We start from the raw sequence: 112,681 nt of genomic DNA, 5'->3' as shown, positions 1-112,681 counted from the left end.
AGGGCGTTGCCCGCCCGGCCCGACGGCGCCACCGCGCTGATCAGCGTGCCGAGGGCCAGCATCGACAGCAGGCAGAGCGCGGCGGCGAGCGCGAACCAGCCGCCGGCGCGCGGCAGCGCGGTGCCGAGCATGATCCGCCCGCCGCCGACCATCAGCGCCAGCGACACCAGCGACGCCCCGGCCATGACGGCCAGCTCGGCGACCAGCAGCGCGGTGGGCCGGACGGGTGTGGCGTGCAGCCGCCGCAGCACGCCCTTCTCCCGGTAGTCCGACAGGACGCCGGGCAGCATCGTGAGGGCCAGCACCGCGAACGCGACGGCGGTGGCGAGCGCGGCGATGTACTCGCGGGACGTCTGCCCGCCGAGGTCGGCGGACGGGCTGGCCGCGTGCGGCAGCAGCCCGAAGGTGAGCAGCAGGGCGAGCGGCAGGGCGACGGCGAGCGCGGGGGTGAGCCCCTCGCGCAGCCGCAGCCGCGTCTCGCTGACGATGATCGTGCGCAGCATGGTGTGCCTCCGGTGGGTCGAGCGGGTGCGGGGGTCAGGCGTCGTCGTCGAGGGGGCGGCCGGTGAGGGCGAGGTAGGCGTCGTCGAGGGTGCGGCGGTCGATGCGCAGGTCGGCGACGACGACGTCGGCGCGGGCGAGCGCGGCCGTGACGGCGGTGGCGAGGTCGCCGGTGCCGGTCACCGTCACCGCCCGGCCGTCGCGCTCCACGCCGGTGACCTCGGGCACGGCCGCCAGGACCGCCGGCAGGGCCGCCGGGTCGAGGTCGCCGCGCAGCCGGAACCGCACGCTGCTCGCGCCCCCGGCCCGCTCGACCAGCTCGCCGGGCGTCCCGGCCGCCACGATCCGGCCGCCGTCCAGGACGGCGACGCGGTCGCAGAGCTCCTGCACCTCGTCCATGAAGTGGCTGACCAGCACGACGGTGACGCCGCCCGCGCGGACGCGGCGGACGAGGTCCCACGTCGCGCGGCGCGCCTGCGGGTCCAGGCCGGTGGTGAGCTCGTCGAGGAACACCACCTCGGGGCCGCCGACGAGCGCGAGCGCGATGTGCACGCGCTGCTTCTGGCCGCCCGACAGCTTCCCGTAGCGGCGGCCGCGCAGCTCCTCCAGGCCCCAGTCGGCGAGCAGCGCGCGCACGTCGCGCGGCGCCCGGTAGAAGGAGGCGTACAGCGCGAGGGCCTCGCCGAACTTCAGCGACGACGGCAGCCCGGTCTCCTGGAGCTGCACGCCGACGCGCTCGCGCAGCTCGGGGCCGCCCGCCGCCGGGTCCAGGCCGAGGACGCGGACGGTGCCGCCGTCCGGCCGCCGCAGCCCCTCCGCGCACTCCACGGTCGTGGTCTTGCCGGCGCCGTTCGGGCCGAGCAGCCCGAAGATCTCGCCGCGCCCGACGGTGAACGTCACCCCGTCGAGGACGGTCCGCCCGCCGTAGCGCTTGGTCAGCCCGGCCACCTCGATGACCGCCGCCCCGCCCGCTTTCCCGTCCATGCCGTCTCCCGCCGGTCCGTTCCGCTGATGGCTCCAGCCTCGCGGCGCGGCGCCCGGCCGGGTATCCACCGACCGGCCGGGCAACGGCTGAGGCCGGCGTCCACCGTTCGGTGGACGCCGGCCTCAGCCGGGGATGGCTCCGGGGGTCAGGACGGGCGCGGGATGGTCTTGTACTCCAGGTACGGCGACAGGCCCTCGGGGCCCATCTCGCGGCCGAGGCCGCTCGCCTTGTAGCCGCCGAACGGGGTGTTCGGCTCGATGATGTACATGTTGACGCCGCACGAGCCGGTGCGGATGCGGCGCGCCACGTCCACGCCGTGCGCGACGTCGCCGGTCCACACCGAGCCGCCGAGGCCGTAGTCGCTGTCGTTGGCGATGCGGACGGCGTCGTCCTCGCCGTCGTAGGGGATGAGCGCGAGCACCGGCCCGAAGATCTCCTCCTGGGCGATGCGCATGTCGTTGGTGACGTCGCCGAACACCGTCGGCGCCACGTACCAGCCGCGGTCGTGGGGGCGGCTCAGCCCGCCGGTGATGACCTTGGCGCCCTCGTCCTGGCCGATGCGGATGTAGTCCTCGACCCGCTCCTGCTGGCGGCGCGCGACGAGCGGCCCGATCTCGGTGCCGTAGTCGGCGGGGTCGCCGACGGTGAGGCCGCCGACCATCGCGGCGAGCGCGTCGGCGACCTCCTCGTAGCGGCCGCGCGGCGCCAGGATGCGGGTCTGCGCCGCGCACGCCTCGCCGTTGTTCATCAGCGACGCCATCTTGAAGCCCTCGATCGCGGCGCCGAGGTCGGCGTCCTCCAGGATGATCGCGGCGGACTTGCCGCCGAGCTCCAGCGTGACGGGCTTGAGCTGCTGCCCGCAGACCGACGCGATCTGCCGGCCGGCGGCGGTCGAGCCGGTGAAGGCGACCTTGTCGACGTCCTTGTGGGCGACGAGGTACGCGCCGACCTCGCGGCCCGCCGGGACGATGTTGACGACGCCCTCGGGGATGCCGGCCTCGGCGATCCACTCGGCGAGCAGGTAGCCGTCGAGGGGGGTCTCGGGGGAGGGCTTGGCGACGACGGTGCAGCCGGCGATGAGCGCGGGGGCGAGCTTCATCATCAGCGTGAACTGCGGGACGTTCCACGGGTAGATCGCCGCGACGACGCCGACCGGCTCGCGCACGACCGCGACCGGGCCGAGCATGCCGGTGCGCTCCTCCTCCCAGGCGAAGGAGGCGGCGAGGTCGACGTAGTACTGCAGCACCATCTGCGGCAGCGCGGCCTGCCCGAAGATGGAGAACAGGATCGGCGAGCCCATCTCGTCGGTGACCAGGTCGGCCATCGACTGCTGGCGCTCGGCGTAGATCGCCGACAGCCGGCCGAGCGCCGCGGCCCGCTCGGCGGGCGTCATCCGGGGCCAGGGGCCGTGGTCGAACGCCCTGCGGGCGGCGGCGACGGCGGCGTCCATGTCGGCCTCGGTCCCCTCGGGAACCCGGCCGATGACCTCCTCGGTGTGCGGGGAGACGACCTCGATGACGCCGGTGCCCGCCGGTGCCGTCCACTCGCCGCCGATGAAGAACCGGTCGTGCTCGCGCATGCTGGAACGCCTCCCTTGACCGAATGCTTGCTTGGTCACAGCATGGCACGGCGCCCCCCGGGATTGGCAAGAGCCGATGAGACGGCGGTCTCGGGCGAGCGGGCGCGATCGGCGGGTAGGGGAGGGGCATGACCGACACGCACGCTCGCTCCGCGGCGCACGCCGACTTCTGGTTCGACCCGTCCTGCCCGTTCACCTGGGCGACCTCGCGCTGGCTGCTGGAGGCCGCGCGGGCCCGGGGCTTCGCCATCACCTGGCGGGTGCTGTCGCTCGCCGCGCTGAACGAGCACCGCGACACCGACCCCGAGGGCGACACCGGCGGCTACCTGTGGCTGCCGGTGCGGGTCGCGCTCGCCGTCGAGCGCGGGCACGGCCAGGACGACCTCGCCGCCTTCTACACCGCCTACGGCACCCGTGTGCACGAGCGCGGCGCCGACGACGCCGTCAAGGTGTTCGAGGAGGCCCTCGCCGAGGCGGGCCTGCCCGGCGACCTGCTGCGCGCCGCCCTGGACGACGGCCTGGACGACGCCGTCCGCGCCTCCACCGCCGAGGGCCTGGAGCGGGTGGACGGCAACGAGGTGGGCAGCCCCATCATCGGCGTCACGGCGCCGGACGGGGCGCGCGGCGGCGTCTTCGGGCCCGTCCTGTCGCGGGTGCCGCGCGGCGAGGAGGCCGGGCGCCTCTGGGACGGGATCGCGGCGCTCGCCCCGGTGCGGGGCTTCAACGAGCTGAAGGGCGGCCCGCGCGGCGACCTGGACTTCTCCTAACTCCCGGCCGGATCAGGCGAGCAGGTGCGCGTTGGGTTCGCGGGCGCGCGCCGCCAGACCCGGCAGCTCGATGGTCTTCACGCCGTGCGCGGCCAGGTACTCCGCGCCGGTGCCCTCGACGAACAGCGACGGCTCGCGCCAGGCGAACACCACCCGGCGGATCCCGGCGCCGACGATGAGCTGCGAGCAGGTGCGGGGCCGCGACCGGCGGCGCCCGCACGGCTCCAGCGAGGAGTAGACCGTCGCGCCCTCCAGGGCGCCCGCCGCGACCGGTCCGGCGAGCTTGGCGAGCGCGGCCTCCTCGGCGTGGTCGTGCGGGTCGTGCTCGCGCGAGAAGCCGCGCGCCAGCTCGCGGCCGTCGGCGCCGACGACGACGGCGCCGACCGAGAACGCGGTGCGCGACGGGGGGCAGCGCGCGGCGAGGTCGCAGGCGAGCGCGAGCCAGTGCACGTCGCCGGGGTCGCCCATCGGCGCGTCAGCCACGGCTTCCGCCGATCACGTAGCGCAGCAGCGCCAGGTTGCCGATCCGGGTGATCTCCTCCAGCCGCATCGGCCGCGCCGGGTCCTGCGGGAACACCCCCGACCCGACGAACCGCGGCGCGGACGGGTCGCCGATGAAGAACGGCGCGACCACCAATTGCAGCTCGTCGACCAGGCCGGCGGTCAGGAACCGGGTGTGGACGCCGCCGCCGCCCTCCACCATCAGCCGCTTCACCCCGCGCGCCACCAGGTCCTCCAGCACGACCGGCAGCTCCAGCGGCTCCCCGGCGTCGATGACCTCGGCGGCGGTGCCGAGCCGCGCCGCGAGCGGCCCGGCCGTCGCGGTCGGCGCGTACACGAGCTTGGGGGACTCCCCGGTGGTGAAGAACCGCGCCGCCGGGTCCAGGTCGCCCGACCAGGTCAGCGTCACCTTGGTCAGGTCGCCGGGGGCGCCGCGCGCGATCCGCTTGGACCGCCGCGTCTCCGAGCGGATCAGCAGCTTCGGGTCGTCGCGGCGCACGGTGTTCGCGCCGACCAGGATGGCGTCGCAGCCCGCCCGCACGCCGTCCACGCGGTCGAAGTCGGCGGGGCTGGACAGCCGGAGCCGCTCGGGCGACGCGTCGTCGATGTACCCGTCGACCGACATCGCGCAGCTCAGCAGCACGTAGGGACGCTCACTCACGCGGTCACTCTAGGGGAGGCCGCGAGGGTGCGCACAGCGTGACCGTGATCTCACCCGGAGTGGCGATCAGGCCAGGCAGGTGGGGATCCGCCCGTTGTTGTACTCCACCATCTCCAGGATGACCGCCATCGTCTCCAGCGGCGCCCCGGGCGCCTCGCCGAGCTCCTCGGCGTAGGCGCGGTGCAGGTTGGCGACGAGGCGCTCGGCGTCGGTCCACTCCCGGTAGGGGCCGAGGTCGGTCTCGCGGGCCAGCGCGAGCGGCCGCACCCCCGCCGCGACGCCGTCGCGGGCGAGCTCCTGGAGCCAGCGCAGGTAGCCCTCGGTCCAGTCGAACAGCTCGGGCCCGCACACCGGGCCGTGCCCGGGGACGATCGTCTCGGCGCCGAGGGCGCGCAGCTCCTCCAGCGTCGCCAGCCAGCCCGAGACCGACCCCATGAGCGCGAACGGCGTCCCCCCGTTGAAGATCAGGTCGCCGGCGAACAGCACCCGCTGGCCGGGCAGCCACGCGACGACGTCGCCGGTGGTGTGCGCGGGACCGTGGTGGATCAGCTCCACCCGCAGGTCGCCGGCGTGCAGGGTGAGCCGGTCCGCGAACGTCACCGTCGGCGGGACGAGCCGGATGTCGCCCCACTCCACCTCGGTCCACAGCCGGGTGAGCGTGAGGCCCTGCTCGGCCATCTCGGCGGCGCAGTTCTCGTGCGCGACGAACGCCGCCTCGCGCGCGAACACCGCGTTGCCGTAGGTGTGGTCGCCGTGGAAGTGGGTGTTGACGACGGTGCGCGGCGGCAGCGGCGTCACCGCGGCGATCGCGTCGCGCAGCCCGAGCGCGCGGGCCTCGGTCGCCGCGGTGTCGATCACCGTGACCGCCTCGGGGCCGACCAGGAACCCGGCGTTGTTCAGGCACCAGGTGCCATCGGGCTGGATCCAGGCGTACACCCGGTCGGCGATCTCTTCCAGGTGGGGCGGCGGGGCCGTGCGCATGGCGAACTCCTGCGAGGTGGGGGCCGACCACGTTACGGGACGGCCCCGCCGCCGGGGGCCGGGCGCGTCAGTGCAGGGAGCGCAGGATCCGCAGGACGTCCTCGGCGGACACGCCCGCGCCGGCCTGCTCGGGGGCGCCCGCGTGGACCAGGTGCGCGCGGGCGGCGTCGGCGTCGCCGCGCCGGGCCGCGACCTCGGCCGCCGCCCGGTTCAGGTCACGGTGCCGCGGCTGCTCGGCGAGCTTGCGCTCCAGCAGCGGCCCCGCCTCCTCGTCGCGCTCGCAGGCCGCCAGAGCCACGGCCAGCTCGACCTCGGGGTCGAACAGGCTGTGCAGCATGAAGCCCGAGTAGCCGAGGCGGACGCGCGGGTGCACCTCCACGGCGGTGCGCGCCCACTCCAGGGCCTCCTCCGGGCGGTCCTGGCCGCGCAGCGACAGCGCCAGCCAGTACGCGGCCTCGTGCAGCGGCTCCCGGTCGTCGCGGGCGTCCCAGGCGATGCGCAGCAGCGGCTCGGCCTCGGCGTGCGCGCCGCGCCGCACCAGGGAGCGGCCCGCGAGCCACCCGCACCAGGGGACGCCGTTGCGGGCGGCCAGCGCCCACATCCGCTCGGCCTCCTGGGGGTCGCCGGACTCCTCCGAGCGGCCGCCGGCCCACCACGCGGCCCGGCCGTTCCCGAGGCGCGCGGCACGGCGCAGCCACAGCCCGGCGAGCAGCGTGCGGCCCGCCTTCAGGTACCGCTGCCCCAGCCACTCGATCAGCTCGACGTCGGCGGGGTCGGGGACTGCGGCCGCGGCGGCGCGCGCGTGGGCGGCCTCGGCGGCGGGCTCGACGCGCGGCAGGAGGAACCGGTCGAGGACGCCCGTCCGCTCGCGCAGCCGCGCCAGCTCCAGCAGCGCGCCGGGATGCCCGGCCCGCTCGGCGGCCTCGAACCAGCGGACGGCCTCGACCATCTCGTACCGGTCGCGCAGCACCGCGGCCAGCTCGAACGCGGCGGCGGCGTCCCCGGCGCCGGCGGCGGCCCGCAGGTCCGCACCGGGCGGGTCCGGCAGGACCATGGCGCGGTAACCGGGCAGCGCGTCGAGCGCGGCGGCGGGACCGTCCTCGTCGCCGAGGTCGCGGGCCTCGGTCAGCCAGCGCTCGGCCTCGTCCCAGCGGCCGAGCCCGATCTCGTGGCGGCCGAGGCTGAGCGCGGCGGAGGCGCCGCCGCGCGCGGCGGCGGCGCGGAGGCGCGCCCCGGCGCCGGCCAGGTCGCCGCGCTCCTTCAGGATCAGGCCGAGCAGGCGGTCGGCGAGGGGGTCGCCGGGGAAGCGCTCGGACGCGGCGGCCAGCACCCGTTCGGCCTCGGCGTCGCGGCCGAGGCCGTCCAGCAGCAGCGCCTTGGCCAGGTGCAGCCGCACGGCGTCGGCGGCCGCGATGGCGGCGTCGAGCACCTCCAGCGCGACGGGCACCAGGTGGGGGAGCCGCTCGTACTGGTCGGGCTCCAGGGGGACGTCGAGGCCGGCGGCGTACTCGGGGTCGGCGTCGGTCCGCGGGCGGTCGAGCGCGCCGGCCAGCTCCTCGGCCAGCTCCTCCATCTCCTCCAGCCGTCCCGCGGCGACGTGGTCGCCCGCGGCGGCGGCCTCGCGCAGCAGGCGCTCGCCCTCGGCGGTCTCGCCGCGCGCCAGCATCAGAATCGCGCCGTTGGTGGTGCACTCCAGGTGGCCGAGGGCGGTGCCGCGGGCGTACCAGGCGGCGGCGCCGTCGAGGTCGCCGGTGTCCTGGAGGAGGGTGGCGAGCCCGAACGCGCAGCCGCCGTCGTGGTCGGCGGCGGCGCGGTACCAGCGCTCGGCGCCCGCCAGGTCGCCGCGGTCGCGCAGCGCGATGCCGAGCGTCCGGGCGGCGAAGGCGTCCCCGGCCGCGGCCGGTTCCTCCAGCAGGGGCAGCGCGGCGTCGGTGTCCTTGCGGCCGAGCAGCTCCCGGGCCGCCTCCAGGGCGCTTTCGGGCGTTTCGTCGTTCATGCGACAGGTGTAGCAGAGATCATTTGGGGTGTTACGGCGTTTCCGGGCCGGATGTGCCGCCCGTGCTGCCTATGGTGTGTGCGACATGCGAATCCTGCACACCTCCGACTGGCACCTCGGCAGGTCCTTCCACCGCGAGGACCTGCTCGCCGCGCAGCGCGCCTTCGTCGACCACCTGGAGGCGACCGTCCGCGACGAGGGCGTGGACGTCCTGCTGGTCTCCGGCGACCTCTACGACCGCGCGCTGCCCCCGGTGGACGCCGTCCGGCTGTGCAACGAGGCGCTCGGCCGGCTGTCCGCGCACGCCCGCATCGTGCTGATCGCCGGCAACCACGACTCGGCGCACCGCCTCGGGTTCGGCGCCTCGCTGATGGACGCCGGCGGCGTCCACCTGCGCACCGACCCCGCCACCGTCGGCGAGCCCGTCCTCATCGACGGGACGGCGTTCTACCCGATCCCCTACCTGGAGCCCGAGCTCGTCCGCGACCCCTGGGAGCTGGCCGAGCGCAGCCACGCCGCCGCCCTCGGCGCCGCCATGGACCGCGTCCGCGCCGACCTCGCCGCGCGCCCGGCCGGGACGCGCTCGGTCGTCCTCGCCCACGCGTTCGTCACCGGCGGCGCCCCCAGCGACAGCGAGCGCGACATCTCCGTCGGCGGCTCGGCGCACGTGCCCGCCTCGGTGTTCGACGGCGTCGACTACGCCGCCCTCGGCCACCTGCACGGCAAGTGGGCCGTCACGCCCCGCGTCCGCTACTCCGGCTCGCCGATCGCCTACTCCTTCTCCGAGGAGCACCACGTCAAGGGCTACTGGCTGATCGACCTGCGCGACGACGGCACCCTGGACGACCGCTTCGTCGAGGCGCCCGTCCCGCGCCCCCTCGCCCGCCTGCGCGGCCGCCTGGACGACCTGCTCGACGACGAGGCGCACGAGGAGCTGGTCGGCCACTGGCTCCAGATCACCCTCACCGACCCGCAGCGCCCCGCGAACCCGATGGAGCGGCTGCGCGCCCGCTTTCCGCACGCCCTGGTGCTGAACTTCGAGCCCGACCGCGACGGCGCCGCCGACGACCGCACCTGGTCCGACCGCGTCCGGGGCCGGTCGGAGCTGGAGGTGGCCGGCGACTTCGTCACCGAGATGACCCTCGCCCCCGCCACCGCCACCGAGCTGGCCCTGCTCCGCGAGGCGTTCGAGGAGTGCCGCGACAAGGAGGTCTCATGAGGGAGCCGGAAGGGCGCGGCGTCGCCTGGACTGAGGAGCGACGGGAGCGCAGCGACCAGAGCGACGAGGGAAGGCGGCGCCTCAAGGCGCCCTGCAGGCGACCGGGGGCACGGTGAGGCTGCACCGGCTGGAGATCACCGCGTTCGGGCCGTTCGCCGGTTCGGCGGCGATCGACTTCGAGGCGCTGTCGGACGCCGGGCTGTTCCTCGTGCGGGGCCGCACCGGCGCCGGCAAGACCTCCGTCCTGGACGCCGTCTGCTTCGCCTTCTACGGGCGCGTCCCCGGCGCCCGCCGGCACAGCGACAACCTGCGCAGCGACCACGCCGCCGCCGGCGCCGCCCCGCAGGTGGTGCTGGAGACCACCGTCCGGGGGCGCCGCCTGCGGATCACCCGGTCGCCCGCCTGGCAGCGGCCCAAGCTGCGCGGCACCGGCACCACCCTCCAGCAGGCCAAGGTGCTGGTGGAGGAGCACGAGCGCGGGTCCTGGAAGATGCTGGCCACCCGGCTGGACGAGGCCGGCGACTTCCTGACCGGCCTGCTCGGCATGAGCGACGCCCAGTTCTGCCAGGTCGCGATGCTGCCGCAGGGCCAGTTCGCCGACTTCCTGCGCGCCAAGGCCGACGCGCGCCGCGAGGTGCTGTCGCGGCTGTTCGCCACCCAGGTGTTCGCCGACATGGAGAAGTGGCTCGTCGAGCGGCGCCGCGCCACCCGCGCCGACGCCGACCTGCTCGGCGCGGCCGCCGTCGCCACCGGCCGCCTGGTCGGCGAGGTCGCCCGCACCGGCCCGCCCGGCGAGGACGACCCCGCCCTGCTGCCCGCGTTCGCCGCCGAGCTCGCCGCCGCCCACGACGACGTCCGCGCCGTCACCGCGGACCTGCTCGCCGGAACCGCCGCCGCCCTGGACACCGCCCGCACCGCGCTCGCCGACGGCCGCGCCGTCGCCGACCTGCGCCGCCGCCACGCCGACGCCCTCGACGTGCAGCGCAAGCTGAACGAGCGCGCCGAGGAGCGCGCCCTCATCGACGGGCGCCTGGAGGCCGCCGCCCGCGCCGACCGCGTCGTCCCGCTGGTGCGGGCGCTCCGCGACCGCGAGCAGCGCGCCGCGCAGGCCGCCCGCTGGGCCGCCGAGACCCGCGCCGCGACCGCCGGGCTCGTCCCGCCGGACGCCCCCGAGGACGTCCTCGCCAAGGCCGAGCAGACCGGCCGCGCCGAGATCGCCGTCCTGGAGGGCCACCGCGCCACCGTCGCCCGCCTGCGCGATCTCGCCGCCGCCCGCGCGGACGCCCACCGCGAGCTCGACCGGCTCGGCCCCGAGCGCGACCGGCTCGCCGCCGCGCTGGAGGCGCTGCCCGCCGACATCGGCGACCGCCGCGCGTCCCTGGAGACCGCGCGCCTCGCCGCCGCCGGACGCGAGGGCGCCGCCGCCCGCGTCGCCGACGCGCGGCGCCTGCGGGACGCCGCGCTCCGCCGCGACCGGCTGGACGGCCTGCTCGGCGACGCCGAGGACGCCCACCGCGCCGCCGTCGACGCCGCGCAGGCCGCCCGCGACCGCGTCCAGGAACTCCGGCAGGCCCGCCTGGAGGGCATGGCCGCCGTGCTCGCCGCCGACCTGGCGCCCGGCGCACCGTGCCTGGTGTGCGGGTCGGCCGAGCATCCCGCGCCCGCCACCGGCCTCGGCCTCGTCCCCGGCGAGGACGACGAGGCCCGCGCCGAGCAGGCCTACCAGGACGCCCAGGCCGCCCGCGACCGCGCGTCCGCGCGCGCCGCCGAGCTGCGCGCCGAGCACGACGCCGCCCGCACCGAGGCCGGCGAGGAACCCGCCGGGCACTACGCGGACGCGCTCGCCGCGGCCGAGGACGCCGAGCGCGACCTCGCCGGCGCCGCCGCCGACGCCGAACGCCACGCCGCCGCCCTGCACGCCCTGGAGCTGGAGGAGAAGCGGCACCGCGACCGCCACGACCGCGTCCAGCAGGACCTCGTCCGCCTGCGCTCCGACGACGCCGCGCGCGCCGATGAGGAGGAGCGCCTCCGCGCCGACCTCGCCGCCGCCCTCGGCGACGACGCCACGCTGGAGGAGCGCATCGCGCGCGTGACCGGCGAGGCCGACGCCCTCGCCCGCGCCGCCGACGCCCTGCGCGGGGAGGCCGCCGCCGCCGAGGAGCTGGCCGCCGCCCGCGCCGCCGCCGAGGGCGCCGCCGCCGAGCAGGCGTTCCGCACCCCCGAGGAGGCCGTCGAGGCCGCCCTCGACGACGAGGAGCAGGCGCCGCTGCGCGACAAGGTCCGCTGGTTCGACGAGCAGAAGGTCCGCGCCGCCGCCGTCCTCGGCGACCGGGACGTGCGGGCGGCCGCCGCCGGCCCCGCCCCCGACCTGGACGCGCTGCACGCCGCGCACGCCGCGGCCGAGGACGCGCACGCCGCCGCGACCGGCGCCGCCGACCGCGCCCACCGCCGCAGCGCCCGCCTCGGCGAGCTGCGCGCCCGCCTCGCCGGCGAGATCCGGGCCTGGCGGCCCGCCGCCGACCGCCACGCCGTCGCCAAGCGCATGGCCGACCTCGCCACCGGCGGGCCGGGCGTCAACCGGCACGCCATGTCGCTGTCGGCGTACGTGCTCGCCGCCCGCCTGGAGCAGGTCGTGGCCGCCGCCAACGCGCGCCTGGACCGCATGTCGGGCGGCCGCTACGTCCTCGACCACACCATCGACAAGGCCGCCGGCGACCACGGCCGCAAGGCGACCGGCGGCCTCGGCCTGCGCGTCCTGGACTCCTGGACGGGCCGGTTCCGCGACCCGGTCACCCTGTCGGGCGGCGAGTCGTTCATCACCTCCCTCGCCCTCGCCCTCGGCCTCGCCGACGTCGTCACCGCCGAGGCCGGCGGCACCGAGATCGGCACGCTGTTCGTCGACGAGGGCTTCGGCACCCTGGACGAGGACACCCTCGACGAGGTCATGGACGTCCTGGACGGCCTGCGCGACGGCGGCCGCGCCGTCGGCATCGTCAGCCACGTCGCCGAGCTGCGCGCCCGCATCCCCGCCCAGCTCCACGTCACCAAGGGCCGCGCCGGCTCCACCGTCCGCGTCGAGGTCTAGCCGGGGCCGGCGACGCCCCAGTGCGCGAGGACGCGGGCGGGCAGCGCCAGGGGCAGCCAGGACGCGACGGCGCGCGCCAGCGCGGGATCGGGCCGCTCGTCCCGGGCGATCAGCAGGTCCAGGGCGTTGAGGCGGCCGTCCTCGTCATCGGCGGGGACGCGGCGGGCGGTCTCCAGCACCGCGGCGAGCGGGCCGCGCCAGCGCTGGTCGCCCGCCACCATCATCGCGAGGATCGCCGCGTCCAGCAGCGCCGCCTCGGCCGACCCGGGATCCTCCAGCGCCGCGGGCGGGGGAGCGGCGGCGTAGCCGGCGAGCGCCGCCGCGGCCTCGCCCGCCAGCCCGGCGACGCGGGCGCCCTCGCAGGCGGCGAGCCGCACCCGGACGTCGGGATGGCCGAGCCCGTCGCGGAACAGCGGCCCGAACACCCGCCGTACCGCGCGCTCCGCGCGGCTCCGGGCGCAGGCGGCGTGCAGCGCGGCGGCGGCGGTCTCGGGCGCGTCCGCGAGCAGGTGGCGGACGAGCGCGGCCGCGTCGCCGGCGGGGAGGGCACCGACGATCTCGCCGAGCGGATGCCCGGACCAGCGCCACCACCGGCCCCGGAACGGGTCGCCGCCGCGCAGCGCCGCCGCGACGGCGGCCGGGGCGCCGTCCGGCCACGGCAGCCCGTGGACGGCGAGGCACCACGCGGCGGCCAGGCGGGTGCGGGCGCCGTCCCCGGCGAGCGCCGACAGCAGCCACGGCACGGCCCCGCCGGGGTCCAGGCGGGCGGCGGCGGCGAGCAGCGACGCGCGGATCATCGGGACGTCCTCGGCGGCGTAGCGCTCGCGCAGCGCCGCCACCGGGAGGCCGCCGGGCGGGAACAGCCCGGCCAGCTCGACGGCGGTCGCGCGGAACCCCTCGTCGGGGTCGGCGAGCAGCCCGAGCACCAGCGGCGCCCGGGCCGCCAGCGCCGCCCGGACGGCGCCGAGGACGGCCGGATCGCCGTCGCGGGCCGCCGCGATGTCGACGGCGAGCCGCAGCAGATCCGCCCGGCCGGGCGCTCCGGTCCCGGCGGCGTCCAGAGCCTCCGCCAGCACGCCGGGCGCCGCCGCGTCCGCGCGGTCGTCGGGGAGGAGGGCGCGCAGGCAGAGGTCGTCGAGCGCGTCGCCGTCACCCTCGGCGGCCCGCTCGACCGTCACGCGCCCGCCCCGCGCTCGTCGAGGACGCGCAGCAGGACGCGCCGGGCGGTCCCGTCGTCGAAGTACAGGGGGGCGTCGCCCTCGACCGTCTCGCGGATCAGCGGCACCAGGGGTGCGATCGCGTCGCCGAGCTCGGCGACGGCGTCCTCCAGCCGGCGGTCGGCGCGGCGGTCGCGGAGCCGGTCCGCCAGGGCGTGCAGCAGCGGAGCGGCGTCGCCGGTGAGGCGGTGCAGGGTGATGCCGGCGCCGATGTCCGGCATGAACGGGGACGTCGCCGCCGCGCGCAGGGCGTCGGCGAGGGGCAGCGCCGCCGGGCCGAGGCGCGCGGCCAGGTCGAGCGCATCTCTGTAGAGGGCGTGCGCGGCCAGCACTTCGCGGGCGGTGTCCACCGCCACCGACGTGTCGCCGGTCAGGTCGAGCAGCAGCGCGGCGGCGGCCGTCCGCTGTGCGGCGCCGCCGCCTCCGGCGGCCGCGCGCAGCTCGTCCAAGCGGGCGGTGGCGTCCAGGCCGTGCGCGGCGGCGAGGCGGGCGGCGTCGACCGGGGCGGCGGTGGCGACGAACTCGTGCAGGTGGACGGGGTCGCCGGTGATCGCGAAGAGGGCTTCGGCGCGGGGCGCGGACGGCGGCGCGGCCAGCAGATCGGGGACGGCGGCCGCCGCTGCGGGGCCGATGGAGGCGAGCGCCCGCGCCGCCGGGACGTCGCCCGTCCGCGACGCGGCGGCGAGCTCGGGGACGGCGGGCGCGGCGGCCGGGCCCCAATGAGCCAGGAGCCGCGCCGCGCCGCTATCGGGCAGGAGCGCCCGGACCGCCGCCAGCAGCGCCGGGTCGGGGGCCTCATCCCGGACGATCAGCAGCTCCAGCGCGTTCAGCCGGAAGTCCTCGCCCGGCGCGCCGGTGACGCGGCGCCCGGCGGACAGCACCGCGGCGAGCGGGCCGCGCCAGCGCTGGTCGCCCGCCAGCATCATCGTCAGCAGCGCCGAGTCCAGGAGCCGTGCCTCGGCCGAATCCGGCTCGTTCAGCGCGGCCGGGGGCGGGTCGGCGACGAAGCCTGCGAGCGCCCGCACGGCCTCGCCGAGGCGTCCGGCGGCGCGGGCGCCGACGGAACCGGCCAGCCGGACGGCGGCGTCGGGATGCGCGAGGCCCTCCAGGAACAGCGGCGCGAACGCCCGCTGCGCCGAACGCGACACGCGGCAGCGCTCGGCAACGGCCGCCAGCGCCCTGACGGCGCTCCCCGGCCCGTCCGCCAGCATCGCGCGGCCGAGGCCGAGCGCGTCGTCCAGGGGGAGCGAGTCGAAGATGTCGTCGAGCGGCCGGTAAGACCACATCCACCTGCCGCCGCCGAACGGGTCATCGGCGCGCAGGGCCGTTACGACGGCCGCGGTGGCGCCTTCCGGCCACGGCAGCCCGTTGACCGCGACCGCCCAGGCGGCGCCGGCGCGGACGGCGTCGTCGTCCTCGCCGAACGCCGACGCCAGCCAGGGCGCGGCGTCTTCCGGGTGCAGCCGGGCCGCCGCCGCGAGCAGCGAGGCCCGCATGACCGGGGTCGCCTCGGCGGCGTAGCGCGCGCGCAGCGTCTCCAGCGGAACGCCCCCGGACGGCAGATGCCCCGCCAGGTGGACGGCGGCCGCGCGGACCTCGTCATCGCGGTCGGCGAGCAGCGGCAGGACCAGCGGAGTCTTGGCCGCCAGGACGGCCTGCACGTCGGCGAGCACCTGATCGTCGGCGTCGCGGCTCTCCGCGGCCGCCCCCGCCAGATGCAGCAGCCCCACCCGCCCGGCCGTGCCGGGATCGGCGGCCAGGTCCAGCACCAGCGGCAGCGCGACGGGCGTCGCGGTGTAGAGCGTGCCCTGATGCACGATGCTGCCGAACAGCTCCGACAGCGCCTCGCCGTCGCCCGCCGCCGCGTCCCGGATCAGGTCCCCGACATCGGCCGCGGAACCGTAGGCGTGGTCCAGCGCGGACCAGTCGATCGTCACCCCGGCAGCCTAGGCGTCAGGTGGTGCGCAGGGTGGCGAAGAACGTCTCGAAGATCGTGCGGCTGCCCGCCCAGTCCTCGGGGTGGGTGGACATGTTCACCGCGTACCCGCCGCCCGGCAGCGTGAAGGTCCGGTTCAGCTGGTGGAACGCCGAGTTCGCCGCGCCCTTGTCGGTGACGGTGTACTCCAGGTCGCACGCCGACGTCCCGTAGGCGACGCGCCCCAGGTAGAGGCGCTGGTACCCGGTCCAGGACGCCGGGGTGCCGCGGAAGGTGCTCTCCATCGCGTTGGAGGCGGCGACGGGCTCCCGCGTCGAGGCGCTGATGTAGATGGACCGGCCGGTGTTGTCGGTGAACTTGCGCTCGCTGTTCTGGCTGTCCCAGGCGATCTGCCAGTCCTGCGGGACGGCCGCCGAGTAGTGCAGCGTCGCGTCCTGGTAGGTCCGGTAGCCGGCCGGGACGGTGGGGGAGCCGGACGGGACGCCGGTCGGGCCGAGGACCGGGCTCGGCAGCGTCGACGACGGCGCGGGCGAGGCGGACGCGGCCGCGCGGCCGCCGTCCCCGCCCCGCTTCACCAGCAGCAGCACCGCGCCCGCGACGAGGGCGAGGAGCACGACGGCCGCCGCGGCGGCCAGCGGCCAGCGGGCCCGCGACGGGCGGTCCTGGACCGGAGGCCCGCCGCCCCAGGGCGGGGGCGGCGGACCGCCTGCCTGGAAAGGGAACGGCGACGGCGTCGCAGACGGCGGCAGGGTCGGCGGGGGCGCGGCCGTCATCGTCGCGGTCGGGTAGTGCCCGGCGTCGGCGTGCCCGGCGAGCGGGCCCGAGGCGGGCACGGCCGGTTCGGGGGCGGGCTCGCGCAGCGCGTGCTCCAGCAGCTCCTGCGCCCGGTCCAGGGACGGCCGCGCGCCCGGCTCGCGCTGCAGCAGCGCGGCGAGCACCGGCGCGAGCGCGCCCGCGTGCGGCGCCGGGTCCGGCGGCCGGGTGAGCAGCGCCGACACGATCGTCACGAACTCGGTGCCCTGGTAGGGCGGGCGGCCCTCGACGGCCGCGTACAGCGTCGCGCCGAGGCCCCACAGGTCGGTCGGCGGGCCGGTCGGGCGGCCGTCGGCCTGCTCGGGCGCCATGTAGGCGGGCGTGCCGAGCATCGTGCCCGCCTGGGTGAGCCGGACGTCCCCGGCGAGGGTGGACAGCCCGAAGTCGGTGATGACGGTGCGCCGCTCGGTGAGCAGAACGTTGCCCGGCTTGAGGTCGCGGTGCACGACCCCGGCCGCGTGCGCCTCGCGCAGCGCGTCCACCAGGTCGAGCCCGAGGCGCGCGGCGCGGTGCGGCGGCAGCGGCCCCTCGCGCGCGATCGTCTCGGCCAGCGACCGGCCGCGCACCAGCTCCATGACGATGACCGGCGACCCGGCGTCCTCGGTCACGTCGAACACCGTGATGATCCCCGGATGGCTCAGCCGGGCCGCGGTGCGCGCCTCGCGGACGGTGCGGGCCGCGAGCGTGCCGCGCGTCTCGGCGTCGACGCCCGCGGGCACCTCCAGCAGCTTCACCGCCACCTCGCGGTGCAGCATCTCGTCCCGGCCGCGCCAGACCGTGCCCATGCCGCCCCGCCCCACCGGCTCGGCCAGCCGGTACCGGCCGTTGATGAGGTCGCCCTCGCGTCCCGCCACCCCCCGAATGTGGCATGCCACGGCCCGTGGTGCCAAGGGGGGACGGCCGCGCTCCCCGTTGACATGAAAATCCAGTATTCCTACTATTTAAGTAGGTAATACTTTCCACGCCAGGACGCGGGACGCGCCGCGTTCCGGCCGAGGGAGCCTCCCGATGCCCAAGCAGATCCATCTCGCCGCGCACTTCCCCGGCGTCAACAACACCACGGTCTGGTCCGACCCGAACGCGGGCAGCCAGATCGACATCGCCTCGTTCGTCCACCTCGCGCGGACGGCCGAGCGCGGGAGGTTCGACTTCTTCTTCCTCGCCGAGGGCCTCCGGCTGCGCGAGCGCAAGGGCCTGATCCACGACCTGGACGTCGTCGGCCGCCCCGAGTCGCTCACCGTCCTCGCCGCCCTCGCCGGCGCCACCGAGCGCCTCGGGCTCGCCGCCACCGTCAACTCCACCTTCAACGAGCCCTACGAGCTGGCCCGCCGCCTCGCCACCCTGGACCACCTGAGCGACGGCCGCGCCGCCTGGAACGTCGTGACGAGCTGGGACGCCTTCACCGGCGAGAACTTCCGCCGCGGCGGCTACCTGGACGAGGCCGACCGCTACGCCCGCGCCAGGGAGACCCTCCAGACGGCCCGCGAGCTGTGGGACTCCTGGACCGACGACGCGATCGTCGCCGACCGGGAGTCAGGGGAGTTCGTCCGCCCCGGCCAGGGCGAGTTCCGTCACCGCGGCGAGCAGTTCGACATCTCCGGCCTGTTCTCCACCCCGCGCGGTCCGCAGGGCCACCCGGTCATCATCCAGGCGGGCGACTCCGAGGAGGGCCGCGAGTTCGCCGCCTCCGACGCCGACGTCATCTTCTCCCGGCACAGCCGCCTGGAGGAGGCCCGCACCTTCTACAAGGACGTCAAGAGCCGCCTCGCCAAGTACGGCCGCGCCGAGGACGACCTGAAGATCCTGCCCGCCGTCACCTTCGTCCTCGGCGCGACCGAGGAGGAGGCCGCCGAGCGCGCCGCGGCGATCCGCACCGCGCAGGTCTCCCCGCAGACCGCGCTCGCCTTCCTGGAGAGCGTCTGGGGCCGCGACCTGTCCGATCACGACCCCGACGGGCCGCTCCCGGCCGCCGACCCCGACCCGGACGAGAAGCTCGCCAAGGGCTGGGCCCGCTTCAACACCGACCGCGCCGCGCTCGCCCGCCAGTGGCGCAAGGTCGCCGAGGAGAAGAACCTCACCACCCGCGAGCTGGTCATCGAGGTCACCAGCCGGCAGACGTTCGTCGGCACCCCCGCGGCCGTCGCCGCCCAGCTCGACGAGTTCGTGCAGACCGGCGGCTCGGACGGCTTCATCCTCGCCCCCCACCTCACCCCGGGCGGCCTGGACGACTTCGTGGACGAGGTCGTCCCGCTGCTCCAGGAGCGCGGCGTGTTCCGCACCGAGTACACCGGCCCGACGCTGCGCGACCACCTCGGGCTCGCCGCGCCCCGCTTCCCCCGGAAGGACGCCTGATGACCACCGTGCACCGCGACCACGTGCACCTCGCCGTCGCCCTCGACGGTGCCGGCTGGCACCCCGCCGCCTGGCGCGAGGCGTCCGCGCGCCCCGCCGAGCTGTTCTCCGCCCGCTACTGGAGCGACCTCGTCGCCGAGGCCGAGCGCGGCCTGCTCGACCTGGTCACCTTCGAGGACCTCCTCGGCCAGCAGTCGTCGCGCCTGGAGGGCCCCGACGGCCGCACCGACCAGGTCCGCGGCCGCCTCGACGCCGTCCTGCTCGCCGCGCGCCTCGCCACCGTCACGTCCCACATCGGCCTCGTGCCGGCGACCAGCGTCACCCACACCGAGCCGTTCCACGTCGGCGCCGGCATCGCCTCCCTCGACCACGCCACGAACGGCCGCGCCGGCTGGCGCCCGCAGATCACCGCCTGGCCGCACCTGGCGGCGCACTTCGGCCGCCGCACCCTGCCCGACCTGGACGTCCACCACCTCCAGGCGCCCGGCACCCGCGAGACCGTCGCCGAGCTGTTCGCCGAGGCCGCCGACGCCGTCGAGGTCGTCCGCCGCCTCTGGGACAGCTGGGAGGACGGCGCCGAGATCCGCGACGCCGCCACCGGCCGCTTCATCGACCGCGACAAGCTGCACTACATCGACTTCCAGGGCGCGCACTTCAGCGTCCGCGGCCCCTCGATCACCCCGCGGTCCCCGCAGGGCCAGCCGCTCGTCACCGCCCTGGCCCATGACCGCGTCCCCTACGAGTTCGCCGCCCGCTCCGCCGACGTCGTGTACACCACCCCGCACTCGCGCGCGGACGCCGCCGCGATCATCGCCGAGGTCGAGGAGGCCGCCGTCACTGTCGGCCGCACCGGCGAGCCGCTGCGGGTCTTCGCCGACCTGCTGGTGTTCGTCGGCGCCGACGCCGCCGCCCGCAAGGAGCGGCTGGACGAGCTGGACGGCGCCCCGCTCGCCTCCGACGCGCTGATCGTCGCCGGCACCGCCGCCGAGCTCGCCGACCTCATCGAGGACTGGCGGGGCGCCGGCGTCGACGGGTTCCGGCTCCGCCCCGGCGGCCTGCCGCACGACCTCGCCGGCATCACCGGCGACCTCGTCCCCGAGCTCCAGCGGCGCGGGATCTTCCGCACCGCCTACGCCGAGGCGACGCTGCGCGAGCGGTTCGGCCTCGCCCGGCCCGCCAGCCGGTACGCGGCGGCCTCATGAAGTTCCTCGCGATCTCGCTCATCGTGCACGCGCCGGACCCCGTCACCGGCGCCCACACCTCCGTCACCGAACGCCTGCGCGAGGTCGTCGACAACGCCGTGCTCGCCGAGCAGCTCGGTTTCGATGGATTCGGCGTCGGAGAGCGGCATGAACGTCCGTTCCTGTCGTCGGCGCCGCCCGTGGTGCTCAGCCACATCGCGGCGCTCACCTCCACGATCCGGTTGTTCACCGCCGTCACCACGCTCAGCCTGCTCGACCCCGTCCGCGCGTTCGAGGACTACTCCACGCTCGACCACCTGTCCGGCGGCCGCCTCGAACTCATGATCGGCAAGGGGAACGGGGCGGCGCAGGCCAAGCTGTTCAGCGTCACCGCCGACGACCAGTGGGAGCGCAACCGCGAGGGCTACGAGCTGTTCCGCCGCCTCTGGCGCGAGGACCACGTCACCTGGTCGGGCGCCTACCGGCCCGCGCTGGACGGCGCCGAGGCCCTGCCGCGCCCGCTGCAGAAGCCCGTCCGCGTCTGGCACGGCAGCGCCACCAGCAAGGAGTCGGTCGAGCTCGCCGCCCTCTACGGCGACCCGCTGTTCTCGGCCAACGTCACCAATCCCGTCGAGCCCTACGCCGAGCTCGTCGCCCACTACCGCGAACGCTGGGCCCACCACGGCCACGACCCGGCGGACGCCCTGGTCGGCGCGGGCAGCGCCGGCTTCCACGCCGCCCGCCGCTCCCAGGACGCCGTCGAGGCGTACCGGCCGGTGTTCGAGGCGCGGCAGCGGATGTTCGCCGCGCACGGCGTCGCCCCCGTCTTCACCGACCTGGAGGACGCCATCGAGCGCAGCTCGGCGCTCATCGGCAGCCCGCAGCAGATCATCGACAAGGTGCACCGCTACCACCGGCGCCTCGGCCACGAGGTGATGCACGTCCAGGCCGACGCCGACGGCCTGCCGAAGGCCGCGCACCGCGCGTCGCTGGAGCTGCTGCACAGCGACATCGCGCCGGTGCTGCGCAAGGAGATCCCGAGCCGGCCGTTCCCCGAAGCGAGGCAGCCATGACGACCACGGTCCCCCTGTCCATCCTCGACCTCGCCCCCGTCGTCTCCGGCGGCACCCCCGCGCAGGCCCTCCGCGAGACCATCGCGACCGCCCGGCACGCCGAGCGGCTCGGCTATCACCGGTACTGGCTCGCCGAGCACCACTTCGCGCGCGGCGTCGCGTCGGCGGCGCCGCCCGTCCTCATCGCCCTCGTCGCCGCCGCGACCGAGCGCATCCGCGTCGGCTCGGGCGCCGTGCAGACCGGCCACTGGACGCCCGTCGCGATCGTCGAGCAGTTCGGCACCGTCGACGCCCTGCACCCCGGCCGCGTCGACCTCGGCCTCGGCCGCTCCGGGCAGCGCCGCGCCGAGCTCGCCGCGCGCGCGCAGCGGGCCGGCACCGCCCCGCCGCCGCCCGAGGAACGCGTGGTGGACGGCCTGCTCATCCCCAAGCCGTTCGACTTCAGCGTCCTCGCCGGCAGCCCCCTGCTGAGGGCCTACGGAGAACTGCTCCAGCAGCCCGGCGCCGAGACGCCCGACTTCGCCGACATCGTCGACGACATCGCCGGCCTGCTCGCCGGCACCTACCGCACCCCCGACGGCCTGCCCCTGCACGCCGTGCCCGGCGAGGGCGCCGGCGTCGAGCTGTGGATCCTCGGCAGCAGCGGCGGGCAGAGCGCGCAGGTCGCGGGGGAGCGCGGCCTGCCGTTCGCCGCCAACTACCACGTCGCGCCCTCGGCCGTCCTGGACGCCGTCAACGCCTACCGGGAGGCGTTCAAGCCCTCGGCCACCCTGGACGAGCCCTACGTCGTGGTGTCGGCCGACGTCGTCGTCGCCGACGACGACGCGGCCGCCCGCGAGCTCGCCGCCGCCTACCCGCTGTGGGTGCGCAGCATCCGCAGCGGCGAGGGCGCCATCCCGTTCCCCACCGCCGACGAGGTCGCCCGCCACCCCTGGACCGACGCCGACCGCGACCTGGTCGCCGACCGCGTCGCCACCCAGTTCACCGGCGCGCCCGGCACCGTCGCCGAACGCCTCGACACCCTGCGGCGCGTCACCGGCGCCGACGAGCTCCTCGTCACCACCATCACCCACGACCACGCCGCCCGCCTCCGCTCCTTCGAGCTCCTGGCGGCCGAATGGGGCCTCAGCTCGCCGTGATGTAGTGCAGGATCACGTCGTGGACGTGGTGGGTCTTCTCGTCGCCCCGGAACTGCATCTCGTAGGTCTGCGTCCCCACGTGGATCGCGATGGTGCCGCTGGAGAAGAACCCGCCCGTCCACGACCGGTCGCTCACCACGCTCACCGACGTGATCTTGCTGTAGGGGACGCTGGTGAGCGCCACCCGCTTGCCGACGAACGAGGAGTCCTGCACGATCACCCGCCGGTCGGTCAGCCCGATGAACCCGGTCCCGGTCCCGACCGCGTCGTACACCGCGATGATCTGCTCGCCGGGCAGCAGCCCGCTCTCGATCTGCTTGTACTGTCCCGACCGGTCGTGCGGAACGTCCTGAGCCACAGCGCCTCCCACCCTCACCGAAACCGCCCGCCCCGAGTCCACCACCTCATCCCCGGCCGGGGGAAGGGGGTGCGGGCGCCCGGTGGGTCAGCCTCTCAGGGCGGCGAAGCGGAGTTCGAGGCCGTCGAGGAGGGCGGTCAGGCCGGTGGTGAAGGCGGCTTCGTCTATTTCGCGTTGGCGGGGGGCCAGGAGGTGGGCCTCGGTGAGGTGGGGGTAGGCGTCGGTGTAGACGGCGGCGTCGGCGGGGAAGGCGGCGGCGAAGGAGCCGAGGGACGCGCCGGTGATGAAGTAGCGCATGAGGGCGCCGACGTGGGTCGCCTCGCGGCGGGGCCAGCCGGCGTCCACCAGGGCGCCGAAGACGGCGTCGGCGAGGCGGAGGGCGTTCGGGCGGCGGCCCAGGCTGAGGGGGAGGGCCGGGACGATGTTGGGGTGCGTGGTGAGGGCGGCGCGGTAGGAGCGGGCCCAGGCTTCCAGGGCGGGGCGCCAGGCGGGGGCGGCGTCGAGCATGGACAGGTCGACCTCGGCCAGGACGGCGTCGACGACGGCGTCCAGGAGCTCGTCCTTGGTCGCGACGTGGTTGTACAGGGACGGGCCGCTCACCCCGAGGACGGCCGCGAGGCGGCGGGTGGAGAGGGCGGCCAGGCCCTCGGCGTCGACGAGGGCGAGGGCGGCGGCGACGATGCGCGCCCGGCTGAGGAGGGGGCGGGTCGGTCGTGCCATGCGGGCGCCCTCCGGAACGCGGAAAACTTGCGCCGCTAGTTTAGGCGGATTAGCCTCGCGGGCGACGCAGGAACGCCGGGATCGGAGAGGCCATGGACCTGGAGCTGTCGCCCGAGCAGGCCGAGGTGCGGCGGGTCGCCGCCGACTTCGTGAACCGCGAGATCGTGCCGTTCGCGGCGGAGTGGGACCGCGCCGAGTCCGTCGACCGCAAGATCATCGGGAAGCTGGGCGAGCTGGGCTTCCTCGGCCTGACGATCCCCGAGGAGCACGGCGGGTCCGGCGGCGACCACCTGGCGTACTGCCTGGTGCTGGAGGAGCTCGGACGCGGCGACTCGGCGGTGCGCGGCATCGTGTCGGTGTCGCTCGGCCTGGTCGGCAAGTCGATCAACAGCTTCGGGACGCCCGAGCAGAAGGCGGCGTGGCTGCCGCGGATCACCTCCGGCGAGGCGATCGCCTGCTTCGCGCTCACCGAGCCCGGGACCGGGTCGGACGCGGCGAACCTGACGACGCGCGCCGTCCGCGACGGCGACGACTGGCTGCTGACGGGCACCAAGACCTTCATCACCAACGGCACCTGGGCCGACGTCGCGCTGGTGTTCGCGCGCACCGGCGGCGAGGGGCACCGGGGGATCTCGGCGTTCCTGGTGCCGACGGACGCCGCCGGGTTCACCGCCCGCGAGATCCACGGCAAGCTCGGCCTGCGCGGCCAGGCCACCGCCGAGCTGTCGCTGGAGGACGTGCGCGTCCCCGACGCGGCGCGGTTGCACGCGGAGGGCAAGGGCTTCACCGTCGCGATGGCCGCGCTCGCCAAGGGGCGCATGTCGGTCGCCGCCGGCTGCGTCGGCATCGCGCAGGCGTGCCTGGACGCCGCCGTCGGCTACGCCACCGAGCGCGAGCAGTTCGGCAAGCCGATCGCGGGGCACCAGCTCGTGCAGGAGCTCATCGCCGACATCGCCCTGGACGTGGACGCCGCCCGGCTGCTGACCTGGCGCGTCGCCGACCTCATCGAGCGCGGCGAGGAGTTCGCCACCGCGTCCTCCAAGGCCAAGCTGTTCGCGAGCGAGGCCGCCGTGCGCGCCGCCAACAGCGCGCTGCAGGTGTTCGGCGGCTACGGCTACATCGACGAGTACCCCGTCGGCAAGTACCTGCGGGACGCGCGGGTGATGACGCTGTACGAGGGCACCAGCCAGATCCACAAGCTGCTCATCGGTCGCGCCCTCACCGGGGTGAGCGCGTTCTGACCTCCGCGGCCACTGCCGCCGGGGGCCGGAGAGACATAGTATTCCGGTGTGGATATTGGGGATTCTGAGCAGAGTGTGACCGGGGAGCGCGCCAGCGCCCTGCTGCCGAGGCCCGCGGACTCGGTCGTGGCGATCGCGCCGCCCGGCGAGGGCGACGGCCACTGGGCGGGCGCGCCGAGCGCGGTCGAGCACGACGGCGCGGTCTACCTGGCCTACCGGCTCCGCCGCCCGCTGGACGAGGGCCGCGGCTACGCGATCGTCGTCGCGCGCTCGGCGGACGGGGTGTCCTTCGAGCCCCTGCTCACCATCGGCAAGGACGCGATGCGCGCCGAGTCGTTGGAGCGGCCCGCGCTCGTCCGCACCCCCGAGGGCGCCTGGCGCCTCTACCTGAGCTGCGCGACGCCCGGCACCAAGCACTGGCGCGTCGAGGTGCTGGAGGCGGACGACCCCGCCGGGTTCGACCCGGCGCGGACCCGGGTGGTGCTGCCCGGCAACGCCAAGGTCGGCGTCAAGGACCCGGTCGTGGTGCACCACGAGGGCCGCTGGCACCTGTGGGCGTCGGTGCACCCCCTCGCCGACTGGGACGAGGCCGACCAGATGGTCACCGAGTACGCCACCAGCGCCGACGGCCTGGAGTGGACCTGGCACGGCACCGCCCTGGACCGGCGCGCCGGCGCCTGGGACGCGCGCGGCGTCCGCGTCAGCGCGGTCCGCTTCGACGGCGGCGAGGTGCTCGCCGCCTACGACGGCCGCGCGACGGCGGGCGAGAACTACGAGGAGCGCACCGGCCTCGCCGCCGGCGCCGACCCCAGCGACCTCGCCGCCCTCGGCGTCGGGCCGTGGGCGGTCTCGCCGTACCGGAGCGGCGGCCTGCGCTACGTCGACTACGTCCCCTCGCCGGGCGGCGGCCACCGCCTCTACTACGAGATGACGCGCCCCGACGGCGCCCACGAGCTCCGCACCGAGCGCCGCCGGCCCTGACCACCCGGTCGCCGAAAGTTGAGACGCGGCGTGTTGCCCGCTTTCGATCGCCGTAGCGGGCAACACGCCGCATCTCAACCGTGCGCGGGCATGTCCGAGGCGGCGGTCAGGAGACGCGGGGGCGGCCGTTGCGGGCCTGGCGCTGGCCGGCCGGGCGGGCGCCGACGAGGCCGCCCGAGTCGGCGCGCGGCGCGAGCCAGTCGCCGAACGGTTCGCCGGTGATCTCCTCCAGCAGCGCGACGTCCTCGGTGAAGTAGGGGATGAGCGCCTCGCGCTGCTCCCACGTGAGCGGCGAGCGCGGCCGCGCGTCCTCCTGCAGGACGCGCTCCAGCCGTCCCGCGACGCTCTCGCCGAGCCTCCCCGGCAGCGCCGCGCCCGCGCGCAGCGCCCGCGACACCACGCGGTGCCGCCGCGTCGCCTCCGGGTGGGCGGTGACGTTCTCGCGCGGCACCTCGCTGATGACGCCCTGCTGGACGCCGAGGAAGGCGCAGATGGAGTCGAGGGTCTCGGCGGGGCGCTCCAGCAGCGCCCGGTAGCGGAAGAAGTGCACCTGCTCGCGCGGGAACACCGTGAACAGGTCGCGGAGCTGCTCCCCGTACAGGCCGAGGCCGGTGTAGTGCCAGAACGCCGCCCAGCCCGCGGCGACGCGGCGCGGCTCGTCCGCGCACGCCGCCACCACGTCGTCGATCGGCTCCAGCCCGGCCGACCACAGGTGCGTCCAGTTGGAGTGCGCGCGCTCCACCGGGTCGCGCAGCACGACGATCAGCTTCGCGTCCGGGACCAGCGCGGCGATGCGCCGGTGCGCGGCCCGGTCGTGCAGGTAGAAGGGCGTCGACTCGCCGCGCGGCGCGCCCGGCGGGGCCGCGTCGAACAGCGCCTCGTAGTCCTCGCGGCGCCACACGTGCTCGCGGTAGGTGGCCGCGTCGCCGGGACCGCCCTTGGTGGGCGGCGGCCCGTCGCTGAGGAAGAACTTGGGCTCCTTCACCGCCGACAGGAAGAGCCCGGGATGGCGCCCGAGCGCGGCGTGCAGGGCGGTCGTCCCCGCCTTCGGGACCCCCGCGACCAGGAAGTCGGGCAAGGCCATGGTGTGTCTCCTCGTGGCGAAGGCACGGCTGCGGACTCGATAGAGAACTATATCCACCTATTTACTGGGGAACCGCGTCCGTGTCGGGCGTCACAGCGAGCGCGATCCAGAGCTCGGCGCGGGCCGCCGGGTCGTCGGGGTCGCGGCCGAGCAGCGCGGCGGCCCGCTGCATCCGGGCGCGCAGGGTGTGCCGGTGCACCCCGAGCGCGCGCGCCGCCGCCTCGCCCTGCCCGTTCGCCTGGACGTAGGCGCGCAGCGAGGGGACGAGGTCGGGCCCGGCGGCGCGCAGCGGCGCGAGCAGCGCGTCCGCGAACGCCCGCGCGGCGCCCGGGTCCATCAGCGCGAGGACGCCCTGGCCGGGCAGGTCGCGGTGGTGCAGGACGCCGGCGCCGCCGCGCCGCGCGGCCGCGTAGGTCTCCTCGGCCTGGGCGAGCGCCGTGCCGCCGTCCGCGAGGACCTCGCTCACCCCGACCGGCCCGTCGGCCGCCAGCAGCGCCGCGACCCGCCCGGCGGCCGCGTCCGGCGCGACGACGACGGCGTGGTCGCCGCGCGGCAGCACCAGGCAGCGGGCGCCGAGCGACGTGCCGTCCAGCGCCTCGACCGCGCCCGCCGCGCAGGCCAGCACGCGGAGCGGCCCGGACGGCCCGCCGGGCAGCCCGAGCAGCAGCGCCGCGAGCGCCGCGCGCAGCTCGCGCTCGCCGCCCGGGGTCTCCGACGCCAGCGTGAGCAGCGCGACGGCGGCGCCGGCGATGCCGTGCGCGGCCTGGGGGAGCGGCGCGGCGGTGCCGATCGCCAGGTAGCCGCGCGGGCGGCGGCCGAGCCCGATCCGCTGGACGGCGACGTGCCCGCCCGCGTCCCCGACGGCGACGCTCGCCGCCGCGCCGTCGCGCAGCCGGGGCAGCTCGGGCGCGAGCGCCGCCGCCTCGGCCTCGCCGGCGCCGTGGGCGTGGCGGACGGCGCCGTCGGCGTCCAGCAGCAGCACCCACGCGCCGAGCAGCCGCCCGAGCCGCGCGGCGAGCGCGCCCGGCCCGTCGAGCGCGGCCCGGGTGAGGGCGCGCTGCGCCTGGTAGGCGCGGGTGACGTCCTCCAGGCGCTCGTCGGCCAGCAGCTGCGACACCGCCTTGCCGATCGCGACGAACGGCGTCGCGCGCGGCACCTCCAGCAGCGCGAGGCCCTGCGCGCGGGCGGCGTCCAGCAGCCCGGCGGGGACCGCGGCGTGGCCGAGGCCGACGCCGAAGCCGAGCCCGGCGACGCCGCGCGCGACGAGCCGCGCGACGTAGCCTGCCGCGTCGCCGCCGGCCAGGCGCATGCCGGTGGTGAGGACGAGCTCGCCGCCCTCCAGGAACGGCGTCGGATCCTCCAGCTCGCTCACCGCGACCCAGGTGACGGGCGCCGCGGGCGGCGGGCCGGTCAGCGGGCGCAGGGCGAGCTGGGGCAGCGCGGCGACGGCCGCGAGGGTCGGCGGCATGGCGGCTCCCGGACGGGCGTGGGGTGTGCAGGACGGCGAAACGGATCGGCGCGGATCGCCGACGTGTACGGTTCAGCCTAGGCGCCTCCCGGCCTAGGGTCGGCCCATGACCAGCACGGACATCCCCGCGGGCGCCCCGGGCGGCCGCCTGCCGCAGCGGCGCCGCATCGTCACCGAGATCCCCGGCCCGCGCTCGCGCGAGCTGCACGCCCGCCGCACCGCCGCCGTGCCGCCGGGCGTCGGCAGCGTGCTGCCGGTCTACGTCACGGACGCCGACGGGGGCGTCGTGGTGGACGCCGACGGCAACTCGCTGATCGACTTCGGTTCCGGGATCGCGGTGACGAGCGTCGGCAACGCCAACCCGCGCGTCGCCGAGCGCGTCAAGGCGCAGGCGGACCGGTTCACCCACACCTGCTTCATGGTCGCGCCCTACGAGTCCTACGTGGCGGTGTGCGAGGCGCTGAACCGGCTGACGCCCGGCGATCACGAGAAGCGGTCGATCCTGGTCAACAGCGGCGCCGAGGCCGTCGAGAACGCCGTGAAGATCGCCCGGTACGCGACGGGGCGGCCCGCCGTCGTGGTGTTCGACCACGGCTACCACGGCCGGACCCTGCTGACGATGACGCTGACCGCCAAGAACATGCCCTACAAGCAGGGGTTCGGGCCGTACGCGCCCGAGGTCTACCGGATGCCGCTCGCCTACCCGTTCCGCTGGCCGACCGGCCCGGACAACTGCGGGCCGGAGGCGGCCGCGCAGGCGATCGACCAGATCACCAAGCAGATCGGCGCGGCCAACGTCGCGGCCGTCGTGGTCGAGCCGATCGCCGGCGAGGGCGGCTTCATCGAGCCCGCGCCCGGGTTCCTGCCCGCGATCGCCGCGTTCTGCAAGGACAACGGGATCCTGTTCGTCGCCGACGAGGTGCAGACCGGGTTCGCCCGCACCGGCGACCTGTTCGCCTGCGAGCACGAGGGGATCGTGCCCGACCTCGTCACCACCGCCAAGGGCATCGCCGGCGGCCTGCCGCTCGCCGCCGTCACCGGCCGCGCCGAGATCATGGACGCGGTGCACGGCGGCGGCCTCGGCGGCACCTACGGCGGCAACCCGCTCGCCTGCGAGGCCGCGCTCGCCGTCCTGGAAGAGATCGAGGAGCGCGACCTGACCGGCGCCGCCCGCCGCATCGGGGAAGCGATGCTGCCGCGCCTCCGCGAGCTGGCCGCGAAGCACCCCGCGATCGGCGACGTCCGGGGCCGCGGCGCGATGATCGCGATCGAGCTGGTGCAGGCCGACGGCACCACCCCCGACCCCGTCCTCACCGCCGCCGTCGCCCGCCGCTGCCACGAGGCCGGGCTGCTCGTCCTCACCGCCGGCACCTACGGCAACGTGCTGCGCTTCCTGCCGCCGCTGGTCATCCCCGACCACCTGCTCGCCGAGGGCCTGGACATCCTGACGGAGGCGTTCGCGAAGGAGGCCGCGGCCTGACCGCCAGGGGCGGCGGGGCCGGACGTGGCCGGTGAACGCTCTTGTTCACGGCGGGGCGGCGGCATAGCTTCGAGGGCGCCGCGCAAAGTGATCACTTGCGTCCCGGCGCGGCGCCCGCCACCCCCAGGAGTCCCCGATGCGCCGCCGCCCGCTCGCCCTGGTCGCCGCCGCCGCCCTCGCGGCCGGCCTGGCCGCCCCGGCCCCCGCCTCCGCCGAGCCGCGGCCGGCCTTCCCCAACGGCCTGTACGCGGTGCTACCCGGCTTCGACCCGCTGAAGCCGTCGCGCACGCCCGTCCCGCTCGCCGCCCGGCCCCGCGCCCTGCACGTCGCCTACACCTACAAGGGCGCCGCCCACACCCTGGACGACTACCTGGCGCGCGCCGCGCAGAGCCTCGTCGTGCTGGACGGCGGCGACATCGTCAAGGAGTGGTACGCGCCCGGCTACACCCGGGACTCGCTGTTCCAGTCCTGGTCGATGGCCAAGTCCTTCACCTCCGACGCCGTCGGCATCGCCCTCGGCGAGGGCCGCATCCGCTCCCTCCAGGACAAGGCCACCGACTACCTGCCCGAGCTGAAGGGCTCCGGCTACGGCGACGTCACCCTCTACGACCTGCTGCGGATGTCGTCGGGCGTGCAGTGGACCGAGGAGGTCGACGACGTCCCCATGCACGTCTCCTACAGCATGGGCTGGTTCTCCACCCTGCAGTGGGCGGGCACCGCGCGGCGCGGCTGGCAGCCCGGCAGCCGGTTCGAGTACACGAGCCTGAACAGCGCCGTCCTCGCCCTCGTCGTCGCGCGCGCGACGGGCGTCCCCTACGCCACCTACGTCCAGCGGAAGATCTGGGGCCCGGCCGGGATGGCGTCGGCCGCCTACATCGGCAACGACGGGCACGGCGACAGCCTCGGCTACTGCTGCTACTACGCCACCACCCGCGACGCGGCGCGCTTCGGGAAGATGATGCTGGACGGCGGCCGGGCGGGCGGGCGCCGCGTCGTCCCCGCCTCCTGGGTGGAGCGGGTCCAGACGCCCTCGGGCGTGAACCCGTCCTACGGGCTGCACTGGTGGATCGACCCCGGCCAGGGCTACTACGCCTCGGGCCTCGGCGACCAGAAGATCTACGTCTCGACCCGGTACCGCGTCGTGATCGTCAAGAACACCCTGTTCAACACCGAGGAGGGCGAGACGCTCCCGGCGTTCCGCGCCCTGGCCGCCGAGGTCGCCCGGACCCGCTGAGCGCCCCGGCTCAGGACGCCGCCGGCGCGGGCGCGTAGCTCTGCCAGGCGCCCTGGCGCGGCAGGACCGGCACGCTGAACGTCTGCGCCCCCGAGGTGCGGAACTGCAAGCGGACGGACACGTTCTGGCCCGCGTCCAAGGGCTGCTTGAGGCCGCGCAGCACGATCCGCGCCTGCGGCCCGACCTTGACCGACCCGCCGGCGGGCAGCGCGACCGGCGCGTCCGAGATCTCCACGGACGCGGCGGCCGGGGAGGTGGCGCCGGTCAGGGCGTCGCCGCCGGCGGAGGTGTCGACGGCGCCCGACGGCCCGGCCGTCGCGACGTCCGCGGGCTGGTCGATCAGCGTCAGGTAGAGCGGGGCGGCGCCGCCCGCCGCGATCACCGCGCCGTTCTCGCCGCCGAGGACGAACATGTCCCGCACGAGCACGGACCCGACCTGCCCGTCGACGCCCGCGGCGGGCGCCTCGGCGGTCTGGTTCGGGATCTGCGCGCCGCACCCGGCCCCCAGCAGCGCCGCCGCGGCGACGGCGGCGGCCTTCATCGGAACTCTGGTATCGATCACACAGAGCACTGTAATAGTGACCGAAAGTGAATGATCGGCCGGGGTCAGGTGATGGCGTCGCCGAAGTCCGCCGACAGCGGCGCGAGGTCGGGGTCGCCGAACTCGGCGCGCAGCACGTCGAAAGCCTCCACCTTCTCCTCCCCGTAGCGGAGGACCTGCCGGGCGAAGGTCGCGGGGGTCTTGAACACCGGCGGCGTCGACTTGCTGTGGAACTTGTCGGCGTACATGACGAGGCGCTCCTCGTCGGTCTCGGCGAGGTAGTCGGCGATGGGCAGCGGCAGGTGCTGGCGGACGACGTCGTCCCTGGTTAGGCCCGTCCCGGTGTGGTGGGAGCAGAACCGGCAGAACACCTCCGGCAGGCCCTCTTTGCGCAGCAGCTCCTCCCCGAGGACGCCGTGCCGGATGTAGTTCGTCCCGTCCAGGCGGCCGGCGGCGTCGTAGAGCCGGTAGACGCCGATGTCGTGCAGCAGGCACCCGGCGCGCACCAGGGCGCGGTCCACCGGGCGGGGGAGGCGGTCGAGGAGCTGCTCGGCGATCGCGCACACGATCCGGCAGTGCGTGTGGACCCGCTCGAACGCTTCGGGTGTGGGGGCGTGCTTCTCGTGCAGCGCCCGGATCTCGTCGTCGGTCGGAATCTCCAGCACGCCCGGCAGTCTAGGCGCCCGGCGGCAGGGCGAGGTGCTCGCGCAGGGTCGTGCCCTCGTAGGCGGTGCGGTAGAGGCCGCGCTCCTGGAGTTCGGGGACGAGCCGGTCGACGACCTCTTCCAGCGAGGCCGGGAGCAGGTCGGGCAGCAGGTTGAAGCCGTCGACGGCGCGGGTGCGGACGTACTCGCCCCAGCGGTCGGCGACCTCGCCGGGCGTCCCGACGAACGGGTCGTGGCGGGTGGTGACCAGGCGGGCGAGGTCGACCATCGACAGGCCCTCGCGCTCGGAGCGCTCCCGCCACCCGGCGATGCGGGCGAGCTTGCCGGTGCGCAGCTCGGGCATGAGGGTGCCGCGCGAGGGGTCGAGCTCGTCCTCGCTCGGGTCGATGCCGGGCAGCGGCCCGTGCGGGTCGTAGGCCGACAGGTCGGTGCCCCAGTACTGCTCGAAGAACGCGATGGCGCGGGCGGGCGACACCTGCTGGTGGTGGATCCAGCGGGCCTTCTCCTCGGCCTCGGCGCGGGTGTCGCCGAGCACCACCGACGCGCCGGGCAGGATGCGCAGCGAATCGGGGGAGCGGCCGTGCCGGGCCAGGCGGGCGCGCAGGTCGGCGGCGTAGGCGACGGCCTTGTCGAACGCGGTGTTGGCCGAGAACACCACGTCGGCGTGGGCCGCGGCGAGCTCGCGCCCGCCGGCGGAGTCGCCCGCCTGGAACAGGACCGGACGGCCCTGGCGGCTCGCCGGGACGGTCGCGGTGGCGCGCAGCCGGACGAGGTCGGTGTCGCGCTCGATCTCGCGGATCGACCCCGGACGCGCCCAGCTCTTGGCGTCGCCCGACTCGGCGACCGCGTCCGGCTCCCACGACCCCCACAGCGCCTTGGCGGCCTCCACGAACTCCGTCGCCCGCTCGTAGCGGCGCTCGTGCTCCAGCCAGCCGCCGTGCCGGAAGTTCGCGCCCGTCCAGGCGTTGTCGGTGGTGACGATGTTCCACCCGGCGCGGCCGTCCGACAGCAGGTCCAGGGACGCGAGGCGCCGCGCGAGGTCGGCGGGGAAGTTGTAGGTGGTGTTCTGGGTGGCGACGAGCCCGATGCGCTCGGTGACGGCGGCGAGCGCGGCGAGCTGGGTGATCGCGTCGGGGCGGCCGGCGACGTCCAGCTCGTACGCCCGGCCGCGGTTCTCCCGGACGCGGAGGCCCTCGCCGAGGAAGAACGCGTCGAACAGGCCGCGCTCCAGCAGCCGGGCGACGCCGGTGAAGGTGTCGATCGCGGTGTGCGGGGCGGCGTCGGGGTGGTCCCAGATGAGGGATCCGACGCCGACCTGGAACACGCCGAGGTGGACCTCGGCGTGCGGGTCGTAGGGGGCTCCGGTGTCGGGGCTGCTCATGGGCGGGTCACCTCACGTCGCGGTGGTGTGGCGGCTGGCGGGGCGCGGCAGCCCGAGGACGTCGCGCAGGGTGCCGCCCGGTGCGGGCGGCCGGTGCAGGCCGTCGGAGGCCAGCGCGGGCAGCACGTCGCGGGCGAGCGCGGGCAGGTCGGCGGTGAGGACGGCCGGGTGCAGCCGGACCCCGTCGACGCGGCCCGCCAGGGACCGCAGCGCCTCGGCGAGCCCGGCGGGCGTCCCGACGTGGCGGAGCCGCCCGGGGGTGCGCGGCCAGGGCGCGCCCTCGTCGAGCCGCGCCGCCCGGTCGGCGGCCTCGGCCGCCGACGCGGCGAGGACCACCTCGACCTCGGCGAACGTCAGCCCGGCGCGGTCGCCGCCGTCCGGCTCGTCCACCAGGACGACGTCGGCGCGGTCGTCCACGTCCAGGGACGCGGCGGCGAGCACGACGACCTGCCCCTGCGGCGGCCGGGGCGTGATGAGCGGCCCCTTGACGGTGAAGGACGCGCCTTCGAAGTCGACGTGGTGGACGCGGCCGGCGTCCAGGTAGCGGCCGGTCGCCGACTCCTTGATCACCGCGTCGTCCTCCCAGGAGTCCCAGAGGGCGCGGGCGACGTCGATGACGTCGCGGACCTCGCGGCGCAGCGCCGCCGCGTCCGGCGCGGCCGCGCCGATCGTGGCGAGCGACGCGGCGTCCGCGGCGGCCCCGACGACCCACGCGGCCCGGCCCTTGGACGCGTGGTCGAGCGAGGCGAGCTGGGTGGCGAGGTGGAACGGCTCGGTCGTCGTCACGTGCAGCTCGGGCGCGAGGCCGATCCGGTCGGTGATCGTGGACGCGAACGCGGCGCGCGTCCCGGCCTCCAGCCGGCCCGCCGCGTCCGGCGGCGGCAGCGGCGCGTCGGCGAAGGTGGCGAGCGCGAACCCGGCGGCCTCGGCCGCCGCGACCGCGCGGCGCAGCGCGGCCGCGCCGAGGACGGCGCCGGGCGGCCGCCCCGCGTCGCGCCAGGCGGCGGGGTGGGCGCCGTCGCCGTCGAGGTCGACGGCGAGCAGCAGCGGGCGGGCGGCGGTCATGCCGGCACCTCCGTGCGGTCGGGCCGCCAGCCCAGGTGCGGGGCGACGGACGCGCGGACGTCCTGGAGGATCTGCTCGTAGTCGCGGCGGTCGAACTCGTAGGGCAGTTCGAGGCGCAGCTCGGTCGCGGCGGCCACCGCCGCGTCGCCGGCCAGCCGCTCGACGATCTCGGCGGCGGTGCCGACGAGGTCGGGCGCGAACAGGGTGCGGCGGTCGCCGTGCGGGCGGAGCGTCCGGTCGTGCCGGGCCGCCGCGTAGCCGAGGTAGCGGCGGCGGGTCGCGGCGTCCGCGCCGTCCAGCGGGACGACGACGCGGCCGAGCGCGATCCGCCCGGCCGGCCGGAGCCGCCGGTACTCCTCGATGATCGCGACCTGGGCGGTGACGAAGTCGTCGCTGGTCTCGCCGTGCACGATGTTGCCGGTGAGCAGGTTCATGCCGTGCTCGGCGGCCCAGCGCGCCGAGCGCAGGCTCGTCGCCCCGTACCAGACGCGGTCCAGCAGCTCGGGCCGGTGCGGTTGCAGGCGCGGCCGCTGCACGTTGCCGGGGGAGTGGATGACGGTGTCGGGGCCGCCGAGGTAGTCGCCGCGCAGGTGCTCCAGGAGCTCGCCGATGCGGCCGTAGGACAGGTCCCGCCCGCGCCAGTCGCCGTCGTGGACGATGTCGGCGAGCAGCTCGGCGTGCGGCATGCCGGTGCTGAACCCGGCCTCCAGGCGGCCGTGCGCCAGCGCGTCCAGCATCGTGAGGTCCTCGGCGAGCCGGAAGGGGTTCTCGTAGCCGATCGGGATGACGGCGGTGCCGAGCCGGATGCGGCTGGTGCGCTGGCTCGCGGCGGCCAGGAACACCGGCGCCGACGACACGCCGTGCTCCAGGTGGCGCTGCCGGATCCAGGCGCCGTCGAAGCCGGCCGCCTCGCCGAACTCGAACAGGCGCAGGGTGTCCTCCAGGCCCGCCGCCGGGTCGTCGTCGGCGTAGTTGCCCGGTGACAGGAAGGCGAGGGAGTCGATGGTCACCGCTCCTCCGCCGCCGCGCGCTCGTAGGGGATGCGCTGCCCGGCCTCGACCGCGATCGGCAGCCGGTTCTCCGCGGGCGGCAGCGGGCAGGTCGCGAGGTCGGTGTAGGCGCACGGCAGGTTCGAGGCCCGGTTGAAGTCGAGCGTCACCGTGCCGTCGGCGGCGGGCGGCGGCAGGTGCAGGGACCGGTTGGCGGCGTAGGTGGTGACGCCGGAGGTCGCGTCGGTGAACAGGACGAGCAGGTCGCCGGGGCCGTGGCCGTTGAACGCCGTCAGCGACAGCGGCGTCCCGCCGATCTCGAACTCGATGCGGCCGGGCGCGTCGTAGACGTGCTCCAGGCCCTCCACGGCCGCGCCGACCTTCGTCGGCCGGGGCTCGTCGAAGGGGACGAAGCGGCCGGTCACGGCCCACGCCGGCGACGGCGGGTAGTCCGGGGTGCCGCGGAACGCCAGCCGCAGCGGGTTCTCGGGGTGGCGCGGGCGGACGATGTCGTGGCCGCCGCGCTTGGCGACCTCGATCGCGGCGTCGCCCCACAGGGCGGTGACGCCGGTCCGCTCGGCGAGGACGCCGAAGGAGTGGCGGCCGCGCACGGGCGCCCCGTCCACGATCAGCTCCTCGCCCTCGCCGAGGTCGACGGTGACGCCGCCGGGGCCGGTCGACCAGGCGCCGGGGGCGTCGGGGAAGCGCTGCGGCTCCCCGTCGAGCCAGTGCAGGCCGGTGATGGCGAGGAAGCCGTGCGGGTCGGCGAGCGCGGCACGGTGCTGCTCGCGCCAGTCCCGCCAGCCGCGGGTGAACTCGTCGTCGGCTTCGGGCGCGGTGCGGTCGGTCGTCTCGGCGGTCATGCGGGCTCCTCCTGTCGGCGCCCGCCGCCGGGGATGGCGGCGAGCAGTTCGCGGGTGTAGTCGTGGCGGGGGGCCGCGAACAGGTCGCGGGTCGCGCCGGTCTCCACGATGCGGCCGGACCGCATGACCGCGACGCGGTGCGCGACCTGCCGCACGACCGCCAGGTCGTGGGAGATCAGCAGGTAGGCGACGCCGGTGCCGGACTGGAGCTCGGCGAGCAGTTCCAGCACCTGCGCCTGTACCGAGACGTCCAGCGCCGACACCGGCTCGTCGCAGACGACGAGGTCGGGGGAGAGCGCGAGCGCGCGGGCGATCGCGACGCGCTGGCGCTGGCCGCCCGACAGCTCGGCGGGACGGCGCCGCAGCGCGGCGGCGGGCAGCGCGACGCGGTCCAGCAGCTCGGCGGCGCGCGCGGCCCGCGACCGGCGGTCGCCGACGCCGAACGCGCGCAGCGGCTCGGCGATCACCTCGCCGATGGTGAGGCGCGGGTCGAGCGAGGCGTAGGGGTTCTGGTAGACGAGCTGGGCGCGGCGCCGCAGCGCGCGCAGCCGGCCGCCGCGCGCCGCCGTCACGTCCTCGCCGCCGAACACGATGCGGCCCTCGGAGGGGTCGGTGAGGCGCAGCACCAGGCGGGCGGTCGTGGACTTGCCCGACCCGGACTCGCCGACGAGCGCGAGGGTCTCCCCGCGCCGGAGGGTGAAGCCGACGCCGTCGACGGCCCGGACGGTGCGGGCGGCGCCCGCCGCGTTCGGCAGCCGGAACTCCTTGACCAGGCCGGCCGCCTCCAGCAGCGGGGCTTCCCCGGGCGCGTCCTCGGACGCGGCGGGGGCGAGCGGCGCGCGCGGCCGGACGGCGTTCAGGCTGGGCGCGCTCGCGAGGAGGCGCCGCGTGTAGGGCGCCTCGGGCGCGTCCATGATCTGCGCGGTCGGGCCGGACTCCACGACGCGGCCGCCCTCCATGACCAGGACGCGGCCCGCCCGGTCGGCGGCGACGCCGAGGTCGTGGGTGACGAGCAGCACCGCGCTGCCGAGCTCGGCGGTGAGGTGCTCCAGGTGGTCCAGGATGCGGCGCTGCACGGTGACGTCGAGAGCGCTGGTCGGCTCATCGGCGATGATCAGCCGGGGGCGGGCGGCGATCGCGATGGCGATCAGCACCCGCTGCCGCATCCCGCCCGACAGCTCGTGCGGGTACTGGCGGGCGCGCACGCCCGGGTCGGCGAGCCCGGCCCGCTCCAGCACCTCCACGGCCTCGACCGGCGCCGACCGGCGGTCGGCGAGGCCGTGCAGCCGCAGCACCTCGGCGACCTGCTCGCCGACCCGCTTGACCGGGTTCAGCGCGACGCCGGGGTCCTGCGGGACGAACCCGATGCGCTTGCCGCGCACGGAGCGCAGCTCGCGGTCGGACGCGGCGGCCAGGTCGCGGCCGCCGAACCCGACGCGGCCCCCGTCCACCGCGGCGTTCTCGGGCAGCAGCCGCAGCACGGCGTGCGCGAGGGTGCTCTTGCCCGACCCGGACTCGCCGACCAGCGCGACGATCTCGCCGGGCCGCACGTCCAGGTCGACGCCGCGCACGGCGGGCGTCCGGCCGGCCGCGGTCCGGTAGGAGACCCGCAGGTCGCGGACCTCCAGCAGCGCCCCGGCCGCGCCGTCGATGTCCTCGTTCACGTCGCTCATCGGCGCCTCGCCCACTCCCCGTCCAGCGCGCGGGCGATGCGGTTGGTGGACAGCACCGTCGCCGCGATGACCAGTCCCGGCAGCGCGGTGAGCCACCACGCGTTCGCCAGGTAGTTGCGCCCGCCCGCGATGACGGTGCCCCACTCGGGCGCCGGCGGCGGTTCGCCGTAGCCGAGGAAGCTGAGCGCCGACACCCCGAGGATCGCGGTGCCGAAGTCCAGCGTCGCGAGCACCAGCACCGGGCCGATGGCGTTCGGCAGGACGTGCCGCCCTAGCACGTTCCACCAGCGGACTCCGCAGGCGCGGGCCGCCTCGACGTACACCGCCTGCCGCACCCGCAGCACCTCGGCGCGCATGACCCGCGCGAACGAGGCGACGCTCGCGACGCCGATCGCGACGGCGACCTTGACGGTGCCGTAGCCGAGCGCGGTGACCAGCGCGAGCGACAGGAACAGCGCCGGGATCGCCAGCACCACGTCGACGGCGCGCATGAGGACGTCGTCGACCCAGCGCCCGACGAAGCCCGAGACGAGCCCGACCAGGCCGCCGAACACGAACGCGACCGCCACCGCGATCAGCGTCGCCTTCATCGACAGCGCGGCGCCGTGCGCCATGCGCGCGAACACGTCGCGGCCGAGCTCGTCGGTGCCGAACCAGTGCGCGGCGCTCGGCGCCTGGAAGCGGTGCGCGGGCACGCCCGCCAGCGGGTCGGCCGAGGTGAACGTCTCGGGCCGGAACGCCGCGACGACGACCGCCAGCACCGTCAGCGCCGACAGCACCAGGCCGGGGCGCCGCAGCAGGAACCGGGCGAGGCCGGTCTCCTCGCGGCGGCGCCGGCGCGGCGCCGGCAGGGCGGTGCCGGCGGCGGCCTCGGCGGCGAGCCCGCCGTCCAGGGTCTGGCTCATGCGGTCCTCCCGGCCATCACGATGCGCGGGTCGAGCAGCGGGTACAGCAGGTCCACGGCGAGGTTGACGGTGACGACGGCGACCGCCGCGAACATCACCACGCCCTGCACCACCGGGATGTCCTGGACGCCGACCGCGCCCGCGGTGACCCGGCCGAGGCCGTTGCGCGAGAACACCGTCTCGATCACCACCGAGTTCGCCAGGACCATCCCGGTCAGCACGCCGAGGATGGTGAGCGCGGGCAGCGCGGCGTTGCGCAGCGCGTGCCGCAGGTGGACGCGGGTGCGCCCGGCGCCCTTGGCCCGCGCGGTCTGCACGTACGGCTCCTCCAGCGTGCCGAGCAGGCTCTTGGCGAGCACCTGCGCGATCAGCGCGCCCGGCATCACCGCCATGGTGAGGGCCGGCAGCACCAGGCCGCGCGGCCCGTCGTCGCCGAACGCCGGGAACAGGTGGACGCGGAACGACAGCAGCTCCACCAGCATCAGCCCGACCCAGAACGTCGGGACCGACACCCCGAGCGGCGGCAGCGACAGCAGCGCCTGCCGCAGCCACCGCGCGGACGTCCACGTCGCGAGGACCGCCAGGCCGCCGCCCGCCAGGACGGCGAGCAGCAGCGCGGCGGCGGTGAGCTGCAGGGTCGGCGGCAGCGCCTCGGTGAGGACGGTGGTGACCGGCCGCCCGGTCGCCACCGAGTCGCCGAAGTCGCCGCGGACGGCCCGGCCGAGATAGTCGGCGTACTGCACGGGGATCGGCTTGTCGAAGCCGTACTCGTGCTTCAGCCGGGCGAACTGCGCCGGATCGAACGACGCCTGGTCCTGCGCGGCGCCCGCCATCGCGCTGACGGGGTCGCCGGGCAGGAGGTCCAGCACCAGGAACGACACGGTGTAGGCCGCCCACAGCACGGCCGCCGCCTGGAGGATCCGCCTGATCAGATACCGGCGCACCGGGTCAGCCGATCCAGGTGTCGTGCAGCTGGATCCGGCTGGACGCCTCGAAGGCCAGGTCGTGCACCTTCTTGCCGACGCCGAGCTCGGTCTGCAGCTCCACCACCGGCAGCACGTAGGCGTGCTGCACGATCTCCTGCTGCGCCTGGGTGACGAGCTTGGCCCGCTCGGCGGTGTCGACGGTGGCGGCCTGCTTGTCCAGCAGCCCGTCCAGGTCGGTCACCGGGATCCGGTACAGGTTGGCGAGCTTGGTGGAGTAGCTGGTGCGCAGGATGTCGGGGTCGGCGCGGGTGATGTTGCCCCACAGCGCGTCGAACTGGCCGCCCTGCTGGACCTGCGTGAGCTGCGCGATCTGGTACTGCTTCAGCTTGGCCTCGACGCCGACGGCCTTGAGCTGCTGCTGGATCAGCTCCAGCGTGGGCTGGTTGGTGGCGGCGTTGGCGAACCAGCCGAGCTCGAACGACAGCCGGGTGCCGTCCTTCTGCCGGATCCCGTCGGAGCCGGCCTTCCAGCCGGCCGCGTCGAGCGCGGCGGCGGTCTTGGCCTTGTCGTAGGCGAGCGCGGAGCCGAGGTCGGTGTAGTAGGGCGTGGTGTGCGCGAGGACGCTCGTCGCCTGCTTGGTGCCGGTCGGGAAGATGGTGCTCGCGATCTGGGCCCGGTCGATGGAGGTCTGCAGCGCCTGCCGGACCTTCTCGTCCTTGAACACCGGCCGGGAGTTGTTCAGCGAGATCCCGAAGACGACGCCGGGGTTGGCGCGCGACTGCAGGCGCACCCCGGCGCCCTTCAGCGCCGACTCGTCGGCGAGGCCGACGGCGCCGATCGCGTCGACCTGGCCCGACTGCAGGCTGCCGGTGCGGACGCCCGCCTCGGGCACCACCTTGAAGACGGCCTTGGCCAGGTACGCCTCGCCCTTCTTCTTCCAGAGCGAGGAGCCCCAGTTGTAGCCGGACCGGCGCGCCAGCGCGGTCGACTGGCCGGCGGTGTAGGAGGAGATGGTGAACGGGCCGGAGCCGCTGACGCCCTGGCTGCACTTCTGCTCGGGCGTCTTCTTGGTGCTCGCGCTGGACTCGATGGCGAGCGAGAACGTCGAGGTCGCCTGGAGGAACTGGGCGTTCGGCTGCTTGAACCGCACCTTGGCGGTGAGGTCGTCGACGACGGTGGTGCCCGCGTAGCCGGTGAGGTACCCGGCGCCGAGGACGGCGCGCACGCCGAGCTTCGGGATGGCGTCGAAGTTGTCCTTGACGGCCTGGGCGTTCAGCGGGCTGCCGTCGCTGAACGTGACGCCGGGGCGCAGCTTGAAGGTGAACTCGCGGGCGTCGGCGCTGATCGTCCAGCTCTGCGCCAGCCACGGGACGATCTTCCCGCTGGCCGGGTCCTGGTCGGTCAGCGAGTCCACGATCTGCCGCAGGGAGTAGATCGTGTCGTTGCTGCCGGCCTGCTGCGGGTCGATGCAGCCGAGGTCCGAGCCCACCGCGAAGGTGAGCGTGCCGCCCTGCACGGGGGTGCCGGACCCGCTCGCGGAGCTGTCGGAGCCGCAGGCGCTCGCGAGGAGGGCCGCGGCGGCGAGGGCGGTGGCGGCCGCGGGGCGGCCGGGGAGGCGGTGCGGCGTCGGTCTCAAGGAGTGTTTCTCCTGTCAGGCAGGGCGGGAGGGGGGACTGAGGGGGGCCCGGCGGGGGCCGCCGGGGCGGGAGCCGCGGTCACCGTAACCAGCCCGCCGGTTAACAGTCAATACCTACCTGGAAAGTAGGGATTATCGCCTCGGAAGGGGCTGGTGGGACGCGGCAGATGTTGACATGATTGTCGACAATGCTTCGGTGGGTGAGGAGGTCCGGCGATGGCGGAGAGCGGGCGGCGGCAGGGCGGGGCGGGCGCGGGCCCGCCGGTCGTGGCGGTCCTCGGCCTCGGCGAGGCCGGCGGCGCGATCTCGGCCGACCTCGCCGCCGCCGGGGCGCGGGTGCGCGGCTACGACCCGGCGGTGCGGGCGGGCGCCGATCTGACGGCCTGCGACGGCGAGGCGGACGCCGCGGCCGGCGCCGCCGTCGTGCTCAGCGTCAACAGCGCCGAGGCCGCCGAGGACGCCCTGCGCGCCGGGCTGCCGGGCGTCGCGCCGGGCGCGGTGTGGGCCGACCTCAACACCGGCTCGCCGGGCCTGAAGCGGCGCCTCGGCGAGATCGCGGCGGAGGCGGGCGCGGCGTTCGCCGACGTGTCGCTGATGGCGCCCGTCCCGGGCAAGGGGCTGCGCACGCCCATGCTCGCGTCCGGTCCGGCGGCCGGCGCGTACGCGGCGCTGCTCGGCCCGCTCGGCGCCGGCGTGGAGGTGCTGGACGCGCCGCCGGGCGCGGCGGCCACCCGCAAGCTGCTGCGCAGCGTCTTCTTCAAGGGCATGGCCGCGGCCGTCGTCGAGGCGCTGCACGCCGCCCGGGAGGCGGGCCTGGAGGACTGGATGCGCGCCCACATCGCCGAAGAGCTCGCCGCCGCCGACGCGCCCTTCGCCGCGCGGCTGGAGGAGGGCAGCCGCCGCCACGCGGTGCGCCGGGCCGAGGAGATGCGCGCGGTGTCGCAGATGCTCGCCGAGCTCGGCTCGCCGTCCCCGGTCAGCGACGCCGCGCGGGACTGGCTGCTCCGCCTCGCCGCCGAGGGCGCGGGCTGAGCCTTCCGAGAGGCCTCGGTCACACGGCGAAGCGCGTCCCCGCTCACGGCCCGTCACCTACCATCGAGAGGTCGACGGATCGTCGACGATCCCGGCGCCGAGAACGGCGCGTATCTTGCGTGACGCCCCGAACGAGGATGTATGCCAGCGCACGAGCAGACCGCGACCTCCCCCGACGGCGCCCCCGGCGACCCCGGCGCCCCCGCCCCGGACGTCACCGCCGAGATCCGCGCGGCGATCGTGCGGGGCGACTTCGCGCCCAACCAGCGCCTCGTCGAGGCCGACCTGTCCCGCCAGTTCGGGGTGAGCCGCAGCAGCGTGCGGTCGGCGCTGTTCGAGCTGACCAACGAGGGCCTGGTGGAGCGCGTCCAGCACCGCGGCGCCCGGGTGCGCGCGGTCACCGTCGCGGAGGCCGTGGAGATCTCCGAGGTCCGCATGGTGGTGGAGGGGCTCTGCGCAGCCAAGGCCGCCGAGCGCGTCACCGACGCCGAGGCGGCCGAGCTGCGCGCGCTCGGCGAGGCCATGCGCGCCGCCGTCGCCGAGGGGCACGTGCTGCGCTACTCGGAGCTGAACGCCGAGCTGCACCGGCGCATCGTGGAGATCAGCGGGCAGGCGACGGCGGCGGCGGTGCTGGAGCGGCTGCGCGGCCAGAACGTCCGGCACCGCTTCCGGCTCGCCCTGGTGCCCGGCCGCCCGAACGTCTCGCTGGTCGAGCACCTGGCGATCATCGAGGAGATCTGCGCGCACGCGCCGGAGGCGGCCGAGCGAGCCGCCCGCCGCCATCTGTCCAGCGTCATCGAGGCGCTGAAGGCCGTCTGAGCGGCCGATCCCTCCGGTCACCGCGGGTGACCGGTTCCTTCTGCGCGCCAGGATCTTTCACAAGATTGTTGACAATCCGGGGTCACGGTCCGCAGCATGAGCAGGGGCGGCGTCGTCCGGCGCTGTCCGGCGAGGCCGCCGCCCCGGCCCCGGACACGGGCCGGGCACGCTCCTGCGACGGAAGGTTCCGATGGGTGGTTCTGCTGGCACCGGGGTGGGGACCGGCTCGCTGCTCGTGGTGAGCGCGCACGCCGGCGACTTCGTCTGGCGCGCGGGCGGGGCGATCGCCCTCGCCGCCGCGCGCGGGGACCGCGCCACGGTCGTGTGCCTCAGCTACGGCGAGCGGGGGGAGTCGGCCCGCGCCTGGCGCGAGGGCCGGGACCTGGACGAGATCAAGGCGCTGCGCCGCGCCGAGGCCGAGGCCGCCGCCGCCGAGCTCGGCGCCGACGTGCTGTTCCTCGACGCCGGCGACTACCCGCTCGTCGAGACGACCGGGCTGGTGGACCGGCTGGTGCGCGTCTACCGCGAGACCGAACCGACGGTCGTCCTCACCCACACCCTCGCCGACCCCTACAACGGCGACCACCCGGCGGCCGCGCGGATGGCGCTCCAGGCCCGCGTCCTCGCGCAGGCCGTCGGCTACGACGCGCCGGGCGAGCCGCTCGGCGCCCCGCCGGTCTTCTTCTTCGAGCCGCACCAGCCCGAGCAGTGCGACTTCAAGCCCGACGTGCTGCTCGACATCACCCCCGCCTTCGAGGCCAAGCGCAAGGCCATGGAGCGCCTGCCCGCCCAGCGCCACATGTGGGACTACTACACCTCCCTCGCCACCCGCCGCGGCGTCCAGCTCAAGCGCAACGCCGGCCCGAACCTCGGGCTGGAGAGCGGCACCCTCGCCGAGGCGTACATGCGGCTCTACCCGCAGACGACCCGGGAGCTGGCGTGAGGACCGTCGTCGTCACCGGCCCGCCCCGCGCCGACGCCGCGCGGGTGGACGCGCTCGGCGCGCACGGCGTCGCGACCGTGCACGAGGCGGCGGGCCGCACCGGCTACCTCGGCCCGCGCATCCGCCCCGTCCACCTCGGCGCGCGCGTCGCCGGGACGGCCGTCACCGTGCTGTCCTGGCCCGGCGACAACCTGATGATCCACGTCGCGGTCGAGCAGTGCCGGCCCGGGGACGTGCTGGTCGTCGCGACGACCTCGCCGTCCACCGACGGCATGTTCGGCGAGCTGTTCGCGACCGCCCTCCAGCGCCGCGGCGTCCGCGGGCTGGTCATCGACGCCGGGGTGCGCGACGTCGCCGAGCTGCACGCCATGGGCTTCCCCGTCTGGTCGGCCGCCGTCAGCGCGCAGGGCACCGTCAAGGCGACGGCGGGCGCGGTGAACGTGCCGGTGGTGATCGGCGGCCAGGTCATCGAGCCCGGCGACGCGATCGTCGCCGACGACGACGGCGCCCTCCGCGTCCCGCGCCGCGACGTGGCCCGGGTGCTGGCGGCGTCCGACGCCCGCGCCGCCAAGGAGGAGGCCACCCGGGCGGCGTTCCGCGAGGGCGAGCTCGGCCTCGACCGCTACGGCCTGCGCGACCGGCTCGCCGACTTCGGCATCGAGTACGTCCCCTACGAGGACCGGCCCGGGGACGGCGAATCGTGACCGGGCGTGCCGAGGACGGCGTCCGCTGCCTGCTCATGCGCGGCGGCACCTCCAAGGGCGCCTACTTCCTCGCCGGGGACCTGCCCGCGGGCCCGGCCGAGCGCGACGACCTCCTCCTGCGGATCATGGGCAGCCCCGACTCCCGGCAGATCGACGGCCTCGGCGGCGCGCACCCGCTCACCAGCAAGGTCGCCGTCGTCGCCCGCTCCGACCGGCCCGGCATCGACGTCGAGTACCTGTTCCTGCAGCTCGGCGTCGAGGAGGCGACGGTCTCCGACCGGCAGAACTGCGGCAACCTGCTCGCCGGGATCGGCCCGTTCGCCGTCGAGCGCGGCCTCGTCGCCCCCGGCGGGGACGAGACGTCGGTGCGCATCCTCATGGTCAACTCCGGCGGCGTCGCGACGGCGACGTTCGCGACGCCCGGCGGCGCCGTCCGCTACGCCGGCGGCACCGCGATCTCCGGCGTCCCCGGCACCGCCGCGCCGGTCCTGCTGGACTTCGAGGACACCGCCGGGTCGGCCGCCGGCGCGCTGCTGCCGACCGGCAACGTCCGCGACGTCGTCGGCGGCGTCCCGGTGACCTGCGTCGACAACGGCATGCCGGTCGTCGTCGCGGCCGCCGCCGACCTCGGCGCCACCGGCTACGAGACGCCCGCCGAGCTCGCCGCCGACACCGCCCTGCGCGACCGGATCCAGGCGCTCCGCCTGCGCGCCGGCGAGCTGATGGGGCTCGGCGACGTCAGCGGCGCGCCCGTCCCGAAGACCACCCTGCTCGCGCCGCCCCGCGACGGCGGCGCGATCAGCACCCGCACCTTCATCCCGCTGCGCGTGCACGACGCGATCGGCGTCCTCGGCGCCGTCACCGTCGCGACCGCCCTGCTCATGGACGGCGCCGCCGGCCGCGACCTCGCCGACCTGCCCGCCCCCGGCGAGCCCCTGGCGATCGAGCACCCGACCGGCCGCCTGGACGTCCGGGTCGAGCTGGACGGCACCGCCGTCCGCCGCGCCGCGATCGTCCGCACCGCCCGCCGCCTGTTCGACGGCACGGTCTTCCCCCGCCCCCCGTCCGACCCGCCCGGAGGCCCCTGATGGCGCCCACCCACGAGATCGCCCACGTCGGGCACGTCGAGCTGCGCACCCCCGACCCCGAGGCGAGCGCCCGGTTCTTCACCGACGTCCTCGGCCTCACCGAGACCGCCGCCGAGGGCGACTCGGTGTACCTGCGGGCGTGGGACGACTACGAGCGGTACACCGTGAAGCTGACCGCGCACGCCACCTCCGGCGTCGGCCGCGTCGGGCTGCGCGCGGCGAGCCCCGAGGCGCTGGCGCGGCGCGTCGCGGCGATCGACGCCGCCGGCCTCGGCCTCGGCTGGCGCGACGGCGACGCCGGCGTCGGCCCCTGCTACGCCTTCCACGACCCCGACGGGCACGAGCTGGAGATCTACTGGGAGACCGAGCGGTACCGGCCGCCCGCCGGGCTCGTCCCCGCGCTGAAGAACCAGGCGCAGGCGTACCCGGGGCGCGGCGTCGGCGTCCGCCGCTTGGACCACGTCAACTACCTGGCCGAGGACGTGGCGGGCAGCACCGCCTTCGTGCAGGACGTCCTCGGCGGCGCCCCCACCGAGCAGATCATGCTGGACGACGGCACCGTCTCGGGCCGCTGGATGCACTTCACCAACAAGTCCTACGACCTGGTCTACACCCGCGACTGGACGGGCTCGCGCGGCCGCCTGCACCACGTGGCGTTCGCCACCGACACCCGCGAGGACATCCTGCGGGCCGCCGACATCTGCCTGGACAAGGGCGTGTTCATCGAGACCGGCCCGCACAAGCACGCCATCCAGCAGACGTTCTTCCTCTACGTCTACGAGCCCGGCGGCAACCGCGTCGAGCTCTGCAACCCCTGCGCCCGCCTCATCCTGGCCCCCGACTGGAACCTCATCACCTGGACCGAGGCCGAGCGCGCCAAGGGCCAGGCGTGGGGCCTGAAGACCATCGAGTCCTTCCACACCCACGGCACGCCCCCCGTCGAGCTCCCCGCCGACGGCTGACGCGCCCGCTCCTACGCCACCGTCCTCCAGGCTCTGCCGGACCTGCCGCTCCAGCCCATCGCCGCCGGCCGCTGGCACTTCACCGAGCGCCGCGTCGACATCCGCCCGGTCGGCGACGTTTCCCGCCGCCTGCGCCGGGCGGGCTGACGCGGCGACCGCGGGCACGCGCTCGTTGTCGCCCACGGGGAAGTTAGCTTAGCCTTACCTTCCATGTCCCCTCGCACGAGTGCCGAAGCCCCCGCCGCCCGCCTGTTCCGCGCCTTCGTCCTGTCGAGCGCCCGGCTCACGCCGAGCATGCAGCGCGTCACCGTCGGCGGCCCCGAGCTGCGCGACTTCCCCTGGCTCGGCCACGACCACTGGTTCCGCCTGTTCTTCCGCTGCCCCCACCAGGACCGCTTCCACGCCCCCGAGGTGGCGGGCGACACCTGGTGGAAGCCCTACCTCGCCATGCCCGACGCGACGCGCCCCTACTGCGCCAACTACACCGTCGCGGGCTTCCGCCCCGAGGCCGGCGAGCTCGACATCGACGTCGTCGTGCACCGCGGCCCGGACGGCGAGATCGAGGGCGGCGCCGCCGTCTGGGCCTGCGCGGCCGAACCGGGCGAGGAGCTCGCCCTGCTCGACCAGGGCGTCATGTACGAGGCCCCGGACGACGCCGCCGGCGTCCTGCTCGTCGCCGACGAGAGCGGCCTGCCCGCCGTCGCCGGCATCCTGCGCTCCCTGCCCCCGGCCATGCCCGTGCGCGTCCTCCAGGAGGTCCCCACCGCCGCCGACCGCCGCGACCTCGACGCCCCCGCCGGCGCCCGCGTCGACTGGATCCCGCGCGAGGACCCCCGCGCCGTCCCCGGCGCCGCCGCCCTCGCCGCCCTCCGCGCCCTCGACGCGGTCGACCCGGCCGGCTACGCCTTCGTCGTCGGCGAGCAGACCCTCGCCACCGAGGGCCGCCGCCACCTCGTCCGCGCCGGCCTGCCGAAGTCCCGCATCACCTTCTCCGGCTTCTGGAAGTCGGGCCGCCACGAGCCCGGACAGGACCAGCCCGGCATCGCGGCGGGGCCTCCGGAGGGCCGGGGGACCCACTAGTGTTTGTGGGTCGCCGGAGGTTCTAGGGGAGGGGCACCGTGGCTGATTCGTTCACTCACCTGCACGTTCATACCGAGTACTCGATGCTGGACGGTGCCGCGAAGATCGGGAAGCTGGTGGGGCGGGCCGCCGAGCTGGGGATGCCGGGCGTGGCGATGTCCGACCACGGGAACATGTTCGGCGCCTACGAGTTCTGGAAGGCCGCCCAGAAGAACGCGATCAAGCCGATCATCGGCATCGAGGGCTACGTGGCGCCCGAGTCGCGGTTCGTCAAGAAGCCCATCCTGTGGGGCGAGCCGCACCAGAAGAAGACCAACGAGGCCACCGGCGAGGGCGGCGACGTCTCGGCGTCGGGCTCCTACCTGCACAAGACGATGTGGGCCCGCTCCGCGCAGGGGCTGCGGAACCTGTTCAAGATCAGCTCGCTGGCGTCGCTGGAGGGCCACTACCGCAAGTGGCCCCGCATGGACGACGAGCTGTTCGCCCAGTACGGCGAGGGCATCATCGCCACCACCGGCTGCCCGTCGGGGGCGGTGCAGACGCGGCTGCGGCTCGGCCACTACGACGAGGCGCTGAAGGCCGCCGCCAAGTACCAGGAGATCTTCGGCAAGGAGAACTACTTCCTGGAGCTCATGGACCACGGGCTGCCGCTGGAGCGCCGCGTCCGCGAGGACCTGCTGCGCATCGCCAAGGAGCTCGGCATCCCGCCGCTGGTCACCAACGACTCCCACTACGTCACCGAGGACCAGTCCGCCGGCCACGACGCGCTGCTCTGCGTCGGCACGCAGTCGCTGCTGACCGACCCCGACCGGTTCCGGTTCGGCGGGTCGGGCTACTACCTGAAGACCGCCGACGAGATGCGCGCCGTCGACACCAGCGACGCCTGGGCCGAGGGCTGCCGCAACACTCTGCTGGTCGCCGAGATGGTCGACTCCTACGACGAGGTGTTCGCCCGCCGCGACCTGGCCGCCAAGTTCCCCATCCCCGAGGGCGAGACCGAGTCGTCCTGGCTCCGCAAGGAGGCCATGGCCGGGGCCAAGAACCGGTTCGGCGACCCGGTCCCCGCCGAGGTGCTGGAGCGCATCGAGTACGAGCTCGGCGTCATCGACGGCATGGGCTTCCCCGGCTACTTCCTCGTCGTCTCCGACATCTGCCGCTACGCCAAGAACAACGGCATCTGGCTCGGGCCCGGCCGCGGCTCGGCGACCGGCTCGATGGTCGCCTACGTCACCGACATCACCGACCTGGACCCCATCGAGCACGGCCTGATCTTCGAGCGGTTCCTCAACCCCGAGCGCGTCTCCATGCCCGACGTCGACCTGGACTTCGACGACCGGCAGCGAGAGGACATGATCCGCTACGTCACCGAGAAGTACGGCCGGGACAACGTCTCGCTGATCATCACCTACATGTCGATCAAGTCCAAGGCGGCCGTCAAGGACTCCTGCCGCATCCACGGGCTGCCGTTCGCGCTCGGCGACCGCATCACCAAGGCGTTCCCGCCCGCGGTCATGGGCAAGGAGATCCCGCTGACGGGCATCTTCGACGAGAAGCACCCCCGCTACCCCGAGGCGGCCGAGCTGCGGCAGATCTACGGCGACGACGCCGACGTCAAGCGCGTCATCGACACCGCGCTCGGCTTCGAGGGCCTCACCCGCGGCACCGGCGTGCACGCCGCCGGCGTCATCCTGTCGTCCGAGCCGCTGCTGGAGGTCATGCCGATCTTCCAGCGGCCCGACGACGGCGCCCGCATCACCGGCTTCGACGGCCCGAGCTGCGAGGAGCTCGGCGCCCTGAAGATGGACTTCCTCGGCCTCCGCAACCTGACGATCCTCGGCGACGCCGTCGACAACATCAAGACCAACCGGAACATCGACCTGGACGTCTCCACGCTCCCGCTGGACGACGACCGGACCTACGCGCTGCTGCGCGCCGGCTGGACCCTCGGCGTGTTCCAGCTCGACTCCACGATGATGCGCGACCTGACCAAGCTGATGGCCCCGACGGAGTTCGAGGACGTCTCGGCCGTCCTCGCCCTCGGCCGCCCCGGCCCGATGGGCGCCAACGCGCACGTCAACTACGCCCTGCGCAAGGCCGGGCAGCAGGCCATCGACCCCATCCACCCCGAGCTGAAGGACGCCCTGGAGCCGATCCTCGGCAACACCTACCACCTGGTGGTGTACCAGGAGCAGGTCATGGCGATCGCGCAGCAGCTCGCCGGCTACACCCTCGGCGGCGCCGACATCCTGCGCCGCGCGATGGGCAAGAAGAAGAAGGAGGAGATGGACAAGCAGTGGTCCATCTTCTCCGAGGGCATGACGAAGAAGGGCTTCTCCGCCGAGGCGTGCCAGGCCGTCTGGGACGTGCTCGTGCCGTTCTCGGCGTACGGGTTCAACAAGTCCCACACCGCCGGGTACGGGCTCGTGTCCTACCGGACCGCCTACCTCAAGGCCAACTTCCCGGCCGAGTACATGGCGGCGCTGCTCACCTCCGTCGGCGACTCCAAGGACAAGATGGCCGTCTACCTCGGCGAGTGCCGGCGGATGAAGGTCAAGGTCCTGCCGCCCGACGTCAACGAGTCGGTGCTGCGGTTCGCGGCCGTCGGCGAGGACGTCCGCTTCGGCCTCGGCGCCATCCGCAACGTCGGCGAGAACGTCGTCGACGGCATCATCAAGGCCCGCACCGAGCAGGGCGCCTTCACCGACTTCAACGACTTCCTCGCCAAGGTCCCGATCCAGGTCTGCAACAAGCGCGCCATCGAGTCGCTGATCAAGGCGGGCGCGTTCGACTCCTTCGGGCACAAGCGCCGCGTCCTGCTGATGATCCACGAGCAGGCCGTCGACGCCGTCATCTCCGAGAAGAAGAACGCCGCGATCGGGCAGGACTCGCTGTTCGGCGGGCTGGAGGACACCGGCGGCGCCACCGGCGCCGGCATGGCCGTCACCATCCCCGACGAGGACGAGTGGGACAAGACGACGCTGCTGCAGTTCGAGCGCGAGATGCTCGGCCTGTACGTGTCCTCGCACCCGCTGGACGGCGCCGAGCGCATCCTGGAGCGCAACCGCGAGGCCACCACCGCCGAGATCGCGGCGGGCGGCCGCGAGGGCATGGTGCGGCTCGCCGGGATCATCGCCAGCGTCGACCGCAAGGTCACCAAGCAGGGCAACACCTGGGCCATCATCAAGCTGGAGGACCTCGACGGCACCCTGGAGGTGCTGTTCTTCCCCAAGGTCTACCAGCTGTACTCGCCGCAGCTGGCCTCGGACATGGTCATCTCCGTGCTCGGCCGGATCAACGAGCGCGACGGCTCGGTGTCGCTGCACGCCCAGGACATGGAGCTCCTCGACGTGTCGGCCGCCACCGGCAAGGAGCCCCCGGTGGTGATCACCGTGGGGGAGGAGAAGGTCACCCCGCAGACCATCGGCGAGATCAAGCGCATCCTGCAGGCCCACCCCGGCGAGGCGCCCGTCCACCTGCTCTACAAGCGCCACGGCGGCCGCAAGGGCGTGCTGTTCAACTGCGAGTACTTCCAGGTCAAGCCGTCGCCGGCGCTGTTCGGCGACCTGAAGTCCCTGCTCGGGGCGGGCTCCGCCGCCCAGTGACCCCCGGCCCCGCCCCGCCGCCGGATCCGGCGGCGGTGGCCGGGGTCCCGGGCGGGCGTTGACTGCGACGTCACGTCACAGTCCATGCTGTGGGGCGTGCGAGTGAGCGAGCTCGCGGATCTCGTCGGCACCACGGTGCGGACGATCCGCTATTACCACCAGATCGGGCTGCTTCCGGTCCCCGAGACCCGCGACGGGCGCCGCGACTACGACCTGACGCACGTCGCGCGGCTGGTGCGGGTGCGGCTGCTCGCCCAGGCCGGGGTGCCGCTGTCGCGGATCGCGGACATGACGGCCCCCGGCGGGCCCGCCGGCGGCGACCGCGCGTCGGTCCTCGTCGACCTCGAAGCCGCGCTGATCGCGCTGGACGAGCAGCAGGAGCGGCTGCGCGAGCGCAAGGAGCGCGTCCAGCGGCTCATCGGCGCGCTCCGGCAGCACGAGCGCCTGTCGCCGCTGCCGCCGGCGATGGCGCGGTTCTACGACGCGATCGAGGAGCGGGCGGGCGACGACGGGGCGCGCCGGATGATCCGGCACGAGCGCGACGTCATGGAACTGGCGTTCTACCGCGGCGAGCTGCCCCCGCAGGTCGAGGCCCTGTACCACGGCCTCGGCGAGGAGCGCCTCGCCGAGAGCGCCGCGCTGTTCGCGCGGATCGCCGACCGCGTCGAGGCGCCCGCGGCGGCGGGCGAGGAGGAGACGGCGGAGATCGCCGCGGCCGTCGTCGACCGCGTCCGCCGCCACCTCGGCGACGAGCTGCCCCGCCTCGCCCGCTCGCTGGACCTGGACGCCGCCCGCCGGGCCGCCGACCTGTACGTGCGCTTCTCCGCTCCCAAGGACCGGCGCCTGGACCGGACGATCGCCGACGCCCTGCTGGCCGCCATCGAGGAGGAGCGGACGAGATGAACCGGAACGACGGCGCCGAGGGGGAGCCCGCGATCGACGTGCGGGGGCTGGTGAAGACGTTCGGCGCCTTCACCGCCGTGCGGGACCTGGACCTGCGGGTCGAGCCGGGGCGGGTGCACGGCTTCCTCGGCCCGAACGGCGCGGGCAAGTCGACCACGATCAGGGTCCTGCTCGGCCTCTACCGGGCCACGGCGGGACGCGTCCGCGTCCTCGGCGGCGACCCGGCCGCGGACGCGGCGCGCATCAACCGGCACGTGTCCTACGTCCCGGGCGAGGTGCGGCTCTGGCCGCACCTGACCGGCGGGCAGGTGCTGGACGCCCTCGCCGGGCTGCGCGGCGCCCGCGACGCCGCCGCCGAGCGCCGCCTCGCCGGCGACTTCGCGCTGGACGTCCGCAAGCCCGTGCACGCCTACTCCAAGGGCAACCGGCAGAAGGTCGCGCTCGTCGCGGCGTTCGCCGCCCCCACCCGCCTGCTCGTCCTGGACGAGCCGACCTCGGGCCTGGACCCCCTGATGGAGGAGGTGTTCCGGCGGCACGTGCGGGACGCGGCGGCCGCGGGCCGCACCGTCCTGCTGTCCAGCCACCTGCTGGCCGAGGTCGAGGAGCTCTGCGAGGCGGTGTCGATCATCAAGGACGGGCGGCCGGTGGAGGCGGGGCGGCTCGCCGACATGCGGCACCTCGCCGCGTCCCGCGTCACCGCCCGCCTGGACGCGGGCCGCGCCCCCGCCGTCCTCGCCCGGCTGCGGGCGCTTATCCCGGACGCAGGCGGGACAGGCGGGGACGTGAATCTGAGCGTGCCGCGCCGGGACGTCGCGGCCGTGCTCGGCCTGCTCGCCGAGGCCGGCGCCGACGACATCACCTGCACGCCCGCCCGGCTGGAGGACCTCTTCCTGCGCCACTACCGGGTCGCGGCCCGATGACCGCCGGACGGGCGCGGGCCGCGCGGGCCGTCGCGGGGCTGATGGTGCGGCGGCACCGGCTGATGCTGGCGGCCTGGACGTCCCTGGTGATCGTGCTGAGCGGCGTGACCGTGCCGTTCTACCAGTCGACCTACGCGACGGCCGGGCAGCGCCGGGCGGCCGTGGAGGAGGCGCAACACAGCACCGCCACCACCCTGCTGTACGGCGGGCTGCCCGACCCCGGCACGCCCGCGCAGATGTTCGCCTGGGAGATCGGCGCGATCGTCACCCTCCTGGCGGCGTTCCTGGGCGTGCTGCTCGCGGCGGCCCTGACCCGCGCCGCCGAGGAGGACGGGACGCTGGAACTCCTGCTGACCTGCGGCACCGCCGCGCGCGCCGGGCTGGGCGGAGCGGGCGCCGTCCTCGCCGGGACGGCGGCGGTGCTGGCGGGGGGCTGCACGCTGGCGGTGGGCGCGTCCGCCGGGTCGGTCGAGGCGGTCACCTGGCCCGGCGCCGTCGCCTTCGGCGCGGTCGTGGGCCTGACCTTCCTGATATCGGCGGCGCTCACCGCCGTGCTCGCGCAACTCGTCGCCACCGCGCGCGGCGCCCGCCTGCTGGGGACGGCCGCGATCGGCGCCGCCGTCGCCGTCCGCGCGGTCGCCGACACCAAGGATCTGCCCTGGCTGAACGGGCTGAGCCCTCTCGCCCTGCGCACCACCGTCGCGCCCTTCACCCACGACCGCTGGTGGGTGCTCGCCGCCTGCGCCGTCGTCGTCGCGGCGCTGGCCGGGGCGGCCGTCCTGCTGTTCGACCGCCGCGAGTACGGCGCCGGCCTGCTGCCCTCGCGGCGGCCCAGCGGGGGCCGCCTGCGCGTCCGTTCCGGCGTCGGCCTGGATTTCCGGCTCGGCCGTGCGAGCATCGCCGTCTGGGCCGTCGCCGTGGCGGGCATCGGGTCGCTGTTCGCGGCCATGGGCTCGGGCGCCGTCCAACGGGGCCGCGAGGGCGAGGTGAAGGGCTTCCTGGGCGCGCAGATGGGGACCGGCGACCCCGCCGCGGGCTACTTCTCCTTCTACGGGACGGTGGTGGGCCTCGCCGTCGCGGTGTTCGCCGTCCTCACCACCCTGCGGGCGGCGCGCGCCGAGCAGGCCGGCCTCACCGACCAGGTCCTGTGCACCGGGCGGCGCCGCTGGGAGCCGCTGGCCGCCGCCGCTGCCGTCGCGTTCGCCGGCAGCGGCGCCGTCCTCCTGCTCACCGGCGCCGCCGGCGCGCTCATCGCCCCGACCGCCATCACCGGAACGGACGTCGCGCTGCGCGCCTTCACCTACAGCGCCGGCCAGTGGCCGGCGGCCGCCGCGGCGGCCGGATGGACGGTCCTGCTGATCGGGCTGCGCCCCCGGCTCGCCCCGCTGGCCTGGGCGCCCTTCGCCGCCAGCGCGGCGCTCGCCCTGCTCGGCCGCCTGCTGCGCGTCCCGGAGCGGATCCGCGACCTCGGCGTCTTCCAGCACGTCCCCGACCTCGCCGCCCCGGACCCCGACCCGACGGCGCTCGCCGTCCTGCTGGCCGTCGCGGCCCTCACCACGGCGGCCGGGCTCGCCGCCGCCGCGCGCCGCGACGTCGCCGCCTGATCCGGGCCGCCTGAGCTCAGGAGGCGGGCATCCAGGTGCGGGCGGCCGAGAGCAGGGCGTTGACGCCGGTGGTCACGGTCGGCTCGATGACGGGCGCGAAGTGGGGGGAGTGGTTGGACGGCAGGTCGCGGGCGATGCGTTCCAGCTCGGTGAAGTCCGACGCCTGGGCGAAGAGCTGCGGGTCGGCGCCGCCGAGGAGCCAGTAGACGCAGGGGACGCCGGCGGTCTCGGCGAAGAGCCCGACGTCCTCGCTGCCGGTGACGGGCCCGGCGTCCACGACCAGGCCGGGGCCGAGGTCGGCGGTGAAGCCCTCCTGGGTGCGGGCGGACGCGGCGGGATCGTTGCGGACGGGGGGCAGCGACTCGAGCGTGACGATCTCGGGGTCGCGCGGGGCGCCGGACGCCGCCGCCTCGGCCCGCACGATCCGCTCGATCGCGGCGAGGACGGTGGCGCGCACGGCCGGTTCGGCGGTGCGGACGCTGAGCCGCAGCTCGGCCCGGTCGGGGATGATGTTGCCCCGGGTGCCGGCGTGGAGCGCGCCGACCGTCACGACGGCCGTCGAGCCGCCGGCCAGCTCCCGCGCCACCACGCCCTGCAGCCGCAGCACCGTCGCCGCCGCCATGACGACCGGGTCGACGGTCGCCTCGGGCCGCGAGCCGTGGCCGCCGCGGCCGTGCAGGATCACCTGCAGCTCGTCGGTGGCGGCGAACGCCACGCCCGGGTGCAGGCCGAGGAACCCGGCCGGGACGGGCGCGACGTGCTGGCCGAGGACGACGTCGGGCCGCCCGAACCGGTCGTAGAGCCCGTCGTCGATCATCGCCTGGGCGCCCTTGCCGACCTCCTCGGCGGGCTGGAAGACGACCATCGCGGTGCCGCGCCAGGACGACCGGTCGGCGGCCAGCTCGGCGGCCGCGCCCAGCAGGCAGGTCACGTGCACGTCGTGGCCGCAGGCGTGCATGAGCGGCACCGTCTCGCCGGTGCCGTCCACGCCTTCGGCGGTGCTGGCGTAGGGCAGGTCCGTCTGCTCGCGCACCGGCAGGGCGTCCATGTCGGCGCGCAGCAGCGCCGTCGGCCCGTCGCCGTTGCGCAGCAGCCCGACGACGCCGGTCCCGCCGACCCCGGTCGCGGTCTCGTAGCCCGCCGCGCGCAGCCGCTCGGCCACGATCCCGGCGGTGCGCGTCTCCTGGAAGGCGAGTTCGGGATGCGCGTGCAGATCCCGGTAGAGCTCCGACAAGTCCCGCACCGCATCCGCTGTGACCATCTACCGTTTCCCCAAAGACGTGCGACCGCCGTGACGAGCGCTTTCCGATGAACCTACGCAGCCGTCCCACCTGCTCGAACGGCCCTCCGATACGCTTTCCCGAAAGCGCCGCGGTCGGAACTTCGAAACGTCCGCGAGGCGCCCATCAATTGGCGAAGAAATGACCGAACGGTACCGGATCGCTATGCACCACATCTCGGGGCGCTTGCCGTCGCTGGGGCTGCTCGGGAGATCCGCCGGCATCGTGCTGGTCGCGGCGGTTCCCGTGGGGGCGGCCTGGTGGCTGGTCGAGGGCACCGCCGCCCAGGCGGTGTACCTCGGCATGACGTTCATGACGGTCGCGGCGCGCCGCCTGCCGGTGGCCGAGCAGTGCTGGGTCGGGTTCTCGGCGGGCGTCGCCGCCGCCGCCGGCGCCCTGGTCGCGGGGAACACGCCCCTGCTGCTGCTCGTGGTGGCGGCCGCGTGCGCGCTGCAGTGGGCCTTCAACCGGCGCAGCGTGGGGACGGCGGCGCTGCTGCCCTCCAACCTGGTGCTCTACTCGGTGATCGCGCCCGGCAACGTCCTCCAGGTCGCCGCCGCCACCTGGCTCGGCGCGGCCGTCACCATCGTCGCGGCGGCCCTGGTGCGCATGCGCGTCCCGCCCGAGCCCGCCCCCGACCGCGACGCCGCCCTGCACGCCCTCGAACTGGCCGCCGGGTGCATCGCCCTGGTCCTGCTGACCGGCGCGCTGGACCTGCCGCGCGGGAACTGGGCCGTCCTCACCCTCTGCCTGGTCTTCGTGCCCGCCGCGGGCGAGACCACGGCCCGCACTCTCGGGCGCGCCCTCGGCACCGCGGCCGGCGCGGTCGTCGCCGTCGCGGTCGCCGCCGCCGTCCCGCCGGCCGTCTGCCTGGTCCTGGCGGGGCTCTGCGCGATCCTCACCGTCGCCTACGCCCTGCTGCCCGACGACCTGCTCTACGCCGCGTTCCTGACCCCGACCGTCCTGCTGCTGTTCTCCTCCGGCCGGGCCGGCGCGACCCTGCAGATCGCCGTCCAGCGCGTGGAGATGACGATCGTCGGCGCCGCCCTGGCCATCGCCCTCGCCCTCGCGGCCACGGCCTGGCAGGGACGCCGCTGACGCCGGGACCAACGGCCCGTCCCGAGGGACGTTGGTCCGCTGCCGTCCCGCCGCCCGCGCGGCGAGTCTGGAAGGCGAGCGGCGGACCGGCGAGGAGGACGATGACCAGGGTGCTCGTCACGCACGCCTCCCGGCACGGCGGCACCGCCGAAACGGCCGAGCGCATCGCCGGCCGGCTCCGCGCCGCCGGCCTCACCGCCGACGTCCTGCCGGTGCCGTCCGTGCGCGGCCTGGCCGCCTACGACGCCGCCATCATCGGCGGCACCCTGCACGAGGAACGCTGGCCCCGCGCCGCGCACCGCTTCGTCCGCCGCAACCGCCGGGCCCTCGCCGCCATGCCCGTCCTGATGTTCAGCAGCGGCCCCCCGGACGGGCCGCGCCCCCTGCCGCCCCGCTCGATCGCCCGCCTCATGCGCCTGATCGGCGCCGAGGAGTACGCCGCCCTCGACGACCCCGCCGGTACCGACCGGTGGGCCAAGGCGGCCGCGACCCGCCTGCGCCAGATCTGGGCCTGACCCCCGGTCAGGTCGCCGGCACGGCGGCGGCGGAGCAGACGACCAGGGCGATGGCGTAGCCGTCGTAGGGCGCGGACGGCGACAGGGTGGCGACCGCGATGGCGCTGACGGCGGCGGGGCCGGCGCACATGCCGAAGTCGCGGGCGGTGGACAGCGCGGCCGAGGCCATGCCGGTGTAGGACAGCGGGACGGCTTCGAGGGCGGCGGTGGTCATCGCCGACACCACGAACAGGAACCCGAGGCCCTCCAGCAGCAGCGCCGGGACGGGTGTAGGCGGTCGGCCGGTGGTGGAGCTCGACCCACGGCATCGCGGTGAGGTCCTCCATGCCGAGGACGTCGCCGGGGTGCTCGGCGGCGACCGTGCAGACCCAGCGGTCGGTGAACGGGTCGACCGGGGGCATCCCGGTGAGGATGCCGTGCGGGGCGAGCGCGCCCCCGACGGCACCGACCTCGCCGCCGTCCTGCACGAGGCCGTCGTCGCGGCCGGCGCGCGGGTCCGGTTCAACCGGACCGTCACCAGCGTCGATCCGGACACCGGCACGGTCGTGTTCGACGACGGCGCCACCGGCGTCTACGACCTGGTCGTCGGCGTCGACCGCACCGACCTCATCTACGGCGGCCCGTGGAAGGAGATCCGCGACGACCTCGCCAACGGCGCCCGCATCAACAACACCTGGTTCGAGTCGCTGCTGGTCGAGGGCCCCCGTGGCACCGCGGCCGGACGGTCCTCATCGGCGACGCCGCGCACGCCTGCCCGCCCACCATCGCCCAGGGCGCCGCGATGTGCCTGGAGGACGCCGCCGTCCTCGCCGAACTGCTGACCGGCAGGACGCCCGACCCGCTCGCCGCCTTCCACGCCCGCCGCCTCCCGCGCGTGCGGGCCGTCGTGGAGGCGTCGATCCAGCTCTGCCGCTAGCGGCAGGCCCACGACCCCGCCGCCGACGTCCCCGGCCTCATGGCCCGGACCTCGGCCCTGCTCACGGAGCTGCCGTAATGATCATCGACGTCCACGCGCACGTCCTCCTGCCCGAGGTGGAGCGCGCCGTCGCCGGGCAGCCCGGCCTCGACGCCCACCGCGGCCTCGACGCCCGCCGCAACGGCGCCGCGTCCCTCACCGTCAGCGGCCGCATGGTCGGCGAGCGGATCGGCAAGCTCACGCAGGCGCCGGTCCGGCTCGCGGCCCCGCACCCGGCCCGTCCCCTAGGGACGCTCGTCGCCGGGCGGGCGCAGGGCGGCGGTGAGCAGGGAGTCGAGCATCCGCGGCGACGTCATGCGACTCCCTCGCGCCGGGGTTGACCTTCGCACCGACGTGACGCCTTAACGTCGCGATCGTCGGATATCGCCCAGTGAAGGAGCCGCACATGCCGGGAGCAGTCGTCATCGGAGCCGGTCCGGGGATCGGCCGGTCGGTCGCCCGCCGTCGCGCCGGGCACCGCCTTCGACCCCGACGACATCGCCGAGCACTACTGGCGCCTGCACACCCAGCGGCGCCCCGACTGGCAGCAGGAGATCCTCCACAGCGGCCGCTAGGGGGCGGGCGCGGTCACGCCGCAGGAGCGGAGCCGACGAGCGAAGAGCCGTGAAGGGTTCGCCGCCGTCCGGTTGAGAACAGGGCGAACCGTCCCCCAACAGAGGATCTTCCATGGATGTGAGCCACGCGTCCGGCGGCGCGGCGTCCGCTGTCGTGGACGCCGCGGCGATCGCCGAGTCGTGGCATGAGCCGGAACGCTTCACCGAGCTCTTCCACCGCCATTACCAGGGCGTCCACGGCTATGTGGCGCGGCGGGTCGGCCCGGACGCCGCCGACGACATCGCCGCCGAGACGTTCCTGGCCGCGTTCCGGCAGCGAAGGCGTTTCGACCCCGACCGCGGCGCCGTGCGGCCGTGGCTGTACGGGATCGCCACGAACCTGATCGGTCTGCACCGCCGCTCGGAGATCCGCTTCTACCGGGCGCTGGCCCGGACGCCGGCGCAGGACGTCGTGGAGAGCCACGAGGAGCGGGCCGCGGACCGCGTGAGCGCCGCGAGCTCGGGCGGCGAGCTGGCCAGGGCGCTGTCCCGGCTGTCCCCGGGCGACCGGGACGTGCTGCTGCTGATCGCGCTCGCCGACCTGACGTACGAGGAGGTCGCGCAGGCCTTGGACCTGAAGCAGGGCACCGTCGCCTCACGGCTGAACCGGGCCCGGCGCAAACTCCGCGCCGCGCTCGGCGAGACCACCCCCCTTCCGACCACTGAGGAGTCACCCGCGTGAACGAGATGAACCTGATCCGCGATCTGCTCAAGGAGCCCGCGCCGCCGTCGCACGCGGCGACCGCCGAGGCGTTGCACCGGCTGGAGCGGGAGCAGGCCGGCCCGCAGCCGAGGTCGCGGCGCGTGCCGCCGCGCCGGAACCGGCTGATCTGGTCCGGTCTGCTGGGCGCCGCGACGGTCGCCGCGGTGACCGTCGCGGCCGTCGGCCTGCCCGCCGACTCGGCGGGCCCCGGACGCGAGGAGCCGCGCGGGGCGCTGTCCGCCCGCCAAGTGCTCCTCGCCGCCGCCGAGTCGGCGGCGCGCGCGCCGTCCACGGGCACCGGCGCCTACTGGTTCACCCACTTCCGCACCGGCGGAGCGACCGTCGTCACGGGCCGGGCCGGTCGCTCCCTGGTCTACCAGTGCAGCGAGACCAAGGACTGGAACGACGCCCGCAGCCCCACGCGGACGGACGCCGAGACCAAGGCCGGACGCGGCGGGACCACGATGCACTACGCCGGTACGAGGGACCTGGGAACGTGCCCGCTCGGGGCGGTGGACACCGTCGCCGGGAAGCGGGACGGCTCGCCGTCGGCGGGGAGCGCCCCGAACCGGGGCCGCGCACCGGCGCGCACCGGCACGGCGCCCGGACCCTGGGAGATCCACAAGGAGCGGACGGCCTTCAACTCCGCCTTCGGCGACGGCTCGCTGGCGCAACTGCGCGCCCTGCCCACCGACCCGGCCCGGCTGCGGGCCCACTTCCTGAGCACCCCGCAGCGGAGCCAGGGCGGCAGGCAGGACCACCAGTCGCCGGACCAGTGGGTCTTCGACGCCGCCGGGTACCTGCTGACCGACGAGCCCGTCGCCCCGCAGGTCAGGGTCGCCGCGTACCGCATGCTCGCCGCGCTTCCCGGCGTACGCGCGGCCGGGAACGTCCCCGACCCTCTCGGGCGCATGGGCGCGGCCGTGGAGCTGCCCGGCGTGTCCGGGCCCGGGTTGCGCGACCGGATCATCGTGGAGCCGTCGAGCGGCCGGCTGCTCGCCAGGGAGACCTTCACCGTCGCGCCGGTGAACGGCTATCCGGCCGGGACCATGCTGAACTGGCAGGCACTGGTGGACGCCCGTTGGACCAACCGGGCACCGTCCCACGCCACCGAACTGCCGGGCTGACCGGTTCCTCGCCCGGCCGCGGCTGACCCGGACGGCGGCGGGGTTCCCGGGCTCCTAGGCGCCGAGCCAGTGCACCGGGCGGTCCACGACTTCGGCGAGGCGGAGGAGGGCGGCGCCGGTGGCGGCGGGGGCCGGGGGGCCGGTGTGCGCCTGGACGGTCGGGGCGGTCCAGCGGGCCGACAGGACGCGCCGGTCGAGCCGTTGCCGCAGGGGCGGGATCAGCAGGTCGGCGATCTCGGCGAGGTGGCCGCCGAGCAGGACGGTGGGGATGTCCAGGATGTTGATCGCGCCGGCGAGGGCGACGCCGAGCGCGCCGGCCGCCCGGTCGACCGCCCGCCGGGCGGCGGGGTCGCCGGCCCGGACCGCGGCGGCGAGGTCGGCGACGGTGCGGTCCGGGCCGAGGCCGGCCGCCGCGAGCAGGGCGTCGAGGCCGGCGTAGCGCTCCAGGCAGCCGGTGGACCCGCACCGGCACGGCGGGCCGTCCGGATCGACGCACACGTGCCCGATCTCCCCGGCGCGGCCGTGGCGCCCGCCGAGGACGGCGCCGTCCAGCACGGCGGCGCCGCCGAGGCCGCTGTCGCCCGACAGGTAGAGGAAGTCCGGCAGCGGTCCGGGACGTCCCGGCGCGGTCTCGGCGGCCGCGCGCGCCGCGAGGTCGGCCTCGTTGCCGATGCGCAGCGGCGGTCCCTGGCGCGCCGCGAGGGGCAGGTGGTCGGCCGGGCGGAGCTCGGACCAGCCGAGGTTGGGGGCGAGGAGCAGCGTGCCGGAGGCGGCGTCGGTGATGCCGGGCAGGGCGAGGCCGGCGCCGACGACGCGGGTGCCGCCGGGCAGGCGGGCGAGCAGGCCGGCGGCCAGCGCGTCCAGGCGCGCCAGGGTCGCGGCGGGGTCGCTGTCGTGGAAGTCGCCGGGCTCGACGCGCTCGGCCAGCACGTGGCCGCCGAGGCTCACCGCGCGCCCGGCCAGATGGGTCACGTTGACCTCCAGGCCGAGCGCGGCGAGGCGGCGGCCCCCGGAGAGCGGGCGGGCCGGGCGGCCCCGGCCGGACGCCTCGGGCCGGTCCAGCTCGTCCAGGACGCCGCCCGCGATGAGCTCGTCGACGAGCCGCGAGGCGGTCGCGCGCGTCATCCGGGTGGCCGCCGCGACGCCCGCCCGCGTCGGCGGCGCCGGCGCGGCGAGCACGGTGCGGACGACCAGGGCGAGGTTGGCCTCGCGCAGGGACGACTGGCGCGCGCCGGTGGCGTCCGGGACGGCGAGGGGAGCGGAACTCACCTGTTGACCCTAGCGCCCCCGCTCATTATGTTCATTCATGAAACAAAATCAGAGGAGGCCCCGATGGCGCGCCAGCCCACCCCCGACGACCGGTTCGCGTTCGGCCTGTGGACGGTCGGCTGGACCGGCGTCGACCCGTTCGGCGCCGCGACCCGCCCCGCCCTCGACCCCTGGGAGTACGCCGAGCGCCTCGCCGAGATCGGCGCCTGGGGCATCTCCTTCCACGACAACGACGTGTTCCCCTTCGACGCGGCCGAGGCGGAGAAGGACGAGCGCGTCGCCCGGCTGCGCAAGGCCGCCGACCGGGCCGGTCTGGTGATCGAGATGGTCACCACCAACACCTTCACCCACCCGGTGTTCAAGGACGGCGGCCTCACCGCCAACGACCGCTCGGTGCGGCGCTTCGCGCTCCGCAAGGTGCTGCGGGCGGTCGACCTCGCCGCCGCCGCGGGCGCGACCACCTTCGTCATGTGGGGCGGCCGCGAGGGCGGCGAGTACGACGGCTCCAAGGACGTCTACGCGGCGATGGAGCGCTACCGCGAGGGACTGGACACCGTCGCGGGCTACATCAAGTCCGAGGGCCACGACCTGCGGATCGCGCTGGAGCCGAAGCCCAACGAGCCGCGCGGCGACATCTTCCTGCCGACCGTCGGGCACGCTCTGGCCCTCATCGCCGAGCTGGAGCACGGCGACATCGTCGGCGTGAACCCCGAGACCGGGCACGAGCAGATGGCCGGCCTCAACTACACCCACGCCCTCGGGCAGGCGCTGTGGAGCGGCAAGCTGTTCCACATCGACCTCAACGGGCAGCGCGGCCTGAAGTACGACCAGGACCTGGTGTTCGGGCACGGCGACCTCATGTCGGCGTTCTTCACCGTGGACCTGCTGGAGAACGGCTTCCCCGGCCACCCCGACGCGCCCCGCTACACCGGCGCGCGCCACTTCGACTACAAGCCCTCGCGCACCGAGTACATGGACGGCGTCTGGGCGTCGGCGAAGGCGTGCATGGCCACCTACCTGCTGCTCGCCGAGAAGGCGCGCGCGTTCCGCGCCGACCCGCGCGTCCGCGAGGCCCTGGAGTACGCGGGCGTCACCGAGCTGGCGACTCCGACGCTGGGCGCGGGGGAGACCGTCCACGACCTGCTGGCCGGCGACGACGGGTTCGATGCCGGCCGGGCGGCCGAGCGCGACCTCGGGTTCGTGCGGCTGCAGCAGCTCGCCGTCGAGCACCTGATCGGCTGAGCGGAGGCCCGCCGTGACGCTGGTAGCGGGGATCGACTCCTCCACCCAGTCCTGCAAGGTCGTGATCGTCGACGCCGCGACCGGGCGGGTCGTCCGGCAGGGGGCGGCGCCGCACCCGCCGGGCACCGAGATCGACCCCGAGCACTGGTGGACCGCCCTGCGGCGGGCCGCCGAGCGGGCGGGCGGGCTGGCGGACGTGGCCGCCGTCTCGGTGGCGGCCCAGCAGCACGGCATGGTCTGCCTGGACGCCGCCGGGCGGACCGTCCGCCCGGCCCTGCTGTGGAACGACACCCGCTCGGCCGGCGCCGCCGCCGACCTCGTCGCCGACCTGGGCGGCGGCGACCCGGCCGAGGGGGCGCGGCGCTGGGCGGAGGCGGTGGGGACGGTGCCGGTCGCCTCCCTCACCGTCGCCAAGCTGCGCTGGCTCGCCGACCACGAGCCGGACGCCGCCGCGCGCGTGGCGGCCGTCGCCCTGCCGCACGACTGGCTGACCTGGCGGCTGGCGGGCGCGTCCGGCCCGGACGCCCTGGTCACCGACCGCTCCGACGCCTCGGGCACCGGCTACTACCAGGCCGGCACGGGCGCCTACCGGCCCGACCTGCTGGCCCTGGCACTGCGCCGCGAGTCCCTGCCCGCCCTGCCCCGCGTCCTGGCCCCCGACGAGGCCGCGGGCACCGGGACCGCGGAGGCGGGGGCGCCGGGCGCCGTCCTCGGGCCCGGCTGCGGCGACAACGCCGCGACGGCCCTCGGCCTCGGCCTGCGCACCGGCCAGGTCTTCATGTCGCTCGGCACCTCCGGCGTCGTGGCCGCCGTGTCGGAGGAACCCGCCGCCGACCCGACCGGTCAGGTCGCCGGCTTCGCCGACGCCACCGGCGCCCACCTCCCGCTGGCCTGCACCCTGAACGCCGCACGCGTCCTGGACTCGGCGGCGCGCCTGCTCGACGTCGGCCTCGGCGAGCTGAGCGAGCTGGCCCTGCGCGCCGACCCCGGCGCGGGCGGCCTGACCTACGTCCCCTACCTGGAGGGCGAGCGCACCCCCAACCTGCCCGACGCCACCGGGACGCTGCACGGCATGACCCTGACCTCGCTCACCCGCGAGAACCTGGCCCGCGCCGCCGTCGAGGGCCTGCTCTGCCTGATGGCCGACGCCCTGCGCGCCGTCCGCGACCAGGGCGCCGACGTCCGGGAGATCACCCTGACCGGCGGCGCCGCCCGCGCCGCGGCCGTCCGCGAGACGGCCCCGGCGATCCTCGGCGTACCGGTCCGCGTCCCCGAACCCGCCGAGTACGCCGCCCTCGGCGCCGCCCGCCAGGCCGCCTGGACCCTGTCGCGCCACGACGCCCCGCCCGTCTGGAACACCGCCGCGACCCGCACCTACAAAGCCCCGCCCGACCACCGGACCCTGACCCGCTACCGCACCGCGGCCCGCTCCGCCCCGTGACCCGATCCCCGGCCCGTCCCGTCCGGCCTACCCGCCTTGCGCGTCCGGGTCGGCCCAGGTGTGGTTGGGCAGGTGGGGATACCAGCCCGGGCGGGCGGGGTCGCGGTCGTAGGGGTAGTCGCCCAGCTCGCGGTAGCGGGCGGCGTAGTGCTCGACCTTGTCGCGGTCCAGGGTGACGCCGAGGCCGGGGGCGTCGGGGACGGCGATGGTCCCGTCCCGGTAGGTGAAGCGTCCCTCGGCGATCACGTCGTCCTTCAGGTGGTGGTAGTGGCTGTCGGCGGAGTAGGTGAGGTTGGGCAGGACGGCGCCGAAGTGCAGCATGGTCGCGAGCTGGACGCCGAGCTCGCCGGAGGAGTGCACGCCGACCGGCTGCTGGAAGGTCTCGGCGGTCGCGGCGGCCTTCAGGCAGCTGCGGACGCCGCCCCAGAAGGTGGTGTCGAGCAGCACGACGTCGACGGCGGGGTCGCGGAGGTTGGCGGCCATCTGCTCCGGGGTCACCACGACGGTGTTGGTGGCGAGCGGGATGCCGATGTCGCGCCGTAGCTGCCGCATGCCGTTCAAACCCCAGGTGGGGTCCTCCAGGTAGTCGTTGTTGAGGTCGGCGATGCCGGCGGCGAAGCGGCGCGCGTCGGCGAGGCTGAGCACCGAGTTGGGGTCGTAGCGGACGGGCTGCCCTCCGACGTGGCGGGCGAGCTCGCGGAACACCTCCAGCTCGTACTCGGGCGGGTACACGCCGCCCTTCAGCTTGTGGCTGGTGAAGCCGTGCCGGTCGCGCAGCGCGTCGACGTGCTCCAGGAGCTGGTCGACGGTGCGGATCTCACCGCCGCCGTCGGGGTTCGGCAGCCGGAAGAACAGGTAGCTCGCGAACGGGACGCGGTCGCGCAGCTTGCCGCCGAGCAGGGCGTGCACGGGCAGGCCCGCCGCTTTGCCGATGATGTCCAGGCAGGCGAACTCGATCGCGGCGAGCAGCTGGGTGCGGTTGTTGTAGAGCGAGGCGGTCGGGTTGGCGATCATCAGCCGGAGGGCCTCCAGCCGGTGCGGGTCGTGCCCGACGAGGTAGGGCTCCAGGCCCCGGACGGCCGCCTCGGTGCTCTGCCCGCCGCCGCCGAGCTCGCCGACGCCGCTGACGCCCTCGTCGGTGTGCACCTCGACCAGGGTGCGGACGAAGCGTCCCCAGTGCGCGCCGTTGGAGTGCCGGAGCGGTGCCTCCAGGTCGACGCTGACGGTGGTGGCGGACAGGCTGGTGATCTTCACGTGGTCCTTCGCTCTCGGGGGTCAGCAGCGACCGGCCGACAGGCCGCCGTCGATGGTGTGGGCGGAGCCGGTGATGAAACCGGCCCGGTCGCAGGCCAGGAACGCGATGAGCTCGGCGACCTCCTCGGCGCGGCCGACGCGGCCGAGGGGGTGCGCCGCGCCGAACCGGGCGAGGGCGGTCTCGACGTCGGTGCCGGGGGACAGGACGCCGGCCGCCTCGCGCAGCATCGGGGTGTCGATGGAGCCGGGGCACACGCAGTTGACGCGGATGCCGTCGGCGGCGTGGTCGATGGCCATGGCGCGGGTGAGGGAGACCAGGGCGCCCTTGCTCGCGGCGTAGGCGGCGCAGCGGGGCTCGGGCAGCGCCGCCTGGACGGAGGCGACGTGCACGATCGCGCCGCCGCGGCCCCGCATCAGCGGGACGGCCCGCGCCGACAGCGCGAACGCGCTCCGCACGTTCACCGCCATCACCTCGTCGTAGGCGGCTCCGGTGGTGTCGACGGTGCCGTAGCGCTGCACGCCCGCGCTGTTGACCAGGACGTCGACGGCGCCGAAGGCGTCCAGGGCGGCGCCGATCAGGGCGTCCGCGCCGGCGTCGGCGGACAGGTCCGCCTCGATCACCACGGCGCGCCGGCCGTCCAGGGCGCGGCGGGCCGCGGCGACGGTGCCCGCGCCGAGCCCGGCGACGGCGACGGCGGCGCCGCCCGCGGCGAGCCGCACGGCGGTGGCGAGGCCGATGCCGGCGGTGCCGCCGCCGACGACGGCGACGCGGCCGGCGAAGTCGGCCGGGACGTCCCGGGGGAGGGGCGCGTTCATCGGGTCACCCGCTTCAGGGTCAGGACGCCGGTGCGTTCCTCGCCGGCGTCGAGGAGGTGCCGGCCGAGGCGGCCGGGCTCGGGCGTGTAGGGGCCGGACGCCGGTTCGACGGCGACGGTGTCGACGAGCCCCCACCAGGGGAAGCCGGGGGTGGCGCGGCGCTCCCGCCAGATCCACACGTGGTCGAAGACGCCGGGGTCGAAGCCGAGCTCGACGCCGAAGCCGAGCCGCTCGTTGACCAGGCGGGCGGCGCGGACGCCCTCGTTCAGCACGGTGAGGGCGTCGGGGCGGCGGGCGTCGGGGCGCAGCGGGAACCGCCGGGTGCCGCCGTCGCCGTCGAGTTCCAGGACGCAGCCGTCGCCGATCAGGTCGGGGCCGAACGCCGGATGCTCGGTCCAGGCGAACCGGGCCGGGGCGGCGGAGAGGTTGCGCACGGTCTGGGTGACGGTCAGGCCGTCGCCGGTGAGAGCGATCTCGCGCCGCAGGGCGAGCGGCACCGTGCGCAGGACGGTGGTCAGCGCGCACCGGTCGGACGCGGCGGCGTCCAGGTCCCACTCCCGCCAGGCGGCCTCGCCGTGGAAGGGGTGCTCCACGCCGTCCAGGACGCGCGCGTCGCCGGCGTGCGGGATGAGCGGATGCCATCCGCCGGGATAGCGGCGGTGCCATTCGGCGCCGCTGCCGGTGAAGCGCAGCGCGCCGGACGTCTGGTCCGCCCAGGGCGTGCGCAGCAGCAGCTCCGTCCCGGTCGCCCGGTCGCGGACCGAGGTGAGGGCGGCCCCGTCGGCGCTGACGGCGGCTTTGAAGACCGCGCCGTGCAGGGTCGTCCGGTTCATGCGGCGCCGTGCTTCCGCAGCCGGCGGCCCAGGTCGGCGATGCCGTCGGCGCCGAGGCCGGCGAGCGCGCCGCCGATCCCGACGGCGAGCGCGCCCGCGTCCAGCCACGACGCGGCGGTCTGCGGCGTGACGCCGCCGGTCGGCACGACGGAGAGACCGGGCAGGACGTCGCGCAGCGCCCGCAGGTGGGAGGGGCCGACGGATCCGGCCGGGTACAGCTTCACGATGCCGCCCGGCCCGGCCCGGTGCGCCGCCCGCGCGACCTCGGTGGGGCTGAAGGCGCCCTCCAGGAACGGGACGCCGCCCGCGGCGGCCCGCGCTTCGGGCGCCGCGTAGGGGCTGACCAGGAACCGGGCGCCGGCGGCGACGGCCTGTTCGGCCTGTGCGGCGGTGGTGACGGTGCCGACGCCGAGGAGGGTGCCGGCGAAGCGGGCGTCGGCGGCGGCCTCCGCGAGCACGCGGGACCAGTCGGGCGTGGTGGTGGTGAGTTCGAGGACGCGCAGGCCCGCCCGGCGGCAGGCGAGCATGGAGTCGACGAGCCGGGCGGCCGACGCGGTGCGCAGCACCGGCAGCAGCCGGTCCTCGCGCAGCCGCGCGGCGAGCGCGTCCGCGTCTTCGGCGGGGTGGCGGGTCATGGGCTGGCTTCCGGTTCGGTGTGGCGCGGGACGAAGCCGAGCAGGGCGGCGCAGCGGTCCATGGCGAACGGGGTCGTCCGGCCCGGCAGGGCGGCGCGCAGCTCGGTGCCCGGATGGAACTTCGCGAGCAGTTCGGCGGTGGGGCGGTCGGACATGGTCGTCGGCGCCACCGCGTTCAGCACGTGGTGGCCGCGCAGCGGCGCCCGCAGCCCGGCCAGGCAGACGCGGGCGGCGTCGCGGGTGTCCAGCCAGGCCCACAGCTCCCGGCGGGTCTCGGCGGGATCGGCCCGGGTGCGGCGGACGTGCCCGGCGAGCCGGTCGCCGGTCCCCACGAACGGGAACCGCAGCGCGACGACGTCGATGCCCCAGCGGCGGTGCGCCATCGCCGCGGTCGCCTCGGCGGCCTGCTTGGACAGCGCGTAGGGGTCCTCGGCGAGGATCGGGTGGTCCTCGTCGACCGGCGCGTACGCCGGCGACAGGTCGCGGCCCGCCCAGGCCAGGCCGAGCACGCTGAGGCTGGAGGCGACCACGGCGCGGCCGGCGCCGGCGCGCCCGGCCTCGTCGAGCACCAGGTAGGCCGAGTGCGCGTTGGCGGTGAAGATCTCGTCGTCGGGGTACCCGTGCGGGCTGGGGATCGCGGCCAGGTGGACGACCGCGTCGACGCCGTCCATCAGGCCGGCGACGAAGTCCCGGTCGCGCAGGTCGCCGGTCAGGTACCGGTCCGCGGCGCCGGCGGGCGCCGGGATCCGGTCGGTGGCGGTGACGCGGTGGCCGGTCTCCGCCAGGTGCGCGCACACGTGCGAGCCGATGTGACCGGCGGCGCCGGTGACCAGGACGTGCCGGGGGCTCATCCCTTCACCGCCCCGACCAGGCCGTTGACGAAGTAGCGCTGCAGGCAGCAGAACAGGATGATGACCGGGACCACCACGATCAGCGCGCCGGCCATCAGCACGTTGTACTGGGGGACGCCGCTGTTGGTCAGGTTCTGCAGCGCGATCGGCAGGGTGAAGGTGCCGGGCCGGTCCAGCGAGACCCGGCTGAGCAGGTACTCGTTCCAGGTCGGGATGGCGGTGAGCATCGCCACGGTGACCAGGGCGGGCCGGACGGCCGGCAGGTACACCGACCAGAAGACGCGCGCCTCGCCCGCGCCGTCCATCATGGCGGCCTCGCGCAGCTCGCGCGGCACGCCGGCGAACGCGGTGGTCAGCAGCAGGATCGACAGCGGCGCCGTCCCGTTGACCAGCGGCAGCACCAGCCCGAGGTGCGTGCCGAGCAGGTTGTACTCGCTCTCCAGCAGCACGACCGGCAGCAGCATCGTCACCGACGGCACGAACAGCAGCGCCACGAAGAACCGGTACAGCAGGGTCCGGCCCGGGAAGCGCAGGACGCCGAAGGCGTAGGAGGCGAGGGAGTACACGACCAGGACGCCGAGGACGGTGAGCCCGGTGACCTTGAGGCTGTTGAGGAAGTAGCCGAAGAAGTCCAGCTCCCGCCAGGTGTCGGCCAGCACGTGCACGGTGGGGTGGGCGGGCAGGAACGCGCCGGGGTCGAGCATGTCCCGGTCGGTCTTCAGGCTGCCGGAGACCATCCAGGCGAACGGGAACAGGCTGACCACGGCGTACCCGGCCAGCAGGGCGTACACGACGGTGCGGGCGAGCGCGGTCCGGGTGCGGGCGGTGGGGCGCCGGGCGGGGGCGCCGGTGGCGGTCATGCGGTGCTCCGGAGGGCGCGCAGGTTGAGCAGGGCGAGCAGGACGGCGACGGCGAACAGCAGCCAGCCGAGGGCGCTGGCGAGGCCGAGGGTCGGCTGGAGCTGCTCCAGGAAGGCCAGCCGGTAGGACGCGAGCCCGAGGACGTCGGTGTGGCCGCCGGGCGCGCCCTCCCCGCCGGTCATGACGAGGAAGGTCTGGAAGCCCTGGAGCGCCTCGCGCAGGTTCAGCAGGACCGTCGCGGCGGTGATGGGGCGCAGCAGCGGCCAGACGACGGAGCGGTTGGTGCGCCACCAGCCGGCGCCGTCCAGGGCCGCGGCCTCCAGCATGCAGGGGTCCAGGGACTGCAGGCCGGTCAGGTACAGCAGCGTCCCGACGGGCACCGCGGTCCACACCATCACCACGATCACGGTCGGCAGCGCGGTGTCGGGGTTGCCGAGGAAGCCCTGCGGCTGGGCGAGGGTGCCGAGCCCGCAGGCGCGCAGCAGGGCGTTGACCGCGCCGTTGGGCTGCAGGACGTACTGCCAGGCGAGGTAGACCGCGATGCCGGAGGTGACGAACGGCAGGAAGTACACCGTGCGCATGAGGGTGCGGAGCCGCCGGGCGCTGTTCAGCAGCACCGCGAGCGGGAAGCTGATCGCCACGACCAGCAGCGGCACGGCGATCATCACCGCGAGCGTGTGCCAGGCGGCCGAGCGGACGATCGGCGCGTACACCGGGTCGCGGTAGAGCAGGTCCAGGTAGTTGTCGAGGCCGACCCAGGTCCAGTGCGGGCTGAACCCGTTCCAGGTGGCGCCCGACAGCGCCAGGCCGTAGCCGAGGGAGTAGAGGCCGAAGGCGGCGAACAGCAGCACCGCCGGCGCCGTGAAGGCGTAGGCGGTGACCGCTTCGCGGACGCGGCGGCGCCTGCCGGCGCTGCCGCCGCGTCCGGTCGGCGTCGCCTCACCGGCCGCCGCCGGGCCGGCGAGGGCCGCCGGTCCGGTGGTGGAAGGGGAGGCCGTGGTCATTTCTCGGCGTTCCAGTACTCGGTGACGAGCTCGTCGAACCGCTTGGCGGTCTGGTCGACGCTCGCCTGCTTCAGCGGCGACATGTTCGTCAGCAGGGCGCCCAGCTTGTCGATGTTGCTGGTGTACTGGGCGGGCATGAACGAGTGGTCGCTGGAGTCGTAGGCGTCGGCGCCGGTCGACAGGGTCTTGCTCAGCGCGCCGATCGCGGTGCCGGCGGCCGAGGCGTCGGCGCCGAGGTCGGCGGCCGGGATGTCGGTGGCGGCCTTGGCGAACGCGGCGGCGGTGTCCTTCTGGGACAGGAACCTCAGCCACTTCAGCGCGGCGTCGGGGTTCTTGCTCTGGGTGGTGACCGACAGGCTGGTGAGCGAGAACGGCGCGAGGCCCGTCCCGGCGGCCTTGCCGTCCTTGGGCGCGGGGACGGCGAAGGCGGCGACGTCGTCGGCCTTCATGCCGAACTGCTCCAGGCCGGCGAGGGTGAAGGTGCCGCCGATGTCGAAGGCGGCGCGCTTCTGGGCGAACGCGCGGTCGGCGTCGTCGATCTTCAGGGATTGCGAGCCGGGCGTCCAGTACGGGGTGAGCTGGTCGTACAGCGACAGCACGCGCTTGCCGTCGGCCGAGTTCCAGCCGTGCGCGCCCTTGGCGAACAGGCCGTGGTAGCCGTCCTTGCCGAGGGTGCCGTAGGAGAGCTGGTGCAGCATCCAGTTCAGGCCGGTGGAGGGGGCGGCGAGGCCGACGGTGATGCCGCCGGCGTCCTTGCTCTTGGCGGTGGTGGCCTTCAGCGCCGCGATCAGGTCCTCCCAGGTCTTGGGGGTGTCCTTGACGCCGGCGTCGGCGAGCATCGTCTTGTTGGCGTAGACGACGCCGAAGGCGCCGATGGTGAACGGCACGCTGTAGCGGGCGCCGGCCTTGATGCCGGGGTAGGCCGAGCCGGGCTGCTTGGAGGCGGTCTCCAGCTCGGGGGTGACGGTCCCCGCGGTGCGCACGTTCTGCACGTACTGGCCGGACCAGGAGGCGTCGACCTTGCCGGTGAGGTCGCTCAGCATGCCGGCGCCGCCGTAGGTGAGGTCCTCGCCGAGGGTGTGCACCTCCAGGACGTCCGGGAGGCCCTTGGTCTTGGCGGCGCTCTGCAGCTTGGCGGTGTAGGCGTCGTCGGGGGTGATGGCCTGGACCTTCACCGTCACGCCGCTCTGCGCCTTGAACCGCGCGGCGGCCTCCTCCAGCGGCTTGACGTGGGCCGCCTTGAAGGTCCACATCGTGATGGCGTCGGCGGAACCGCCACCGGAGCCGTCACCGCTCCCGCTCCCGCACGCGGCCAGGGGCGCGGCGAGGGCGGTGATCGCGGCGGCGGCGAGGAGCCGTCTGCGGCCGAAGTCGAGTCGCACGGGGAGTCCACCTCACTGTCGTTCATCCTTGTGAATGAAGTTCTGGTGTGCGAACATAAGTGAACCGTGACGGATGCGTCAAGATGTTGGCGAGCGTTACCCCCCATCGTCGGCGGCTCGTGATCCGGAGGCCACGTGAGCGGTCAAGGCAGGCAGAACCCCCAAGGCGGCGCGAGCGAGAGGGGCGCGGGCGCGGTCAAATCGGCCTCCCGGACGCTGGACGTCCTGGAGCTGCTGAGCTCGGCCCCCGATCCGCGCACGCTGGCCGAGATGGCCGTGCTCCTGGAGGTGCCGAAGAGCAGCCTGCACGGCATCCTGCGGACCATGCAGGCGCGCGGCTGGGTGGAGGCCGACGGCACCGGGACGCGCTACCGCCTGGGCGTGCGCGCCCTGCTGACCGGCACCGCCTACGTCGACGGCGACGACATCGTCGCCATCACCGCCGCGATCCTGGACCGGCTGTCGGAGGAGACCGGCGAGACGGTGCACCTCGGCCGCCTGGACGGCCCCGACGTCGTCTACCTGGCCAAGCGCGAGTCCACCCACGCGGTGCGGCTGTACTCGGCGGTCGGGCGCCGCCTGCCCGCGCACGCGACCGCGCTCGGCAAGGCCCTGCTGGCCGCGCACGACCCCGGCGAGGTGGACCGGCGGCTGAACTGGCCGCTGGCCTCCCTCACCCCCACCACGATCACCGATCCGGCCGAGCTGCACGCCGAGCTGGAGCGCGTCCGCGCGCGCGGCTACGCCGCCGACGAGGGCGAGAACACGCCCGACATCCGCTGCGTCGCCGTCGCGCTCGCCCAGCCGGCGGCCGGCGTCAACGCCCTGAGCTGCTCGGTGCCGCGGACCCGCGCCTCCGACGAGCGGATGGCCGAGCTGGCCGGGGCGCTGCGGCGCGCCGCGCGCGACATCGACCCGCTCGCGCAGCGGCTGCGCACGACCTGAGTCCTCGGGCGGGGGCGGGCGGGCCGTTGACAGGACTCTTTCCCGGCTTCTAGGTTCAAATACATGCACAGTATTCATATATATGAACGACGGGGGTGACGGTGGACGTCTTCACCCTCGGCGAGGCCATGGTCTGCTTCGCTCCCGCCGCGGGCCTGCTGGACGCCGCCGACGACTACCGCTGCTCGGTCGGCGGCGCCGAGCTCAACACCGCCGTGGGGCTCGCCCGCCTCGGCCGCAACGTGCGGTGGACCTCGCGGCTGTCGGCCGACCCGCTCGGCGACCGGATCGCCGCCGTGCTGCGCGCCGAGAACGTCGGCGCGGCGCCCCTGCCCCGCGCGGCCGGCCGGCCCACCGGACTCATGCTGAAGGACCGGCCGGGCGGCGAGGCGCGGGTCCTGTACTACCGGCGCGGCTCGGCGGCGGCGCTGCTCGCGCCCGAGGACATCGACGAGGACGCGGTGCGCTCGGCGCGCCTGGTGCACGTCACCGGCATCACCCCGGCGCTCGGCCCCGGGCCGGCCGCCGCGGTCCGGCGCGTCCTCGCCGTCGCCCGCGAGGCGTCGGTCCCGGTCAGCTTCGACCCGAACTTCCGCCCGCAGCTGTGGGACGCCGCCGAGGCGGCGGCCGCCTACCGGGACCTGCTGCCGTCGGTCGACCAGCTCCTGTGCAACGAGGCCGAGGCCCGGCTCATCACCGGCCGCCCGGAGGCGGCCGAGGCGCTGGAGGCGCTGGCGGCGACCGGTCCCGGCACCGTGGTCGTCAAGCGCTCGGGCGACGGGGTCCTCGCCTCCTGCGCGGGGCGCCTCCTGCACGCCCCCGCCTGGACCGTCACCGATCCCGTCGACACGGTGGGCGCCGGCGACGCCTTCAACGCCGGCTGGCTGCACGCCTGGCTGGAGGGGATGGACGCCGGCCTCGGCCTGCGGCTCGCCGCCTTCGTCGCCGCGCAGGTGGTCCGGCATCCCGGCGACTACGAGGGCTTCCCCGACGCGGCGGCCGTCTCCGCCTGGCTCGCCGCCCACGGCGGCCCGTCCACCGACCACCTTCCCGACACCACGGAGGCCACCGCGTGAACGACACGGCTCCCACCGTCCTCGCCCGCGCGCCCTGGGACGGCGCCCGGCCGGACCGGCTGCGCGTCACCGCCGTCCGCACCTTCCTCTGCGCGCCCCAGGGCTGCCCCTACCTGATCGTGCGCGTGGAGACCAGCGAGCCGGGCCTGTACGGGCTCGGCTGCGCCAGCGACCCGCAGCGGACGCTGGCGATCCGGTCGATCGTCGACGACTACCTCGGGCCGCTGCTGGTGGGCCGCGACCCCCGCGACATCGAGGACGTCCACCGCCTGCTGCTGAACAGCGCCTACTGGCGGGGCGGATCGCTCACCGGCAACGCCCTGGCCGGCGTGGACGTCGCGCTCTGGGACATCAAGGCCAAGGCGGCGGGCGTCCCGCTCTACGACCTGCTGGGCGGGCGCGCCCGGCAGGCGGCGACCGCCTACACCCATGTCAGCGGCGGCGACTCCGGCGAGCTCGCCGAGCTGGTCCAGGCCGCCGTCGAGGAGGGCTTCGGCCACGTCCGCGTCCAGGTGAACGTGCCCGGCGCCGACGCCTACGGCACGCACACCGGCGACGAGGCCGAGGCCGCCGCGCTCGCCGCGCGCGACGGCCGCTGGGACGGCGAGGCGTACCTGCGGCTGATCCCGCGCACGCTGGCGGCGGTCCGCGAGAAGGTCGGCGACGGCGTCGAGCTCCTGCACGACGTGCACGAGCGGCTCACCCCCGCCCAGGCCCGCCGGCTCGTCCGCGACCTGGAACCCGCCCGGCTGTTCTTCCTGGAGGACGCCCTCGCCCCCGAGGACGCGGCCTACTTCCCGCAGCTGCGCGCCGCCGGGACGGTGCCGCTGGCCGTGGGCGAGCTGTTCAGCGACCCCGCGCAGTTCGTCCCGCTCATCGCCGACCGCGCCATCGACTACGCCCGCATCCGCGTCCCCACCCTCGGCGGCCTCACCCCCGCCCGCAAGCTGGCCGCCGCCTGCGAGCTGTTCGGCGTCCAGCTCGCCCCGCACGGGCCGGGCGACGTCAGCCCGGTCGGGCGCGCCGCCACCGTCGCGCTGGACGTCAACGCGCCGAGCTTCGGCATCCAGGAGGCCGCCTGGTTCACCGACGCCACCCGGGAGGTCTTCCCGGGCGCGCTCGACGCCCGCGGCGGCGTCCTGGAACCCGCCGAGGTCCCGGGGCTCGGCGTCGACTTCGACGAGGCGGCCGCCCGGCGGTACCCGCCGACCGCGCCCCTGGAACACGACCGCTGGGCGCTGCTGCGCAACCGCGACGGGAGCGCGCAGCGGCCCTGAGGCCGGTTCCCGCGGCGCATGGACGGCACTGCCATTCCTTCACATGCACGTAATTCATATATGTGAATGATTATTGTCGCTTTGGCGCCGATTTGGACGATCGGAAAGGTTGACGGTGATCTAGGCCGCCTCTATGTTCATATATAAGTAATTCGTTCATATATATGAACATAGGAGGACCGATGTTCCCCCGCAGAAGGTCCGCGTCCGGCCGGGAGCCCGGCCGCCGCCGAACCCCGCTCGCGCTCGTGGCGGCGGCCGCCCTCGCGGCCGCCGCCACGACCGTCCCGCCGGCGGCCGCCGACAGCGGAGCCGTGCCCGTCCAGTACGTGGCGAAGCTGTACACCGAGGTCCTCGGCCGGGCGCCGGACCGGGCCGGCTACGCCGGCTACCTCGCGGGCTTCGCCGCGTCGGGCTGCTCGCCGACCTCCCTGCGCGAGGCGGGCGAGTCCTTCTTCACCAGCGGCGAGTTCAGCGCCGCGGGCTACGACCACGCCCAGCAGGCGCTGGTCGCCTACCGCGCGGTGCTCAACCGCGAACCCGACCCGGGCGGCCTCGCCGACGCGATCGCGCAGCTCGACGCGGGCCGCACGATCGTCAACGTCATCGACGGGTTCTACGCCAGCGGTGAATTCACCGACCTCGCCGGCCGCATCTGCGGCGCGAACGACCCCGACTACGGGTGGGGCACCCTCGACGCGGCGGACCTGCCCGTCTCCGGTCCCGGCTACTCCGGCGACCAGGCCGGTCTCCAGGCGGCCCTGGACGCCGCCGGCTCCGGCGGTTCGGTGACCCTCGCCGAGAACGCCGTCGTCCGGCTGACCGGCACCCTGCGCATCCCGAGCGGCGTGCACCTGTACACCACCGGGCAGCCCAAGGCGACGCGCTACGCGGCGATGGGGCGGCTCGTCCGGCAGCCGGGCTGGAGCGGGGAGAGCGTCCGGGTCGAGCCGGGCGCGCGGCTGACCAGCGTGTGGGTCACCGGGGACCGGACGCGGGAGACGTCCTACGACGCCGGCCGCAAGAACATCCGGACCGCCGGCGGCGCCGACACCGTCGTGCGCGACGACCGGGTCGACGAGACCGCGGGCGCGACCAGCCTGGAGACCCTGACCGCCGCCTACGACGGCGTCGCCCAGTGCGCGCGGCTGACCGTCGCCGACAACCTGATCACGGTGTACAGCAGCCGGCACGGCGGCGGCCTGTGGAGCGACGGGATCAGCAACCACTGCGAGGACGCCGACATCTCCGGCAACGGTGTCGTCGACGCCACCGACGTCGGCATCGTGAGCTTCGTGCTCGGCACCGCCGTGGCTCAGCGCTCCCACGTGCACGGCAACCTGGTCGTGCAGGCCGGCCACGAGTCCTACGGCATGCTCGGCGCCGACCCCTACTTCGACGACGGCCCCGGCGACGCGCCCGGGAACGCCAGCCGCAGCTTCGCCGGCTTCCTGCTGGAGGACAACACGCTCTACACCAGCGACCGCGTGATGACCGAGTTCGGCATCGCCGTCGGCACCCGCGAATGGTTCGGCGACCGCACCAAGACCGCGTCCGGCGGGACCTGGTCGGGCAACACCAGCGACGGCGGCACCGTCCGCGCCATGGTCGGCATCGTCGTCAGCGGCATGCTGGACGTGACCGTCACCGGCAACGACCTGAACACCGACGTCCGGTCCGACGGCCGGTCGAGCTGCACGCCCGCCGCCGTCGGTGCCAGCGTGAGCGCGGGGTACGCCTCGGGCACGCTGCCCGCCCACACCGACGCCTTCTACAACGGCTGCCTGGTCTCCGAGCCGTAGCCGCTCCCGCGCCCGGTCCCGCACCTGCGCGGGACCGGGCGCGGAGTCGCTGCACCGCGACGTCGCGGTCAAGGAACTGCTGGTGCCGGCCGGGATCGACCCGGCCGAGCATCGTTTGCGAGCTGCCCGTATGCCGCGCGAGGCGCGCAACGCCGCCGCGTTGGACCATCGCAACATCGTTACGGTGTTCAATGCGGTCGAGTGCGAGAACGCTCCATTCCTGGTGCTGGAACTGGTACGCGGTCCCTCCCCCGCTCAGGTCGTCGCCGAGGACGGTCCGCTGATACCGGCCCGTACCGCCGAGATCGGTCTGATGGTGCTGGATGCGCTATGCGCCGCCCACAGGGCGGGAATCGTGCACCGCTGCGCCGTCGGCTGCCGCTGCCGGCCGTTTCCATCGAGTGGCGGCCGACCTTCGGCCGGCGGGGTCAGAGGTAGAGGCCGGTGCCGTGCTCGGGGCGTTCGGAGGCGATGGCGTGGAGGTCGCGTTCGCGCATGACCAGGTAGTTCTCGCCCTGGATCTCGACCTCGAACCGGTCCTCGGGGTGGAACAGGACGCGGTCGCCGACCTTGACGGTGCGGACCAGGTGCCCGGTGCCGCAGACCTCGCCCCAGTGCAGCCGGTTCGACTGCTCGACGGTCGCCGGGATCACGATGCCGCCGGTGCTGCGACGCTCGCCGCTGTCCTTGTCGCTGCGGATCATGACGCGGTCGTGGAGCATCTGGACTTCGAACTTGGGCACGGACACGGGGGCGAATCTACCAGTCCCCAAGGGTGGCCCAGGCGATGGTCGATGCGGCCCTGCTGATCGTGCTCAGGGTGGCTGACCTGCGTTGATGCGCGGACGCAGGGGAGAGAGGGGAGCGGGTGGGGCGGTGGGGGCGGATGGGGGCGGTGTTCGGTTGTGCGACACGTGGCGCGAGGGGGAGTTCCGTCTAACTTTGGTCTCCCTGTGCGTATCGGGACGGATACTTTAAGTCATCTCTGCTTTCCCGTTAGCTTCTTGGTGAACAGGAAGCGACTCGGGTCGCACGGTAGACGACGACAGGAAGGCCGCCCGCATGTCGACCGCCCCCGTCCCTCCCGGTGCCCGCAGCGGGCGCATCGCGGCGCTGCTCGCCGGGCCGACCGGGATCGGCACCGCGAGCGCCCGTCGGTTCGCCCCGCGCCCGTCCGTGGCGCCGCCAGCCGAGCCCGCGCCGTCACTGGCCGAGCACGTGCCGCCGGACGTTCCCGCGGGGGCGGCGGAGGACGACCGGCACATCGCCGGGCTGTACTGCCCGCCGGCGGTCCGGGACGACCGGGCGCTCGCCGACGCCGTCAACGCGGCGCTGCTGGCGTGGGTGCGCGACGAGCTGCGCATGGACGAGCCGTGGGTCGAGGCCAAGCTGCTCGCGTTCGACCCCGGCCGGTCGGTGATGCTCTGCCATCCCGACGCGCCGTCGCTGGAGCACCTGCTCGTCGCCGGGCGGTTCCTGGTCGCCGAGAACGTCGTCGACGACTACTACTGCGAGGAGGAGGAGCTCGGCGGCGGGCCCGACGGGCTCGGCGCGCGGCTGCTGGTCGCCCAGTCGGCCATCGACCCCTCGCACCTGCCCGCCGCCTACGCGCCGCAGTGGGCGGCCGCGCTGGACGCGCATCCGGCGCCCCGGTCGCTGGTGTCGGCGATGGCGCACTTCGCGGCGCTGGCCTCCGACGCGCAGCTGCACCGCTTCCGGCACGACACCGCCAACCTCTACCTCGGCTACCTCGCCGAGGCCGCCGACCTGCAGACGGGGCGCACGCCAGCGGTGTGGGAGTACCTGACGCAGCGCCAGTTCAACAACTTCCGGCCCTGCCTCACCATCACCGACTCGGTCGGCGGCTACGAGCTGCCCGCCGAGCTGTTCGCACGGCCGGACGTGCAGCGCGCCACCGCGCTCGCCTCCACCGCCTCGACCGTCCTCAACGACCTGTACTCGCTGCGCAAGGAGATGGCGCTGGACCGCCCGCACCACAACCTGCCGACGGTCATCTCCGCCGAGGACGGGTGCGACATCCACGAGGCGTTCCGGCGGTCCGTCGCCGTGCACAACGAGCTGGTCCACACCTTCGAGCACCTGGCGGCGCCGCTCGCGCCGCTGTCGCCGGTGCTCGCCCGCTACCTGGCCGGCCTGTCCAACTGGATGGGCGGCAACCACGAGTGGCACTCCGGGCTCGTCGGCACCCGGTACGCCACCGGGCCCTGACCCTTCCGCACCGGGGCCCCGCCGTGCCAGCACCGTCTCATCAGCACCGTCGCAGAGGAGATCCATGACGACCATCGGCACCGACCCGCAGTCGCCCGCCCTCACCAGCTACCAAGGCGACGTCGCCACCTACTGGAACGCCGAGGCCGACCCGGTCAACATCCGGCTCGGCGACGTGGACGGTACCTACCACCACCACTACGGCATCGGTGAGGCGGACTGGTCGTGCCTGGACGCCGCCGAGCCCGAGACGGCGGTCATCAACGAGCTGCACCGGCTGGAGTCGGCGCAGGCGTCGCTGCTGCTCGACCACCTCGCGTTCGGCGGGCAGCCGCTCCGCGAGGGGCACCGGGTGCTGGACGCCGGGTCGGGCCGGGGCGGCAGCAGCTTCATGGCCAACGAGCGGTACGGCGTGCAGGTCGACGGGGTGTCGATCTCGGCCAAGCAGGTCGGGTTCGCCAACGACCAGGCCCGCCGGCGCGGCGTGGACGGCAAGGTCCGCTTCCACCTCGCCGACATGCTCGACACCGGCCTGCCCGCCGGGGAGTTCAACGCGATCTGGAACAACGAGTCCACCATGTACGTGGACCTGTACGACCTGTTCGGCGCGCACTCCAAGCTGCTGAAGCGCGGCGGCCGCTACGTCACCATCACCGGCTGCTACAACGACGTCTACGGCCAGGTGCCGTCCAAGGCCGTGTCCACCATCAACATGCACTACGAGTGCGGCGTGCACTCGCGCCGCACCTACTTCGCGGCGATGGCGGCGAACCGGCTCGTGCCCGCCGCCGTCGTCGACCTGACGGCCGCGACGATCCCGTACTGGGAGCTGCGGTCCAAGTCGTCGGTCGCCACCGGCATCGAGGAGGCGTTCCTGTCGTCCTACCGCGAGGGCAGCTTCCAGTACCTGCTGATCGCCGCCGACCGCGTCTGACGGTGCGCGGCCGGGCCGCCCCCGCCGCCCGGATCAGCGGGCGGCGAGGGCGGCCCAGGAGTCCGCGATGATCGTTTCGAGGGTGGAGCGGGCCGGGCTCCAGCCGAGCTCGGCGCGGGCGGCGGAGGCGTCGCAGACGAGCGCCGGCGGCTCGGACCGCGGCGGCCGGTGCACGACGGGGACGCGGCGGCCGGTGACGCGCTCGACGGCGGCGACGACCTCGGCGACCGAGGCGACCGCGCCGCCGCCGACGTTGAGCAGCCGCTCGCGGCCCGCGCCGCCCGCCTCCAGGGCGGCGACGCAGGCGGCGGCCAGGTCGTCGACGTGCAGGTACTCGCGGACGGCCGCCCCGTCGCCGTTGATCTCCAGGTGCGGGCGGTCGCCGCGGGCGGCGGCGAGGGCGTTCGGGATCAGGCGGGTGGTGCCGGGGTCGGGACGCCCGTCCACCGACCCGGCCACGTTGAAGGTGCGCAGCACGGTCGCGCCGATGGCGCCGGTGCGGGCGGTGAACAGCAGGAGCTGCTCGGCGGCGAGCTTGGACGCCCCGTAGGGGCTGGTCGGAGCGGCCGGCGCCGACTCGGGGATCGGCTGCCGCTCGGGCGCCCCGTACACCGCCGCCGTCGACCCGTAGACGACGGACGGCGCGGACGGCGCGCCGCCGCCACCGGCGGAGGCGAGGGCGGCGAGCAGGTGCACGGTGCCCTGCACGTTGGTGGCGAAGAACCCGGACGGGTCGGCGAACGACGCACGGACCTCCGTCCGCGCCGCCAGATGGCAGACCCCGTCGTAGCGGCCGTCCACCGCGGCGCCGAGGGCGGCCGGGTCGAGCAGGTCGCCGATCACCGGCCGGACGCCCGGCGGCAGCACCGCGCCCGGGTCGCGGACGAGCCCGTCGACGTCGTGCCCGGCGGCGGCGAGGCGCCGCCCCACCGCGTAGCCGACGTATCCGGCCGCCCCCGTCACCAAGACCCGCATGGGTCCAGCATGGCCGCGGTCAGGGCAGGTCGGCAACGGAGGTGTAGACGCCCGGGTAGCCGGGGCGGCCGCAGCCGAGCCCCCAGGAGACGAGGGCGGCGACGCGGCCGTTCACCAGCAGCGGGCCGCCGCTGTCGAACGTGCAGCTGTCGGTCCTGCCGTCGCCCGCGCACGCCATGTCCGCGGGGTCGTAGGAGTCGCCGTAGACGGCCGTGCAGGCGGCGGTGTCGCGGATCGGGACGGCGGCGTCGCGCAGCTTGGTGTTGAGCAGGTCGTTCTCGGAGGTGGTGCCCCAGCCGGCGATGGTGCCGGCCGCCGCGCCGGCGGGCGAGCCGAGCCGGACGGTGGGGCGCGCCACCTTGCGGTCGAGGGTGAGGATCGCCAGGTCGTGGTGCGGCACGGTCTCGTCCTGGAACGTGGTCTCCCGGTACTGGGGGTGGACCTTGACGCTGCGGACGCCGACCTGCTCGCCGCCGCGCTCGACGAGGTCGGAGCGGCCGAAGGTGACGGTGAGGGCGCCGGGCACGTACTTGGCGATCGAGACGCAGTGCCCGGCGGTGAGGAGCTGGTCGGGGGCGATGAGGACGCCGCCGCAGAACTGCCCGGCGGGTCGCAGGAAGAACACGGGGGAGCCGACGGCGGCGAGCCACGGGTAGCGGGCGGCGTCGGCGGGTGCGCCGCCGGCGACGGCGTGCGCGGGTGCGGGGGAGGCGGCGAGGGCGCAGCCGGCGAGGGCGGCCACGGCCGCGGCCCGGCGGAGGGGGGAGGCCATGTCCGCAATCTAGGCGTTCGTCCCTCTGGGTGCACGGCGTTCGGCCGCCTCCGGATGCCCGTTCGTACGCTCGTAGCGGGGGAACAGGACGACGGCGACGAACGTGAGCGTGAACCCGGCGGTGCGCAGCCAGTGCTCGCGGGCCTCGCGCGGCCAGTGCTCGCCGAACAGCACCATGCTGCTGACCAGCAGGTAGGTGCGGCCGATGACGGTGAGGACGGCGGCGACGACCGCGATGCGGCAGCGCTGCAGTGCCACCTGGAGCTGGCCGAGCGCGATGGCGGCGATGCCGAGCGTCAGGTAGGGGTAGGGGGAGCGGAGCACGTCGGTGATGCCGCCGGTCTGGTCGTAGCGGATCGCGATGCCGCGGACGCCGGCCTCGGCGAGCCCGGCGCAGGCGCCGGCGCCGATGCCGTAGGCGACGCCGGCGAGGCGGCGGGCGTGCCGGCCGCCGGCCCGCCGGTCGCCGACGAGCCAGATGAGGCCGGCGACGACGACGGCGGGCGCGAGCACCGCGAGCATCGGCCACGGCGCGCGCAGCGTGTGCAGCAGCGAGGCGTCGGCGCGCAGCGCCTGGTCGTCGCCGGCGGACAGCCCGATGAGGACGGTGGCGAGGACGAACAGCGCGATGCTCGCCCACTCGCGGGCGCCGAACCGCTCGCCGAGCCCCCACACCGCGTAGGTGACGAGCAGCACGAGGCTGACGGCGAACACCGGCTGGGCGGCGGCGAGCGGCATCGCGGTGAACGCGACGACCTCGCCGGCGAGCCCGGCGAACAGGATCAGCCCGCCGGCGAACCAGACCGGCGAGGTGAGCATGAGCCCGGCGACGTGGAAGGGGCGGCTGCCGCGCAGCGGCGGCATCCGCAGCGCGGACGCGCGGAAGAACAGGAACGCGGCGTAGTAGGCCGAGGTCGCGAGCAGCGCGAGGGCGGCGTAGCCCAGGTCGTGACCCATGTGCGGGGCCTTTCGGGGGCAGGGGCGGGGGTGGTGCCGCCGGCCTGCGCCGAAAACCGACGATCATGTAACCCTGCCCCGCTGCGGGCCGCCGCACAAGGCCCGCTCCGCGACCGGAAGCGGCGGGTCAGTCGTAGCGGCGGCCGGTGCGCGCCGACACCTTCGCGGCGAGGCCCGGCGGCACGAGCCGCGACGCCGCCACGATCGCCTTGTAGCGGACGTCGGGGACGCTGACGACGGCGCCGCGCCGCAGGTCGCGCAGGGCCTGGTCGACGACGTCGTCGTCCTTCAGCCACATGAACGACGGGACGCTCGTCACGTCCATCCCGGCGCGCTCGTGGAACTCGGTGCGGACGAAGCCGGGGCAGAGGGCCATGACGCGCACCCGGCCGCCGCCGCGCGCGGCGACGTCCTGCATGGCGCCCTGGCTGAAGCTGACCACCCACGCCTTGGACGCCCCGTAGGTGCCGCGCGTCGCGAACGCCGCGACCGAGGCGACGTTGACGACGGCGCCGCGGCCGCGTTCCAGCATGCCGGGCAGCGCCGCCGAGGTGATGCGCAGCACCGCCTCGCAGTGCACTTTCAGCATGGTGAGCTCGTCGGCGACGGGGACGTCCAGGAAGACGCCCTTGTTGCCGAATCCGGCGTTGTTGACGACCAGGTCGGCGCCCTCGCGGGCGCGGTCCTCGACGGCCGCGATGCCGGCGTCGGTCGAGAGGTCGGCGGTCAGGGTCTCGGCGGCGACGCCGTACCGGTCGCGCAGGTCGCGGGCGGCGGCGTCGAGGCGGCCGGCGTCGCGGGCGACGAGGACGGCGTCCAGGCCGTCGGAGGCGAGGCGGCGGGCGAAGGCGGCACCGATGCCCGCGGTCGCGCCGGTGATGAGAGCGGTCGGCATGCCCCCGAGACTAGGGCGTGCGGTGGGCGTGGAAGTCGCGGGGGTCGGGGCGGCGGGTGGCGTTGCGGTAGGCGAAGGTGAAGCCCGGCCAGTTGTTGGTGACCTTGCCGTTCTCGGTCTTGTACCAGCTGGTGCAGCCGGCCTCCCAGACGGTGCCGTGCAGCCGGTCCTGCATGTCGCGGTCGAACGCGGCCTGCGCTTCGGCGCGGACCTCGATCCAGTCCAGGCCGGCGCGGCGCATCGCCGCCAGGCAGCCGAGGACGTAGCGGTGCTGCGACTCCAGCATGTAGATGATCGAGTTGTGGCCGAGGTTGGTGTAGGGCCCGTAGAGCAGGAACAGGTTGGGGAAGCCGTGCACGGTGATGCCGAGGTGGGCCGCGGCGCCGCCGCGCCAGGCGTCGTTCAGGTCGCGGCCGCCGCGCCCGGTGATCCGCATGGGGGCGAGGAAGTCGGTGGAGGCGAACCCGGTGGCGTAGACGACGACGTCGGCGGGGTGCTCGGCTCCGTCGGCGGTGACGACGGCGCCCTCGGTGAGGCGCGCGATGGGTTCGGTGACCACCTCGACGTTGGGGCGGGTGAGCGCCGGGTAGTAGTCGTCGGAGATGAGGATGCGCTTGCAGCCCATCGGGTAGTCGGGGACGAGCCGGGCGCGCAGCGCGGGGTCGGGGACCCGCGCGGCGAGCTCCTTGCGGAACTGGCGTTCCACGACGCGCATCAGCTTGGGGTACTTGATGAACCCGAGCGCGCGCGACTCGTACAGGGTGTAGGTCTTGGCGCGGCTGAGGGCGTGCGTGCCGGGGACGGCGGCGAGCAGCGCCTTCTCCCAGTCCCGGTAGGGCCGGTCGGGCTTGGCGATGACGTAGGGCGCCGACCGCTGGAAGACGGTGAGCGCGCCGGCCTCGCGGGCGATCTCGGGGATGATCTGGACGGCGCTCGCGCCCGTCCCGATGACGGCGACGCGCTTGCCGCGCAGGTCCGCGCCGTGGTCCCAGCGGGCGGAGTGGAAGCTCGTCCCGGCGAAGGCGTCCCGGCCGGGGATCGGCGGGAGGGCGGGCCGGTTGAGCTGCCCGCAGGCCGCGACGAGCACGCGCGCCGTCAGCTCGCCGCCGGTCGTGGCGATCCGCCAGAGCCCGGCGGCCTCGTCGAAGGACGCGCCGGTCACCTCGGTGCCGAAGCGGACGCGCTCCAGCACGCCGTACTTGCGGGCGCAGTGCTCCAGGTACTCCAGGATCTCCGGTTGCGGCGGAAAGCGGCGCGTCCAGTCGGTGCGCTTCTCGAAGGAGAAGGAGTACAGGTGCGAGGGGACGTCGCAGGCGGCGCCGGGGTAGGTGTTGTCGCGCCAGGTGCCGCCGATCGAGCCGGCCTTCTCCAGCACCACCACGTCGCGGTACCCGGCCCGTTCCAGCCGGATCGCCATGCCGATGCCGCCGAAGCCCGCCCCGATGATCACTACGTTGTGCGGGGTCGCCATCCGCGCTCACGCCTTTCCGAAGCGTTCGAAGCGTCCGATGGCCCGAGCGTAAGTGACCATTGGGTCAGCTGGCCAGCGCCGGATAGTCGGTGTAGCCCTCCGCGCCGCCGGTGTACATCAGGTACCGGTCGCGGACGGGGTTCAGCGGCGCGCCCGTCCGGAGCCGCTCGACGAGGTCGGGGTTGGCGAGGAAGGCCCGGCCGAGCGCGACGAGGTCGGCCCCGGCCGCGAGCAGCCGCTCGCCCGCCGCGCGCCCGCCGTCGGCGGGCGGCGGTCCCGGCCACGGCAGCCGCGGGTTGCCGATCAGGACGCCCGGCCACGCCGCGCGCAGCTCGCCGAACAGCGCGTCGCCCGGGTCGGCGAACACCACGTGCAGGTAGGCGAGCCCGTCCCCGGCGAGCTCGCCGGCGAGCGTCCGGTACAGGACGGCGGTGTCGTCCTCGGCGATGCCGTTCACCGTGACGCCGGGCGCGATCCGCACGCCGACGCGCTCGGCGCCGACGGCGGCGGCGACCGCCCGCACGACCTGCACGGTGAAGCGGACGCGGCCCGCGACCGTCCCGCCGTAGGCGTCGGTGCGGCGGTTGGTGTTGCCGGCCAGGAACTGGTGCAGCAGGTAGCCGTTGGCGGCGTGCACCTCGACGCCGTCGAAGCCCGCCGCGACGGCGTTGCGCGCGGCGGCGGCGAAGTCGGCGACGGTCGCCTGGACGTCGCGGACGGTCATCTCGCGCGGCACCGGCGCCGGCAGCGGCCCGCCGCCGGTGTGGACGGGCTCGCCGAGCGCGACGGGGGAGGGGGCGAGCGGGACGAGGCCGCTGTTGGCGGGGTGCCCGACGCGGCCGCCGTGCTGGAGCTGCAGGAACATCCGCCCGCCGGCCGCGCGGACGGCGCCGGTGACGCCGCGCCAGCCCGCGACGTGCTCGGGCGCGTAGATGCCGGGGATGTTCGGATAGGTCCGGCCGACGGCGTTCGGGGTGGTCGCCTCGGCGACGATGAGCCCGGCCGTGGCGCGCTGGGCGTAGTAGGCGGCCATGAGCGGGCCGGGGGTGCCGTCGGCGGCGGCCCGGTTGCGCGTCATCGGCGCCATGACCAGGCGGTTCGGCAGGTCCAGCGGCCCGAGGCGGGCGGGCGAAAGCAGGTCCATGACGGTTCCTTCCGAATTCAGGAGGCGGTTGTCAGGAGGCGGCAGGGAAGCCGTGGCGGCGGGCGCCGAGCACCGTCGCGACCACCGGCAGCAGGAGGACGAACGTCGTCCAGGCGAGAGCGCCCGACCCGAGCAGGCCGAGCAGCAGGCCGCCCGCGAGCCCGCCGGCCGCCATGGCGACGTTCCACAGGGTGACCAGCAGCGCCTGCGCGGCGTCGGCGGCGCCCTCGCCCGCCCGGCCGCCCGCCTCGCCGGCGGCGGTCTGCAGCAGCGTCGGCGCGCCGCCCCAGCCGAGGCCCCACAGCACGACCGCCGGGTACACCAGGGCCGGTCCGCCCGCCGACGGCGCCAGCGCGGCGGCGGCGACGGCGACCAGCAGAGCCCCGGCCAGGGTCAGGACCCGCAGCCGCCGGTGGATGTGCGCGCCGACGAACCAGATCGCCGCCAGCGACGCCGCCCCGAACACCAGCAGCACCGGCCCCGCCGCGCCGTCCATCCCGGCCCCGTCCAGGTAGGAGGCGACGTAGGTGTACAGGACGGTGTGCGCGAGGACGAACACGAACGTCACCGCCATCACGGGCGCCACGCCCGGGACGCGCAGCGCGCGCGGCCGCTCGGCCTTCCCGGCGGGCTGCCCCGGCAGGTCGGGGACGGCCGCGACGATCCAGCCGAGCAGCACCAGCGTGAGGCCCGTCATCGCCAGGAACGGCGCCCGCCACCCGGTGTGCTCGCCGAGGAAGGTGCCCGCCGGCACGCCCAGCGACAGCGCCACCGGGATGCCCGCCATCGCGACGGCGATCGCCCGCCCCTGCAGATGCGCGGGCGCGAGCCGCCGCGCGTACCCGGCGAGCAGCGCCCACGCCAGCCCCGCCGCGATGCCCGCCACGAACCGCGACGCCATCGTCAGCAGGTAGTGAGACGACAGCGCCGTCACGGTGTTGGCGACGGCGAACCCCGCCATCGACGCCAGCAGCAGCCCGCGCCGCCGCCAGGCCGCGGTGAGCGCGGTCAGCGGGATGGCGGTGAGCGCCGTCCCGACCGCGTATACGGTCACCGCCTGCCCGGCGGCGGACTCGCCCACGTGCAGGCCGCGGCTCATGCCGGGCAGCAGCCCGGCGGGCAGCGTCTCGGTGAGGCTGGTGACGAACACCGCCGTCGCCAGCGCCAGCAGCGCCGCCCAGGGCAGGCCCGGCGGGGCGTCCGTCCCGGCGTCCGCGGCCCGATCCTGCTTCACGGTCATGTCCACGCTCCCTGTCGGCGCGCCCTTCTCCGGGCGCTCGCCGCGTACTCTGCCGGGGGCCGCTTCGGGTCCGCTGACGGTCCGCTTCGGGTCCGCCCGCGGCCGCGTGTAGCGTGCACGCCATGCGGTTCGGGGTGCTCGGTCCCGTGATGGCCTGGGACGACGGCGGCGCGCCCGTCCGCGTCCCCGAGACCAAGGTGCGGGCGCTGCTGGCGGCGCTGCTCGCGCACGAGGGCCGCGTCGCGTCCGCCGACCGCCTCGTGGACGACCTGTGGGGCGGCGCGCCGCCCGGCAACCCCGCCAACGCCCTGCAGGCCAAGGTGTCGCAGCTGCGCCGCGCGATCGGCCGCGACCGCGTCGTCCACCAGCCGCCCGGCTACCGCCTCGCCCTCGGCCCCGGCGACCTCGACGCCGCCCGCTTCCGCGCCCTGGCCGCCGACGCCCGCGCCGCCACCGGCCCGAAGGCCCGCGCCGCGCTGCTCGCCGAGGCCCTGGACCTGTGGCGCGGCCCCGCCTACGCCGACTTCGCCGACGCCGGCTTCGCCCGCACCGCCGCGCACGCCCTGGACGAGCAGCGCCTCGCCGTCGTCGAGGAGCACGCCGAGGCGCGCCTGGACGCCGGCGACCACGCCCTGCTCGCCGGGGAGCTGGACGACCTGGTGGCGCGCCACCCGCTCCGCGAGCGGCTGCGCGCCGCGCACCTGCGCGCCCTGCACCGGGCGGGCCGCACCGACGACGCCCTCGCCTCCTACGCCGACCTGCGCCGCCGCCTCGCCGCCGAGCTCGGCCTCGACCCCGCGCCCGAGCTGGCCGCGCTGCACGAGGCGATCCTGCGGCAGGCCGAGACGCCCGCCACCAACCTGCCCGCCCCGCTCACCGACCTCGTCGGCCGCGACGCCGACGTCGACCGGACCGTCGCGCTCCTCGCCGGCGCCCGCCTGGTCACCCTCACCGGCCCCGGCGGCGTCGGCAAGACCCGCCTCGCCCTCGCGGCCGCCGCCCGCCTGGCCGCCGACCAGCCCGACGGCGTCCGCCTCGTGGAGTTCGCCGCGCAGCGCGGCGGCGCCGCCGACCTCGCCCAGCAGGTCGCCGACGTCCTCGGCGTGCGCGGCGACGCGCCGGACGCGCCCGCCGCGCGGCTGGCGGCCGCGCTCCGCGACCGCCGCACCCTGCTCGTCTGGGACAACTGCGAGCAGGTCGCCGAGGCCGCCGCCGACCTCGCCGGGACGCTGCTGCGCGCCGCGCCGGGCCTCCGCGTCCTCGCCACCAGCCGCGAGCCGCTCGGCCTGGACGGCGAGACGGTTGCCGCCGTCGAGCCCCTCGGCCCCGCCGACGCCGCGCGCCTGTTCACCGCCCGCGCCGCCGCCGCGTCCCCCGGCCTCACCCCCGACCCCGAGGCGATCGCCCGGATCTGCGCCTGCCTGGACGGCATCCCGCTCGCGCTGGAGCTGGCCGCGACCCGCGTCCGCGCGCTCGGGCAGCGCGAGCTCGCCGCGCGCCTCGCCGACCGGTTCGCCGTCCTCACCGGCGGGCGGCGCGGCGCCCCCGCCCGGCAGCGGACGCTGCGCGCCGTCATCGACTGGAGCTGGGACCTGCTGAGCGTTCCCGAGCGCGCCGTCCTGCGGCGCCTGTCGGTCTTCGCCGGCGGCGCCGACCTGGAGGCGGCCGAGGCGGTGTGCGCGGGCGGCGACGTCGCCCGCGCCGACGTCCTCGACCTGGTCACCCGCCTGGTGGACCGCTCCATGGTCGTCATGGCCGAAGGCACCCGCGGCCCCCGCTACCGGCTGCTGGAGTCGGTCGGAGCCTACGCCGCCGAACGCCTGGCCGAGGCGGGCGACGGCCCCGCCGCCCGCGACCGCCACCTGCGCCACCACCTGGCCCTCGCCGAGCACGCCGCGCCGCGCCTGCACGGCGCCGACCAGGCCGCCTGGCTGGACCGCCTGGACGCCGAGGCCGCCGACCTGCGCGCCGCCTTCGATCACGCCGCCCCGCCCGAGGCGGCCCGCCTCGCGTCCGCGCTCGCCTGGTGGTGGCTGCTGCGCGGCCGCCTGCACGAGGCCCGCGCCTACACCGCCGCCGCGCCCCCGCTCGTGCGGGACGCGTTCGCGCTGCTCACCGGCGACCGTCCCGCCCCGCCGCCGCCGGGCGAGGACGGCCGCGCCCTCTGGCTGCACGCCTACGCCCTGCTGCACGCGGGCGACCTCGCCGCCAGCGCGGAACGCAACGCCCTCGCGCTCGCCCAGTTCACCGCCGCCGGCGACGACTGGGGCACCGCCGCCGCGCTCGGCCTGGCGGCGCTGCTGGCGATGTACCGCGGCGACCTCGCCGCCATCGACCGCGACGGCGAGCGCTCCGCCGCCCTGTTCGCGCGGCTCGGCGACCGCTGGGGCGAGCTGCTGACCGTCCCGCCCCTCGCCGCCCTCGCCGAGATCCGCGGCCGCTACGACGAGGCGCGCCGCCGCCAGCGGGCGGGCCTCGCCATCGCCCGCGGCCTCGGCCTGGAGACCGAGGTCGCCGCCCGCCTGTCCGGCCTCGGCCGCCTCGCGCTCCTCGCCAACGACTGGGACGCCGGCCGCGACCTGCACGAGCGGGCCCTGCACCTGTCGGCGTCCCAGGGCCACCCCTACGGCGAGCTGCACGCCCTCATGGGCCTGGCCCTCGGCGCCCGCCGCTCGGGCGACCTGGACGGCGCCGCCCGCCACCTGGCCCGCATCCGCGACGCGTACGCCTCCTCGCGCGTCGGCGAGCACCTCCTGCACGCCGAGCTGGGCTTCCTCGCCGAGCAGCGCGGCGACGCCGCCGAGGCCGCCGCGCAGCACCGCCGCGGCCTCGCTCTCGCCCGCGCGCTGGCCGAACCCCGCGCCCTGGCCCTGTCCCTCGAGGGGCTGGCCGGCGCCGCGTCCCTGGACCCCGCCCAGGCCGACCGGGCGGCGGCCCTGCTCGGCGAGGCCGACGCCCTGCGCCGCAGCGTCGCCGCCCCGCTCCCCGCCGCCGAACGCTTCGACGTCGACCGCATCACCGCCCGCATCACCGCCCGCATCACCGCCGCCCGCCCCGCCACCCCCCATGACCACCCGCCCACCCCCGGTTGAGATGCGGCGTGTTGGGCACTTTGAAGATCGAAAGTGCCCAACACGCCGCATCTCAACGATGCGGGGGGCGGTGATCTGGGGTTGCGGGCCGTTCCGGTGCAGTGGGGTCGGTTCGGTTCCGTGCCTGGTCATTGCCGGTATGGGGGTGTGGGGGTGCCGGGGCGCTCGGGTGCGTTCTGGGGCGTTGCGGCCCTTCGGGATGACGCCGTGGTGACGCGTCCTGCGGCAGGGTCGGGGCGGGTGCTGCGGCGTCGTCGGTTCGTGTCAACAGGCGGGTGGGCTGGTGCTGGTCGGGTGGGCTGCGGGGCGCGCTGTGGGTGGCGGGATGCGGCCTTGACCGGGGCGGCGGGCCGCTAGCCTTGTGCGGCTCGGGGCGGCACTCGGGCTGCCCGCATTGGCCCCGGTGCGGCCCGCCGGAGGGGTCCCCGGTCAAGGCGGCATCCGGTCACCTGGCGCACGCCCGGCCCCGTGGGGGTGCGGGGCTGGGCGGACCGCTGGTCCTGATCTGCGACGTGGACCTTTTGGGGCGGGGGCCGGGTCGCCTGCGTGGGTGTGGGCGCTGGCCGCCTGCGGCGGCTCGTTGCAAGGGGGCGGGGGTCGGGGTTGGTTGGGAACCAAGGAAGCGGCACTGGTGCGCCTGCTGGGGCGTTGAGCGGACGGCATGGGAACGGTGCGGGTGGTGCCTGCTTGATCCGGGTATCACCTGATCTTGGCGATGTGGCGGCGGGAGGCCGGATGAGCGCGGACGGGGTGACGGCGGGGACGACGGGGACGACGGGCGAGGGTACGCGGTTGCGGGTGGTGTTCACCGAACCGCAGAGGTGGGGGCCGGTGGAGGCCGACCGGCTGAGCATCACGGCAACGCGGGTGGTCTTTGTGGACGCGAACGGGAACACGGCCCTGGATGTGCCCGCCGAGACGATCCAGAGCGTGAACCAGGGGGCGGAGGCGCGAACGGCGCGGCTGCGTGAGCGTGCTCCGCGTCATGGCCGAGCGTGGACGGAGCCGGAACGTGTGGTGCTGCGGGAGCTACTGGCGGCGGGTGCGGACATGGCGGAGATGACCCAGCAGACCGGTCGGAGCGCGAACGCGGTGCGGAGCGAGATCAAGCGTCTGGAGTCGGGCGCGGGCGGGGGGAACGGCGGCTAGCCGACGCGAGCGGGCGGACGGCGCGCGGTGTGTGGTTCGGGACGCGCGGGAGGTTCCCGGAGATGGGGCGGAGCGGTGATCAGGTAGCTGGGAGCCGCAGCACGCCACCGTACGCGCCGGGCCGCGTGGGGTAGGGGCCCCGCGCGGTCCCGTGCGCGGTGCGGTGGCGGTGCTGCGGCGATCCGGCGTGAGCCGGATCGCCGCGACGACTGAGGCGGCGGGGGGCCGGACGCGGCGGAGCGGGCCACGAACGGCGCGGCGGCCGTCGCGCGATGCGGAAGGCGTGGCCGGCGCCACCCCCGGCCCCGGTCGGCGAGAGCTACGCGGGTGGGGCCGGCGACGCCTGGCCGGTGCGCGCGGATGGGCGGGATGCGCGCACCGCTGAGTGCGGGCACGTGCGGGGAGGGCGCGAAGCGCCCGACCCGTGCGGGTCGGGCGCGAAGCGGTGCCTTGACCTAGTAGGGAAAATCCTCACACGCCTTAGACGTCACGGGGCGCGACCGGAGGTCCGTCCGGGCCGTCCGATGTATGCGGCCAAGTAGCGGCACCCTCACGGCGCAGCTTGGATATCTCCTCGATGCGGTCACCGGGGATGATGACCTGCGTGACATCGACGACTTTCTCATCCTTGGCGCTGTAGCTAAGCCTCACGATTTCCCAAACTGGAAGATCCGCAGGGATGAGGAGAAGACGAGTCTCCGCCTGGGTTGGCATACGGACACGCTTGCGCTCCATCCACTCAAGAGGGCCGTGCCCAGCACTCTCGATGGCGTCGATCCAAGCGCCGGGGCCGGTGCCGTGGGGATCCTTGACCTCTGGCACCTCCTGCACGATGCGGGGATGGATCCACGTGGCGGAAATCTGAAAGGCGGGTTCGCCGGGCGGACCCGTGACACGTAGGCGACGAAGGGCTGGGGCTCCGACGGGGACATTGAGCATGTGAGCAAGGCGGGCGTCTTCGACGGGCTGTTCGCTGATGTCGCGCTTGCCATGGTCGATCCAGAGTTCGTTACCCATGGCAGCAGGGAACGAGTAGCCGCCTGCGATCTCCTGGCCATCGCGAACGTGGCGGGTATTTCGTCTCACAAGATCGGTACGGATGATGACCTTGCGGTGCTCGGGGCGAACGACTGTGCCGCGTCGTGGTACTGAGACCAGGCGTCCAGCTTGGGCGAGCTTCTGAACGGCGCGTGCGATGACATTGCGGCTGACCTGGTAGTGCTGCGCCAACTGCTCCATCGGCGGCAGCGTCTCGCCTGCCTTCCACTCCTTGTCCTCGATGCGACGCAACAGGTCATCAGCGATCTCGTTGTACCGCGCTGACCCCACGTGCTCATCCCCTCACAGAGACTTATTTGTTGAAGCTTATTGACGGCAGCGCGAGTCTAGCGGCACGATGGCCACCCGGCATTTGTTGAAACAAATGCCTTCGGGTCGCTGTGCCAACGCGCAAGGGAGACCTACCCGTCATGGCAGACACAACCACAGGCGTCCGGGGTGGGGCCACTGGTGTGGGCCTCAGGATCGCAGGTTCGGCACGCACTCCGGGAGACACGCGAGAGCCGAGCGTAACCATGGTGCGCTTGCACGCATTGTTCAGGCTGGTACGTGAGCTGCGGTTGTTGGGCTGCACTTCGATCCTCTACACCCCGGGGGGAAGCGAAGCAGTCCTAGGCGTTCGCCGTCCCGCTGACGCGCGAGCGCTGGACGTGGGGACCGGGCAGATCGGCGGCGTGGATCACTACCTGTGGATCGGTGGCGAGTGCCCGGTGAGTGACCCGGGACGCGCAGCTCACATGGTCGCGGTGTCGGCTGGGGTGGTGGCGCGGTGAGGGTCTGGACGGGGTCGGATGTGGCGGTGGTAGGTCATTCGGCGGTGGTGGGGGGTGAGCCGTTGGTGCGGCGGGCGCGGCGGTGGCTGCGGGACGTGGTGGAGAGGGCGGCGCCGTGGGTGGAGATCGGTGATGTGGATCTGTTGGCGTCGGAGGTGCTGACGAACGCGGTGCGGCACACCGCGTCGCGGGAGCCGGGCCGGTCGGTGGTGGTGGCGGTCGCATGGGAGGCGGGGGTGGTGCGGGTGAGCGTGACCGATGAGGGGTGGGCGAAGAGCCGCCCACAGGTGCGGACAGCGTCGGAGGTGGCGGAGATGGGTCGTGGGCTGGCGCTGCTGGATGCGCTGGCGGCGGGGTGGGGTCATGAGGTCGGGCCGGGGCTGGGGTGTCCGGTGACGGTGTGGTTCGAGATGAAAGAGGTGCGGGCGTGAGCGTGGATGAGGATGCGGGTCTGGTGGCGCTGGGGGTGTCGGCGCGGACGCGGAGCGCGTTGCGGTCGGGGCTGCGGTCGTATGGGGACGTGACGGTGGGCGATGTGGCTCGGGCGGCGCGCGCGGGCGAGTTGCGGGAGGTGCGGAACATCGGCCCGGAGAGCGAGGAGGAGATCATGCGGGCGTTGCGGGCCTTCGGGCTGTTGCCGCCGCGTGAGGACGAGAGCCCGCAGCGGGCGGCGCTGGTGGTGGCGGTGGACCTGGTGCGGGAGGTGTTCCGGGAGGCGATGGAGCGGGCGCAGGTGCCGGAGTCGCTGCGGTCGGCGGTGGAGGCGCACGCCGGTGAGGCCATGGCCATCCTGGTGCCCAAGGGGGCGGACCGGTGACGGACACGGCGGGGCAGACGGCCGGGCAGACGCCGAGGCGGGAGGTGCTGCCGGACGGGGTGGTGCTGGCGCGGGCGGTGGAACTGGTGAGCGCGGCCTACGGGGATGCGATGCGGGCTGTGGGGCTGCTGCCGGGGAAGGTGACGGCGATTCACGCGCTGGCGGCGAGCACGCTGGGGGATGCCTTGTCCCCGGACGGGGAGAGCGACGGCGAGGGTGCGGGCGACGGCTGCGGGGGCGGCTCCGGGGCTGGCGCTGGGGACGGGTCGGGGACGGGCGCGTGAGGAGGCTGGTCGCGGGGCTGGTGCGTGAGGTGGCGGAGGTGCGGGCCGATGAGTTGGAACACCTGCTGCTACGGCGGGGGATGGCGGTGGAGCGGGTGGCCGGTGATGAGGCGTCAGTGCGGGTGTGGGTGCGGGGGGCGTGGGCCGGGACGGCGGCGGTGGTGTCGGTGCGGTGGGGCTGGATGTGGTGGCGGTTGGAGTCGGACCGGTGGGGGCCGCTGGGGTGGGTGACGTGGCGGCGGTGCCCGGTGCTGGCGGACGTGGTGGCGGCGCGCGTGCGCAAGTTAGGTCCGGGGACGGCGTTATGACCGAGCCGGGCGCGGGTGGGCTGGTGGTGGTACCGGCTCGGGTGATTGTGCTGGTGGCGTGAGTGCGGGAGCACTACGGGCGGGCGGCTCCGGTGGCGGAGATGGTGGCGGCGCTGGGCTGTGGGGCCGATGAGGTGGCGGCGCTGACGGCGCGGTATCTGGGGTGTTCTCCGGCTGAGGTGCTGCGGGCGGTGCGGCTGGGGCGGGCGCGGGCGGCGCTGCTGGCCTTGATGCCGCAACGCGGGACGGTGGCCGAGGTGGCGCGGTCGGCGGGGTACCGGGACGTGCGGCGGTTCCGGCAGGACTACCGGAAGCGGTTCGGTGAGCTGCCGTCGCGGACGCTGCGCGTGGGCATGACCGGCCCGGCCCCGGACGGCGCGGATGGTGCGGACGGGCAGAGGGGCCGCGGACACGGGTCGCGCGGTGGTGAGGGTGGGCCGGCGGAGCCCGCGTAGCGGCCCCGTAGGGGCGACCGGAGGGAGGTCGGCCGGCGCACCCGGCACCGGGCACCTTCCGTGTGAGCGGGTGCGGACGTAGTGCCCGCTGCCCCGGCACGTGCGGGGTGCTGGCGGTGGGTTAGCTGTTGGCGGGGGCGGTGTCGGTGATGCGGGTGGAGTCGGCGGGCCACACGCTGACGGTGTGGTCGATGGGGTCGCCGTGTGTGGTGTAGAGGGTGACGTCGCGGACGAGCACGATGGCGGTGGAGTCCAGGTTGAGGATGCTGGCCTGGTAGGGCGTGGGGTGGTGGGCGGTGACGTCGGTGCGGCTGGTGGCGGGGCGAAGGTTCAGGTGGACGGCTAGCGCATCGGGCCAGGGGCCGGGGATGGGCTGGCTCTGGGCTAGGGGGCTGTCGGGGTAGACACCAGGGGTGTAGCTGGTGCGGATCTCCAGGGCGATGCGGCCGGTGGGGTCGGCGATGACCTGGCGGCGGACAAGGATGTGGGCGGCGCTGGGGCGCAACGCCAAGGCGTAGACGACGGTGGCGGGCGGGGCCTCGTAGCTGACGCTGACCAGGTGGGTTGAGGTCATCGGCTCGGGGATCTGCCCGCGCAGGGTGATGGTGTGGGCGGGGCGGGGCAGGGGGCGCGGCCCGCTGCTGGGCGTGGGCAGGTCGGTGCGCTGGGCGGGGAGCACGGCCGGGACGGCATGAGGGCCTGATCCGGCGCCGGTGCGGGGATCGGGGGCGGTGGCGTCGGCGAAGCCGGGCGGCATGGGTGCTGCGCTGTCGGCGCCCTCGGGACCGGTGGTGGCGAGGTAGCCGCGCGTGCTGTCTTGCACCGCCCATCCGGACTGGAGAAGTTCGGCCTGAACGCGCTTGCTGGTGGAGTCGGAGACCTGCCAGTGCTGTTCGATCTGCGCGCGGGTGGGGAGCCGCGTTCCGGCCGGATAGTGCCCGGAGCGGATCGCGTCAATGATCTGATCACGGATAGTCAGGTACAGCTTCGGCGCGTCACTAAGGGTGGTGCGGCCTGAGCTTGGGGGAAACGGCTTCTTCTGTCCCAATGTGGCCACCCTTATCCGTTGTGATCAGCGCGAATGAGATCACCCCAAAGTCTAGTGCCCCAAAGCTTGGGGCCTCCACGTTTGCGGTGTCCCTAACCGGCCGACACTTTGGGGTGTCATACCCCAAATCTTGGGGCGTTCGGGGTGGGCGATGTGGGAGGCAACGAGGATGCAGTTTCAGATCGTGACGGACGGCGTGACGTGGCTGGTGGCGGAGACGCCCGAAGCGCGGCGCGACTTCGAGTCCGGTGACCCGAAGGTGGACAAGGAGACGGGGGCGCCGCTGTTTCAGGTGCGGCTGCTGGCGATGGGGCCGGACGGGTCGGCGCCGCTGCGGGTGAGCGTGGTGGGCGACCCGGGCCTGACCCAGGCGACGTTCGTACGGCCGGTCGGGCTGGTCCTCAACGCGATGGAGCGGCGCGGGGAGTCGATCACCTGGTGGACGGTGGAGCGGCTGGAGCCGCTGGGCGGTCCGGAGGGACAGCCCGGCCCGGCGGGTGGCTCGACCGTTAAGGGCGCGGCCAAGTGAGCGCGGCGGGCGGCGGGCAGCGGGGCGGGGACCTGCTGCGGGGGCGCGTGGTGATGCCTCCGGACCTGGCGGTGGCGGTGGGGATGGCCGATGCCTGGGATGGCGGCCTGGCGGGGTATGTGATCACGGCCGGGGTCACGGGGCCGGTGCGGGTGATCTACTCCATGACCGAACCGGCGGGACCGACGTGGACCATGCGGGTACAGCCGCGCGAGCGTCGGCGGCGCCGCGCGGTGCTGGCCGGGCTGGCGGTCGGGCTGCTGGAGAACGTCCCCGAGCGGACCGGCGGGGAGACCCCGCACGGGTGGGCGAGCGTGACGGCGTGGGGGCGGACGGCGTGGGCGCCGCTGGACGCTGACGGGCTGGTCGACGGGCGGCCGGTGCCGGTGGCGGACCTGGTGGTGGCGCTGGTGCCCGATCGGGTCTGGGTGGAGCTGCACACGCGGCGGGCGCGGGCGTGGGAGCGGTGGCGGTCACGGTCGGTGCACGGTCTTCCCAACGGCGGCAACGGCGGGTTCGGGTCGCTGGTGGCGGGGTCGGCGCTGTGGGCGGACACCACGGTCCGCGACGGCGCCCCGCACAACCCGGCGGCCAACCCGGCGGACGCCACGATGGTCAACGGGGTGATCCGGGGCGCGGGCGGCGCGTGGGCCGGTGGCCGCGCGGTGGAGGGGATGGGCTGGCCGGGCATCCGGCACGGCGCCCGCTACAACGGCTCGGACGACACGGTGCGCGATGACTCGGGAAGCGGCACGGGCGACGGGTCGGACGGCGGTTCGGGCGGTTCGGGTGGGGGTGCGTGGTGAGTCGTCCGCAGCGCATGAGCGGGGTGCAGGCGCCGGGGAGTGTGGGCCTGCCCCCGGTGCGGCAGCGTCCGGATCTGCCGGTGCGGGCTCGGCTGACGGTGGGTTCGGCGCTGATCCTGTGGGTGATCCGGCCGTCGTGGCTGTGGCGTCGTGAGCTGGCGGCGGTGGGCCTGCTGGTGGTGCTGGCGGGTGCGGGCTGGCTGGTGACCGGCTGGGCCGGGGCGGTGGCGGCGCCCTGGGGGCTGGCGCTGGTGGTGTGCTCGGTGCCGGTCTGCCGGCGCCGGGCGGCCCGCACCCTTCGGCGGGCGCGGCTGCGGCGCCACTGGGACCGGGCGTGCCGGTTCGCCAACCTGACCACGGTCAACGACCGGGTCTTTCGCATCGTGCGGGACGTGGTGGTGCCCGGTGGTGACCGGCTGACGGTGCGGGTGCCGCGCGGCTCGACGGCCGGTGATCTGGAGGACGCGGCCGAAACGGTGGCGGCGCTGCTGTCGGTGCGTGAGGTACGGGTCCGCCGCGACAGCGACCGGGCGGACCGGGCGCACGTGGACATCGTGCGGCGCGACCCGTTCGCCAATCCCGACGATCCTGGGGTGTCGCTGCCGATCCGGTGGCCGTGGGCGGGCGGCGGTCCGCGCAATGTCCGCGACCCGATCCCGGTCGCGGTGGACGACATGGGGCAGACGCTCACGCTCAAGCTGGAGGGCAAGAACATCCTGCTGGGAGGTGAGCCGGAGGCGGGCAAGAGCGCGGCCTTGTCGCTGCTGCTGGGGGCGGCGGCGCTGGACCCCTCGTGCGAAATCTGGGGCGCGGACGCCAAGCGGGTGGAACTGGCGCTGTGGCGGCCGGTCATGAACCGGATCGTCTACGGCGACATGGATCAGGCGATCGGGCAGGCCGAAGACCTGATCAAGATCATGGATCAGCGGTATGAGCTGCTGGAGTCGGCGGGGCGGCGGGTGCTGACGGCCGCCGACGGTCCGCTGAGCCTGTACGTGGTGGACGAGCTGCGGTTCTTCACCGCCTCAACCGATCGCAAGGCGTCCAAGCATTACAACGCGCTGGCGGTGGACCTGGTGGCGCGGGGCCGGGCGGCGCGGATCGTGGCGTGCCTGGCCACGCAGAAACCCTCGGCGGACGTGGTGCCTTCGACGCTGCGGGACCTGGTGGGCTACCGGTGGGCGATGCGGTGTACGACCCGCGATGTCTCCGACACCATTCTCGGCGCGGGGATGGCCTCGGCCGGGTACAGCGCGGCGGACATCGACGTGCGCACGCGCGGTGTGGGCCTGCTGCACGCCGAAGGGGGCCACCCCCGGCTGTGCAAGTCCTTCTACCTCAGCGACAACGAGATCACCGACGTGGTGGCGCGCGGGGTGGCGCTGCGGCGGCTGGTCGGCGGTGAGGACTGGGTCTAGGACCCCGTCCCTCCGGCTGCCCCTCCTTCTCTCCCCCTCTTCCCTCCTCTTCCCTCCTCTTCTTCTGAACGCTCCGCGCGGGCGGGGTGGGCGGCAGCGTGCCCGCCCGCCCGTGCCGGGGCTCCCCTTCGACGGACGGCGGTGACGGCATGGCCAAGGCGGTAGGGCACGGCAGCAGATCGGCGGGCGGGGTGTGCCCGTGCGCGGACAAGGCGGCGGGCCGGGTCTACCCGGTGGAGCGGCCGCAGAGCGGACGTGACGAACGGTTCTCGGCGGACCTGGTGCGGGACCTGGCGGAGGTGCTGGCCGCGCACGAGTTCCCGGCAGTGGAGGACGACTCCCCCGACTTCTACGCGTTGATGTGGTGCGCGTGGCGCTACGTCTACGGGCACGCCGCGCACGGTCGGCACGCCCGGCCGGTCAGCGGACCCGTGGCGGGCGGCGGGGAGCCGGGATGGTGAGCGGGGGCCGGCGGCACTCCGCCCGCACGCTCCGCACCCTGCGGACGGGGCTGGTGCGGCCGGCGCCCGCGCCCCCGGCGACCGGCGGGGTCACGGGCGGGGTGCTGGCGGGGATGCTGGCGCGGGTCGGTGACGGCGCGGGCTGGGCGGCGTGGCGGCGGCAGGTGGAGCACACCGGGCACTGTGTCCGGCCGGTCCGCATCCACGGGGGCGCGGACGCGGTGGACACCAGTACGGGCGCGGTGCTGGGGTCGTTCTCCTCGGCCGGTGAGCCGGACGGGGTGTTGCTGATCGCGTGTGGGGACCGGCGGGAGGCGGTGTGCCCGCCGTGCGCGGCTCGGTACCGGGCGGACCTGCGGCACCTGATCCGGGCGGGTCTGGCCGGGCGCGTGGGGGTGCTGGCGGACGGCGCGGACGCGGTACCGGCGAGCGTGAGCGCTCACCCGGTGGTGTTCGCCACCCTCACCGCGCCGTCCTTCGGGGCGGTGCACCGGTCGGCGGGTGAGCCGGGCGGGCCGTGCCGTCCTCGGTCGGGGCGCCCGCACTGCGCGCACGGCTATCGGCGGTGGTGCGACGCCTGGCACGCCTCCGATGATCCCCGTACGGGGACGCCGCTGTGTTACGAGTGCTATGACTACGCCGGTCACGTGATGTGGCACGGGGTGGTCCCCGAACTGTGGCGGCGGTTCGTGATCTACACCTATCGGGCGCTGGCGCGGGCGGGGTCGGCGGCGACCGGCGAGCGGGTCACGGTGCGGGCGGTGCGGGGGCTGCTGCGGGTCTCCTACGTCAAGGTGGCCGAATACCAGCGGCGGGGCGCGGTGCATCTGCACGCGGTGATGCGCCTGGACGGGGTGAACACCGACGGCGCGGACAGTGGGGACGGTGTGGTGGCGCCGCCGGGGTGGGCGGACGCGGGGACGTTGGCGGCGGCGGTGAAGGACGCGGCGGGCCGGGTGGCGGTCCGGCTGCCGGTGGCGGGTGGTTCGGGCGGCGGGGTGGCGCGGACGGCGCGGTGGGGCGGCCAGGTGGACGCGGTGCCGGTGACCGATCCGGGCCGGGTGGTGGGCTACCTGGCCAAATACGCCACCAAGAGCGCCGGTGACGTGCTGGCCGGTCTCCCGCCCCGCCGGTTCGGGCGCACGGAGGGGCGCGCGGTCCTGCGGCGGGTGTCGGCTCACGTGTCGCTGCTGGTGCAGGAGTGTTTCCGGCTCGGGGCGCGGCCGGAGCTGGCGAGGCTGCGGCTGAACGACTACCCCCACACGCTCGGATTCCGGGGCCATTTCGCGTCCAAGTCGCGCCGGTACGCGATGACGCTGGGGGCGCTGCGGGCGGTCCGGCGGGCCTGGCGGTCCGACCGGTCGGCCGACCGGTCCAGCTCGGGTGCGGGTGATCCGTGGGCGGCGGCGCGGGCGGCGGAGCGCTCGGGCGGGGACTCCACGGTGATCCTGCGGTCGTGGACGTTCGGTGGTCAGGGCTGGGCGCGGCTGGGAGACGCGGACTTGGCGGCCTCGCTCGCCAGGGATCACGCCGCGTGGCGAGAGGCGCGGGACCTGGCCGTGGCGAGCCGGGCCGGTGACGGCAATGGGTGACGCGCTGGGGGTCCTGGTCGGCCTGGTGCTGCTGGTGCTGCTGGTCCGCCGGGTCGCCGGGGGCAGCGGTGGCGGGCGGATGACGATCCGGTTCCGGGTGCCGCTGCGGCACCGCTTCCCCCGCCTGTGGTGGTCGGCGGTGGCGTTCGGGCTGCTGGTGGTGCTGCCGGTGGGGCTGCTGGCGGACGCCTGCGGGTGGTGGGGCTGATGGGCGGAAGCGGGCCGTACCGGGCGCGGGGCCTGCTGTCGGGCCTGGCGGACGTGGGATTCCGGCAGATGGTGACCTTCCGGTTGATCTCGGTCCTGTACGTGGCGGGGGTCGCGCTGGTGGGCGCGGCGACGCTGGCCGCCCTGGCGGTGGTGGCCGGGATGGCGGCCTGGCTGGGGGCGGGCTGGTGGCTGTTCGCGCCGCCGGTGCTGGCGGGCGGCGTGGTCGGAGTGCTGGGCGTTCGGGTGACGTGCGAATGGGTGCTGATGGCGTTCAGCCGGGGCCGCGCACCCCAAGCCATGCCCGACCGGCGCGAGACACCGGACAGGGCGACGAACACGACGGGCAACGCAGCGAAGGGACAGGGACATGCGGGTGCGTGACAGAGCGAGCCAGAAGGCCGGTTCCGCCGGCCGTAGGGCGTGGGCGGCGGTGGTAGCGAGGGGCGGCGCGGCCGGGCGGGTGCTGCTGCGCGGGCTGGCGGCGGTGGACACGGGCGCGGGCCGGATGCTGGGTGCGGTGGCGCGGCAGTGGCGGCGGGTCGTGGTCCTGGTGGGCGTGCTGCTGGGGCTGGCGTGCATGGCGCTGGCGCTGGTGCCCGGCGGGGTGCAGGTCGCCCGGACCGGGCAGGTGGCGCCGCAGACGGGCGGCACGGGCGGCGGCACGGGGGGCGGCTCGGGTGGAGCGGACGGCGGCGGTCCGGGACCGGAAACGATCTTCTATCCGACGCTGACCACGGGCGAGATCCGCAAGGCGCTCACCCCCGGGAAAGCGGTCGGGTTCACCGGAGGGTCCAGTCTGCGGCGGTGGCGGCTGGGGTTCATCGTCACGGCCGGGGTGGTCGGGTGCGGGTGGAACGGCTGGCGGGTGCCCGGGACGCTGGTGGAGACGGGCAACGTGTCCAAGCGCATCCCGAAGGGGGCGGACGCGCACGACGGCTACACCGTTCAGGCGGTCGCCTACTCCAGCGGTGAGCAGGCGGGCGCGACGTGGCGGGCCCTGGCCGGGCGGGCGGCCAAGTGCCCGGCGAAGCACAGTACCCCGCGAGCCCACATCTCCGGGACGTATTACGCGCTGGAGAACACGCAGCATTGGAAGATCCTGGGCCGCGACTCCGGTCCGGGCTGGCAGTCGATGCGCGTCCGCGAGCGCGTCACCTACCCCGACAGCAGATGGCGCGAGCGGGCCATCTTGACCCGCGTCGTGGACTACCTCCAGGTCGGAAACGTGCTGCTCGTGCAGCTCCTGCACATCTGGCAGGAGCCCGGCGACATGGAAGAGGCGGTAATGCGACGCGCCGCGCTCATCCTGGATCGGACCCTCAAGCGGGCCGGTGAGCCGCCGTGCCAGTGGGAGGCGGCGGCGGACATGGCGTGCCGGATCGTGGCGCGGTGACGCGGCAGTGAGCGGGGCGCCGTGCGGGTCCAAGGGGGGCGGCTCGCACGGCGGCCCGGGGGCAGGGGTGGAACGCATGACGGCAGAACTGTGGACGATAGACGATCTGGCGCGTTTCCTGCGGAAAAAGAAGTCCTGGGTGTACGAGAACTACCGGGAACAGTTCCCGTACTACAAGGTCGGGCAGCAAATCAGGTTCGATCCGGCGGAGATCCGCGCGGCACTGCGCGAGCATCGCGACAACGGCGCCGGTGGCATTTAGCATGATGGTGAAAGCCGCGCGACAAGGGGTCCGGGCTGGCGGATAGGCGCCCTGGAAAAGGCGGGCCGCGAAGCGGCCAGGCAAGAAACCGGGGGCGCACCCCGGCCCGGACCGCGACGGCCACACCACTCGTGACCACCTACGGCGCCGATATAGGCACGGCGCTTGCGTCCTTTGATGGGGCGGGCGGTCGGGGGACGGAAGGTGGGAGCGCCGGAAGCCGGCCGTCCACCCTTTCCCGGTGAATACATTAGCCGCTATAGGCCGTGGATATGCGGCCCTACCTGCATGAATGCGACATAGATTGGTGTCAACAGGCGTCAACAGGAAAGGGTCGGTGGTCGCGATGGCGGCACAGAAATGGGCGGACGGCGAAATGCGGGACGGGGTGCGCAAGGTCTTGAACCGGCGGGCCTCCAAGCGGGCGGGAAAGGACGTGCATTCCTTCAAGGTCCCCTACCGCGACGCGACCGGCAAGCAGACCAGCGAGACGTTCGCCTCCCTGGCGCACGCCAAGGCGTTCCGGGACAAGGTGCGCACCGGGCGCGCGGTAGGTCTGGTGGTGGACGTGGCGGGCGGCAAGGAGAGCCTGCGGGCCTACGCCGAATCGTGGCTGGCGGCGGCCAAGGTGTCCAAGCGCGAACGCACCTACGCCATGCACCGCTCCCACCTGCACCGGCACATCTTCCCCGCCCTGGGCGGTACGGCGCTGCGCGCGATCTCCCGTCAGGACGTGCAGGACTGGGTGAACCGCCTGGCGGCCCGCTACGCCCCGCGCACCGTGATCGGCATCTACAAGACGCTCGTGGGCGTGCTGCGGCGCGCGCACCTGGTGGACAAGGTCATCCCGCACACCCCGTGTGTGGGTATCCAGCTCCCCGTCGTGCCCAAGCGCAAGGTGCGCGTGCTGACCGTGCAAGAGCTGGGCGCGCTGCTGCGCGCTGCTGGGCGCGGCGCCCGGCCGCTGGAAGCACGTCATGGCGCTGACGGTCTCCACGGGCCTACGGCGCTGCGAGGTCCTGGGGCTCACCTGGGACCGGGTGGACCTGGTGGCGGGCACGCTGACGGTGGATCGTCAGCTCGACGCCGACGGGCGGCGGCTGGCGCCGGTGAAGACCCGCAACTCCGAGCGGGTCATCCCGCTGGGCGCCGCTGCCGTGCGGGCGCTGGAAGCGCTGCGCGACGACTACCCGACCGTGCCCGTGGATCTGGACCACAGCGACGGCTACACCGTGCACGGCGCGCACCTGGTGGTCCAGGCGCGCACCAAGACCCCGGTCCACCCCTCCTACCTCGGGCACGTCTTCAAGGACGCGCGCGAAGCGGCGGGCCTGCCCGCAGGGGTCACCCTGCACACCCTCCGGCACACCTTCGCCTCCATGCTCATCGCGCAGGGAACCCAACCCCGCGTCATCCAAGAGCGCATGGGCCACGGCTCCATCGTCATCACGATGGACACCTACGGCCACCTGTTCCCGGTGGAGGACAACAAGACCCGCGACGCCATCGACACGGCTCTTTCCGGTCTGACCTGGTAAAACCCGCTGAGGTGACAACGTGATGACACGAAACCGCCCCCACACCACAGACACCCCCGGTGACCTGCGGCCAAGCAGCGATTTCGTGTCCACACGCAGCATCTCAACGTTTGGCGACCGGGTGGTCACGGGTGGGGGGACGGGCGGGCGGGCCGCCGTCCGTGGGCGGCTCGGCGCGCACCGCCCGCCACGCGCACGCCGCCCCCGCCGCCAGCAGCACGGTGAGGAGCACCGCGACCCGCACCAGGCCGCCCGCCGGATCGGGCGCCGCCAGGTACACGCCGCCGAGCACCGCGATCGCCGACACGTTGGCCAGCAGCGTCCCGGTGTTGACCAGCGCCGACAGCGCCGACGCCCGCCCGGGCCCGGCCGCGCCGCTCATCCGCTCCACCAGCGGCGCGAACCCGCACGCGTGCCCGGCCCCCGCGGCCACCAGCAGCGGCGCCACCGGCCCGTACGCCCCGCCGCCCGCCGCCAGCGCGACCGGCACCACCGCCGCCGCGAACACGACCGGACCCGCGACCGGCAGCAGCCCCCGCCCCGGCAGCCGCGACCACGCCAGGCTCGCCGCCCCGAAACCGAGCGGGTAGGGCAGGAACGCCAGGCCCGCCATCGGCGGCGAATAGCCGAGACCGGTCTGCAGGTGCAGCGCCAGGCAGAACAGCAGGGCGGTGTAAGCGCCCATCACGCAGCAGCACGCGGCGAGGCCCGCCCGCACCCCCGGCACGCGCAGCACGCCGAGGTCGAGCAGCGGATGCGCGGCGCGCCGCTCGTGGACGACGAACAGCGCGACCCCCGCGCAGCCCGCCGCCAGCGACACCCCCGTCCAGGCGGGCCAGCCCTGCTCGCGGCCGAACACCAGCGGCAGCACCAGCGCCGCCATCCCCGCCGACAGCAGCGCCACCCCGGCGAGGTCCAGGCGCCGCCGCCCGCCCGGGACGGCGCCCGGCAGCACGCGCGGCCCGGCCAGGACGACCGCGGCGGCGACGGGCACGTTCACCAGGAACACCGGCCGCCACCCCGCCCAGCCCACGATCACCCCGCCGGCGATCTGCCCGATCGCGACGCCGAGCGCCAGCACCGTCGAGTAGAGCCCGAGCGCCCGGACCCGCGCCGCCCCCGCGAAATGCAGCTGGATCAGCGCGAGGACCTGCGGCAGCACCAGCGCGCCCGCCGCGCCCTGCGCGGCGCGGGCGGCGACGAGCGCGGCGCCGCCGGGCGCGAGCCCGCACGCCAGCGACGCCGTCCCGAACGCCGCGACGCCGGCGAGGAACACGCGCCGGTGCCCGAACAGGTCGCCGAGCCGCGCGCCGGTCACCACCAGCACCGCCAGCGCCAGGATGTAGGCGCCGGTCACCAGCTGCAGCACCGCGTCCGAGGCGTGCAGCCCGGCGCGCACGTGCGGCAGCGCCACCGTCACGATGGACCCGTCCATCGACACCATGACCTGCGCGGCGAGCAGGGCGGTGAGCAGTCCTCGGCGCATGCGGCCTCCCGTTCCGTCGGCAGGAGTCTGCGCCGCCCGGCCACCGCCCGGCTTGAACATGTTTGCTCGCTCTAGGCTGGAGGCGTGCTGTCGACCACGGTCCTCGCCGCGTCCCCGGACTTCACGGTGACGGCGGTCCGCTGCGCGGGCGGGCACGCGGGCTGGTCGGAGCCCGAACCGGCCCGCGGGTACGCGCTGGTCCTCGTCCGCTCGGGCTGGTTCCGGCTGCGCTCGCGCGGCGGCGGCGCGATCGCCGAACCCGCCTCCGGCTACCTCCAGCGCCCCGGCGACGAGCTGCGCTTCGCGCACCCGGCGGGCGGCGACACCTGCACCGCCGTGAACCTGTCCGAAGCCCTCTGGCACGACACGACGGACGGCGGAGATCACGCCGCCGGCCTGCCGCTCCGGGTGGACGGCCGCACCGAACTGGCGCACCGCGCGCTGCTGCGCGCGGCGCCCGACGCCGCCTTCGCCATGGCCGAGCACCTGGTCGGGCTCCTCGCCGGCGCCGCCTGCCACGGCCCGGCCGGGACGGGCACGCCCGCGCACCGCGCCCTCGCCGGAGCCGCCCGCGAGGCGCTCCTGACCGGCGCCCCGGCCGCGGCCGGCCTCGTCCCGCTGGCCCGCGCCCTCGGCGTCTCGCCCGCCCACCTCAGCCGCGTCTTCCGCCGCGAGACCGGCACCACCCTCACCCGCTACCGCAACCGGCTGCGCGTCTCGCGCGCCCTGGACCGCATCGGGAGCGGCGAGACCGACCTCGCCGCCCTCGCCGCCGACCTCGGCTTCGCCGACCAGGCGCACCTCACCCGCACCGTCCGCCGCGAGACCGGCGGCCCGCCCGGCCGCCTTCGCGCCCTGCTCGCCCCCGCCGACCCGCGACGATGAGGACGTGGAGCGGGTCGCTCAGGCCGCAGGCGCGTCCTGCCGCCGCCCGAGGCTTCGCGCCAGGATGGGGATCATCACCGCCGCGGGGACGAGGTGCAGCGCGAGGAGGGCGATGATGGTGGCGGTGCTCGCCCCGGACAGGACGGCCGGGACGAACGAGATCACGGTCAGCGACACCGCCGTTCGCACGAATCGCGCGGCGGGCCGGGCGCCCCAGTGAAGAAGCGCGGCGGCGAGCGTGGTGACCGCCATCGCCGCGAGCGCACCGGCCAAGCCGGTGCCGACGAGCCCGCGGAACCGGTGGGGGCGGCCGGTCCGGTCCGACGCCGGGCCCGCGACGACCCCGGTGTCCTTCGTGCTGTTCATATCGTCCTCCATCGTTCGGTGGTCGACGTGGTGGTGAGATGGGCACCGCGGCGCGACGCGAGCGCGCATCGGGGCTACTTCGTGCCGTCCGCCGGCAGGCGCTCCGGCAGCCCGAGCCGCGCGAACCGGTCGGCGTGGAAGATGACGATCTCGGCGATCGCCCCGCCGGTGACGCGCAGGACGTCGATCGTCAGCGGCAGGTACGCGCCCGCCCGCTCGCGCCAGAGGTAGAAGGCGACGGCGGGCTGCCGGTTCACGCGGGTCGGGACGGCGCGCAGGCCCGTCATGCGCGCGAAGCCGTCCTCGACCCAGTCGTCCACCACCGCACCGCGGCCGACGCGCACGCCCGGCGTGGGCGGCATCGAGCAGCGGACGTCGTCCCGCAGCAGCGCGGCGAGCCCGCCGATGTCCGCGGCCACGCTGGCGTCGGTGAAGCGGCGCACCAGCTCGCGCGTCCCGGCGTCGTCCTCTCCGCCGGTCCAGTCCTGCCGCTCGGCGGGCAGGCGCTCGCGCATGCCGGCGCGGGCCCGCTGCAGCGCGCTGTTCACCGAGTTGACGGAGTCCCCGAGGAGTTCGGCGACGTCCCTCGCCGGCCAGCCGAGCACGTCCCGCAGGATCAGCACGGCCCGCGGCCGCGGCGCGAGGTGCTGGACCGCGACCAGGTACGCCAGCTCGATCGTCTCCCGCGCGACGGCGGCGGTCTCCGGCTCGTCCGCACCGCCCGCGGGCGGCTCGTCGAGCAGCCGGTCCGGGTAGGGCTGCAGCCACGGCACCTCACCACCGGCCGCGGGCTCCGGGCGACGCTTGGCGAGCAGGTCCAGGCAGGCGTTGGTGGCGATCCGGTACAGCCACGCCCGGAACGTCGACCGCCCCTCGAACGTCTCCCGCCGCCGCCAGGCGCGCAGGAACGTCTCCTGCACGGTGTCCTCGGCGTCCTCGAACGACCCGAGCATCCGGTAGCAGTGCACGTGCAGCTCCCGCCGGTGCCGCTCCGCCAGGCCCGAGAACGCCGGCTCGCCGACCTCGCCCAGACCGATCATGCCCGGCTCCTGCAGCCGCGCGTCCGCACCCATCGCGTCGTCCTTCCGCCCGTCGTGTCCTGTCCCAGGTGTGACGGCCGCGCGGGCGATAACTCATCACCCGGCCCTCGCATTACGACCGCGCCGCGACGGTGAAGTCACCCGTGGTGCCCTTTCCGTCACCGAAAAGGGGGAGAGGGGCACGCACTGTCGGTGGCGTGCGATAGAACCGATCGGGCGGGGCGGACCCGCGGAGAGAGGTGACCGTGGAGAAGACCGACGAGGAGCGCCACCGGGACCGGCTGGCGGCCATCGAGTGGGCGCGCGGCGTCCTGGCCGACCCGGACGCGGTGGTCCTCGACGTGGAGACCGCCGACCTCGCGCCGTCCGGGCGCCGCGACGACCCCGGCCGCTACGACCTGGAACCCTGCGAGATCGGCGTCGTGTCCGTCGCCGGCGCCGTCCTGTACGACGAGCTGCTCGGCACCGCCGTCGAGATCAGCGCCGGCGCCACCGGCCTGCACGGCATCAGCCCCGCCATGGTCGCCGGCGTCCCGGTCTTCGCCGAGCGCGCCTACCGCGACCTCACCGCCCTCCTCGACGGCAAGCGCGTCATCGCCTACAACATCGCCTTCGACCGCGGCGTCCTCGCCCAGGCCGTCGCCCACAGCGACGGCGACGTCGACAGCGCCGACCGCTGGATCGCGCGGGCCCGCTGGGACGACGCGATGGACCCCTACGCCCGCTGGATCGGCGAATGGGACGCCGAACGCGGCCGCTACCGCCCCCAGAAGCAGCCCGGCAGCGGCCACCGCGCCATCGCCGACTGCTACACCACCCTCGGCCTGCTGCACACCATGGCGAAGGCGCACCCGTCCTGGCAGCCCCCCGTCCCCGACCGGCGCCGCCCCGCCGCCGGGCCCCGCATGGCGAGCGAGCGGCAGCTCAAGTTCATCAACAAGCTGCTGACGCAGGCGGGCGCCACCGCCCGCGCCGAACGGCACGCCCGGCTCGCCGCCATCGTCGGCCGCGACCTCGCCAGCTCCAAGGAGCTGACCATCGACGAGGCCAGCGCCGTCATCGACCGCCTCAACGGCTGACCCGCCGGGCCGCCGTGGGTTACATTGGCGGCGGTGCGATTCCAAGGTGCGGCGGTGACAGCCCGCCGGTTCCTCCGCGCGAGGAACGAGCCGGTGCGATTCCGGGCCACGCGGTGAGACCCCGCCCCCTGCTCGGACCCGCCGCGGGTCCCTGACGCCACGACCCGGCTCACGGCGAAGGGGAAGCCCACCATGTTCACCGGAAAGATCACCGAGATCGGCCGCATCACCGGCGTCCACGACGACCGCGCCGTCATCCGCGCCGACGCCTGCGCCACCCGCCTGCGGCCCGGCGGCTCCCTCAACGTCGCCGGCGTCCGGGTGACCGCCGAGCGCGTCGACGGCGCCCTCGTCACCGCCGCCGTCAGCCCCGAGACGCGCCGCCGCACCACCTTCGACCGGGACCTGGAACCCGGCCGCGCCGTCAACCTGGAGACGCCCCTCACCGCCGGCGCCCCCGTCGACGGCCACCTCGTGCAGGGCCACGTCGACGCCGTCGGCAAGGTCACCGCCGTCGACGACCTCGGCACCGCCCGCCGCGTCTGGATCCGGCCGCCCGCCCGGTTCCTGGACCGGGCCGCCGCCAAGGGATCGATCGGCGTCGACGGCGTCAGCCTCACCATCGCCGAGATCGTCAAGGACCGCTTCTCGGTCGCGCTCGTCCCCGCCACCCTCGCCGGCACCACCCTGGCCGCCCTGCGCGCCGGCGACCGCGTCAACCTGGAGTCCGACGTCCTCGCCCGCCTGGCCGGCGCCCACCCGCGCACCGACGTCGTCCGCGCCGTCGCCGCGCTCGGCTGGGCCGGGCACGCCACCGGCCGCACCGGAGTGGAGAAGGCCGTCGCGCAGCTCGCCGCCGGCGGCGCCGTCCTCGTCTGGGACGGCGACCGCGAGGTCGAGGGCGACGTCATCTTCGGCGGCGCCGCGCTGCGCCCCGAGGCGTTCACCTTCCTGCTCACCCAGGTCTACGGGTACCCGTGCGTGCCCTGCGCGCCCGACGTCCTGGACCGCCTGGAGATCCCGGAACTGCCCGGCGACGGGGACCGGCACGGCACCGCCTTCCACGCCCCCGTCGACCTCGCCGCCGGCACCGGCACCGGCGTCAGCGCCGCCGAACGCGCCGCGACCGTCCGGCACCTCGCCCGCCCGGACGCGCGACCCGGCGACTTCCACGGACCCGGCCACGTGATCCCCATCGCATCCCGGCCCGGCCTGCTGGCCGAGCGGCGCGGCCACACCGAAGCGACGGTCGCCCTCTGCACGGCGGCCGGCCTGCCGCCCGTGGGCGTCTGCTGCGAGGTCATGAACCCCGACGGCACCATGGCCGGCGCCGCCGACCTGGAGAACGCCGCCCTCCGCTGGGGCCTGCCCCTGGTCGACATCAACGACCTGCACGCTTGGCTGTGACCACCCGCTGACCCGGCCGGGGCGCGCAGCGCGCCCCGGCCGGGGAATAACCGCGAGACGACGCGCATTGAACACCGAGCGGCCCCGCAAGGGAGCCGCTCGAGCCGTGGACCGCACGGTCCGTCGACCAGAGAAGTGGGCGTTCGGACCACATCACTCCCGCGAGCCGGGTAGTGTCTGCGGAACGACGAGCAAGACAGGCGTCGCGGCACCCCGCCCGTCGATTTGACGGGCGCACCGCGAACGCATAGTTTTTCTCCTCGTCCCCAGCGGGATGCAGGACGCCGTCACACGGTGGCCGGCCCAGGGGAACCCACACCCAGCTCGAACCGACACGGTTTCACCGTGCCCGGGACGATGCCCTGTGTGCGGGAATCAGGGAAAGCGCGGTTTTGACAAACGCGCAGGATCTGATGAAATGGCAACAGCCGCCCGGAAGGGAACGCGAAAGCGGACCCGGAAACGGCGGAATCAGAGAAGAACGGGAAATTGACAGCCCGAACGGATCTGATAAAGTAATCGAGTCGCCCCGGAGCGAGACCTGCGGAAGCGGGTGGAGCGCGGTGGGTGTCCGTTTCTTGAGAACTCAACAGCGTGTTAAAAGCCAGTGCCTTTATCGATCAGGCGAGAGCCTGGTCGCCCCGTTCCATCGGTCTTCGGTCCGGTGGGGGGATTTCTTTGAGGCAAGTCGGCCCCGATGTGTCGGGGTCGCATTTGCCGGGATTTCGATCCTTCAAGGTTTGGCATCGTTGGGGTTCGCCCCCTGGTGGTGCCG

104 protein-coding genes and 1 pseudogene (1 of these 105 cut by a window edge) are annotated in these 112,681 nt (G+C 75.2%); 57 read left to right on the top strand and 48 right to left on the bottom strand.

The window, feature by feature from the left end; translation table 11 throughout:
* From K1Y72_RS30805 to K1Y72_RS30795, 3 genes are all read right to left on the bottom strand, one after another.
* Nucleotides 1–503, bottom strand: the 5' portion of a protein-coding gene (locus tag K1Y72_RS30805) for an ABC transporter permease (protein WP_220170029.1). It extends 232 nt beyond the left edge of the window; only the first 503 of its 735 coding nucleotides appear in the window; its start codon is at nt 501–503; its stop codon lies beyond the left edge, outside the window.
* Between the two features lie 34 nt (nt 504–537).
* Nucleotides 538–1,485 carry an ABC transporter ATP-binding protein gene (locus K1Y72_RS30800; protein WP_220170028.1) on the bottom strand — a complete coding sequence of 316 codons (948 nt, stop codon included), beginning with the start codon at nt 1,483–1,485 and terminating at the stop codon, nt 538–540.
* 146 nt (nt 1,486–1,631) lie between these two features.
* Nucleotides 1,632–3,065 carry an aldehyde dehydrogenase gene (locus tag K1Y72_RS30795; protein WP_220170027.1) on the bottom strand — a complete coding sequence of 478 codons (1,434 nt, stop codon included), beginning with the start codon at nt 3,063–3,065 and terminating at the stop codon, nt 1,632–1,634.
* A gap of 128 nt (nt 3,066–3,193) precedes the next feature.
* On the opposite strand from K1Y72_RS30795, the gene K1Y72_RS30790 reads away from it, so the two are divergent.
* On the top strand, nt 3,194–3,832 hold the full coding sequence (locus tag K1Y72_RS30790; protein ID WP_220170026.1) for a mycothiol-dependent nitroreductase Rv2466c family protein: 639 nt from the start codon (nt 3,194–3,196) through the stop codon (nt 3,830–3,832).
* A gap of 12 nt (nt 3,833–3,844) precedes the next feature.
* Here the strand turns inward: K1Y72_RS30790 and K1Y72_RS30785 are convergent, their stop codons facing one another.
* The 4 genes from K1Y72_RS30785 to K1Y72_RS30770 form a co-directional block, all read right to left on the bottom strand.
* Nucleotides 3,845–4,315 carry a cytidine/deoxycytidylate deaminase family protein gene (locus tag K1Y72_RS30785; protein ID WP_372453047.1) on the bottom strand — a complete coding sequence of 157 codons (471 nt, stop codon included), beginning with the start codon at nt 4,313–4,315 and terminating at the stop codon, nt 3,845–3,847.
* Nucleotides 4,308–4,994, bottom strand: coding sequence for a RibD family protein (locus K1Y72_RS30780; RefSeq protein ID WP_220170025.1), 687 nt, complete (start codon nt 4,992–4,994; stop codon nt 4,308–4,310). Before K1Y72_RS30780 ends, K1Y72_RS30785 begins: the two co-directional genes overlap by 8 nt.
* A 66-nt stretch (nt 4,995–5,060) precedes the next feature.
* Complete coding sequence (locus K1Y72_RS30775) at nt 5,061–5,975, bottom strand: MBL fold metallo-hydrolase (protein ID WP_220170024.1); 915 nt, start codon at nt 5,973–5,975, stop codon at nt 5,061–5,063.
* A 67-nt stretch (nt 5,976–6,042) separates the two neighbouring features.
* Nucleotides 6,043–7,971 (bottom strand): hypothetical protein, encoded by a 1,929-nt coding sequence (locus K1Y72_RS30770; protein ID WP_220170023.1) that lies wholly within the window; start codon nt 7,969–7,971, stop codon nt 6,043–6,045.
* Nucleotides 7,972–8,056: 85 nt separating this feature from the next.
* Here K1Y72_RS30770 and K1Y72_RS30765 point away from each other — a divergent pair, with 85 nt between their 5' ends.
* A complete protein-coding gene (locus tag K1Y72_RS30765) occupies nt 8,057–9,190 on the top strand; it encodes an exonuclease SbcCD subunit D (RefSeq protein ID WP_220170022.1) in 1,134 nt (377 codons plus the stop codon).
* Nucleotides 9,191–9,302: 112 nt separating this feature from the next.
* Entirely contained in the window at nt 9,303–12,275 is a 2,973-nt protein-coding gene (locus K1Y72_RS30760) for an AAA family ATPase (protein ID WP_220170021.1), read from the top strand.
* On the opposite strand, the gene K1Y72_RS30755 is transcribed toward K1Y72_RS30760, so the two are convergent.
* From K1Y72_RS30755 to K1Y72_RS30745, 3 genes are read right to left on the bottom strand one after another with little or no spacing between them, the layout of a single operon-like run.
* A complete protein-coding gene (locus tag K1Y72_RS30755; protein ID WP_220170020.1) occupies nt 12,272–13,453 on the bottom strand; it encodes a hypothetical protein in 1,182 nt (393 codons plus the stop codon). The genes K1Y72_RS30760 and K1Y72_RS30755 overlap by 4 nt on opposite strands.
* Nucleotides 13,450–15,429 carry a hypothetical protein gene (locus K1Y72_RS30750; protein ID WP_220170019.1) on the bottom strand — a complete coding sequence of 660 codons (1,980 nt, stop codon included), beginning with the start codon at nt 15,427–15,429 and terminating at the stop codon, nt 13,450–13,452. Before K1Y72_RS30750 ends, K1Y72_RS30755 begins: the two co-directional genes overlap by 4 nt.
* A 16-nt stretch (nt 15,430–15,445) precedes the next feature.
* Nucleotides 15,446–17,095, bottom strand: a complete 1,650-nt coding sequence (locus tag K1Y72_RS30745; protein ID WP_220170018.1) for a serine/threonine-protein kinase — start codon at nt 17,093–17,095, stop codon at nt 15,446–15,448.
* Between the two features lie 154 nt (nt 17,096–17,249).
* On the opposite strand from K1Y72_RS30745, the gene K1Y72_RS30740 reads away from it, so the two are divergent.
* From K1Y72_RS30740 to K1Y72_RS30725, 4 genes are read left to right on the top strand one after another with little or no spacing between them, the layout of a single operon-like run.
* Nucleotides 17,250–18,593, top strand: coding sequence for an NtaA/DmoA family FMN-dependent monooxygenase (locus K1Y72_RS30740; protein ID WP_220170017.1), 1,344 nt, complete (start codon nt 17,250–17,252; stop codon nt 18,591–18,593).
* Complete coding sequence (locus tag K1Y72_RS30735; RefSeq protein WP_220170016.1) at nt 18,593–19,795, top strand: LLM class flavin-dependent oxidoreductase; 1,203 nt, start codon at nt 18,593–18,595, stop codon at nt 19,793–19,795. The genes K1Y72_RS30740 and K1Y72_RS30735 overlap by 1 nt, the downstream gene beginning before the upstream one ends.
* A complete protein-coding gene (locus K1Y72_RS30730) occupies nt 19,792–20,847 on the top strand; it encodes an LLM class flavin-dependent oxidoreductase (protein ID WP_220170015.1) in 1,056 nt (351 codons plus the stop codon). Before K1Y72_RS30735 ends, K1Y72_RS30730 begins: the two co-directional genes overlap by 4 nt.
* Complete coding sequence (locus tag K1Y72_RS30725) at nt 20,844–21,986, top strand: LLM class flavin-dependent oxidoreductase (protein ID WP_220170014.1); 1,143 nt, start codon at nt 20,844–20,846, stop codon at nt 21,984–21,986. Before K1Y72_RS30730 ends, K1Y72_RS30725 begins: the two co-directional genes overlap by 4 nt.
* Here the strand turns inward: K1Y72_RS30725 and K1Y72_RS30720 are convergent.
* Both K1Y72_RS30720 and K1Y72_RS30715 read right to left on the bottom strand, forming a co-directional pair.
* Nucleotides 21,973–22,344 carry a PH domain-containing protein gene (locus K1Y72_RS30720; RefSeq protein ID WP_220170013.1) on the bottom strand — a complete coding sequence of 124 codons (372 nt, stop codon included), beginning with the start codon at nt 22,342–22,344 and terminating at the stop codon, nt 21,973–21,975. The two genes, K1Y72_RS30725 and K1Y72_RS30720, sit on opposite strands and share 14 nt — an antisense overlap.
* Nucleotides 22,345–22,431: 87 nt before the next feature.
* A complete protein-coding gene (locus K1Y72_RS30715) occupies nt 22,432–23,064 on the bottom strand; it encodes a TetR/AcrR family transcriptional regulator C-terminal domain-containing protein (RefSeq protein WP_220170012.1) in 633 nt (210 codons plus the stop codon).
* 92 nt (nt 23,065–23,156) lie between these two features.
* Here K1Y72_RS30715 and K1Y72_RS30710 point away from each other — a divergent pair, with 92 nt between their 5' ends.
* On the top strand, nt 23,157–24,305 hold the full coding sequence (locus K1Y72_RS30710) for an acyl-CoA dehydrogenase family protein (RefSeq protein ID WP_220170011.1): 1,149 nt from the start codon (nt 23,157–23,159) through the stop codon (nt 24,303–24,305).
* A gap of 75 nt (nt 24,306–24,380) precedes the next feature.
* Nucleotides 24,381–25,286, top strand: coding sequence for a glycoside hydrolase family 32 protein (locus K1Y72_RS30705; protein ID WP_220170010.1), 906 nt, complete (start codon nt 24,381–24,383; stop codon nt 25,284–25,286).
* Nucleotides 25,287–25,392: 106 nt separating this feature from the next.
* Here K1Y72_RS30705 and K1Y72_RS30700 read toward each other — a convergent pair whose 3' ends face one another.
* Complete coding sequence (locus tag K1Y72_RS30700) at nt 25,393–26,370, bottom strand: sulfotransferase family protein (protein WP_220170009.1); 978 nt, start codon at nt 26,368–26,370, stop codon at nt 25,393–25,395.
* Between the two features lie 61 nt (nt 26,371–26,431).
* The gene (locus K1Y72_RS30695; RefSeq protein ID WP_220170008.1) at nt 26,432–27,838 is read right to left on the bottom strand and encodes a PucR family transcriptional regulator; all 1,407 of its coding nucleotides are present in this window, start codon (nt 27,836–27,838) and stop codon (nt 26,432–26,434) included.
* Nucleotides 27,839–27,944: 106 nt separating this feature from the next.
* Here K1Y72_RS30695 and gabT point away from each other — a divergent pair, with 106 nt between their 5' ends.
* Nucleotides 27,945–29,318 (top strand): 4-aminobutyrate--2-oxoglutarate transaminase, encoded by a 1,374-nt coding sequence (gene gabT, locus K1Y72_RS30690; RefSeq protein ID WP_220170007.1) that lies wholly within the window; start codon nt 27,945–27,947, stop codon nt 29,316–29,318.
* Between the two features lie 136 nt (nt 29,319–29,454).
* Nucleotides 29,455–30,552, top strand: coding sequence for a serine hydrolase domain-containing protein (locus K1Y72_RS30685; protein ID WP_220170006.1), 1,098 nt, complete (start codon nt 29,455–29,457; stop codon nt 30,550–30,552).
* A 10-nt stretch (nt 30,553–30,562) separates the two neighbouring features.
* On the opposite strand, the gene K1Y72_RS30680 is transcribed toward K1Y72_RS30685, so the two are convergent.
* Genes K1Y72_RS30680 through K1Y72_RS30635 form a run of 10 tightly spaced genes read right to left on the bottom strand, consistent with a single transcriptional unit; the run spans nt 30,563 to nt 41,196 of the window.
* Complete coding sequence (locus K1Y72_RS30680; RefSeq protein ID WP_220170005.1) at nt 30,563–31,114, bottom strand: copper chaperone PCu(A)C domain-containing protein; 552 nt, start codon at nt 31,112–31,114, stop codon at nt 30,563–30,565.
* Nucleotides 31,115–31,158: 44 nt separating this feature from the next.
* The gene (locus tag K1Y72_RS30675; RefSeq protein ID WP_220170037.1) at nt 31,159–31,755 is read right to left on the bottom strand and encodes an HD domain-containing protein; all 597 of its coding nucleotides are present in this window, start codon (nt 31,753–31,755) and stop codon (nt 31,159–31,161) included.
* Between the two features lie 13 nt (nt 31,756–31,768).
* Nucleotides 31,769–33,139, bottom strand: coding sequence for an NtaA/DmoA family FMN-dependent monooxygenase (locus K1Y72_RS30670; protein ID WP_220170004.1), 1,371 nt, complete (start codon nt 33,137–33,139; stop codon nt 31,769–31,771).
* Between the two features lie 12 nt (nt 33,140–33,151).
* The gene (locus K1Y72_RS30665) at nt 33,152–34,204 is read right to left on the bottom strand and encodes an LLM class flavin-dependent oxidoreductase (RefSeq protein ID WP_220170003.1); all 1,053 of its coding nucleotides are present in this window, start codon (nt 34,202–34,204) and stop codon (nt 33,152–33,154) included.
* Nucleotides 34,201–35,214 (bottom strand): LLM class flavin-dependent oxidoreductase, encoded by a 1,014-nt coding sequence (locus K1Y72_RS30660; protein WP_220170002.1) that lies wholly within the window; start codon nt 35,212–35,214, stop codon nt 34,201–34,203. The genes K1Y72_RS30665 and K1Y72_RS30660 overlap by 4 nt, the downstream gene beginning before the upstream one ends.
* Complete coding sequence (locus tag K1Y72_RS30655) at nt 35,211–36,056, bottom strand: DUF1684 domain-containing protein (protein ID WP_220170001.1); 846 nt, start codon at nt 36,054–36,056, stop codon at nt 35,211–35,213. The genes K1Y72_RS30660 and K1Y72_RS30655 overlap by 4 nt, the downstream gene beginning before the upstream one ends.
* A complete protein-coding gene (locus K1Y72_RS30650; RefSeq protein WP_220170000.1) occupies nt 36,053–37,729 on the bottom strand; it encodes a dipeptide ABC transporter ATP-binding protein in 1,677 nt (558 codons plus the stop codon). The genes K1Y72_RS30655 and K1Y72_RS30650 overlap by 4 nt, the downstream gene beginning before the upstream one ends.
* A complete protein-coding gene (locus tag K1Y72_RS30645; protein WP_220169999.1) occupies nt 37,726–38,634 on the bottom strand; it encodes an ABC transporter permease in 909 nt (302 codons plus the stop codon). The genes K1Y72_RS30650 and K1Y72_RS30645 overlap by 4 nt, the downstream gene beginning before the upstream one ends.
* Nucleotides 38,631–39,578, bottom strand: a complete 948-nt coding sequence (locus K1Y72_RS30640; protein ID WP_220169998.1) for an ABC transporter permease — start codon at nt 39,576–39,578, stop codon at nt 38,631–38,633. The genes K1Y72_RS30645 and K1Y72_RS30640 overlap by 4 nt, the downstream gene beginning before the upstream one ends.
* A gap of 4 nt (nt 39,579–39,582) precedes the next feature.
* Complete coding sequence (locus tag K1Y72_RS30635) at nt 39,583–41,196, bottom strand: ABC transporter substrate-binding protein (RefSeq protein WP_220169997.1); 1,614 nt, start codon at nt 41,194–41,196, stop codon at nt 39,583–39,585.
* A 216-nt stretch (nt 41,197–41,412) separates the two neighbouring features.
* On the opposite strand from K1Y72_RS30635, the gene K1Y72_RS30630 reads away from it, so the two are divergent.
* The 11 genes from K1Y72_RS30630 (at nt 41,413) to K1Y72_RS30580 (ending at nt 54,853) form a co-directional block, all read left to right on the top strand.
* Nucleotides 41,413–42,228, top strand: a complete 816-nt coding sequence (locus tag K1Y72_RS30630) for an NAD(P)-dependent oxidoreductase (RefSeq protein ID WP_220169996.1) — start codon at nt 41,413–41,415, stop codon at nt 42,226–42,228.
* Between the two features lie 141 nt (nt 42,229–42,369).
* Nucleotides 42,370–43,047: a GntR family transcriptional regulator gene (locus K1Y72_RS30625; protein WP_220169995.1), complete on the top strand. Its 678-nt coding sequence runs from the start codon at nt 42,370–42,372 to the stop codon at nt 43,045–43,047.
* Between the two features lie 190 nt (nt 43,048–43,237).
* Complete coding sequence (locus K1Y72_RS30620; protein WP_258574158.1) at nt 43,238–43,990, top strand: PIG-L deacetylase family protein; 753 nt, start codon at nt 43,238–43,240, stop codon at nt 43,988–43,990.
* Nucleotides 43,987–44,694: a 4-carboxy-4-hydroxy-2-oxoadipate aldolase/oxaloacetate decarboxylase gene (locus K1Y72_RS30615; protein ID WP_220169994.1), complete on the top strand. Its 708-nt coding sequence runs from the start codon at nt 43,987–43,989 to the stop codon at nt 44,692–44,694. The genes K1Y72_RS30620 and K1Y72_RS30615 overlap by 4 nt, the downstream gene beginning before the upstream one ends.
* A complete protein-coding gene (locus K1Y72_RS30610) occupies nt 44,691–45,782 on the top strand; it encodes a 4-oxalomesaconate tautomerase (protein WP_308287296.1) in 1,092 nt (363 codons plus the stop codon). Before K1Y72_RS30615 ends, K1Y72_RS30610 begins: the two co-directional genes overlap by 4 nt.
* Nucleotides 45,782–46,744, top strand: a complete 963-nt coding sequence (locus tag K1Y72_RS30605) for a catechol 2,3-dioxygenase (RefSeq protein WP_220169993.1) — start codon at nt 45,782–45,784, stop codon at nt 46,742–46,744. Before K1Y72_RS30610 ends, K1Y72_RS30605 begins: the two co-directional genes overlap by 1 nt.
* Before the next feature lie 210 nt (nt 46,745–46,954).
* Nucleotides 46,955–47,824, top strand: a complete 870-nt coding sequence (locus K1Y72_RS30600) for a siderophore-interacting protein (RefSeq protein WP_220169992.1) — start codon at nt 46,955–46,957, stop codon at nt 47,822–47,824.
* Nucleotides 47,825–47,862: 38 nt separating this feature from the next.
* Nucleotides 47,863–51,426 carry a DNA polymerase III subunit alpha gene (dnaE, locus tag K1Y72_RS30595; RefSeq protein WP_220169991.1) on the top strand — a complete coding sequence of 1,188 codons (3,564 nt, stop codon included), beginning with the start codon at nt 47,863–47,865 and terminating at the stop codon, nt 51,424–51,426.
* 96 nt (nt 51,427–51,522) lie between these two features.
* Nucleotides 51,523–52,329 (top strand): MerR family transcriptional regulator, encoded by an 807-nt coding sequence (locus K1Y72_RS30590; protein WP_220169990.1) that lies wholly within the window; start codon nt 51,523–51,525, stop codon nt 52,327–52,329.
* Complete coding sequence (locus K1Y72_RS30585; protein WP_220169989.1) at nt 52,326–53,249, top strand: ABC transporter ATP-binding protein; 924 nt, start codon at nt 52,326–52,328, stop codon at nt 53,247–53,249. The genes K1Y72_RS30590 and K1Y72_RS30585 overlap by 4 nt, the downstream gene beginning before the upstream one ends.
* On the top strand, nt 53,246–54,853 hold the full coding sequence (locus K1Y72_RS30580) for an efflux permease Rv1217c-related protein (RefSeq protein ID WP_220169988.1): 1,608 nt from the start codon (nt 53,246–53,248) through the stop codon (nt 54,851–54,853). The genes K1Y72_RS30585 and K1Y72_RS30580 overlap by 4 nt, the downstream gene beginning before the upstream one ends.
* 16 nt (nt 54,854–54,869) lie before the next feature.
* Here K1Y72_RS30580 and K1Y72_RS30575 read toward each other — a convergent pair whose 3' ends face one another.
* The gene (locus K1Y72_RS30575; RefSeq protein WP_220169987.1) at nt 54,870–56,114 is read right to left on the bottom strand and encodes an amidohydrolase; all 1,245 of its coding nucleotides are present in this window, start codon (nt 56,112–56,114) and stop codon (nt 54,870–54,872) included.
* 184 nt (nt 56,115–56,298) lie between these two features.
* On the opposite strand from K1Y72_RS30575, the gene K1Y72_RS30570 reads away from it, so the two are divergent.
* A complete protein-coding gene (locus K1Y72_RS30570; protein WP_220169986.1) occupies nt 56,299–57,231 on the top strand; it encodes an FUSC family protein in 933 nt (310 codons plus the stop codon).
* Nucleotides 57,232–57,332: 101 nt separating this feature from the next.
* On the top strand, nt 57,333–57,746 hold the full coding sequence (locus K1Y72_RS30565; RefSeq protein ID WP_220169985.1) for a flavodoxin domain-containing protein: 414 nt from the start codon (nt 57,333–57,335) through the stop codon (nt 57,744–57,746).
* A gap of 7 nt (nt 57,747–57,753) precedes the next feature.
* Here K1Y72_RS30565 and K1Y72_RS30560 read toward each other — a convergent pair whose 3' ends face one another.
* The gene (locus K1Y72_RS30560; protein WP_220169984.1) at nt 57,754–57,960 is read right to left on the bottom strand and encodes a hypothetical protein; all 207 of its coding nucleotides are present in this window, start codon (nt 57,958–57,960) and stop codon (nt 57,754–57,756) included.
* 408 nt (nt 57,961–58,368) lie between these two features.
* On the opposite strand from K1Y72_RS30560, the gene K1Y72_RS30555 reads away from it, so the two are divergent.
* The 4 genes from K1Y72_RS30555 to K1Y72_RS30540 all read left to right on the top strand — a co-directional run bounded on the left by K1Y72_RS30555 (nt 58,369) and on the right by K1Y72_RS30540 (nt 61,145).
* Complete coding sequence (locus K1Y72_RS30555; protein WP_220169983.1) at nt 58,369–58,662, top strand: FAD-dependent monooxygenase; 294 nt, start codon at nt 58,369–58,371, stop codon at nt 58,660–58,662.
* Between the two features lie 77 nt (nt 58,663–58,739).
* Entirely contained in the window at nt 58,740–59,042 is a 303-nt protein-coding gene (locus K1Y72_RS30550; protein WP_220169982.1) for a hypothetical protein, read from the top strand.
* Nucleotides 59,043–59,388: 346 nt separating this feature from the next.
* Nucleotides 59,389–59,997: an RNA polymerase sigma factor gene (locus K1Y72_RS30545; RefSeq protein ID WP_220169981.1), complete on the top strand. Its 609-nt coding sequence runs from the start codon at nt 59,389–59,391 to the stop codon at nt 59,995–59,997.
* A 5-nt stretch (nt 59,998–60,002) separates the two neighbouring features.
* A complete protein-coding gene (locus K1Y72_RS30540) occupies nt 60,003–61,145 on the top strand; it encodes a CU044_5270 family protein (protein ID WP_258574175.1) in 1,143 nt (380 codons plus the stop codon).
* Between the two features lie 54 nt (nt 61,146–61,199).
* Here the strand turns inward: K1Y72_RS30540 and K1Y72_RS30535 are convergent, their stop codons facing one another.
* The gene (locus tag K1Y72_RS30535) at nt 61,200–62,414 is read right to left on the bottom strand and encodes an ROK family protein (protein ID WP_220169979.1); all 1,215 of its coding nucleotides are present in this window, start codon (nt 62,412–62,414) and stop codon (nt 61,200–61,202) included.
* Between the two features lie 63 nt (nt 62,415–62,477).
* On the opposite strand from K1Y72_RS30535, the gene xylA reads away from it, so the two are divergent.
* Together xylA and xylB are read left to right on the top strand one after the other, a co-directional pair.
* Complete coding sequence (gene xylA, locus K1Y72_RS30530; RefSeq protein ID WP_220169978.1) at nt 62,478–63,656, top strand: xylose isomerase; 1,179 nt, start codon at nt 62,478–62,480, stop codon at nt 63,654–63,656.
* Between the two features lie 13 nt (nt 63,657–63,669).
* Nucleotides 63,670–65,097 carry a xylulokinase gene (gene xylB / locus K1Y72_RS30525; RefSeq protein ID WP_220169977.1) on the top strand — a complete coding sequence of 476 codons (1,428 nt, stop codon included), beginning with the start codon at nt 63,670–63,672 and terminating at the stop codon, nt 65,095–65,097.
* A gap of 27 nt (nt 65,098–65,124) precedes the next feature.
* Here the strand turns inward: xylB and K1Y72_RS30520 are convergent, their stop codons facing one another.
* The 8 genes from K1Y72_RS30520 to K1Y72_RS30485 are packed head-to-tail and all read right to left on the bottom strand — an operon-like array spanning nt 65,125 to nt 72,732.
* Complete coding sequence (locus tag K1Y72_RS30520; protein WP_220169976.1) at nt 65,125–66,351, bottom strand: enolase C-terminal domain-like protein; 1,227 nt, start codon at nt 66,349–66,351, stop codon at nt 65,125–65,127.
* Nucleotides 66,352–66,372: 21 nt separating this feature from the next.
* Complete coding sequence (locus K1Y72_RS30515) at nt 66,373–67,167, bottom strand: SDR family NAD(P)-dependent oxidoreductase (RefSeq protein WP_220169975.1); 795 nt, start codon at nt 67,165–67,167, stop codon at nt 66,373–66,375.
* Nucleotides 67,164–68,000, bottom strand: a complete 837-nt coding sequence (locus K1Y72_RS30510) for an aldose epimerase family protein (RefSeq protein WP_220169974.1) — start codon at nt 67,998–68,000, stop codon at nt 67,164–67,166. Before K1Y72_RS30510 ends, K1Y72_RS30515 begins: the two co-directional genes overlap by 4 nt.
* The gene (locus tag K1Y72_RS30505) at nt 67,997–68,635 is read right to left on the bottom strand and encodes a bifunctional 4-hydroxy-2-oxoglutarate aldolase/2-dehydro-3-deoxy-phosphogluconate aldolase (protein ID WP_220169973.1); all 639 of its coding nucleotides are present in this window, start codon (nt 68,633–68,635) and stop codon (nt 67,997–67,999) included. The genes K1Y72_RS30510 and K1Y72_RS30505 overlap by 4 nt, the downstream gene beginning before the upstream one ends.
* Complete coding sequence (locus K1Y72_RS30500) at nt 68,632–69,486, bottom strand: NAD-dependent epimerase/dehydratase family protein (protein WP_220169972.1); 855 nt, start codon at nt 69,484–69,486, stop codon at nt 68,632–68,634. Before K1Y72_RS30500 ends, K1Y72_RS30505 begins: the two co-directional genes overlap by 4 nt.
* Nucleotides 69,483–70,346, bottom strand: a complete 864-nt coding sequence (locus K1Y72_RS30495) for a carbohydrate ABC transporter permease (protein WP_220169971.1) — start codon at nt 70,344–70,346, stop codon at nt 69,483–69,485. The genes K1Y72_RS30500 and K1Y72_RS30495 overlap by 4 nt, the downstream gene beginning before the upstream one ends.
* Nucleotides 70,343–71,350: a carbohydrate ABC transporter permease gene (locus K1Y72_RS30490; RefSeq protein ID WP_220169970.1), complete on the bottom strand. Its 1,008-nt coding sequence runs from the start codon at nt 71,348–71,350 to the stop codon at nt 70,343–70,345. Before K1Y72_RS30490 ends, K1Y72_RS30495 begins: the two co-directional genes overlap by 4 nt.
* Nucleotides 71,347–72,732, bottom strand: a complete 1,386-nt coding sequence (locus tag K1Y72_RS30485; protein WP_220169969.1) for an ABC transporter substrate-binding protein — start codon at nt 72,730–72,732, stop codon at nt 71,347–71,349. The genes K1Y72_RS30490 and K1Y72_RS30485 overlap by 4 nt, the downstream gene beginning before the upstream one ends.
* Nucleotides 72,733–72,867: 135 nt before the next feature.
* On the opposite strand from K1Y72_RS30485, the gene K1Y72_RS30480 reads away from it, so the two are divergent.
* From K1Y72_RS30480 to K1Y72_RS37670, 5 genes are all read left to right on the top strand, one after another.
* A complete protein-coding gene (locus K1Y72_RS30480; RefSeq protein ID WP_220169968.1) occupies nt 72,868–73,677 on the top strand; it encodes an IclR family transcriptional regulator in 810 nt (269 codons plus the stop codon).
* Between the two features lie 95 nt (nt 73,678–73,772).
* Entirely contained in the window at nt 73,773–74,753 is a 981-nt protein-coding gene (locus K1Y72_RS30475) for a sugar kinase (protein WP_220169967.1), read from the top strand.
* Nucleotides 74,750–76,030, top strand: coding sequence for an enolase C-terminal domain-like protein (locus tag K1Y72_RS30470; protein ID WP_220169966.1), 1,281 nt, complete (start codon nt 74,750–74,752; stop codon nt 76,028–76,030). The genes K1Y72_RS30475 and K1Y72_RS30470 overlap by 4 nt, the downstream gene beginning before the upstream one ends.
* A gap of 182 nt (nt 76,031–76,212) precedes the next feature.
* Entirely contained in the window at nt 76,213–77,832 is a 1,620-nt protein-coding gene (locus tag K1Y72_RS30465) for a DUF4214 domain-containing protein (protein ID WP_220169965.1), read from the top strand.
* Nucleotides 77,833–77,881: 49 nt separating this feature from the next.
* The gene (locus tag K1Y72_RS37670) at nt 77,882–78,331 is read left to right on the top strand and encodes a protein kinase domain-containing protein (protein WP_372453048.1); all 450 of its coding nucleotides are present in this window, start codon (nt 77,882–77,884) and stop codon (nt 78,329–78,331) included.
* Here K1Y72_RS37670 and K1Y72_RS30455 read toward each other — a convergent pair.
* On the bottom strand, nt 78,261–78,581 hold the full coding sequence (locus K1Y72_RS30455; RefSeq protein ID WP_220169963.1) for a GroES family chaperonin: 321 nt from the start codon (nt 78,579–78,581) through the stop codon (nt 78,261–78,263). The two genes, K1Y72_RS37670 and K1Y72_RS30455, sit on opposite strands and share 71 nt — an antisense overlap.
* A 313-nt stretch (nt 78,582–78,894) precedes the next feature.
* Here K1Y72_RS30455 and K1Y72_RS30450 point away from each other — a divergent pair, with 313 nt between their 5' ends.
* Together K1Y72_RS30450 and K1Y72_RS30445 are read left to right on the top strand one after the other, a co-directional pair.
* Nucleotides 78,895–80,061 carry a family 2 encapsulin nanocompartment cargo protein terpene cyclase gene (locus K1Y72_RS30450; protein WP_220169962.1) on the top strand — a complete coding sequence of 389 codons (1,167 nt, stop codon included), beginning with the start codon at nt 78,895–78,897 and terminating at the stop codon, nt 80,059–80,061.
* Between the two features lie 64 nt (nt 80,062–80,125).
* Nucleotides 80,126–80,995, top strand: coding sequence for a geranyl diphosphate 2-C-methyltransferase (locus K1Y72_RS30445; protein ID WP_220169961.1), 870 nt, complete (start codon nt 80,126–80,128; stop codon nt 80,993–80,995).
* A gap of 33 nt (nt 80,996–81,028) precedes the next feature.
* Here the strand turns inward: K1Y72_RS30445 and K1Y72_RS30440 are convergent, their stop codons facing one another.
* The 7 genes from K1Y72_RS30440 to K1Y72_RS30410 form a co-directional block, all read right to left on the bottom strand.
* Complete coding sequence (locus K1Y72_RS30440; protein ID WP_220169960.1) at nt 81,029–81,970, bottom strand: NAD-dependent epimerase/dehydratase family protein; 942 nt, start codon at nt 81,968–81,970, stop codon at nt 81,029–81,031.
* 19 nt (nt 81,971–81,989) lie between these two features.
* Nucleotides 81,990–82,742: a serine protease gene (locus tag K1Y72_RS30435; RefSeq protein WP_220169959.1), complete on the bottom strand. Its 753-nt coding sequence runs from the start codon at nt 82,740–82,742 to the stop codon at nt 81,990–81,992.
* Nucleotides 82,743–82,751: 9 nt separating this feature from the next.
* A complete protein-coding gene (locus K1Y72_RS30430; RefSeq protein WP_220169958.1) occupies nt 82,752–83,699 on the bottom strand; it encodes a DMT family transporter in 948 nt (315 codons plus the stop codon).
* 127 nt (nt 83,700–83,826) lie between these two features.
* Complete coding sequence (locus K1Y72_RS30425; RefSeq protein ID WP_220169957.1) at nt 83,827–84,594, bottom strand: SDR family NAD(P)-dependent oxidoreductase; 768 nt, start codon at nt 84,592–84,594, stop codon at nt 83,827–83,829.
* Nucleotides 84,595–84,604: 10 nt separating this feature from the next.
* Complete coding sequence (locus K1Y72_RS30420) at nt 84,605–86,065, bottom strand: flavin-containing monooxygenase (protein WP_220169956.1); 1,461 nt, start codon at nt 86,063–86,065, stop codon at nt 84,605–84,607.
* 64 nt (nt 86,066–86,129) lie between these two features.
* The gene (locus K1Y72_RS30415) at nt 86,130–87,209 is read right to left on the bottom strand and encodes an alkene reductase (protein ID WP_258574156.1); all 1,080 of its coding nucleotides are present in this window, start codon (nt 87,207–87,209) and stop codon (nt 86,130–86,132) included.
* 31 nt (nt 87,210–87,240) lie between these two features.
* Nucleotides 87,241–88,449 carry an MFS transporter gene (locus K1Y72_RS30410; protein WP_220169955.1) on the bottom strand — a complete coding sequence of 403 codons (1,209 nt, stop codon included), beginning with the start codon at nt 88,447–88,449 and terminating at the stop codon, nt 87,241–87,243.
* Between the two features lie 122 nt (nt 88,450–88,571).
* Here K1Y72_RS30410 and K1Y72_RS30405 point away from each other — a divergent pair, with 122 nt between their 5' ends.
* Both K1Y72_RS30405 and K1Y72_RS30400 read left to right on the top strand, forming a co-directional pair.
* Nucleotides 88,572–91,541 (top strand): AfsR/SARP family transcriptional regulator, encoded by a 2,970-nt coding sequence (locus K1Y72_RS30405; RefSeq protein ID WP_258574155.1) that lies wholly within the window; start codon nt 88,572–88,574, stop codon nt 91,539–91,541.
* A gap of 735 nt (nt 91,542–92,276) precedes the next feature.
* Nucleotides 92,277–92,690, top strand: a complete 414-nt coding sequence (locus K1Y72_RS30400) for a hypothetical protein (protein ID WP_220169954.1) — start codon at nt 92,277–92,279, stop codon at nt 92,688–92,690.
* A 480-nt stretch (nt 92,691–93,170) separates the two neighbouring features.
* Here the strand turns inward: K1Y72_RS30400 and K1Y72_RS37420 are convergent, their stop codons facing one another.
* Nucleotides 93,171–94,019: a GntR family transcriptional regulator gene (locus tag K1Y72_RS37420; RefSeq protein ID WP_220169953.1), complete on the bottom strand. Its 849-nt coding sequence runs from the start codon at nt 94,017–94,019 to the stop codon at nt 93,171–93,173.
* 499 nt (nt 94,020–94,518) lie between these two features.
* Between K1Y72_RS37420 and K1Y72_RS30390 the strand changes: the two genes are divergently transcribed.
* The 4 genes from K1Y72_RS30390 to K1Y72_RS30375 all read left to right on the top strand — a co-directional run bounded on the left by K1Y72_RS30390 (nt 94,519) and on the right by K1Y72_RS30375 (nt 96,386).
* Nucleotides 94,519–94,953: an ATP-binding protein gene (locus K1Y72_RS30390; protein ID WP_220169952.1), complete on the top strand. Its 435-nt coding sequence runs from the start codon at nt 94,519–94,521 to the stop codon at nt 94,951–94,953.
* Entirely contained in the window at nt 94,950–95,339 is a 390-nt protein-coding gene (locus K1Y72_RS30385) for a DNA-directed RNA polymerase subunit alpha C-terminal domain-containing protein (protein ID WP_220169951.1), read from the top strand. Before K1Y72_RS30390 ends, K1Y72_RS30385 begins: the two co-directional genes overlap by 4 nt.
* Nucleotides 95,336–95,623 (top strand): hypothetical protein, encoded by a 288-nt coding sequence (locus K1Y72_RS30380; RefSeq protein ID WP_220169950.1) that lies wholly within the window; start codon nt 95,336–95,338, stop codon nt 95,621–95,623. The genes K1Y72_RS30385 and K1Y72_RS30380 overlap by 4 nt, the downstream gene beginning before the upstream one ends.
* 370 nt (nt 95,624–95,993) lie before the next feature.
* A complete protein-coding gene (locus K1Y72_RS30375; protein WP_220169949.1) occupies nt 95,994–96,386 on the top strand; it encodes a helix-turn-helix domain-containing protein in 393 nt (130 codons plus the stop codon).
* 121 nt (nt 96,387–96,507) lie between these two features.
* Here K1Y72_RS30375 and K1Y72_RS30370 read toward each other — a convergent pair whose 3' ends face one another.
* On the bottom strand, nt 96,508–97,209 hold the full coding sequence (locus tag K1Y72_RS30370) for a UTRA domain-containing protein (protein ID WP_308287295.1): 702 nt from the start codon (nt 97,207–97,209) through the stop codon (nt 96,508–96,510).
* Between the two features lie 394 nt (nt 97,210–97,603).
* On the opposite strand from K1Y72_RS30370, the gene K1Y72_RS30365 reads away from it, so the two are divergent.
* The 11 genes and pseudogenes from K1Y72_RS30365 (at nt 97,604) to K1Y72_RS30315 (ending at nt 105,643) form a co-directional block, all read left to right on the top strand.
* Nucleotides 97,604–97,963 (top strand): hypothetical protein, encoded by a 360-nt coding sequence (locus K1Y72_RS30365; protein WP_220169947.1) that lies wholly within the window; start codon nt 97,604–97,606, stop codon nt 97,961–97,963.
* Nucleotides 97,960–98,769, top strand: coding sequence for a hypothetical protein (locus K1Y72_RS30360; protein ID WP_220169946.1), 810 nt, complete (start codon nt 97,960–97,962; stop codon nt 98,767–98,769). The genes K1Y72_RS30365 and K1Y72_RS30360 overlap by 4 nt, the downstream gene beginning before the upstream one ends.
* Before the next feature lie 14 nt (nt 98,770–98,783).
* Nucleotides 98,784–100,187, top strand: a complete 1,404-nt coding sequence (locus K1Y72_RS30355; RefSeq protein ID WP_220169945.1) for an FtsK/SpoIIIE domain-containing protein — start codon at nt 98,784–98,786, stop codon at nt 100,185–100,187.
* 149 nt (nt 100,188–100,336) lie between these two features.
* Nucleotides 100,337–100,648, top strand: a complete 312-nt coding sequence (locus tag K1Y72_RS30350; protein ID WP_220169944.1) for a hypothetical protein — start codon at nt 100,337–100,339, stop codon at nt 100,646–100,648.
* A complete protein-coding gene (locus K1Y72_RS30345; protein ID WP_258574154.1) occupies nt 100,642–102,240 on the top strand; it encodes a replication initiator in 1,599 nt (532 codons plus the stop codon). Before K1Y72_RS30350 ends, K1Y72_RS30345 begins: the two co-directional genes overlap by 7 nt.
* Complete coding sequence (locus K1Y72_RS30340; RefSeq protein WP_220169943.1) at nt 102,233–102,448, top strand: hypothetical protein; 216 nt, start codon at nt 102,233–102,235, stop codon at nt 102,446–102,448. The genes K1Y72_RS30345 and K1Y72_RS30340 overlap by 8 nt, the downstream gene beginning before the upstream one ends.
* Nucleotides 102,436–102,831, top strand: coding sequence for a DUF4282 domain-containing protein (locus K1Y72_RS30335; RefSeq protein WP_220169942.1), 396 nt, complete (start codon nt 102,436–102,438; stop codon nt 102,829–102,831). Before K1Y72_RS30340 ends, K1Y72_RS30335 begins: the two co-directional genes overlap by 13 nt.
* A gap of 49 nt (nt 102,832–102,880) precedes the next feature.
* Nucleotides 102,881–103,843, top strand: coding sequence for a hypothetical protein (locus tag K1Y72_RS30330; protein WP_220169941.1), 963 nt, complete (start codon nt 102,881–102,883; stop codon nt 103,841–103,843).
* A gap of 76 nt (nt 103,844–103,919) precedes the next feature.
* Nucleotides 103,920–104,105, top strand: a complete 186-nt coding sequence (locus K1Y72_RS30325) for a helix-turn-helix domain-containing protein (RefSeq protein ID WP_220169940.1) — start codon at nt 103,920–103,922, stop codon at nt 104,103–104,105.
* A 292-nt stretch (nt 104,106–104,397) separates the two neighbouring features.
* Nucleotides 104,398–104,850, top strand: a pseudogene (locus tag K1Y72_RS37665) (tyrosine-type recombinase/integrase); the annotation flags it as partial.
* 196 nt (nt 104,851–105,046) lie between these two features.
* A complete protein-coding gene (locus tag K1Y72_RS30315; protein ID WP_308287301.1) occupies nt 105,047–105,643 on the top strand; it encodes a site-specific integrase in 597 nt (198 codons plus the stop codon).
* A 103-nt stretch (nt 105,644–105,746) separates the two neighbouring features.
* Here K1Y72_RS30315 and K1Y72_RS30310 read toward each other — a convergent pair whose 3' ends face one another.
* A complete protein-coding gene (locus K1Y72_RS30310; protein ID WP_220169938.1) occupies nt 105,747–107,129 on the bottom strand; it encodes an MFS transporter in 1,383 nt (460 codons plus the stop codon).
* Nucleotides 107,130–107,213: 84 nt separating this feature from the next.
* Here K1Y72_RS30310 and K1Y72_RS30305 point away from each other — a divergent pair, with 84 nt between their 5' ends.
* Nucleotides 107,214–108,014, top strand: coding sequence for a helix-turn-helix domain-containing protein (locus K1Y72_RS30305; protein WP_220169937.1), 801 nt, complete (start codon nt 107,214–107,216; stop codon nt 108,012–108,014).
* Between the two features lie 18 nt (nt 108,015–108,032).
* On the opposite strand, the gene K1Y72_RS30300 is transcribed toward K1Y72_RS30305, so the two are convergent.
* Both K1Y72_RS30300 and K1Y72_RS30295 read right to left on the bottom strand, forming a co-directional pair.
* Nucleotides 108,033–108,380, bottom strand: coding sequence for a DUF6069 family protein (locus K1Y72_RS30300; protein ID WP_220169936.1), 348 nt, complete (start codon nt 108,378–108,380; stop codon nt 108,033–108,035).
* A gap of 74 nt (nt 108,381–108,454) precedes the next feature.
* The gene (locus K1Y72_RS30295; RefSeq protein ID WP_220169935.1) at nt 108,455–109,453 is read right to left on the bottom strand and encodes an RNA polymerase subunit sigma-70; all 999 of its coding nucleotides are present in this window, start codon (nt 109,451–109,453) and stop codon (nt 108,455–108,457) included.
* A 206-nt stretch (nt 109,454–109,659) separates the two neighbouring features.
* On the opposite strand from K1Y72_RS30295, the gene K1Y72_RS30290 reads away from it, so the two are divergent.
* Together K1Y72_RS30290 and K1Y72_RS30285 are read left to right on the top strand one after the other, a co-directional pair.
* The gene (locus K1Y72_RS30290) at nt 109,660–110,499 is read left to right on the top strand and encodes a 3'-5' exonuclease (protein ID WP_220169934.1); all 840 of its coding nucleotides are present in this window, start codon (nt 109,660–109,662) and stop codon (nt 110,497–110,499) included.
* A gap of 192 nt (nt 110,500–110,691) precedes the next feature.
* Nucleotides 110,692–111,906, top strand: coding sequence for a riboflavin synthase (locus K1Y72_RS30285; RefSeq protein WP_220169933.1), 1,215 nt, complete (start codon nt 110,692–110,694; stop codon nt 111,904–111,906).
* The last annotated feature ends 775 nt before the right edge of the window (nt 111,907–112,681 follow it).

The sequence above is a fragment of the Actinomadura parmotrematis genome (genome assembly GCF_019458805.1).
In the GTDB taxonomy this organism is placed as follows: Bacteria; Actinomycetota; Actinomycetes; order Streptosporangiales; family Streptosporangiaceae; genus Spirillospora; species Spirillospora parmotrematis.
This window is presented reverse-complemented; position numbering and strand designations above follow the sequence as displayed.

What these genes read in the sequence shown, in the direction of transcription:
- K1Y72_RS30800 (WP_220170028.1), bottom strand. Translation starts at nt 1,485, where the DNA reads ATGGACGGGAAAGCGGGCGGGGCGGCGGTCATCGAGGTGGCCGGGCTG.
- K1Y72_RS30795 (WP_220170027.1), bottom strand. Translation starts at nt 3,065, where the DNA reads ATGCGCGAGCACGACCGGTTCTTCATCGGCGGCGAGTGGACGGCACCG.
- K1Y72_RS30790 (WP_220170026.1), top strand. Translation starts at nt 3,194, where the DNA reads ATGACCGACACGCACGCTCGCTCCGCGGCGCACGCCGACTTCTGGTTC.
- K1Y72_RS30775 (WP_220170024.1), bottom strand. Translation starts at nt 5,975, where the DNA reads ATGCGCACGGCCCCGCCGCCCCACCTGGAAGAGATCGCCGACCGGGTG.
- K1Y72_RS30770 (WP_220170023.1), bottom strand. Translation starts at nt 7,971, where the DNA reads ATGAACGACGAAACGCCCGAAAGCGCCCTGGAGGCGGCCCGGGAGCTG.
- K1Y72_RS30765 (WP_220170022.1), top strand. Translation starts at nt 8,057, where the DNA reads ATGCGAATCCTGCACACCTCCGACTGGCACCTCGGCAGGTCCTTCCAC.
- K1Y72_RS30740 (WP_220170017.1), top strand. Translation starts at nt 17,250, where the DNA reads ATGCCCAAGCAGATCCATCTCGCCGCGCACTTCCCCGGCGTCAACAAC.
- K1Y72_RS30735 (WP_220170016.1), top strand. Translation starts at nt 18,593, where the DNA reads ATGACCACCGTGCACCGCGACCACGTGCACCTCGCCGTCGCCCTCGAC.
- K1Y72_RS30730 (WP_220170015.1), top strand. Translation starts at nt 19,792, where the DNA reads ATGAAGTTCCTCGCGATCTCGCTCATCGTGCACGCGCCGGACCCCGTC.
- K1Y72_RS30725 (WP_220170014.1), top strand. Translation starts at nt 20,844, where the DNA reads ATGACGACCACGGTCCCCCTGTCCATCCTCGACCTCGCCCCCGTCGTC.
- K1Y72_RS30715 (WP_220170012.1), bottom strand. Translation starts at nt 23,064, where the DNA reads ATGGCACGACCGACCCGCCCCCTCCTCAGCCGGGCGCGCATCGTCGCC.
- K1Y72_RS30710 (WP_220170011.1), top strand. Translation starts at nt 23,157, where the DNA reads ATGGACCTGGAGCTGTCGCCCGAGCAGGCCGAGGTGCGGCGGGTCGCC.
- K1Y72_RS30700 (WP_220170009.1), bottom strand. Translation starts at nt 26,370, where the DNA reads ATGGCCTTGCCCGACTTCCTGGTCGCGGGGGTCCCGAAGGCGGGGACG.
- K1Y72_RS30695 (WP_220170008.1), bottom strand. Translation starts at nt 27,838, where the DNA reads ATGCCGCCGACCCTCGCGGCCGTCGCCGCGCTGCCCCAGCTCGCCCTG.
- gabT (WP_220170007.1), top strand. Translation starts at nt 27,945, where the DNA reads ATGACCAGCACGGACATCCCCGCGGGCGCCCCGGGCGGCCGCCTGCCG.
- K1Y72_RS30685 (WP_220170006.1), top strand. Translation starts at nt 29,455, where the DNA reads ATGCGCCGCCGCCCGCTCGCCCTGGTCGCCGCCGCCGCCCTCGCGGCC.
- K1Y72_RS30670 (WP_220170004.1), bottom strand. Translation starts at nt 33,139, where the DNA reads ATGAGCAGCCCCGACACCGGAGCCCCCTACGACCCGCACGCCGAGGTC.
- K1Y72_RS30665 (WP_220170003.1), bottom strand. Translation starts at nt 34,204, where the DNA reads ATGACCGCCGCCCGCCCGCTGCTGCTCGCCGTCGACCTCGACGGCGAC.
- K1Y72_RS30655 (WP_220170001.1), bottom strand. Translation starts at nt 36,056, where the DNA reads ATGACCGCCGAGACGACCGACCGCACCGCGCCCGAAGCCGACGACGAG.
- K1Y72_RS30650 (WP_220170000.1), bottom strand. Translation starts at nt 37,729, where the DNA reads ATGAGCGACGTGAACGAGGACATCGACGGCGCGGCCGGGGCGCTGCTG.
- K1Y72_RS30645 (WP_220169999.1), bottom strand. Translation starts at nt 38,634, where the DNA reads ATGAGCCAGACCCTGGACGGCGGGCTCGCCGCCGAGGCCGCCGCCGGC.
- K1Y72_RS30630 (WP_220169996.1), top strand. Translation starts at nt 41,413, where the DNA reads ATGGCGGAGAGCGGGCGGCGGCAGGGCGGGGCGGGCGCGGGCCCGCCG.
- K1Y72_RS30625 (WP_220169995.1), top strand. Translation starts at nt 42,370, where the DNA reads ATGCCAGCGCACGAGCAGACCGCGACCTCCCCCGACGGCGCCCCCGGC.
- K1Y72_RS30620 (WP_258574158.1), top strand. Translation starts at nt 43,238, where the DNA reads ATGGGTGGTTCTGCTGGCACCGGGGTGGGGACCGGCTCGCTGCTCGTG.
- K1Y72_RS30605 (WP_220169993.1), top strand. Translation starts at nt 45,782, where the DNA reads ATGGCGCCCACCCACGAGATCGCCCACGTCGGGCACGTCGAGCTGCGC.
- K1Y72_RS30600 (WP_220169992.1), top strand. Translation starts at nt 46,955, where the DNA reads ATGTCCCCTCGCACGAGTGCCGAAGCCCCCGCCGCCCGCCTGTTCCGC.
- K1Y72_RS30585 (WP_220169989.1), top strand. Translation starts at nt 52,326, where the DNA reads ATGAACCGGAACGACGGCGCCGAGGGGGAGCCCGCGATCGACGTGCGG.
- K1Y72_RS30580 (WP_220169988.1), top strand. Translation starts at nt 53,246, where the DNA reads ATGACCGCCGGACGGGCGCGGGCCGCGCGGGCCGTCGCGGGGCTGATG.
- K1Y72_RS30575 (WP_220169987.1), bottom strand. Translation starts at nt 56,114, where the DNA reads ATGGTCACAGCGGATGCGGTGCGGGACTTGTCGGAGCTCTACCGGGAT.
- K1Y72_RS30570 (WP_220169986.1), top strand. Translation starts at nt 56,299, where the DNA reads ATGCACCACATCTCGGGGCGCTTGCCGTCGCTGGGGCTGCTCGGGAGA.
- K1Y72_RS30565 (WP_220169985.1), top strand. Translation starts at nt 57,333, where the DNA reads ATGACCAGGGTGCTCGTCACGCACGCCTCCCGGCACGGCGGCACCGCC.
- K1Y72_RS30560 (WP_220169984.1), bottom strand. Translation starts at nt 57,960, where the DNA reads ATGACCACCGCCGCCCTCGAAGCCGTCCCGCTGTCCTACACCGGCATG.
- K1Y72_RS30550 (WP_220169982.1), top strand. Translation starts at nt 58,740, where the DNA reads ATGATCATCGACGTCCACGCGCACGTCCTCCTGCCCGAGGTGGAGCGC.
- K1Y72_RS30545 (WP_220169981.1), top strand. Translation starts at nt 59,389, where the DNA reads ATGGATGTGAGCCACGCGTCCGGCGGCGCGGCGTCCGCTGTCGTGGAC.
- K1Y72_RS30540 (WP_258574175.1), top strand. Translation starts at nt 60,003, where the DNA reads ATGAACCTGATCCGCGATCTGCTCAAGGAGCCCGCGCCGCCGTCGCAC.
- xylA (WP_220169978.1), top strand. Translation starts at nt 62,478, where the DNA reads ATGGCGCGCCAGCCCACCCCCGACGACCGGTTCGCGTTCGGCCTGTGG.
- K1Y72_RS30515 (WP_220169975.1), bottom strand. Translation starts at nt 67,167, where the DNA reads ATGAACGCGCCCCTCCCCCGGGACGTCCCGGCCGACTTCGCCGGCCGC.
- K1Y72_RS30510 (WP_220169974.1), bottom strand. Translation starts at nt 68,000, where the DNA reads ATGAACCGGACGACCCTGCACGGCGCGGTCTTCAAAGCCGCCGTCAGC.
- K1Y72_RS30505 (WP_220169973.1), bottom strand. Translation starts at nt 68,635, where the DNA reads ATGACCCGCCACCCCGCCGAAGACGCGGACGCGCTCGCCGCGCGGCTG.
- K1Y72_RS30500 (WP_220169972.1), bottom strand. Translation starts at nt 69,486, where the DNA reads ATGAGCCCCCGGCACGTCCTGGTCACCGGCGCCGCCGGTCACATCGGC.
- K1Y72_RS30495 (WP_220169971.1), bottom strand. Translation starts at nt 70,346, where the DNA reads ATGACCGCCACCGGCGCCCCCGCCCGGCGCCCCACCGCCCGCACCCGG.
- K1Y72_RS30490 (WP_220169970.1), bottom strand. Translation starts at nt 71,350, where the DNA reads ATGACCACGGCCTCCCCTTCCACCACCGGACCGGCGGCCCTCGCCGGC.
- K1Y72_RS30465 (WP_220169965.1), top strand. Translation starts at nt 76,213, where the DNA reads ATGTTCCCCCGCAGAAGGTCCGCGTCCGGCCGGGAGCCCGGCCGCCGC.
- K1Y72_RS30450 (WP_220169962.1), top strand. Translation starts at nt 78,895, where the DNA reads ATGTCGACCGCCCCCGTCCCTCCCGGTGCCCGCAGCGGGCGCATCGCG.
- K1Y72_RS30445 (WP_220169961.1), top strand. Translation starts at nt 80,126, where the DNA reads ATGACGACCATCGGCACCGACCCGCAGTCGCCCGCCCTCACCAGCTAC.
- K1Y72_RS30440 (WP_220169960.1), bottom strand. Translation starts at nt 81,970, where the DNA reads ATGCGGGTCTTGGTGACGGGGGCGGCCGGATACGTCGGCTACGCGGTG.
- K1Y72_RS30435 (WP_220169959.1), bottom strand. Translation starts at nt 82,742, where the DNA reads ATGGCCTCCCCCCTCCGCCGGGCCGCGGCCGTGGCCGCCCTCGCCGGC.
- K1Y72_RS30430 (WP_220169958.1), bottom strand. Translation starts at nt 83,699, where the DNA reads ATGGGTCACGACCTGGGCTACGCCGCCCTCGCGCTGCTCGCGACCTCG.
- K1Y72_RS30425 (WP_220169957.1), bottom strand. Translation starts at nt 84,594, where the DNA reads ATGCCGACCGCTCTCATCACCGGCGCGACCGCGGGCATCGGTGCCGCC.
- K1Y72_RS30420 (WP_220169956.1), bottom strand. Translation starts at nt 86,065, where the DNA reads ATGGCGACCCCGCACAACGTAGTGATCATCGGGGCGGGCTTCGGCGGC.
- K1Y72_RS30415 (WP_258574156.1), bottom strand. Translation starts at nt 87,209, where the DNA reads ATGGACCTGCTTTCGCCCGCCCGCCTCGGGCCGCTGGACCTGCCGAAC.
- K1Y72_RS30410 (WP_220169955.1), bottom strand. Translation starts at nt 88,449, where the DNA reads ATGACCGTGAAGCAGGATCGGGCCGCGGACGCCGGGACGGACGCCCCG.
- K1Y72_RS30405 (WP_258574155.1), top strand. Translation starts at nt 88,572, where the DNA reads ATGCGGTTCGGGGTGCTCGGTCCCGTGATGGCCTGGGACGACGGCGGC.
- K1Y72_RS30400 (WP_220169954.1), top strand. Translation starts at nt 92,277, where the DNA reads ATGAGCGCGGACGGGGTGACGGCGGGGACGACGGGGACGACGGGCGAG.
- K1Y72_RS30365 (WP_220169947.1), top strand. Translation starts at nt 97,604, where the DNA reads ATGCAGTTTCAGATCGTGACGGACGGCGTGACGTGGCTGGTGGCGGAG.
- K1Y72_RS30355 (WP_220169945.1), top strand. Translation starts at nt 98,784, where the DNA reads ATGAGCGGGGTGCAGGCGCCGGGGAGTGTGGGCCTGCCCCCGGTGCGG.
- K1Y72_RS30350 (WP_220169944.1), top strand. Translation starts at nt 100,337, where the DNA reads ATGGCCAAGGCGGTAGGGCACGGCAGCAGATCGGCGGGCGGGGTGTGC.
- K1Y72_RS30345 (WP_258574154.1), top strand. Translation starts at nt 100,642, where the DNA reads ATGGTGAGCGGGGGCCGGCGGCACTCCGCCCGCACGCTCCGCACCCTG.
- K1Y72_RS30340 (WP_220169943.1), top strand. Translation starts at nt 102,233, where the DNA reads ATGGGTGACGCGCTGGGGGTCCTGGTCGGCCTGGTGCTGCTGGTGCTG.
- K1Y72_RS30325 (WP_220169940.1), top strand. Translation starts at nt 103,920, where the DNA reads ATGACGGCAGAACTGTGGACGATAGACGATCTGGCGCGTTTCCTGCGG.
- K1Y72_RS30310 (WP_220169938.1), bottom strand. Translation starts at nt 107,129, where the DNA reads ATGCGCCGAGGACTGCTCACCGCCCTGCTCGCCGCGCAGGTCATGGTG.
- K1Y72_RS30300 (WP_220169936.1), bottom strand. Translation starts at nt 108,380, where the DNA reads ATGAACAGCACGAAGGACACCGGGGTCGTCGCGGGCCCGGCGTCGGAC.
- K1Y72_RS30295 (WP_220169935.1), bottom strand. Translation starts at nt 109,453, where the DNA reads ATGGGTGCGGACGCGCGGCTGCAGGAGCCGGGCATGATCGGTCTGGGC.
- K1Y72_RS30285 (WP_220169933.1), top strand. Translation starts at nt 110,692, where the DNA reads ATGTTCACCGGAAAGATCACCGAGATCGGCCGCATCACCGGCGTCCAC.